The sequence below is a fragment of the [Acidovorax] ebreus TPSY genome (genome assembly GCF_000022305.1).
Taxonomy (GTDB): Bacteria; Pseudomonadota; Gammaproteobacteria; order Burkholderiales; family Burkholderiaceae_C; genus Diaphorobacter; species Diaphorobacter nitroreducens.
The window spans coordinates 444,525-555,381 of sequence record NC_011992.1 but is presented as its reverse complement, the minus strand read 5'-3'; the positions used below and the strand labels follow the sequence as shown (position 1 = coordinate 555,381).

Genomic DNA, 110,857 nt, shown 5'->3' with positions numbered 1-110,857 from the left:
GAACGAGATCGACCACCTCACGCACAACGTGTACCGCGGCCGCATGGGATTTTGGGCCAACTTCTACGAAAAGCTTTTCAACTTCCGCGAGATCCGCTACTTCGACATCCAGGGCGAGTACACGGGCCTGACGTCGAAGGCCATGACGGCGCCGGACGGCAAGATCCGCATCCCGCTGAACGAAGAGGCCAAGCAGGGCGGCGGGCAGATCGAGGAATTCCTGATGCAGTTCAACGGCGAGGGCATCCAGCACATCGCGCTGATCTGCGACTCGCTCGTCGAGGTGGTGGACAAGCTGGGGCTGGCGAGCGTGCCCCTGGCCCCGGCGCCCAACGACATCTATTACGACATGCTGGACACCCGCCTGCCGGGACACGGCCAGAACGTTGCGGAACTGCAGGCGCGCGGCATCCTGCTGGACGGTACCACGGCTGACGGCACACCCCGTCTGCTGCTGCAGATCTTCTCCACGCCCATGCTGGGGCCGGTGTTCTTTGAGTTCATCGAACGCCAGGGCAACTACCGCGAGGGTTTCGGCGAAGGCAACTTCAAGGCGCTGTTCGAATCGCTGGAGCGTGACCAGATCCGGCGCGGCGTCCTGCAGACCCAGGCGTGAGCCCTGGGCGCGGCCCGGCCATGGAATGACGCACTGCAACAACGGCTTTCTATACTGAGCGCCCTTTCAAAGAGACTCGGGAGAAATTCAATGTTGCGTCGCCGTCAATTGGTGGGTTCCCTTGCGCTGTGCATGGCTTGCGCCGTACAGGCACAGAACGCATCCGCCCCATGACCATCGTGGTGCCCTACGCGGCCGGAGGCCCGCTCGACAAGAGCGCGCGCATCCTGGCCGAAGGGGCACAGGCCCAGCTCAGGCCCATCCAGGTGCAGAACAAGCCGGGCGCCGGCGGCAACCTGGGCGCAGACACGGTGGCCAAGGCGCCCAAGAGCGGCAACCTGCTGGTGATGGGCGCGGTCGCCACCCATGCCGTGAATCCCTGGCTGTACAAGAATTTCCCCTACAACCCGGTCAAGGATTTCACGCCCATCGTGCTCGTCGCACGCACACCGAACGTGCTGGTGATGAGCGCCGAACGGGCCAAGGCGTTGGATATCAGCACCACCACCGACCTCGTGAAGTACATGAAGGCTCACCCGGACCAGCTCAAGTACGGCTCGGGCGGCAACGGCAGCATCGGCCACATCGCCGGGGAGATGTTCAAGTCGCTCACCAACACGCGCATGCCCCATGCGCCCTTCCAGGGCGCGGGCCCGGCGCTCAAGGCGCTGCAGGACGGCGGCGTGGACATCGTGTTCGACAACCTGGCGTCGTCACTGCCGCTGATCCAGGGCGGCAAGCTCAAGGCGCTGGGCGTGACATCGCTGGGCAGCGACGACGCCCTGCCCCACGTGCCCAGCATCAACAGCGAGGTGCCCGGCTTCAACGTGTCCACCTGGTTCGGGCTGTTTGCCCCCGCCACGCTGCCCGCCGCCGATGCACAGAAATACGCCACGGCGTTCTCGAAAGCCATGCACTCGCCGGCCGGCAAGGCGCAGTTCCAGAAGATGGGCCTGACGCCCGAAGAACTCACGCTGGGCGGCTTCGGCAGCTTCGTGCGCTCGGAACTGGGCAAGTACGAATTCCTCATCAAGGCCGCCAAGATCCACATCGACTGAACGCCGTCCTGCACTCCCGCCCGCCGGCCTACACCAGGCCGGCGGTGCACGACGACGGCGTGGTTCCAACAAGGAGACAAGCACCATGGGACAAGCCCCCGTCGTCTACGGACAATCCAGCCGCCCGCCGCGCGGCGACTATTCGCGTGCGCAGGAGGATTACACCTGCGCGCAGAACTTCGCGGCCTACACCGCCGCCGACCACGACACCTACCACCGCCTGTACCAGCGCCAGTCGGCCCAGCTGCAGGGTCTGGCGAGCGAGGCCTTCATCCAGGCCCTGCCGCTGCTGGGCGCCAAGGAGCGCATCCCGCGCTTCGATGACGTGAACGAACGCCTGTACCGCGCCACGCGCTGGGAGCTGGTGGCCGTGCCGGGGCTGATCCCCGAGGTGCCGTTCTTCTCGCTGCTGGCGAACCGCAAATTCCCGGTCACCGACTGGATCCGCACGCCCCAGGAGTTCGACTACATCGTCGAGCCCGACGTGTTCCACGACCTGTTCGGCCACGTGCCGCTGCTGTTCAACCCGGTGTTTGCCGACTATGTGCAGCGCTATGGTGAGGGCGGTCTGAAGGCGGCCGGGCTGGGCGCGTGCGAGATGCTCTCGCGCCTGTACTGGTACACGATCGAGTTCGGCCTGATCCGCGAGCAAGGCGGGCTGCGCGCCTATGGCGCGGGCATTCTCAGCTCGCGCGGCGAACTGCCCTACGCCGTGCACAGCCCCGAGCCGCAGCGCCTGCCACTGGAGCTGGAACGCACCATGCGCACGCGCTACAAGATCGACACCTACCAGCAGACCTACTTCGTGATCGACAGCTTCGAGCAGCTGTTCGAACTCACGGCGCAGGATTTCGCGCCGATCTACGAACGGCTGCGCGGCCAGCCCGAGTTCGCGGCCGATGCGCGCGAGCCGCTCCCGGCCTGAAGCGCGTCGCCGACACGCTCAGGGCTGCTCGAGCAGCGCCAGGCAGTCCTGCAGCACGCGCGGGTGGAACGCCATCTCGACGTGCGCCACCCCCTCGATGAAGCGGTTGTCCGCGCCCTGCAGCATTGCGGCCGCGGGCGGATAGACCACGTTGTCGCAGTTGGAGTACCAGCACACGAAGACTGCGGCGCGTGCCGGCGGCTCGTCTTGCCCCAACTGGCGCACCCAGGGGCCGTGCAACCTCATCTGCCGGCCATTGGTGCTGCGTGCGCCGCGCGCGGGCCAGGTGCCGTGGTGCGGCGATCCCAGCGTGACGATGCGGTGCACGCGCTGCTCGCTGCCCGGCACGGCGCGCAGCCAGGCGCGTGCGGCCAGACCGCCCATGCTGTGGCCCACGATCAGCGGCGCCCGCCCAGTGGCCTCGGCCACGCGGCGCACGGCATCGTCGATGGTGCGGCAGTAATCGTCGATGGAGCCGAAGGCGGGCTCCAGGGTCACGGCCACGAAGGCATGGCCGCGCGCACGCAGCAGCGCCAGCCAGGGCGTCCAGAACCCTCGGTTGCACAGGAAGCCATGCACCAGCACCACGCCGCGCGGGCCGGGCACGTCCGACGCGCGCGGTGGCAGCCAGTCCGCCACGGCCTGGTGGCGGAACGGCTGCCACCAACCGAAGACCAGGCTGGCCCAGCGTGACTCGGCCCACCAGGCACGCAGCAGCTGCCCGGCGCGCGGACGCGGCGTCGCATCCCCCCGGCAAACCCAGGCCATCAAGAAAAATTGCGGCGCCATGCCCAGGCGGAACATCAGCGGGACCGCGGCCACGCCCGCCAGCGCCAGCGCCGGCGAACGGCCCCAGAACCAAGCCATCCAGCCCGCGATCAACAGCAGATGCACGGCCACCGCCCAGCGTTGCCAACGCGCGTTCGTCATGAAGCTCCCTTGTGGTGGTTGTGGTGTGTCGCTTGGGTGACCTCTGCGGCATCCGGACTAGGACAAGCCCGGTATGGCGCGTGCAAGGCCACTTCCACAATCGGTGCGATCTTGCCCCATACCGCAACGAGGACCCTTGCATGGAACGAATCTGGCTCAAGAACTACCCCGCTGGCGTGCCGCACGACGTGGATGCCGATGCCTACCCCTCGGTGGCGCAGATGCTGGAGGAGTCCTTCCACCGCCACGCCGACAGCCCGTTCTCGGTGTGCATGGACCGGTGGATGAGCTACCGCGAACTCGACCGCCTGTCAGCCCGGCTCGGCGCGTGGCTACAGGGCCAGGGTCTCGCACCCGGTGCGCGCGTGGCCATCATGCTGCCCAACGTGCCGCAGTTCGCGGTGACCATGGCCGCCGTGCTGCGCGCGGGCTACACGTGCGTGAACGTGAACCCGCTGTACACCGCGCGCGAGCTGGAGCACCAGCTCAAGGACTCGGGCGCCACGGCCATCGTCATCCTGGAGAACTTCGCGCACACGCTGGCCGAGGTGATCGACCACACGGCCGTGCAGCATGTGGCGATCGCCTCCATGGGCGACCTGCTGGGCGCCTGGTACGGACGCTGGATCACCTTTGCCGTGCGCCACCTGGCCAAGATGGTGCCCGCGTACGAGCTGCCCCTGACGGGCGGGCGCCAAGTGATCAGTTTCAAGCGCGCGCTGGCCCTGGGCGAGCGGCGCACGCTGACCCCGGCGCGCGTCGCGCCCGACACGCCGGCCTTCCTGCAGTACACGGGCGGCACCACGGGCCTGTCCAAAGGCGCAGTGCTCACCCAGCGCAACATCGTCGCCGCGACGCTGCAGGCCGAGGCCTGGTTCACCCCCGCGCTGGGCAAGATCGGCGACCTGAGCCGCGCCAACAGCATTGCCGCGCTGCCGCTGTACCACATCTTCGCGCTCACGCTGTGCCTGCTGGCCATCCGCCAGGGCTCGCGCCTGACGCTGATCCCGAACCCGCGGGACATCCCCAAGTTCGTGGAGGTGCTGAAGAAGCGCCCCTTCCACATGCTGCCCGCCGTGAACACGCTGTTCAACGCACTGCTGCAGAACCCGCAGTTCCGCCATCTGGATTTCTCGCAGCTGTGCGTGGCGCAGGCCGGCGGCATGGCCGCGACCGAGGCCACGGCCCAGCAGTGGAAGGCCGTGACGGGCGCCACCATGATCGAAGGCTGGGGCATGAGCGAGACCTGCGCCATCGGCACCAACAACCCGGTGAACAGCACCGCCTTCAGCGGCAGCATCGGCCTGCCGCTGCCGGGCATCGACATCGCCATCAAGGACGACGCAGGCGCGAGCCTGCCCATCGGCTCGGCGGGCGAGATCTGCATCAAGGGCCCCAACGTGATGCCCGGCTACTACAACCAACCCGAGGAAAATGCCAAGGCCTTCACGCCCGACGGCTTCATGCGCACGGGCGACATCGGCGTGATGGACGAGGAGGGCTATACGCGCATCATCGACCGCAAGAAGGACATGATCCTGGTGAGCGGCTTCAACGTCTTCCCCAACGAACTGGAGCAGGTGGTGGCCCTGTGCCCGGGCGTGCTGGAATGCGCCGCCGTGGGCGTGGCCGACGACAAGCAGGGCGAAGCCATCAAGGTGTTCGTGGTGCGCAGCGACCCCTCGCTGACCGAGGACGACGTGGTGCGCTACTGCCATGAACACCTGACCGGCTACAAGCGGCCAAAATACATCGAATTCCGCGACGAACTGCCCAAGACCAACGTGGGCAAGATCCTGCGACGGGAGCTGCGCGACGGCAAGTGATGCCGCGCTCCGGTTACTCCAATTTTCATAGCTGATGCCGCTTGTTCCACCTGCGCTACCGCCGGAAATCATTGTCATCGAGCGCGGCTGGCTGTCGGCCAGCAACGTGCTGCTGTTGGGGCGCGACTGCACGGCGCTGGTGGACAGCGGCTACTGCGCCCACGCGCCGCAAACCGTGGCGCTGGTGGAGTCGGCGCTGGACGGGCGTGTGCTGGACCAGTTGCTCAATACCCACCTGCACAGCGACCATTGCGGCGGCAATGCCGCGCTGCAGGCGCGCTGGCCGCAGCTTGCCACCCGCATCCCCCCGGGGCAGTGGGCACAGGTGCAGGACTGGGACCCGGTGGCGCTGAGCTACGTGCCCACCGGCCAAGAGTGCCCGCGCTTTCGTGCCGACGGAGTGTTGCCCCCCGGCACCGAGGTGCAGCTGGGCGACCGCGCGTGGCAGGTGCACGCAGCCCCGGGGCATGACACCCATGCCGTGGTGCTGTTCGAGCCGCACGCCCGCGTGCTGATCTCGGGCGACGCGCTCTGGGAGAACGGCTTCGGCGTGGTGTTCCCCGAACTGGACGGCGAGCAGGCTTTTGCCGAGGTGGGCGCCACGCTGGGCCTGATCGAGCGGCTGGATCCGCTCACCGTGATCCCCGGCCACGGCAGCGTGTTTGGCGACGTGCCCGCCGCGCTGGCGCGGGCGCGGCGCCGGCTGGCGGGTTTCGAGGCCGACCCGGTCAAACACGCGCGCCACGCGGCCAAGGTGCTGCTCAAGTACAAGCTGCTGGAATGGCAGCAGGCGCCGCTGGCGCAAGTGCATGCCTGGTTGGCTGCCACACCGTACTTCGGCATGCTGCACCAGCGACACTTTGCGCAGCAGACCGCATCCGTCTGGGCCGAGCAGCTGATGCAGGAACTGGTGGACGCCGGCGCGGCCCGGCGCGAGGGCCGCGCGCTGCTCAACGCCTGATCGCCCTGCCGCCGTGTGCCATCCGGCAACGGGGCACGCGCCAGCATTGGCCGAATGCTTGCCGCGCTGGGCGGGACTTCGCGCGCCCAACCGTGTGTTTGTTGCCAAACCACCACAAAACACCACCGCTGCTAACGTTTCCGCCACTGTGGGCGAGGCATTTTTGCACTTATTGACGCAAACGAGATTGATTCGCAACAATAATCCCTAGCGAATAATTCCAACCTCTCGTTTCCAGCAATGCCCTCCTCCCCTCTCAAGAAGCCCAAGAGCCTGCGCATGGCCGCAGCCCTGCTGCCGCTGAGCGCCATCGCCCAGGTGCAGCCCACACCCGCCCCCGTCACCACCCTGCCCACGGTGACGGTGCAGGAGCAGGCCATCGATCCCAACCCCAACGCCGAGGTCGGCGCGCCCTACAAGGCCAAGACCTCCGCCGACACGCGCCACACCCGCCCGCTGGCCGAGACGCCGCAGACCATCCAAGTGGTCACCGGCGAGGCCATCCGCGACTCCGGCGCCACCGACCTCAAGCAGATCCTGGCCGCGCAGCCCGGCATCACCCTGGGCACGGGCGAAAACGGCAACGCCTTTGGCGACCGCTACATCATCCGCGGCCAGGAGGCGCGCTCGGACGTGTTCGTGGACGGCCTGCGCGACCCCGGCATGACCACGCGCGAGAGCTTCGCCATCGAGCAGGTGGAAGTCACCAAGGGCCCCAACTCCAGCTTCGCGGGCCGCGGCTCGGCGGGCGGCGCGGTGAACGCCGTGACCAAGCAGGCCACGCTGGACTATGACTTCACGCGCGTGTCCGCCGGCGTGGGCACCGACAGCCACCACCGCGTGACGCTGGACATGAACAAGGGCTTCACCGACAAGTTCGCCCTGCGCGCCAACGCCCTGACCTCGGGCGAGGACGTGCCGGGCCGCAGCCCCTCGCAGCGCCGCCGCGACGGCCTGGCGCTGTCGGGCCTGTGGGAGCTGAACCAAGACCTGTCCGTCACGCTGGACTACTACGGCCTGCGCGCCAAGGACAAGCATCCCGACCTGGGCGGCTACCTCGTGGGCACGGTGCCCAACCGCCGCCCCGCCACGGGTGTGCCGGTCTATGCGCAGAACAGCGACTTCCTGAATTCCGACGTGGACACGGTCACCGCGCGCATCGCCTACCGCTTTGCGCCCGACCTCAAACTCACCAGCCTGACGCGATACGGCCAGTCGGACAACCGCTACGCCACCACGGGAGCCTCCAACGGCACGGTGCTGGACGCGGCCAACAACCCGATCGGCACGGCCGGCGTGCTGGACGGCGGCCACACCGGCTGGCAGGACGTGAAATATTTCGCGCACCAGAGCAACCTGCGCTGGGACAAGCAGATCGGCAGCCTCAAGCATGAATTCATCTTCGGCTTCGAATACACCGACCACAAGGTGAAGTCCGGCAACTACGGCGTGACCAACACCGGCGCCACCAACTGCCGCGTTTCGGGCCGCAACGGCCCGCAGGCCGGCTGGTGCATCACTGATCTGAACGGCAACCCCGTGAGCAACCTGGGCGACCTGGCCGGCCGCAGCTACGAACGCCGCAGTTGGACACGCGACTGGCGCGTGAAGACCTTCGCGCTGTCGGCCATGGACACGGTGGACCTGACCGACCAGTGGACCGTGTTCGGCGGCCTGCGCGCCGACCACTACGACCTGTCGCTGGACACCCGCAACAACCAGACGGGCGCGATCACGGGCAACTACGGCTTCAACGACACACTGCTCAACGGCCACCTGGGTGTGAGCTACAAGATCAACCCCATGGGTATGGTCTATGCAAGCTACGGCACGGCGCAGGACATCAACGGCGGCGAACCCGACACCGGCACGAGCAGCGGCTACGGCGGCCTGGTGATCCACAACGGCAGCGCCGCCGGCGCCAAGCCCGAGACCTCGCAGAACATCGAGCTGGGCACCAAGTGGAACCTGCTGGACGACAAGCTGCTGGCCACCGCCGCCGTGTTCCAGACCACCAAGGACGACGTGATGGAGGGCGCCAACTACGACACTGAAGGCACCTTCAATACCGGCAAGAACCGCGTGCGCGGCATCGAACTGGGCCTGGCCGGCAATCTCACCAAGAACTTCCAGCTGCAAGCCGGAGCGGCGATCATGAAATCCAAGGTGCTGCGCTCGGCCGTGGCGTCCAACGTGGGCAACCCGCTGTCCAACTTCGCCGACCGCTCCTTCACCGTACAGGGCAAGTACCAGCTCACGCGCGACTTCTCCTTCGGCGCCGTGGCGCGCTACGAGAGCAGCCGCTGCGGCGGCCAGCCCGACACCGGCGCCGGCTACACCAACGGCATGTGCTCGCAGCCGGTGCCCTCGTTCAGCGTGTACGACCTGTTCGCGTCCTACCGCATCAACAAGCACGCCGACCTGCGCCTGAACGTGCTGAACGTGACCGACAAGGACTACTACACCGCCGTGTACCGCTCGGGCGCCTTCCTGTACAAGGGCGACGGCCGCGCAGTGCGCCTGACGCTGAACCTGGACTTGTAATCAAATAAGCTGCTAGCGCTTGATGGGCAAGCGCTGGCAGCTATCAAATTTGATGACACCACATATTCCCGCAGGCGTCTGGAACGCCATCGACTACGAACGGCTCGCGCCCCAGCACATGGACGCGGGCCGTCTTGCCTATGTGGCCGGCGGCTGCGGCTGGGACCGCACGGTGGCCGCCAACTGCGCCGCCTTCGCCGCCTGGGCCATCGTGCCGCGCCTGCTGCGCGACGTGCGCGGCGGCCACACGCGGCTCACGCTGGGTGGGCTGGACCTGCCCCACCCGCTGCTGCTGGCCCCGGTGGCGCACCAGCGCCTGGCCCACTCCGAGGCAGAAGTCGCCACCGCCCGCGCCGCCCAGGCCACGGGCACCTGCCTGGTGGCCAGCACGCTGTCGTCGTGCACGCTGGAGGCGATCGCGGGTGCCGCCGGCCCCGCGCGCTGGTTCCAGCTGTACCTGCAGCCCGAGCGAGAACACACGCTCGCCCTGCTGCGCCGCGCCGAGGCCGCGGGCTACCGCGCCATCGTGCTCACGCTGGACGCCAGCATCCAGCTGGCCAGCCGCAGCGCGCTGCAGGCGGGTTTTGTGATGCCCGCCGACTGCACGCCCGCCAACCTGGCGGCCTACCCACCGCCCGCGCCGCCCGTACTGGGCGCGGACGACAGCCGCATCTTCCAGGGCGCCATGCGCCACGCCCCTACCTGGGACGACCTGCGCTGGCTGCTGGGCGAGACCCGCCTGCCCGTATGGATCAAGGGCGTCATGCACTCCGACGACGCCCGCGCGCTGCAGGCGGCGGGCGCGGCCGGCCTCATCGTCTCCAACCACGGCGGGCGCAGCCTGGACGGCGCGCCCGCGTCCCTGCATCGCCTGCCCGCCGTGCGCGCCGCCGTGGGCGAGGGCTACCCCGTGCTGCTGGACGGCGGCGTGCGCAGCGGCGCCGACGCCTTCAAGGCCCTGGCACTGGGCGCCGACGCCGTGCTCATCGGCCGCCTGCAGATGTACGCCCTGGCCGTGGCGGGTGCGCTGGGCGTGGCCCACATGCTGCAGCTGCTGACCGAGGAGCTGCACGCCTGCATGGCCCAGGCCGGCTGTGCCCAGCTCTGCGACATCACCCCCAATTGCCTCACACCGCAACCACCATGCTGATCTCCATCGACCAGGTCCTCTCCAAGACGGAGGTGCGCGACCTCCGCGCCCAACTGGACGCCGCCGCCTGGGAGGACGGCGCCGCCACCGCCGGCACGCTGGCCAAGAGCGTCAAGCGCAACCAGCAGATCAACGACGGCAGCGAACTCTGCCAGCGCCTGGGCCAGCACATCCTGCGCCGGCTGAGCAGCACGCCGCTGTTCATCAGCGCCGCGCTGCCGCGCACCATCTACCCGCCGAAGTTCAACCGCTACGCCGACGGCGGCACCTACGGCGCGCACGTGGACAGCGCGCTCATGTTCCTGCCCGGCAGCCACCAGCAGATGCGCACCGACCTGTCGGCCACGCTGTTCCTGGCCGAGCCCGAGGAATACGACGGCGGCGAGCTGGAGGTGGAGGGCCCCTTCGGCGTGCAGGCCGTGAAGCTGGCCGCCGGCGACATGGTGCTGTACCCCTCCAGCAGCCTGCACCGCGTCACGCCCGTCACGCGCGGGGCGCGCGTGGCATCGTTCTTCTGGATCGAGAGCCTGGTGCAGGACGAGGGCGAGCGCACGCTGCTGTTCGACCTGGACCAGTCCATCCAGCAACTCACGCCGCTGGTGGCGCCCGACGACCCGCGCCTGGTACAGCTCACGGGCGTGTACCACAACCTGCTGCGCCGCTGGGCCAGGCCCTGAGCACACCGGCGAACGATCACCGCAACCCATTCCTTCCCGCCAAGAAAGAGAGCCCCGCATGACATCCTGGATCCCGCACATCGCCGCCCTGGCGCTCGCCGTCTCGGCCAGCAGCGCCTTCGCCCACGGCAAGGTCACCTGCCCCGAGCATCCCCCCGCCGAATGGCGACCGCACACCGAGCTGGAGCAGAAGCTCGTGAAGGAAGGCTGGACCGTGCGCCGCATGGAAAAGACCGAAACCTGCTACGAGGTCTACGGCAAAGACCCGCAGGGCAAGCGGGTGGAAGCCTTCTTCGACCCCAAGACGCTTGAGCGCGTTCAAGACTGACGGTGCGCGCGCCACCGGCGCAACGCTGCGCGTGTGGGACCGGCCCGTGCGCCTGCTGCACTGGGGCCTGGCCGCGTGCGTGGCCATGGCTTGGTGGAGCAGCGACGACACCGGTCCGCTGCACGAGCGCGTGGGCTACGTGGCCCTGGCCCTGCTGGCCGCGCGCGTGGCGTGGGGATTCGGCGGCAGCCGCTATGCGCGCTTCGCCCAGTTCGTGCGCACGCCGGCGGCCACGCTGGCCTATGCGCGCCTGGCGCTGGCGGGCCATGCGCCGCGCTACCTCGGCCACAACCCGCTGGGCGCCTGGATGGTGCTGGCACTGCTGGCGATCATGGCGTTGCTGGGCTTCACAGGCTGGCTCTACACCACCGACCGGTTCTGGGGCTATGGCTGGCTGGCCCACCTGCACCAGTACCTGGGCTGGGCCCTGCTGGCCTGCGTGGCCCTGCATGTGGGGGGCGTGCTGTGGACCTGCCTGCAGCACCGCGAGAACCTGGTGCGCGCCATGGTCACCGGCCGCAAGGCGCCGCCGCGGGGTGACGATGTGGCATGAAAAATGGCTCCAGCGCTTATCCAGCAAGCGCTAAAAGCTCCTTTTTATATAGCGCAGCAGGCCCTCAAGGCAGATTCAAGGCAGATCCTTGTTCGGCTCCGGCGCGCGCGCGTCGCGCGGGCCCACGGTGCCCAGCCGGCTCTTGAGCGACTGCGGCTGGCCGGTGAGGATGGCGGCGTAGTTCACCGTGTTGGCCAGCACCTTCTTCACATAGTCGCGCGTCTCGCTGAAGGGCACGTTCTCGGCCCAGATGGCCGCGTCCAGCACCGGGCCGTTGCGCCAGTTGCGCGGGCGGCCCGGGCCGGCGTTGTAGGCTGCCGCCGCCAGGGGCATGGAACCGTCGAAGTCGTCCAGCGCCAGCTTCAGATAGGCGGTGCCGATGGTGATGTTGGTGTCGCGGTCGTAGAGCTGCTGGGGGGAGAAGCCCTCCAGGCCGATCTTGCGCGCCGTCCAGCGCGCGGTGGCGGGCATCACCTGCATCAGGCCCGACGCGCCCACGCCCGAGCGGGCATCCATGATGAAGCGGCTTTCCTGGCGGATCAGGCCATAGACATAGGCCGGGTCCAGCCCGATGCCCCGCGCGCGCTCCACCACGGCGGAGCGGAACGGCATCGGAAAGCGCTGCGCCGCGTCGATCACGCCCTTGGTGCGCTCGCTGGTGTTGATGCAGCGGTCCCACACCTCGCGCTGGCAGGCGAAGTCGGCCGCCGCCAGCAGCTCGCGCTCGCCCATGCCGCCAGGGGTGTGCAGGTTGGTGGTGTAGTTCCACTCGCGCACGCCTTCGCTGCGCAGGCCCATCAGGATGGCGTACAGCGCACGGTTCAGGCCGGGGTTGGCGCGCGCGGTGGCTTTTTCTTCCTCGGTCAGCGGTGCGGGCGCCGGGGGCTGCGTGACGCGCTCGCCCAGCTCCTCCAGCGCCAGCTGTTCATAAAAACCCGTGGTGCCGGCGATGCGCGCATACAGCTGGCGCGCGGCCGCGCGATCCTCGTCGCCGGGGCGGTTGGCCATGAGGGCGCGCGCCTTCCAGTACGTCCAGACGCTTTCCTGGCGCGCCGCGGGGCTCATGGCATCGATGCTGCGGCCCACCAGCTTCCATTGCCCGGCCCGCAGCGCGGCGCGCGTGCGCCAGGCCAGCATGTCGTCGGTCAGGTCGGCGTCACGGCCCACGTTGGCGTAGTAGCTGAGCGCATCGGGCGACAGCGCCGTGGCGGCCTGCTTGCCGATCAGGCCCCAGAGCCAGTTGCGCTCCTCGGCCGACAGGTGCGGCCCCCATTTGCTGTCCAGCAGGCTGGCGGCGTTGGCGACATCGCTCATGGCCATGCGGGTGAGCGCCAGCACCACCAGTTCCTGACGCTCCTTGCCACGCGCCGTGGCGCGGCCCGTGAGGTACTTGGTGGGCGAATCCAACGCCTCGCGCAGTTGCGGCAGCGCATCGGGCGCGACGATTTCCACCGCCTTGCGCACCACGCGCAGGCGGTTGGCCTCTGCGCCCAGACGCGCCTTGCGCCACACGTCCAGGGGCTTGATTTTCTTGGCGGCCAGCATCTCGGCGGCGGCACTGGAGCAGCCGTCGTCCAGCTCGCGCAGCGCATACCAGTGGCGCAGCATCTCGGCGCCGGCACTCTCGGCGGCCGTGCCCTTGATCTGCTCGATCGCGAGCGCGTAGCAATGCACCTCGCGGTCATCGCCCATGCGGAACTGCGGGTGAAATTCTGCGAATTGGTCCCAGTCGCGGCGTTGGCCCAGCAGCAGCAGCCAGTCGTTGCGCAGGCGGTCTTCCTGGTAGGTGCCCGCCCAGCGCTGCAGGAAGGCGGTCACTTCGGAGGGTTGGGCCTCCTCCAGCCGCGCACGCAGTTCCCAGTACGCAGCCCAGGGCTCCAAGGCATGGCCGCGCGCGCCCGGCAGCAGCGCGGCAAGCCGCTGCTTGTCGCCCTTGCGGAAGGCTTTCTGCATCTCCAGGACGGTGTCATCGCCGCGGTTTTGCGCCCCGGCCCACGGCGCGGCGGTGGCCAGGGCAGCGCCGGCGATCAGCGGTGTCAGAATCTTCATCCAAAGCATTGGGGGATTATGTGATGGACAAAGCAGCCCTGCGCCGCGCATTGGTAGAACAGCGCCTGAATCTGCCGGACCGCCTGCAGCGCGCCGACCAGTTGCAACGCGTGATGCGCATCTGGCTGGTGGACCGCCCGGACACCATCATCGGCGCCTACTGGCCGATCAAGGGTGAGTTCGATCCGCTGCCCGCGCTGCACCGCTGGAAGGAAGATGGCGAGTTGCTGGACGAGCCCCAGCTGCGCCGCATCGGCCTGCCCGTGGTGGACAAGGTGCACAAGACGCTCACCTTCCACGCCTGGTATCCCGGCTGCCCCATGGAGGAAGACGCCTACGGCATCCCCAAGCCCAAGGACACCGAGCTCATCCACCCCACGCTGCTGTTCGTGCCCTGCGTGGGCTACGGCCCGGGCGGCTACCGCCTGGGCTACGGCGGGGGCTTCTACGACCGCACGCTGGCGACGCTGCAGCCCCGCCCCGCCACCGTAGGCCTGGGGTTCACCCACGGCTACCTGGACGACTTCGAGCCCGAGGCACACGATCTGCCGCTGGACGCCATACTCAACGACAACGGCGTGGTCTGGCCGGTTTGACGCTTCAAAAACAAGAGCGGTTTGCGCTTGGCATACGGTGCTTTCAAGCAAATAACGAGCTCAAACCCTGTGATTACGGGCGCGAGCAGCTCTTTTTAACGTAGCACCACAGCATCAAGGAACCCCTCCATGCTCCAGCTCTACATTGGCAACAAGAACTACTCCTCCTGGTCCATGCGCCCCTGGGTGCTGCTGCGCCAGGCCGGCATCGCGTTCGAGGAAGTGCCCGTGCGCTTTGACAGCTTCGATGCCAATTCGCAGTTCAAGCGCCAGCTCAAGGCCGTCACCCCCGTGGCCAAGGTGCCCGTGCTGGTGGATGGGGACATTACCGTCTGGGACAGCCTGGCCATCGCCGAATACCTGGCCGAGCAGTACCCCGACAAGCATCTGTGGCCCCAGGACAAGGCCGCGCGCGCCCGCGCCCGCAGCGTGGTGGCCGAGATGCACAGTGGCTTCAGCGCGCTGCGCAGCCACTGCGGCATGAACATCGAGGCCCGCCTGCCCGAAGTGGGCGAGATCGTGTGGCGCGACCAGCCCGCCGTGCGCGCCGACGTGCAGCGCCTGGTGGAGATGTGGAGCGAGCTGCTGGACCAGCACGGCGGCCCCATGCTGTTCGGCCAATTCAGCATTGCCGACGCGTTCTATGCGCCGGTGTGCATGCGTCTGGCCACCTTTGCCCTGCCCGTGCCTGAACACATCACCGCCTATGTGCAGCGCGTGCAGCAGTTGCCGGGCGTGAAGGCCTGGATCGACGGCGCACTGGCCGAGCAGGACTTCGTGCCGTTCGACGAGCCCTACCGCGCACGGCGCGGCTAGCCCGCCGGCGCAGTGCCATGAAACTGCACATCCTGTCCGACCTGCACCTGGGCGTGCAGGGCATGGAGCACCCGCGCACCGACGCGGATGTGGTGATCCTCGCGGGCGACATTGCCCGCCCCGCGGCCGCCGTGGCCTGGGCGCAGGGCTTCGCCAAGCCGGTGCTGTACGTGCCGGGCAACCACGAGTTCTACGGCTCCAGCCTGCAGGACACCGCGCAAGAGCTGCGCCGTCTGTGCGAAGGCAGCCCCGTGCACCTGCTGGACAACCGCAGCCTGGTGCTGCAGGGCGTGCGCTTCATCGGCAGCACCCTGTGGAGCGACTTCCGCGTGGCCGGCGATGGCGCCGCCCGCACCGAGGCCATGGCCCAGGCCCAGCAGTTCATGCGCGACTTCAGCCGCATACGCGCCGGTGGCGCAGACGGCGGGGCGCTCTTCACGCCCCAGCACGCGGCCGACCTGTTCGACGCCAACGCCCGCTGGCTGGCGCGCGAACTCGCCCAGCCCTTTGCCGGCCCCACCGTGGTCATCACCCACCACGCGCCTTCACCACACAGCATCCACCCGCGCTTTGCGGGCTCGCCCATCAACGCCGCCTTCGTGTCCGACGCACAGACCCTGGTCGAGGGCAGCGGCGCGCGGCTGTGGGTGCATGGGCACACGCACGACAGCTTCGACTACCGGCTGCACGGCACACGCGTGCTGTGCAACCCGCGCGGCTATGCCAAGGATGGGCAGGTGGAGAACACGCGGTTCAACCCCCACCTGGTTGTAGAGGTGGCGTAACCACCAGTCAGGCCAACGCGCCTAAAGGCCTGCACCACGGCCGACGACACCATCCACCTGCGTGCCCGCGTCCCGCTGGCCGAGGGCACCATGGCTTTTCACCTGGACAAGCCTGGGCGTTGCGCCTACGACCCGTCCTGGCCGCACGCTGCGCGCGGCGGACGGCGCCGGCATCGACGAGGACGATCTGCGCAGCGAAGAATGCTTCGGCTACCACCACCTGCGCCCTGCCTCGTCCAGCGGGGCGGCAGTCCTGGCGATGACGTACGGACAGCGACCGATTCCAGGTTGAATACACTGCCCCCATGCAGATTTACATGGTGGGCGGCGCCGTGCGCGACCGGCTGTTGGGCCGCCCCGTCAATGACCACGACTGGGTCGTCGTCGGCGCCACGCCCGACGACATGGTGGCACGCGGCTACCTGCCCGTGGGGCGCGACTTCCCCGTCTTCCTCCACCCCGAGACGCGCGAGGAATACGCGCTGGCGCGCACCGAGCGCAAGAGCGGGCGCGGCTACCGCGGCTTCGTGGTGCAGACGTCGCCCGACGTGACACTGGAAGAAGACCTGTCACGGCGCGACCTTACTATCAATGCAATAGCTGCCAGCGCTGACTGGACGGGCGCCGAAGACCTGTTTGACCCTTATGGCGGCGCGCGCGACCTGCAAGCGCGGGTACTGCGCCATGTGACCGACTCCTTCCGCGAGGACCCGGTGCGCATCCTGCGCGTGGCGCGCTTTGCGGCGCGTTTCACCGACTTCACCGTAGCGCCCGAGACGATGCAGCTCATGCGCGAGATGGTGCACGACGGCGAGGCCGACCACCTGGTGCCCGAGCGCGTGTGGCAGGAGCTGGCGCGCGGGCTCATGGAGCCGCAGCCCTCGCGCATGTTCGACGTGCTGCGCGACTGTGGCGCGCTGGCCGTGGTGCTGCCCGAGGTCGAGCGCCTGTGGGGCGTGCCCCAGCGCCCCGAATACCACCCCGAAGTGGACACCGGTGTGCACCTGATGATGGTGCTGGACATGGCAGCCCATTTGCAGGCCCCGCTCACCGTGCGCTTCGCCTGCCTCACGCACGACTTGGGAAAAGGCACCACGCCGCACGACGTGCTGCCGCGCCATATCGGCCATGAGCAGCGCAGCGCACGGCTGCTCAAGGCCGTGTGCGAACGCTTGCGCGTGCCGGTGGAATGCCGCGAACTTGCCGACGTGGTGGCGCGCGAGCACGGCAACATCCACCGCAGCGGCGACCTGGGCGCTGCCGCGCTGGTGCGCCTGCTGGAGCGCTGCGACGCCATCCGCAAACCCGCGCGGCTGGACGAGATCCTGCTGGCCTGTGAATGCGATGCGCGCGGACGCCTGGGTTTTGCCGATCGGCCCTACCCGCAGCGCGCTCGCATCAACGCCGCGCTCGCGGCCGTGCAGTCGGTCACCACCAGCAGCGTGGCTGCGCACGCTGCGCAACTGGGCCTGAGCGGCCCCAAGGTGGGCGAGATGATTCACGCCGCCCGCGTACAGGCCGTGGCCGACTGGCTTCATGCCACCGCGCAGCCTGCCCCAGAACCTCGGGGCAACGCTGGCTGAGCACCTGTGGTGCCTCGCTCCAGTGAGGATTGGCTGCGGGTACGCAGCAACAGCCACTGGTATGGCGAATCGTCAGCGCTGCGGCCCCACAACAGGGGCGAGCGCCACACGAGGGTTGGTTCCGCAGCGCCTTACACCGACTGCACCCAGCGCGCGATATCGGCCGCACCCAGCGCACCAGAGATGCGCGCTGCCTCCTGTCCGCCGCGAAACAGGATCATCGTCGGGATGCTGCGGATGCCGTAGCGCGCCGCGATCGCGGGGTGCGCCTCGGTATCCAGCTTGGCCAGCCGCACGCGCGGCTCCAACTCGCGCGCAGCCTGAGCGAAGGCTGGCGCCATCTGGCGGCAGGGGCCACACCACGGCGCCCAGAAGTCCACCACCACGGGCAGATGGCTGCGCGCTACGTGCCGGTCGAAGCTGGCCGCATCCAGCGCCAGCGGTTCGCCCGTGAACAGTGGCCGATGGCAGCTGCCGCAGTCGGGCGCACTGCCCAGTTGCGCGGCCTGCACGCGGTTGGTGGTGTGGCAGTGGGGGCAGACGACGTGCAGTGCTTCGGGGGAGCTCATGGAGGACCTCGCGGGGGTTGGCGAAACCAGGCAATTGCGGGTAAGGGGTCACGTTTTCAATGCCTACGGCCCTGCGGGTAGCCGGCCTACAGTGGCCGCGCGCGTGCAGAGTTAAGGTTGCGGGCGATGCCCACGCCGCCTCTGCCGACTTCCCGCCACGCCCTGTTCCTCGACTTCGACGGCACGCTGGCCGACATTGCCGCACAGCCGCATGCCGTGCAGCTGCCGCCCGGCGTGGTGGACTGCCTGCAAGCACTGCATGTGCGGCTGGAGGGGGCGCTGGCCATCGTCACCGGCCGCACCATGGCCGATATCGACCATTTTTTGGACCCGTTGCGCCTACCCGTGGCCTGCGAGCATGGCGCGCAGTACCGCCTGGGCAACGGGCGCAGCGGCGGCCTGCCGGCGCTGCCACTGCAGCCGCTGCTGGCCGCGCTGCGCCCGCTGATGGCGCAGCACCCCGAGCTGCTGCTGGAGGCCAAGAGCGCCGGCCTGGCGCTGCACTACCGACAGGCGCCGCAACTGCAGGCGTTGTGCCTGCAGGCGATCACACAGGCGCTGCGCGAGGTGCCGGGCGCCGAGTTGCTGCACGGCAAGTTCGTGTACGAGGTCAAGCCCGTGGGGCCGGACAAAGGCCGTGCGATCACGGACTTCATGCGCCTGGCCCCCTTCGCCGGGCGCGCGCCGCTGTTCGTGGGTGACGACGTGACGGACGAAGCCGGCTTTGCCGCCGCACAGTCGCTGGGGGGCCTGGGCATCAAGGTGGGCGAAGGCGCCACGCGCGCCCACGCGCGGCTGGCCACGCCCGCCGCCGTGCGCCAATGGCTGCAGCACGCCGTGGGCGAGGAGATCACATGACGAGCAAAGCATCTCACGTGGGCGCCACCGCCATGGCCGCACCGTCGCTGGCGCTGGGAATGATCGGCAATTGCACCATCAGCGCGCTGGTGGATGCGCGCGCCTGCATCGTCTGGAGCTGCATGCCACGCTTTGACGGCGACCCGGTGTTCAATGCGCTGGTCCAGCCCGGCCCCGATGGCAGCCGCTTCGCCATCGAGCTGGAGGACTTCGCCCGCAGCGAGCAGTGGTACGAGCCCAATACCGCCGTGCTGCGCACGCACCTGACCGACGCGCATGGCAATTGCCTGGAGGTGACCGACTTCTGCCCGCGCTTCTTCGCACGTTCTCGCGCCTTCCGCCCCGTGATGCTGGTGCGCCGCGTGCGACCGGTGCGGGGGGCACCACGCATCCGCGTGCTGGTACAGCCGCGCTACGACTGGGGCATGGCCCAGCCCGCCCTCACGCGCGGCAGCAACCACATCCGCTATGTGGGGGGCGACTTCACGCTGCGGCTGAACACCGACGCGCCCGTGGCGTACGTGCTCTCGGGCGAGCCCTTTGTAGCGGGGCGCGAATACAACTTCCTGCTCGGCGCAGACGAAACGCTCTCCGGCGGCATTGGCGACACCGCACGCCACTATGAGCAAGAGACCGTGTCGTACTGGAAGCACTGGACCCAGCGCCTGCATCTGCCGCTGCAGTGGCAGGAGGCCGTGATCCGCTCGGCCATCACGCTGAAGATGTCGCTGTTCGAGGACACGGGCGCCATCGTCGCGGCGATGACCACGAGCATCCCCGAATCGGCGCACAGCGGCCGCAACTGGGACTACCGCTACTGCTGGCTGCGCGACGCGTTCTTCGTGGTGCGCGCGCTCAACAGCCTGTCGGAAGTGGGCACCATGGAGGACTACCTGCGCTGGCTCGGCAACATCGTGGCCAAAACCGGCAGCGGCCACATTCAGCCGCTGTACGGCATCGGGCTGGAGCACGAGCTGCCCGAATCCGTCCTGCCCCACTTGGCCGGCTACCGCGGCATGGGCCCGGTGCGCGTGGGCAACCAGGCGGCAGAGCACTTCCAGCACGACGTGTACGGCAACATCGTGCTGGGCGCGGCGCAGTCCTTCCACGACCGGCGGCTACTGCACCCCGCCGGAGCCGCGGAGTTCGAGCGCCTGGAGCGCGTGGGCGAGCTGGCCGTGCAGGTGTACGGCAAGCCCGACGCGGGCATGTGGGAGCTGCGCACGCGCGCGCGCATCCACACCTCGTCAGCCCTCATGAGCTGGGCAGCGTGCGACCGGCTGGCCAAGATCGCACGCGCACTGCAACTGCCCGAGCGCGCCCATTACTGGCAGCAGCATGCGCAGCGCATGCATGGCGAGATCCTCGAGCGCTCGTGGCACGCCAAGCGCCAGGTGTTTGCCGAGAGCTTTGGCGGCAGCGAGCTGGACGCCAGCGTGCTGCTCATGGCCGAGGTGGGCCTGATCCACCCCACCGACCCGCGCTTCGTGAGCACGCTGGACGCCATGGAACACACGCTGTGCGACGGCCCCTTCATGCGCCGCTACGAAGCCGCGGACGATTTCGGCAAGCCCGAGACCGCGTTCAACATCTGCACCTTCTGGCGCATCGATGCGCTGGCGCGCACCGGCCGGCGCGAGCAGGCGCAGGAGATCTTCGAGGCCATGCTGGCCGTGCGCAACCCGCTGGGGCTGCTGTCCGAAGACACCCACGCCGCCACGGGCGAGATGTGGGGCAACTTCCCTCAAACCTATTCCATGGTGGGCATCATCAATGCCGCCATGCGGCTGTCCGCCCCCTGGGACAGCGTGATCTGACCTGGAGCCTTCCTGCATGAGCCGACTCGTCGTCATCTCCAACCGCCTGGCCGACCCGCGCAAGAGCGCTGCCGGTGGCCTGGCCGTGGCCCTGGGCGACGCGCTGGCACGCACGGGCGGCCTGTGGTTCGGCTGGAGCGGCACGGTCACCCCGGACGGCACACCCGGCGAAGGTGCGCTGCAAACACACCAGGCCGGCAACGTGACCCTGGCCACCGTGGACCTGTGCCAGGCGGACCACGCGGCCTATTACCAGGGCTACGCCAACAGCGTGCTGTGGCCGGTGCTGCACTACCGGCTGGACCTGGCCGACTTCAGCGCCAATTACAGCGAGGGCTACCGCCGCGTGAACCAGATGTTCGCGCGCAAGCTGCTGCCGCTGCTGCGCGAGGACGACGTGATATGGGTGCACGACTACCACCTGATCCCGCTGGCGGCGGAGCTGCGCGCGCTGGGTTGCCGCCAGCGCATCGGATTTTTCCTGCATGTGCCCGTTCCGCCGCCGCTCATCCTCGCCGCGCTGCCGCAACACGAGTGGTTGATGCGTTCGTTCTTTGCCTACGACCTGGTGGGCCTGCAAAGCGAGGCCGACGTCGTCCACTTCACACGCTACATGGTCAACGAAGCACAAGCCCAGGAGCTGGGCGGGCAACGCCTGCGTGCCTTCAATGCCACCCTGCGCGTGGCGGCCTTCCCCATCGGCATCGATGTGCAGGAGTTCCAGCGCCTGGGGCGCGCGCCCGACGCCGTGCAGACCTGCGAAGCCCTGCGCGCGGAGTATTCACGCCGCCAACTGTTGCTGGGCATCGACCGGCTGGACTACTCCAAGGGCATCCCGCACCGCGTGCGCGCCTTCCGCCAGCTGCTGGAACGCTACCCCGAGAACGAGCACAGCGCCACACTGGTGATGATCGCCTCGCCCTCGCGCGACGACGTGCACGCCTATGCCGACCTGCGCCAGGAGCTGGAGGGCCTGTGCGGCGCCATCAACGGCGACTACGGCGATCTGGACTGGATGCCGCTGCGCTACATCCACCGCACCGTCGCCCGCAAGCGCGTGCCCGGCCTGTGCCGCGCGGCACGCGTGGGGCTGGTCACGCCGCTGCGCGACGGCATGAACCTGGTGGCCAAGGAATACGTGGTGGCGCAAGAGCCCGAGGACCCGGGCGTGCTGGTGCTGTCGCGCTTTGCCGGCGCGGCCGAGCAACTCAAGGAGGCCTTGCTGGTCAACCCCTACGACACCCAGGGCATGGCCGACGCGATCCAGACCGCGCTGCGCATGCCGCTGTCCGAGCGCCAGTGGCGCCATGAACGGCTCATGGAACGCATCCAGCGCCAGGACGTGCACTGGTGGCGCAACAGCTTCCTGCAGGCGCTGCGCGACGAGGCTGCACCGCCGGTCACCGCGCCGGCAGGGGCCGTGGCAGCCACTTGAGGGTTGTCTGGGTGCACGCGTCCTGCGCGCAGCGGCCCCTCCACGCCCCAGCCGGTCAAGGCTGCAGCTGTGGAGTTCAGCCCGGCTGCTGCAGCAGAGCCAACGCCGCGTAGTCGCCCACCTGGCCTCCCAGCCCCGCAGGCACCAGCTCTACCCCGGCGGTGAGCGCGGGGAAGTAGCGCGCCAGCTGCGCACGCAGCAGCGGCAGCAGCAGCGCCTGGTGGTGCAGGAACACGGCACCGCCCAGGCTGATGCGCCGCAGATCCAACGTGGCCACCAGGTTGTACAGCAGCCGTCCCATCAGCACGCACAGCGCCTGCACTTCGGCCAGCGCGGCCGCGTCACCCGCGTCCGCCGCCGCCATCAGCGCAGGCGCCTCCCGGCCCAGTCGGCGCGGCAGCGCACTGCCCGCGACGAGCGACTCCACATCGCCCTGGTTGCCGCAGCCGCACAGCGCCACGTCGCTGCCCGCGTCGGGGTCGCCCACGTAGCTGTGGCCGGCATGGCCCGCGTTGCCGTTCTTGCCGCGCAGCACGCAGCCGTCCACGCACAGGCCGACGCCGATGCCGGTGCTCCAGGTCACGTAGGCGCAATCGTCCTCCCCCCGCAGCGCTCCCCACAGCCGCTCGGCCTGCAGCGCGGCGACGGCATCGTTGGCGACATGCACGCGGTCTGCGCGCAGCGCCTGCGCCAAGGGCGCCTGCAGCGGCACCCGGGTCCAGTCGTTGCCCAGGCCGCGCGGCGCACCGGCGAGCCCTCCGCAGATGTTGGGGTTGACCACTTCGACCATGCCCGCATGTCGCACGAATGGCCCGCAGGACGCCACGCCCACGCCCGCCAGATCCGAACGCGTGATGCCCTGCTGCGTGCAGGCGGCATCCAGCAGCCGCAGCACCTGCTGGGCCAGCGCATCCGGCGCACCGGCCTTGGCGGTAGGCTCCGCCATGCGCGTGAGCAACACCGGCGGCCCGCTGCCGTTGGCAGGGTCCGCCAGGCACACGGCCACCTTGGTGCCGCCAATGTCCACGCCGGCATGCAGGCCCGGCGACTGGGAGGTAGGAAGTTGCTGCGGCATGGGGCCCATCATGGCGCAACCGCGGCCGCCTCGGCTGTAGGGAAAAAGCGTTTATCTCAATTGATAGCTGCTCGCGCTTGTCCAGCAAGGGCTAGCGCCATAAAAGGCTCACAACCATTTGACCGCTAGGCTGAGCAGGAAGCTCAGCAGCACGGTGCTGGCCAGCGGAATGAACCAGTCGCGCCCGAAGAGGCGGAACTGAAAATCCCCCGGCAGCCGGCCCAGCCCCAGGCGGCGCAGCCAGGGGGTGAGCCCGTTGATGAGCACCAGGGCGAGGAAAACGACGAGAAGCCAGCGCAGCATGGGCCGAGTGTAGGCGCCTGCAGCCCGCGTGGCGTGCCGCTAGGGCCTGTGATGGAAGGAGTCGCGAAGCTCCTGACAGCCTGCCCATCAAGGCGCGTGACGCAGCGCGTGCGCCCGCACGCACAAGGAACGCAACACCGAGGGGGCTGTCATGAGCTTCCCTTCGGGTTGCCTCGCAAAGGGGCCGTCTGCGGCGTTGCCCGCGCTTGCAAGGCACGAGCCTTGCGGCGCGCAAGCGCCTTGCATCCACCCCCTTTGCGAGGCAACGCGATCCCCTTCCCTAGTGTTCACCGGCCCTAGCGCTGCACGCCCCAGCGTCGCACCGTCAGGCGCTCCAGCGTGTGAAAGCCCAGGTTCTCCACCGCCAGGCCGATGGCGATCACCATGGCGAGGCCCGCGAAGACCTTGTCTGTGTAGAGCTCATTGCGGTTCTGGAAGATGTACCAGCCCAGGCCGCCCTGCCCCGAAGACGCGCCGAACACCAGTTCCGCCGCGATCAGCGTGCGCCAGGCGAAGGCCCAGCCGATCTTCAACCCCGACAGGATGGACGGCAGCGCCGCGGGCACCAGCAGTTGCAACACGTAGCGCAGGCCCTTCAGGCCGTAGTTGCGCCCCGCCATGCGCAGCGTTTCGGGCACGCCTTGAAAGCCCGCGTAGGTGTTGAGCGCCAGCGGCCACAGCACGGAATGCACCAGCACGAAGACCAGGCTGCCCTGCCCCAGGCCGAACCACAGCAGCGCCAGCGGCAGCAGCGCGATCGCCGGCAGCGGGTTGAACATGGCCGTCAGCGTGGACAGCAGGTCGCGTCCCAACTGCGTGGACACGGCCAGCGTGGTGAGCACGAAGGCACAGGCGATGCCCGCGAGGTAGCCCTTGAGCAGCACGGCCAGCGACAGTGCCGTCTTGTGCAGCAGCTCGCCCGAAGCCACGCCCTGTGCGAAGGCCTGCGCGGTCTGCAGGAAGGTGGGCAGCAGCAGGTCGTTGTCCTGCCAGCGCGCAACGCCTTCCCACAGCAGCGCCAGCACGGCGAGGATAAGCGCCTTGCGCAGCGCGCCCTGCTGCCAGAGGCGGCGGCCCAGCGGCAGCGGCTGCGCGGGCGCCACGCGTCCGAGCGGGGGCAGGGTGTGCAGCACTTCGGGGCGCACGGGCGGGTGCAGCGCGAAGGGCGCCGCGGAGACGGAAGAGGTTGGAAGGCTCATGGGCAGAGGTCAGGCGAAGGTGGGCGGAACAGGCGCGTGCGGGGCATCGGAAGGTGCGGCGCCGTGCACAGGCTCATCGAACAGCAGCGCATGCACCCGCTGCGCGGTGGCCTGGAAATCGGCGCTGCCCGCGCTGTGCAGACCGTACTGGTGGCAGTTGATCTCGGCACGCAGGCGCCCGGGGTGCGGCGAGAGAATGGCGATGCGGCTGCCCACCACCAGCGCTTCCTCGATGGAATGAGTGACGAACACCAGCGTGAAGCGCAACTCGTCCCACAGCGCCAGCAGCTCCTCCTGCATGCGCCGGCGCGTGAGCGCGTCCAGCGCCGCAAAGGGCTCGTCCATCAGCAGCACCTGGGGCTGCATGGCCAGCGCGCGGGCGATGGCCACGCGCTGCTTCATGCCGCCCGACAGCTGGTGCGGGTGCACGTCGGCAAACCGTGCCAGGCCCACCTTGTCCAGGTACAGCGCGGCGCGTTCGGCCGCCTCGGCGCGCGTGGCGCGGCGCGAGGCCAGCAGCGGAAACATCACGTTCTCGCGCACGGTCTTCCAGGGCGGCAGCTGGTCAAACTCCTGGAACACCACCACGCGGTCGGGCCCCGGCGCGGCGACCGCCCGGCCCTGCAGGCGCACCGTACCCTCGGCAGGCGCGATGAACCCGGCAATGGACTTGAGCAGCGTGGACTTGCCGCAGCCCGACGCGCCCAGCAGCACATAGCGCTCGCCCGCATGCACGTCGAAGGAGACTTGGTGCGTGGCACGCACCACGCGCTCGTGTGTGCGGTAGTCGAGGCTCACGCCCTGCACCTGCAACAGCGGTGCAGGTACTGCTGAGGCCGCACTGACTGGGTGGCTGGCCGGATGGACTGCTGGCTGATGGCCTGGGCTGGCGCCGGGCGGGCCGCCCCAGGCGGTCGCGCCGCTCGCTTCGCCCTGGAATGCGGTGCGCATCAGTTGCCTCCTGCAATGCGCGGATCGTCGAAGAAGTAGTCCTGCAGCGCCACGGGCTGGTGCTTGAGCGCGCCCACGCGGTGCAGAAACTGCCCCAGCCCCAGCGTGTTCTGCGGGCGGATCTGGAACTGCACCTCGGGGTTCTTCAGCACCTGCAGCAGCAGCTGCCGGTCGGTGTTGCCGCCGTGGGTGCGCAGGTAGATGTCGGCCGCCTGCTCGGGCTGCGCGGCAATGAAGCGCGCCGCCTCGTCCAGCGCGTCCAGCAGCGCGCGGTAGGTCTTGGGGCTGTCGTTGCGGAATTTCTCCGTGGCGTAGAGCACCGTGGCCGACGCCGGCCCGCCCAGCACGTCATAGGACTTGAGCACGATGTGCGCGGCTGGGTTGGCGGCCAGTTCCTGCTCCTGGAAGGGAGGGTTGCCGAAGTGCGCGGTGATCTCGGTGCCGCCCTTGATGATCGCCGCGGCCGCGTCGGGGTGCGGCAGGGCCACCTGCAGCTTGTCCAGGCGGTTGAATGCCGGGTCGCCCCAGCGCTGGGCGGAGGCCAGCTGCAGGATGCGCGACTGCACCGACACACCCACGGCCGGCAGCGCAATGCGGTCCTTGTCGGTGAAGTCGGCAATGGTCTTGACCGCTGGGTTGTTGCTCACCAGGTAGTACGGGAAGTTGCCCAGCGACGCCACGCCTTTCACATTCTGGCGGCCGCGCGTGCGGTCCCACAGCGTGAACAGCGGGCCTACGCCCGCGCCGGCGATGTCGATGGAGCCGGCCAGCAGCGCATCGTTGATCACGGCGCCGCCCGAGAGCTTGACGAACTCGACCCGGATGTCCACACCCGCAACCTTGCCGTGCTTCTCGATGAGCTTCTGGTCCTGCGCCACGTTCAGCAGCAGGTAGACGATGCCGAACTGCTGGGCGATGCGCAATTGCCCCTCGGCCGCCTGGGCCACACCGTGCGCGCCCAGCAGCAGGCCGGCGACCGAGCAGAGCACCGCACCGCGGCGGGTGGCGCGACGCAGGAAACGAAGAAAAAAATGGCGCAGGGGCCCGTGCACCGGGCTGTGCGATTGCGGTGTGGGCGTCGCGGAAGGGAGGGTCGTCATAGGTTCTGTCCTTTTTCAGGCAAAAAGTGGCCCTGGCGCCTGCCCGGCAAGCGCCAACAGCTATCAATTGGTGAGTGTGCGAAGGGGCGGCGGGATCAGCGGGGCGCGTCGCCCTCTACCGTGGTGCGGTAGAGCTTGCGGCGCTCGGTGTCGGGGGTGCCGGCGGCCAGGTGCAGCACCGCGCGGTTGTCCCAGAACACGAGGTCGTGCGGCTGCCACTGGTGGCGGTAGACGAATTCGGGCCGCACGCTGGCAGCGAACAGCTCCTGCAGCAGCGCGCGGCTCTCCTCCTCCGGCAGGTCCAGGATGCGCGTGGTGAAGTGCTCACTCACGAACAGCGCCTTGCGCCCCGTCGCCGGGTGGGTGCGCACCACGGGGTGCACGGCCGGCGCCACCTCGGCGATCTGCGCGGGTGTGAGCCGCGGGCGCCAGGGGTTGCGCTGGCGCAGTTCCTCATAGCGTGCCAGGTAGCTGTGCTCCGCCCGCAGATGAGCGATGCGCTGCTGGGTGGCCTCGGGCAGCGCGTCGTAGGCGGCGTACTGGTCGGCAAACAGCGTGTCGCCGCCCACATTGGGCAGCTCCTGCGCATGCAGCAGCGAGCCCAGGCTGGGCTTGTCCTTGTACGACAGGTCCGAATGCCATAGCGAACCCGCGTCGCCCAGCCCGGTGGGTTCGCCGTTCTCGTCGCGGATGTTGGAGACCACCAGCACTTCGGGGTGGCCCTGCAGCGCGAATTTGCGCTGCACATGGATCTGCAGCGGCCCGAAGCGGCGGCTGAAGGCTACCTGCTGCGCGGGCGTGATGCGCTGGTTGCGAAAGACCAGCACCACATGCTCCCAGTGCGCGCGCAGGATGCGGTCGAAGTCCGCATCGCTCAGCGGCTGGGCCAGGTCCAGACCGAGTACCTCGGCGCCCAACGGGGCCGGCAGGCGGCGGATTTCAAACTCTTGCGATGCCTGTGAGGCAAGGCCCGGATCGTGGGGTAAAGCGGACATCGTGACAGCTCCTGTGCAGCGGTGGGTGAAGACGTGCAGTCACTGTAGGCGTCGCTTTTTATTTCTAAAAATACTGTTTTCTTTGTTGTTTAACACCAAAACATCTATAGAAACCTCAGAGCCGGTGGCTCCGGTCACCCTGCGCAAAGCCCATGGGCCGCCACGGCTCGCCTGCGCCCACGGCCAGCACCTTGAACAGCTCGCCCATTTCGTGCTCCATCATCAATTTGGCCGCTTGGGCCCGCTGGGCCTGCGTCAACCGCTCCAGTTCGGATAGCAGACCGCAGTTGATGAGAAAGTGCGCCTGCGTCGTGTAGCCCAGCACCTGCAGCCCCGCGTCCTGCGCGGCCAGGGCCATCGCGGTGAAGTTGACGTGCGCGGTGATGTCCTTGAGGCCTACGTCCGCCAGCGGGTCGGAATCCACCTGGTGCCCGCGGTGGCACACCAGCGTGCCCATGTGCCGCTGGGGGTGGTAGTACTCGTCCTCGCCAAAGCCGTAGTCGATCAGGAAGGCCGCGCCGCGCACGAGGTGCTGGGCCAGCGTGCGCATGAAGGCCTCGCCCTGGGGGTGGATCTCGGTGAGGTAGTCGTGCGGGCCGTCGATCTCCACCGGCGGGCGCAGCGGGGTGGGACGGTCTTGCCACACAAAGCCGTTGCCCGACTCGTCCAGGGCCACGCCGCGTTCGTGCCACAGGCCCGCGCGGCGCTGCAGCAGTTGCACGGGCATGGCGTCCAGCACCTCATTGCCCACCACCACGCCCTGTATCTGATCGGGCAGACGGTCGACCCAGTGCACGCGGTCGCCCCAGGCCGCCAGCGTGGCCTGCTGGCGTGCGCGCAGGCTACCCGACAGGTCCACGATGGTGTAGCGCCGCACACGGTCGCCCAACGCGCCCAGCAACTGGGCGGCCAGCGCGCCGCTGCCGGCGCCAAACTCCCAGACCTCGTCGGTGGCGGTGGCATCCAGTGCCTCGCGCACCTGGCGGGCCAGCACGCTGCCGAAGACGGGGGACAGCTCGGGCGCGGTCACGAAGTCGCTGCCGCTGGCGGGCATGGCGCCGAACTTCGGCAGGTCGCCCGCGTAATAGCCCAGGCCCGGCGTGTACAACGCCAGCGCCATGAACCGGTCGAAGCCGATCCAGCCTCCCTGGGCCGTGATGCGCTGGCGGATGTGCTCGAAAAGCGAAGGGGTGAGAGCCGTCATAATTCCAAGTCCAGCCCGCGTTACTCCCCATTTGCATGAGCGACTCTTCCGCCTCGTCTTCCCTGCAGCCCTCGTCCGAATTGGTGCGCTGGCTGCAGTCTTTGGCATTGCCCCTCTGGGCGCGTGGCACGTTGGTGATTGTATTTCTGGCGGTGATGTCCGGCGGGCTGGCCCTGGTGGTGTGGGGCGCCTGGAACCGCGACCGTGAGGCCATGACGGCGGCCATCGGGCTGCTGACCGTGGCCCTGCCCGTCAGCCTGGTGGTGATCGGCCTGGTGTTCGGGCAGCGCAGCGAGCGGCGGCTGGCCCAACTCACCCACGCGGTGCTGGACGTGCAGATCCCCGCCCAGGTGCAGCAGCTCGCCGGCACGCCGCGCGGCCTGCTGCTCACTCCGCTGGCGCGCACGGGATGCCGGGCGACCTACAGGCTGTCGGCTCCCGCGGGCCAGCGCGGCCTGCACCACCCGCTGCAGTTCAGCGTCGAGCTGAACGTGCGCAAGGTGAACGTCATGTTCAGCCTGCCCGAGCCCATCGCACCGCAGGGCCCGCTGGCCGAACACCCGGCGCTCGCCAGCTACCAGCATGTGATCGCCGGCGCGCGGGCCGAAGGCTATCGGCTGAACCATGAACTCGCCGACTACGGCGGCGACGACGGCGGCAGGGCCCTGCTGTTCTATCGCACGCTACCCGAGGATTTCCTGCTGCGCCCCATCGAGCGGCTCTATTTCACCCAGGACCTCGGTTTCTTCGTGCGCGGCATCGTGGAGGCCCAGGAGGCCGCGCAGGCCGGCGCCGCGGTGCGGGAGGCCCGGGCATGAGCCGCGCCGACTGGGTGCTGGTCACCGGCGCGGCGCACCGCCTGGGCCGCAAGATCTGCCAGGCCTTCGCGGCGGCGGGCTGGAACGTGCTGTGCCACTACCGCGCCTCGGAGGCCGGGGGCGCGCGACACCCAGGCCGGCGTCCGCGCGCTGGGGCGCGAGTGCCTGCTGGTGCATGCGGACCTGGCGCGGCCGGAGGCCGCCACGCAACTCTTCGACCAATGCGTAGCGCTCACCGGCACCGCCCCTCGCTGCATCGTCAACAACGCCTCCATCTTCGAGGCCGACGACGCCCGCACGGCCAGCGCCCAGGGGCTGGGCATGCACTTCCTCGCCAATACGGCCACGCCTCTGCTGCTGGGCAACGCGCTCCACACCTGGCTGTGCGCGCAGGGGCAGGCGACGGCGGGGCGGTACAGCGTCGTCCATGTGCTCGACCAGAAGGTGCACAACCTCAACCCCGATTACTTCTCCTACACCGTCAGCAAGCTGGCGCTGGAGCGCAGCGTGGCCCTGCAGGCCCAAGCCCTGGCGCCCCAGGTGCGCGTGTGCGGTCTCTCGCCCGGCCTCATCTACCTGAGCGGCCCGCAGACCCAGGACAACTTCGACCGCGCCAGCCGCGTCAACCTGCTGCGCCAGCCGATAGAGCCCGCCGAGGTCGCCCGCTGCGCCGTGTTCATCGCGGACAACACTAGCCTGAACGGCTGCACGCTGCGCGCCGACAACGGCCAGCACCTCATTCCCCTGCAACGCGATGTCATGTGGGCGATCGAGGAAAATCCACACTCATGAACTCCATCCTGCTTGCTTTCGGAGCCCTTGACGCGCGGCTGGCGACGCACTGCCGGGCGCTCAGCCTGCGCCGGCACGAGGTGGCGGTGCGCATCGGCGTGCACGCGCACGAGCGGCAGGCGGCGCAGCGCATGTGGTTCGACGTGGACCTGTGCGTCAAGCTCGACCATGCGCCGGCGGCCCGGGACGATATCTCCCAGACCGTGGACTACGACTTCATCCGCGACATTGTCGCCCGCGAGGTCGGCAGCCATCACCACGAACTGCAGGAATCCCTGTGCGACGCAATCGCCCAGGCCATCCTGCAAAGGCCCGAGGTGCACGCCGTGCGGGTCGCCACGCGCAAGCCCGACGTCTATCCCGACAGCGCTTCCGTGGGGGTGGAGCGGGTATGCATCAAACCCTGGTGAATCCGTGACCATTTTTTCCCATCCCGCCCGCCCGGGCGAAGGGCTGCAGGCGCTGACGCTCACCGGTTTGCGCTTCGACGCGAACCTGGGCATCCTCGCGCACGAAAAAAACGCGCCCCAGCCCATCCAGGTGGACGCCGAGCTGAACCTGGGCACCCAGCCCCTGGCGCCGCGCGACGACGACATCCAGCACGTGCTGGACTACCGCAAGGTGCGCCAGATCATCATCGACGAGTGCACGGCCGAGCATGTGAACCTGCTGGAGAGCCTGATCGGCAAGCTGGCCAACCGGCTGATGCAGCTGCCCGGCGTGCTGGGCGTGCGCGTGAAGATCGCCAAACTGGAAATTTTTGATGACTGCGAAGTCGCCATTCGCGTCGAGACAGGACAGTGGTAAACCCATGAACACCGCCAACAACACCCTTCCCACCGCCGCCGACTGGGCCGGCGAAGATGGCGCGCCCGATGCGGCCGACACACGCAAGATCGAGCGCGAGTCCCACAAGCTGGAAAAGCGCCTGTGCCGCGAGGTGGGCCGTGCCATCACCGACTTCAACATGATCGAGGAAGGCGACAAGATCATGGTGTGCATGTCCGGCGGTAAGGACAGCTACACGCTGCTGGACATCCTGCGCAAGCTGCAAAAGCGCGCACCGGTGAAGTTCGACATCGTGGCCGTGAACCTGGACCAGAAGCAGCCCGGCTTCCCCGAGCATGTGCTGCCGGACTATTTCAAGAGCATCGGCGTGCAGTACCACATCGAGAACCAGGACACCTACAGCGTCGTCAAGCGTGTGGTGCCCGAGGGCAAGACCACCTGCAGCCTGTGCTCGCGCCTGCGCCGCGCCATCCTCTACAAGGTGGCGGACGACCTGGGCTGCACCAAGCTGGCGCTGGGCCACCACCGCGACGACATCGTCGCCACGCTGATGCTCAATATGTTCTACGGCGGCCGCATGAAGGGCATGCCGCCGAAGCTGGTCAGCGACGACGGCAAGCATGTGGTGATCCGACCGCTGTGCTACGTGCCCGAGAAGGACACGGCGCGCTGGGCGCAGTACCAGCAGTTCCCCATCATTCCCTGCAACCTGTGCGGCAGCCAGGACGGCCTGCAGCGCGTGGCCGTCAACGAAATGCTGCGCGAATGGGACAAGAAGTTCCCCGGCCGCATCGAGAGCATGCTGCGCGCCATGGGCCACGTGGTGACCACGCACCTGATGGACCCCCACCTGCACGACTTCAAGAACGCCAAGGCCACCGGCATTGCCGACCCGAATGGCGACATGGCGTTCGATCACGAGGAATTTCCGGTCGCACCCGCGCTGCCCGGCCTGCAGGTGGTGCAACTGGGCTGAACGCAGCGCCGCGCAACGCCGTACTATCACAGGCGCGGGGCCTGATGCCCCGGGGAGATACCGCCATGGCCTTCCTGCGCCACATTCCTGCCCTCGCGCTGTGCGCCGCGGCCGCGCTGCTGGCCGGCTGCGCCGGTCCGCGCCTGGTGGAGAGCGACGTCAGCAGCTTCTCCACCCTCAGCGCTCTGCCCAGCCCACCCACCTACCGCTTCGAGCGGCTGCCCTCGCAGCAGGCACAGGCCGCAGCGTTTGCACCCATCGAGGCCCAGGCCGAACAGGCGCTTGCGCGCGTGGGCCTGCGCCGCGACGACACCCAGCCACGGCTGGTTGCACAGATCGGCGCCGAGGGCGGCTACGCCACGCCGCGCTACTGGCCCTATGCACCCGATCCGTTCTACGGCCGCTTCGGCTGGGGCCTGGGCTACGGTGGTGGCTGGGGCTTTGGCGGCATGGGCTGGATGATGGACGGCCCGCCCACCCTCTACCACCGCAAGGTCAGTCTGATGCTGCGCGACGCCGCTTCGCAGCAGGTGGTGTACGAAACCTCGGCCGTGTACGAGGACGTGTGGACGGATGATCCCGCCATCTACGGCGTGCTGTTCGACCAGGCGCTCACCGGCTTCCCGCGCCCCCCAGCGGGGCAGCGCAAGGTCCGCACCGAAATCACGCCACAACGCTGACCACCCCACGACCTGAAAGGACCCGCCATGCGAAGCTCCATCCGACACCTTGTTCTGTGCGCCTGCCTGGGCCCCGTGAGCCTGGTCGCCCAGGCATCCGGCCTGGGCGACACCCTGCGCGGCGCGACCAGCGGGGGTGCCAGCCCCTCCACGCTCGGCGGCATGTTGGGTGGGGGCGCTGCGCCGTCGGCCCTGTCCGCCATGGGTTTGAGTGGATCGGCCACTCCCAGCAACGCTGCCGGGGTGATCACCTACTGCATGAAGAACAACTATCTGAATGCCGACAAGGCCGCACTGGTCAAACAGCAGCTGCTGGGCAAGATGGGCCTGGGCGCGGCCCAGCCCGAGCCCCGCGACGAGGGCTACCTGAGCGGCCTGTCGGGCATGGTCAGCGGTTCCAACGGCAAGCAGTTCAACCTGAACCGCCTCAAGGGCGACCTGAAGGAAAAGGCCTGCGACTTCGTGCTCGACAACGCCAGTTCCCTGCTCTGACCCCACGCCTGCGCTCTTTTCCATGCACGCCACCCGCATCATCGCCATCCGCCACGGCGAAACCGCCTGGAATGTGGACACCCGCATCCAGGGCCACCTGGACATACCGCTCAACGACACCGGCCTGTGGCAGGCCCGGCAGGTGGGGCAGGCGCTGGCCGACGAAGCGGTGGCCGCCATCTACAGCAGCGACCTGCAGCGCGCCTACGCCACGGCCGAAGCCGTGGCCCGCACCACGGGCGCGCCCCTCACGCCCGTACCCGGCCTGCGCGAGCGCAGCTTTGGCAGCTTCCAGGGCCGCACCTTCCAGCAGATCGAGACCGAGTCCCCCGAGCAGGCCCTGCGCTGGCGCAAGCGCGATCCCCACTTCGTGCCCGACGGCGGCGGCGAGTCGCTGGACATGCTGCGCGAGCGCATTGCTGTCACGGTGGACGGCATTGCCGCGCGCCATGCCGGCGAGCAGATCGTGCTGGTGGCCCATGGCGGGGTGATGGACGTGCTCTACCGCCTGGCCACGCGGCTGGACCTGCAGGCCCCACGCACCTGGCAGCTGACCAACGCCGCCATCAACCGGCTGCTGTGGACCGAGGGCAACGGCCTCACCTTGGTGGGCTGGGCCGACACGCAACACCTGGAGAACGCGAGCCGCGATGAGATCCACTCCTGAGCATCTGCCCGAACATCTGCGCGCCACCATCGGGCTGCGCGTGGATCTGATCGACACGCCCGCACTCGTCGTCGACCTGGATGCCATGGAGCGCAACATCCAGCGCATGGCCGAATTTGCGCACAAGCACCAGGTGCGCTGGCGACCCCACGCCAAGATGCACAAGAGCGCCGAGATCGCCCTGCAGCTGGAAAAGGCCGGCGCGCGCGGCCATTGCGTGCAGAAGGTGTCCGAGGCCGAGGCGCTCGCCGCCGGCGGCGTGGCCGACCTGTACATCAGCAACGAGGTACTGGGGGGAGCCAAACTATTGCGCGCGGCACGCCTGGCCGCGCAACTGGCCGCACGCGGCGGGCGGCTGGGCATCGCGGTGGACAGCGAAGAGGGCATCACCCGCCTGTCCGAGGCCATGCGCGTGGCGGGCAGCGACGCCGGCATCGACGTGTTCGTGGAGATCGACGTCGGCCAGGGCCGCTGCGGCGTGCCGCCCGGCCCGGCGGCGCTCGCCCTGGCCCAGGCCGTGGCAGCCCAGCCGCGCCTGCATTTCGCGGGCCTGCAGGCTTACCACGGCAGCGCACAGCACCTGCGCAGCGCGGCCGAGCGGCGCGCGGCCATCGCCCACGCAGTGCAGGCCGCCGCCGATACCCGCGCGCTGATCGAGGCCGCGGGCCTGCCCGTGCCGCTGGTCACGGGCTCCGGCACCGGCACGCTGGTGCACGAGGCCGCCAGCGGGGTGTATGGAGAACTGCAGGCCGGCTCGTTCCTCTTCATGGACGCGGACTACGCCGCCAATGAACGCGAAAGCGCCCAGCCCGCCTTCGAGCATGCGCTGTTCGTGAAGACGCAGGTGATCTCTGCGCGACCCACGCATGTGGTGTGCGACGCAGGGCACAAGAGCCACGCCGTCGACTCCGGCATGCCGCTGGTCTGGGGACTGCCGCCCGAGCGCGCCCTGCGCTATGCCAACGGCGGCGACGAACACGGCGTCCTGCACGCAACTGGCCCCAAGGCGCGCCTGCCGGCCCTGGGCCGCATGCTGTGGCTGGTACCCGGCCACTGTGACCCCACGGTGAACCTGCACGACTACCTGATTGGCGTGCGCGGCGGCCTGGCGCACGGCGTGGTGGAGCGCGTCATCCGCGTGGATGCACGGGGCGCCGTGACGTAAGCGCCACCTGCGATACCCACGCCTATTCACTGCCGCGTAGGCGGTGTGAAACAACAAATGATTAGGTCAAGCACACGGGCGCGTGAGTGCCGCATAGCAGCCTGGAAGTGCTAATAAGAATCTCATGCTTTAGGGGATTGCCCACTTCCGAGCTGAGAGGTTACCCCCAACAATTGCCGCATGTCCGGCAGCCAGATCATCGTCCTCGTCACCCCGGTGTTCCTCGCCCTCATGGCGCTGGAATGGGCCATCGGCCGTTGGCGCGGGCGGCCCGCGTTGCGGCTGGCCGATGCGGTGAGCAGCGTCAGCCTGGGCATGCTCAGCCAGACCAGCGCGGTGTTCACCGTGCTGCTGCGCGTGGGGCTGTACACGCTGGCCTATGAGCACCTGGCGCTGTGGCGCAGCGAGGCGTTCTGGACCACCTGGTACGGCTGGCTCATCGCGCTGGTGTTCTACGACTTCTGCTACTACTGGCTGCACCGCATGGGGCACGAAGTGGCCGTGCTGTGGGCCGCGCATGCGGTGCACCACCAGAGCCAGGACTACAACCTGTCCACCGCGCTGCGCCAGACCAGTTCCGGCGCGGTCCTGGGCTGGGTGTTCTACCTGCCGATGGCGCTGGCGGGCGTGCCGCCGCTGGTGTTCGTGGTGGTGGGGCTGGTCGACCTGCTGTACCAATTTTGGGTGCATACCGAGCAGGTGGGGCGGCTGGGCTGGTTCGACCGCTGGTTCTGCAGCCCCAGCAACCACCGCGTGCACCACGCCGTGAACGACAGCTACCTGGACAAAAACTACGGCGGCATCCTGATCGTGTGGGACCGGCTGTTCGGTACCTTCAAGGACGAGGACCCCCGGGAGAAATGCGTGTACGGCACGCGCGGCCTGCTCAACAGCTGGGACCCGCTCTGGGCCAACGCCCAGGTGTATGCGGGCCTGCTGCACGACAGCTGGCACGCCCGCCGCTGGGCGGACAAGCTGCGCGTGTGGCTGAAAGCCCCCGGCTGGCGCCCCGCCGACGTGGCGCAGCACTTTCCCAAGCCGGCCTTCAACTTCCACGACATGCCCCTGTTCGACCCGCCCCTGTCCGCGCCGCTGCGTTGGTTTGCCGGCGTGCAGTTCGTGCTGCTGCTGGCGGGCGTGGCGGCATTCCTGTGGCAGGCCGACAGCGCACCGCTGGCGACCAACGCCGTGTGGTTCGCTACGCTGCTGGCCTGCCAGTGGGCCCTGGGCGCGGCCATGCAGGGGCGCATTGGCATGGGGTTGGCGCTGATGATCGAAGCCGGGGCGCTGGCCACGGCGACCAGCGCGCTGGGGTTCACGGCGTGGCACCTGCTGTTCAAGCCGCTGACCATGGCGATTGCTATTGTTTATGTAGCTAATCACGCTTATCCAATGAGCGTTACAGGCCGTTTTGGCTTGCACCGCTCATTCTGGCTGCTGCTGAGCGCGCTACTGGGTTCGCTGGCGGGCGACGTGTTCCTGATGCTGTCAGAGCACCTGTTCATTCCCGGGCTGGTGAGCTTCCTGCTGGCGCACCTGTGCTACATCGCGCTGTTCAAGCAGGGCGCGGGTTGGTTCGGCCACCGCGGAGCACTCGTGGGTACGCTAGCGCTGGGCATCGGCATGTACGCCTTCCTGTGGCACGGCGGATTGCCGGCCGCGCTGCGGGTGCCGGTGGCCGTGTATGTGGTGGTGATCGCGCTGATGGCGGCGCAGGCCTGGGGGCGCCACGCGGCGCTGCGCGAGCGCTCGTCGCTTGCGGTGGCGCTGGGCGCGTGCTGCTTCATGCTCAGCGATTCACTGCTGGCCACCAACCGCTTCGTGCAGCCGCTGCCCTTGTCGCAGCTGTGGGTGCTGGCCACCTACTATGCGGCCCAGGTGCTCATCGTGAGCGGGATGGTCACAGCGCTGACCCGCGGCGCGGCGCACCAAGCCGACGCGCGGACGCAGCCGCTCACCCCCCACGCGGCTTGAGCGATCAGGCGGACTCGAACAGCCCGCCCGCGGCGCGCGGCGGCGCCACGCCCAGGTGGCGGTAGGCGGCCAGCGTGGCCACGCGCCCGCGCGGGGTGCGCTGCAGATAGCCCTGCTGAATCAGGTAGGGCTCGATGACGTCCTCGATGGTGCCGCTCTCCTCGCCGATGCTGGCGGCAATGTTGTCCAGTCCCACGGGGCCGCCGTCGAAGCGATGCACCACGGCCTCCAGCAGCTTGCGGTCCATCACGTCGAAGCCCTGCGGATCCACGTCCAGCATGGTCAGCGCGCGGTTGGCAATGTCCAGGGTGATGTGGCCCGATCCCTTCACCTCGGCATAGTCGCGCACGCGGCGCAGCAGGCGGTTGGCGATGCGCGGCGTGCCGCGCGAGCGGCGCGCGATTTCCATGCCGCCCTCGGCGTCGATGGGCGCGCCCAGCAGGCCGGCCGATCGCATGACGATGCGCGCCAATTCCTCGGGCGTGTAGAACTCCAGCCGCGCAACGATGCCGAAGCGGTCGCGCAGCGGGTTGGTGAGCATGCCCGCGCGCGTGGTGGCGCCCACCAGCGTGAAGGGCTGCAGGTCCAGCTTGATGCTGCGCGCGGCCGGCCCCTCGCCGATCATGATGTCGATCTGGTAGTCCTCCAGCGCGGGGTAGAGGATTTCCTCGACCACGGGCGAAAGGCGGTGGATCTCGTCGATGAAGAGAACGTCGTTGCGTTCCAGGTTGGTGAGCAGCGCTGCCAGATCCTTGGGCTTTTCCAGCACGGGGCCGCTGGTCTGGCGCAGGTTCACGCCCAGTTCGGTGGCGATGATGTGGCTGAGCGTGGTTTTTCCCAAGCCCGGCGGGCCGAACAGCAGCACATGGTCCAGCGCCTCGCCGCGCTTCTTGGCCGCGCCGATGAAGATCTCGAGCTGTTCGCGCGCCTTGGCCTGGCCCACGTACTCCTGCAGCAGCTTGGGGCGCAGCGCACGCTCCAGCGCTTCCTCCTGTGAGGAGGCCGGCGCGGCCGACACCACGCGCTCGCGCGCCGGAGGGGGAGAGGGGGCAAAGTCGTCGGTATGGATCGTCATGCGAAGCGGACCAGGAAGGGCGTGTGCATTGTCCCCCATTCCCCCGCGCCGCCGTGCCGCCCCGCCACCCCGCGCGGGCCAGGGATAGCCGCCTTTCGGTAACATCGCCGCCTTCGCGCGCCGCGCGCGGGCGAGCCCCGTCCCCCTCCCGGACCACTCGAACGCCGCACCGCCCCTGTGCGCCGCGCCGCCTCGGCCCGGCGCCCCCTTGCAGCGACAGCCCATGAACACTCCAGCACACCCCTCCTTCCTGAGCCGCATGGCCATCGCCATCGGCAGCTTTTTCGCCATCCTGGGCAACGGCCGCCTGGCCGCCGACATCCAGCGCCTGCGCGCGGGTGAAGCGCTGGCCGCCGACGTGGCACCACCGGCTCCCCAGGCAGTGCGGGTGGAAGTGCCCGTGGAGACAATCGTGGAGAAGATCGTCGAGGTCCGCGTGGAGGTGCCCGTCGAGAAAGTGGTGGAAAAGCGCGTCGACGTCGCCACCGACACCGCCGCGCTGCAGCTGCTGGGCCTGCTGCAGCGCGAGGCGCGCCTGGTGGACTTTCTGCAGGAAGACGTGGCGCCCTACTCCGATGCCGAGATCGGCGCCGCCGCGCGCGTGGTCCACGAGGGCTGCCGCAAGGTGCTGCGCGAGCATTTCACCATCGAGGCCGTGCGCCCCGAGGGCGAGGGCAGCCACGTTACCCTGCCGGTCGGCTTTGACGCCACGGCCGTGCGCCTCACGGGCAATGTGCTGGGCCAGGCGCCGTTCACGGGCCAGCTGACCCACCGCGGCTGGAAGGCGACCGCCGTGCGCCTGCCGCAGCTCACCGACCCGCGGGCAGCCGCCGTGCTGGCCCAGGCCGAGGTGGAGCTGTGAACACGGATATGCCCAACACTCCTGAAACCATAGCTGCCAGCGCTTACCCTGCAAGCGCTACAGGCAAAAACAACGCCCAGTACAGCATCGGCATCGATCTGGGCACCACGCACTGCGCGCTGTCGTACGTGGACCGGCACGCCAGCGACGGCGACGCCGTCGTGCAGCAGGTGCTGGATATTCCCCAGCTCACCGGACCGGCCAGCGTGGAGGCGCGGCCGCTGCTGCCCTCCTTCCTGTACCTGCCGCACGAGAGCGAGTTGAGCGCCGCCGACACGGCGCTGCCCGGTGGCGGCGCAGGCCAGGACGGCGTGGTGGGCGAGCTGGCGCGCACGCGCGGCGCGGCCACGCCGATCCGCCTGGTGTCCAGCGCCAAGAGCTGGCTGTGCCACCCGGGCGTGGACCGGCGTGCGCCCATCCTGCCGCCCGATGCGCCGCCGGAGGTGCCGCGCGTGTCGCCCCTGGCCGCATCGGCGCGCTACCTGTCGCACCTGCGCTGGGCCTGGAACCAGGCCCACCCCGAGGCGCCGCTGGAGCACCAGGACATCACCGTCACCATTCCCGCATCGTTCGACCCGGCCGCGCGCGAGCTGACGGCCGAGGCCTGCCGCGCCGCCGGCCTGGAGCGCCTGACGCTGCTGGAAGAGCCCCAGGCCGCGCTGTACAGCTGGATTCAGGCCAGCGGCGGCGGGTGGCGCAAGCAGGTCGCCAGCGGTGACATCATCCTGGTGGTGGACGTGGGCGGCGGCACCACGGACCTGTCGCTGATCGCGGTGCTGGAGAAGGACGGCGCCCTGGAACTGCAGCGCGTGGCGGTGGGCGAGCACATCCTGCTGGGCGGCGACAACATGGACCTGGCCCTGGCCTATGGCGTGGCGCGCAAGCTGGCACAGGAGGGCAAGCCGCTGGATGCCTGGCAGACCCGCGCCCTGGCCCATGGCTGCCGCGCGGCCAAGGAGCAGCTGCTGGCCGACGAGGCGCTGCCATCCGTGCCCGTGGTCGTCCCCGCCCGCGGGAGCAAGCTGATCGGCGGCAGCATCCGCACCGAGGTGACGCGCGCCGAAGTGCAGGCGCTGCTGGTCGATGGGTTCTTCCCGCAGGTGGCCGTGGGCGACAAGCCGCTGACCCGCGCGCGCGGCGCGCTCACGCAACTGGGCCTGCCCTACGCGCAGGACGCGGCCGTCACGCGCCACCTGGCGGCCTTCCTGTCGCGCCAGCTGGATGCCACGGCACAGATCCCTGGCCTGGCCGGCAGGCAAGCGGGGGGCGCCAGCTTCCTGCACCCCACGGCCCTTCTGTTCAACGGCGGCGTGCTGAAGGCCCCCCAGATCGCTGAGCGCATCGTCGGCGTCATCAACGGCTGGCTGGCTGCCGAGGGCGCCGCCCCCGCCCGGCTGCTGGAAGGCGCCCAGCTGGACCTGGCCGTGGCACGCGGCGCGGCGTACTTCGGCCATGTCACTGCGGCGGGGCGCGGCGTGCGCATCCGCGGCGGCGCGGCGCAAAGCTACTACGTGGGTGTGGAGAGCAACATGCCCGCCATTCCCGGCATGGAGCCGCCCCTGAGCGCCCTGTGCCTGGCGCCGTTCGGCATGGAGGAAGGCACCGAGGTCGCGCTCCATGCCCAGGAATTCGGCCTGGTGGTGGGCGAGCCGGTGCGGCTGCGCTTCTTCGGCTCCAGCGTGCGCCGCGGCGACACCGTGGGCACGCTGCTGGACTTCTGGGGACCCGAAGAGCTGGTGGAACTGCAGGAGATCGAGGCCCACCTGCCCCCCGACGGCCGCACGCCCGGCGAGGTCGTACCCGTCACCCTGCACGCCCGCGTGACCGATATCGGCACGCTGGAGCTGAGCGCCGTGCCCGTGGGAGGCCATGAGCGCTGGAAGGTGGAATTCGACGTGCGCGCCCAGACACAGGCCTGACGCCAGCGCCATGCACTGCCTGGTCGTCATCGCGCATCCGCTGGAGGACAGCCTGTGCCAGTCGCTGGCGCAGGAAGCCATCCGCACCCTCACCGCCGCAGGCCACGCGGTGCAGGTGGAGGACCTGTGCCGCACGGGCTTCGCGCCCGCGCTCACGGCGGCGGAGCGCCGCAGCTACTACGGCCCGGCCTTCGACGGCGGCGCCGTGCAAGCGCAGATCGACCGGCTGCTGCTGGCCGAGGCGCTGGTGCTGGTCTTTCCGACCTGGTGGTTCGGCTTTCCGGCGGTGCTCAAGGGCTGGTTCGACCGCATGGGCGCCCGGCGTGGCTTACGACCATGCGATCGACCTGGGGCCCATCCGCCCCCGCCTGCACCGGCTGCGCACGACACTGGCCATCACCACGCTGGGGTCGCCCTGGTGGGTGGACCGGCTGGTGCTGCGCCGGCCTGTGCGGCGCGTGCTCAAGACGGCGCTGCTGGGCACCTGCGCGCCACGCAGTGCCTTCGACATGCTCTCGCTCTACGGCGCCGAGCGCCTGTCCGCCGCCCAGGTGCAGCGGTTCAATGCGCGCATCGCACGCGCGCTGTCTTCAGGGGCTTAGCCGGGTGAAACGCTACACCGTCGGCATCGACCTGGGCACCAGCCACACCGCCTGCGCCTATGCGCCGCTGGAAGCCCGCGCGGCGGACATCGCACTGCTGCCCATCCCGCAGCGCCTCTCGGCAGGCGAGCTGCAGGCGCAGCCGCTGCTGCCCTCGGTGCGCTACCAGGCGGCATCCGGCGAGTTGGGCGAGGCGTGGCGACAGCCCTGGCCGCCCCTGGAGGCCACGGACGACACCCCCGCCACCCTCGGCCGCTGGGCGCGCGACCTGGGTGCAGCCGTGCCAGGGCGGCTGGTGGAAAGTGCCAAAAGCTGGTTGTCCCACCCTGGCGTGGACCGCACGGCGCCCATCCTGCCCTGGGGCGCGCCGCAGGACGTGGCCCGGGTCTCACCGGTGCAGGCCAGCGCGTCGTACCTGGCACATGTGCGTGCGGCATGGGACGCGGCCCACCCCGATGCACCGCTGCATGCGCAAGACCTGGTGCTCACCGTGCCCGCCTCGTTCGACGAGGGCGCGCGCGCTCTCACGCTGGAAGCCGCACGCCTGGCCGGCTTGCCAGCGCTGCAGCTCTTGGAAGAGCCCAAAGCCGCATTCCACGACTGGCTGGCGCTGCAAGGCGAACAGTTGGCCGCGCAATTGGCGGGCTGCCGCCTGGTGCTGGTGGTGGACGTGGGCGGCGGCACCACGGACCTCACGCTGATCCGCGTAGACACCCAGGCCGGCGGCACGCCCCGGCTGACGCGCATTGCCGTGGGCGAGCACCTGATGCTGGGCGGCGACAACATGGACCTGGCGCTGGCGCACCTGCTGGAGCCGCAGTTCGCCGGCGACGGTGGCCACCTGCCCGCCGCGCGATTACCCGCCGCGCGTTTGCCCGCCGCGCGCTTCGCCCAACTGGTGCAGCGCTGCCGGCAGGCCAAGGAGTTGCTGCTGGCCGACGGCGCCCCCGACAGCGCCGCAGTCACGCTGCTGGGCACGGGCAGCCGCATGCTGGCGCAGACACACACGGCCACGCTCACGCGCGCGCAGGTGCTGCAATGCGTGGTGGAAGGCTTTCTGCCGCAGGTGCCGATCGGCGATCGCCCGGCGCGCCGCCAGGGTGCGCTGCGCGGGCTGGGCCTGCCCTACCCCGCCGACGCGGCCATCACGCGCCATCTGGCGCAGTTCCTGGCGCAGCACGCCGGGGGCGACTTGCCCGAAACCCTGCTGCTCAACGGCGGGGTATTCCATGCACCGGCGCTGGTGCAGCGGCTCACGGAGGTGCTTGCGCACTGGCGCGGCGCACCGCCCCGCGTGCTGCACAACCCGCACCCCGACTGGGCCGTAGCACGCGGCGCTGCGGCGTACGGGTTGGCGCAGCATTCATCATCAAATACGCACACAGCCCAGTCAGGACAAGCGCCAGCAGCTCCTAAAACCATAGTCCCACGCATCGGCGGCGGCTCGGCGCGCAGCTACTGGCTGGTACTGCCGGGCAAGGCGGGCACTGCGCCGCAGGGCATCTGCCTGCTGCCCCGCGGCACCGAAGAAGGCGTGCGCCTGGTCCTGACGAGCCGGCGCTTCGCGCTGCGGCTGGGCCAGGCCGTGCGCTTCGCGCTGGTGGCGCGCAGCCAGGGCCAGGCGCAGGCCGGGCAGATTGCGCCGCTGGAGGGCGACGGCTGGGCGGAACTGCCGCCGCTGGCCACGGTGCTGCCCGCACCCGAAGGCCGCGCCACCGCCCAGGTGGAGGTGCAGCTGCAGGCCTGCATGACCGAGGTGGGCACGCTGGAGGTGCGCTGCGTGGCAACGCAGGAGGCGGACCAGTCCTGGCTGCTGCCCTTTGCCGTGCGCGGCGCGGCGGGCACCGATGGCGCTTCCAAATCGATAGCTGCCAGTGCAGAACCAGAAAGCGGCAGCGGCCAAAAAGGCTCGAAGGGTAGAGCCTCACGCCTGCCCGAGGCGCTGGCGCTGATCGACCGCATCTTCGGCACCCAGGCACAGGACGTGGCGCCCAAGGAGGTGCGCCAGCTGCGCCAGTCGCTGGAAAAACTCCTGGGCCCCCGCGCCGGCTGGGACGTGGCCTTGCTGCGCGCGCTGTTCGATGCATTGCTGGCGCGTGCGCGCCGCCGCCGGCGCACGACCGAGCACGAACGCACGTGGCTCAACCTGGCAGGCTGGTGCTTGCGCCCGGGGGTGGGCGCCGAGCTGGACGCGTGGCGCATCGCGCAGGTCTGGCAGCTCTACCCCCAGGGCCTGGGCCACGGCCAGGACGCCGCCAACTGGACCGAATGGTGGGTGTTCTGGCGCCGTGTGGCCGCGGGTCTGGACGAGGCGCAGCAGATGCAGGTGCTGGAAGCGGTGGCCGGCTGCATGCAAAAGACCGTGCAACGCAGCCAGGGCAAGGCCGCGTGGGGCAGCTACGACGACATGCTGCGCCTGTTCGCCGCCATGGAGGCCGTGCCCTGGCAGTACCGCCAGGAAATGGGCCAGTGGATGCTGCAGCGCCTGCTGCGGCCCGATGAGTCCGCACAGACCTGGTGGGCCATCGGCCGCCTGGCCGCGCGCCAGCCGCTGGCAGCCAACGCCCACCGCGTGATGCCGCCCGAGGCCGCGGCCGAGTTTCTGCATGCCACGCTGCGCGAGGACTGGCGCCACAACGAGCATGCCCTGTTCGCCGCCGTGCAGATCGCCCGCATGACCGGCGACCGCGCTCGCGACCTGCCCGACGCCCTACGCACCGAAGTGCTGGAAAAGATGCGCGCCACCCACGCGCCCGCACGCTGGATCGCGCTGGTGGAACAGCCCACGGCCATGGAGGCCGAGGACCAGCAGCGCAGCCTGGGCGACAGCCTGCCGCCCGGGCTGGTGCTGGTGGGTTAGTTGGCCGCCGTCGGATTCAGCCAGCGCCGCAGCGCCGTGCGGTAGCTGGTGTCGAAACGACCGTAATAGTCCACGCCGTCGCGCGCAGCGCAGCTGGCGGTTCCGCCCAGAAGCTGGCCCACCACATAGCGACGTTCGCCAAACGTCACGAACGCGGCCGAGCCGCTGCTGCCGCCTTCGGTCGTCCCCTCCTGCCAGCCCAGCGTTAGGAAGGTGCCGTCGTCCGCATTACTGGAACGGCAACTGTTGTCGACGCACGTGCTGTAGCGCTGCATGGAGCCCAGGCTGACCTTCTGCAGATCGCCCTGGGGATGGTGCACACCCGCCAGCGCCGTGCCAACGCCCACTCCGCCAAAGTACGAGCCTGCATAGACGATGCCGGCAGGCGCCTGGCTGTTGAGCTGCATGAAGGCCGTGTCCGTGGTGGCCGACGCGTACAGCAGCGCCGCACCGCCGGTGACGCGCACGGCGGCGGGGTTCACCGTGGCGGTGCCGCAGGTGCTGGAACGGTAGAACCAGTCCGTGGTGAGCGTGGACGCCACGGCCTGCGTGGAAATGCAATGGTTGGCGCTCAGGAAGTAGGGCGTACCGCTGGACGCCGCATCGTTGAGCAGCGTGCCGGTGCACAGGTAGCTCTTGCCATCGTCGCGCACAAAGATCATGCGCGCCACCGAGCGGCTCTGGTCGTTGAACTCCGGCCGGCAGGTCGCGTCCACGTTGCAGCTGCCCGACTCGCCCACCTTCTGGGCAAGGGCCTGCTCGGCCTGTGCGGGCGCCAGCGTGAAATGCGACAGCCGCGGCACGGACAGTCGGACGGCCGCTGGCGAGGCCGCAGCGGGAATCTCCACTTCCAGTGTGGTTTGCGGGCCGCTGAAGTCCGGGCTCCAATAGGTGCGCGCGGTGGTGTCATCCGCACCGCCACGCGCATTGCGCGCGGCGATGTCCTGCAGCTCGGACGCGCGCACCTCCATGGCCCCCGCGCCCTGCTCGCCGTAGAAGCGCAGCACCGCGCCCTCGGGCAGCGACTGCACGAGCACGCCCAGACGCACGCCATGCGCTCCGTCGGCCGTGAAGCGCAGCGCAGCGGCCTGCGTGCCCCGCGCCGTCGGTTGCCAGCGCAGCAGGGCCGCAGTGGCCGCGACGGTGGCGGTGTCCGCCACGCTGCGCGCCTCGCCGATCTGCAAGGGCGTTCCGGGAGTGGCGGAGACCACGCCCTTCACGGCCGTGAGCGCGCCGAGGGCGATGGTGCGGGTTGCCTGTGCACTGGCGACCGGGCTCACCGCCTGCTGCGAGGTGGCCACCTTGGCCGTGCCGCTGGGGTCGTAGGGCTCGATGCGGTCGCCCGCCACCGGAGGCGTAGGAGAGGGAGTGTCGTTGCCGCCGCCACCTCCACCGCAAGCGGACAAGGCCAGCACCAGGGGTATCGCGGCCCATTGCGCCGCAGTTGTTGTCAGTAATTGCATTGCTCTCTCCTCTACGTAAGAACTATTTGGATAGCGATTTCAGCGCCAGCTTGATCCCCTCGCTCACTCCCACATCCGCCGGCAGCGCCTTGAGCGCAGCGGCGGCCTCCTTGTCGTTATAGCCCAGGGCCAGCAGCGCCTGCAGGATGTCGGCCTGGTTGTCGTTGGCCGCATGCGCGCGCACGCCGACGTCCGCGCCCAGCTTGCCTTTCAGCTCCAGCAGCAGCCGCTCGGCGGTTTTCTTGCCGATACCCGGCACTTTGACCAGGCGCCCTGCTTCCTGCAGCGAAACGGCCTGCGCCAGGTCCGCCACGCCCATGCCCGAGAGGATGGACAGCGCTGTGCGCGGCCCCACGCCGCTGATCTTGATGAGTTCGCGAAACGCCTGGCGCTCCTGCGCCGTACCAAAGCCGTACAGCAGCTGCGCATCCTCGCGCACGATGAACTGCGTGAGCAGGCTCACCCGCTCACCCACGGCGGGCAGGTTGTAGAAGGTGCTCATGCTGACCAGCACCTCGTAGCCCACGCCGTGGCAGTCCACCAGCACCTCGGGGGGGTTCTTTTCCAGCAGCGTGCCGGTCAATTTGCCTATCATGGATGTCCTTTGCCGCGCCGGACACCCGCCGCGGAACTTCGACCGGAATTATCAGCGTGATCCTGCGCCACACCTTCACCCCCCATAACAACACGCGCCTGACCCATCTGTGCGGCCCCGCCGATGTGCACCTGCGCACCATCGAGGCGGCGCTGCAGGTCTCCATCGCCCACCGGCACGAGCAGTTCAAAGTGGACGGCCCCAAGGCCAAGGCCACGCAAGCCATGGAGTTGCTGCAGGCGCTGTACGAGATGGCGGATCGCCCCATCAAGGAAGAACACCTGCAGCTCATGCTGGCCGGCGACGCCAGCATGCAGGGCGATGACGAAGCCAGCGCCATCCAGCTCACCACGCGCCGCGCCGACCTGCGCGCGCGCACGCCCACGCAGGCCACCTACCTGGAAAACATCGCCACGCACGACATCACCTTCGGCATCGGCCCGGCGGGCACCGGCAAGACGTACCTGGCCGTGGCCTGCGCGGTGGATGCGCTGGAGCGCAGCAGCGTGCAGCGCATCGTGCTCACCCGCCCGGCCGTGGAAGCTGGTGAGCGCCTGGGCTTCCTGCCGGGCGACCTGACGCAGAAGGTGGACCCGTACCTGCGCCCACTGTATGACGCGCTGTACGACCTGATGGGCTTTGACCGCGTGCAGAAGGCCTTCGAGCGCAATGCGCTCGAGATCGCGCCGCTGGCCTTCATGCGCGGGCGCACGCTGAACAATGCCTTCGTCATCCTCGACGAGGCGCAGAACACCACGCCCGAGCAAATGAAGATGTTCCTCACGCGCATCGGCTTCGGCGCGCGCGCGGTGGTCACAGGCGACGTGAGCCAGATCGACTTACCCAAGGGCGCGATGAGCGGCCTGATCGACGCCGAGCGGGTTTTGAAGCGCGTCAAGGGCATCGCCGTCACGCGCTTCACCAGCGCCGACGTGGTGCGCCACCCGCTGGTGGCGCGCATCGTGGATGCCTACGACGCGCAGCGCAGCCGCCGCGGCGCAGGCGAGTAGTCGCCGGCCAAAAGCTCATAAATTCGTAGCTACTCGCGCTTGATAGATAAGCGCTGGAGGCCAAAATGGCTTTGAACCAATTGTCCTTGTCCCTCCAATTTGCACGCGACGCGGAGGCCACCGCGCACCGCGCCACCCTGCCCCGCCACGCGGTTGCGCGCTGGATCCGCCACGCCCTGGCCGTAGATGCCGAGATCACGGTGCGCATCGTGGGCGCCGAGGAAGGCCAGCGCTTGAACCGCGAGTTCCGCCACAAGGACTACGCCACCAACGTGCTCACCTTCGACTACCAGCAAGAGCCCGTGGCCGTGGCCGATCTGGTGCTCTGCGCCCCCGTGGTCGAGCGCGAGGCCCGCGAGCAGAACAAGACGCTAGAGGAGCACTACGCTCACCTGCTGGTACACGGCACGCTGCACGCCCAGGGCTGGGACCACGAAACCAGCGAACAGGACGCGCAGGAAATGGAGGTCTACGAGACCGCCATCCTGCAAGAGTTGGGCTTCGCGGACCCCTACGCGGCATAACTGGCAGGCGGCGCGACCGCGCAGGCGCTCGCCACCGCGGGCGCCGGGGTGCGGAAAGCTGTTTTGCGCCCAGGTCACAAACGCGCCCGCCGGCGCGGCCTAAGATGCCGCGCGACCTGCGTCCTGCAGGTCCGCCTCTCACGCGGCGACCATCTCTTAAGGGAAGAACCCACGCATGGACATCCTGGGCTGGACGACCTCCATCGGCCACTTGGCACTTCTGCTCACCGCCGCATTCATCGCCGGTGCGCTCAACGCGGTAGCCGGCGGCGGCAGCTTCCTCACCCTGCCCGCGCTGGTGTTCACCGGCGTGCCGCCCGTGGTCGCCAACGCCACCGGCACTGTGGCCTTGCTGCCCGGCTACATGGCCGGTGCCTGGGGCTTTCGGGAAGACATGCAACCGCCGCCGGGCCTGTCGATGCGCGCCGTGGTCGTGCTGTCGCTCATCGGCGGCTCGGCCGGTGCGGCGCTACTGCTGTTCACGCCCGACGCCACCTTCCGCAAGGTCGTGCCCTGGCTGCTGCTGGCGGCCACGGCACTCTTCGCCTTTGGCCCGCAGCTGCGGCAATGGGCCGGCAAAGCCGGCCATGGCACGCCCTCGGCTCTGAAAGCCGGCGCGGGCATGCTGGCGGTGGCGGCCTACGGGGGCTATTTCAACGGGGGCCTGGGCATCCTGCTGCTGGCGCTGTTCGGGCTGCTGGGGCAGACGCAGCTCAACGCCATGAATGGCATGAAGAACCTCGTGTCGGCCCTGCTCACGGCGATTGCCGTGGCCATCTATGCCGCAGGCGGCATCGTGCTGTGGCCGCAGGCCCTGGTGATGATGGTGGCCGCCACGTTGGGCGGCTACGGCGGCGCGCGCGTGGCACGGCAACTGCCCGCGCCGGTACTGCGCTGGGGCATTGTGGCCACGGGGCTGGTGATGGCGGGGCTGTTCTTCCTAAAGGGCTGAACCCCGCCCCTCAAGGCCCCAGGCGCGCTACAGCAAGCGCGCCTTCACCATCTTGCCTTTGACGCGGCCGGCATTCAGCTTGGCGCAGGCCTGGGCCGCGATGGCGCGGTCCACGGCCACGTAGGTGGAAAAATCGTTGACGCTGATCTTGCCGATCTGCTCGCGCGCATAGCCGAAGTCGGCGCACATGGCGCCCATCACGTCGCCGGCGCGGATCTTGTCCCTGCGCCCGCCGATGATTTGGATGGTGCACATGGGTGGCTGCAGTTCGCCCCCTGCCGTGGGGGTGAGTTCATCCACCGGAAAGAACTCGCAGGCACGGCCTTGCAGCAATTCGATCTTGCCCACGCTGCCCATCTCATCCATGCTGACCAGGTTCAGCGCCAGCCCCTCGGCATCGCCGCGGCCCGTGCGGCCGATGCGGTGGATGTGCACCTCGGGATCGGGCGTCACATCGACGTTGATCACGGCCGAGAGGTCGGCAATATCGATGCCGCGCGCCGCCACGTCGGTGGCCACGAGCACGCTGCAGCTCTTGTTGGCAAACTGCACCAGCACCTCGTCACGCTCGCGCTGCTCCAACTCGCCAAACAGGGCGAGGGCACTGAATCCCTGGCTCTGCAGCGCAGTCACCACGTTACGGCACTGCTGCTTGGTATTGCAGAAGGCAATGCTCGACGCAGGGCGAAAGTGCGCGAGCATGCGCGCCACCACGTCGACCTTCTCGCGTGCATCCACCTCATACCAGCGCTGCGCGATCTTGCCTGCACCGTGCTGGGCGGCCACCTTCACCATCTGGGGCGCGCGCATGAAACGCTGTGCCAGTCCCGCAATGCCGTCGGGATAGGTGGCGGAGAACAGCAGGGTCTGGCGCTCGGCCGGACACTGGCGCACCACGGTCTCAATATCGGCCAGGAAGCCCATGTCCAGCATGCGGTCGGCCTCGTCAAGCACCAAGGTCTTGAGTTTGGCGATGTCGAGCTTGCCGCGCTCCATCAGGTCCATCACGCGGCCCGGCGTGCCCACCACGATGTGGGCACCGTTCTCCAGCGAAGCAATCTGGCCGCGCGAAGGCACGCCCCCATACACAGTGACGACCTTGATGTTGTCTTGCGCACGCGCCAAGCGGCGGATCTCGGTGGCCACCTGATCGGCCAGCTCGCGCGTGGGGCACAGCACCAGGCCCTGGACGGCGAACCAGCGCGGGTTCAGCCGATCGACCATGGCCAAGCCAAAGGCCGCTGTCTTGCCGCTGCCGGTGCTGGCCTGGGCGATCAGATCACGGCCCTGCAGGCTGAAAGGCAGGCTGGCGGCCTGGATGGGCGTCATCTGCGCATAGCCCAGCTGCTGCAGGTTGGCCAGCATTTCAGGGGACAGAGGCAGCGATGAGAAGGCGGTGGCGGACGGGGCAGGCGACGCGCCTGAAGAGATAGTCATGGTCGCCAATTATCCCGGCGCTATCCGCAGCGGAAGGGTCACCGGCCCGTCGTTGACCAGGTGCACCTGCATGTCGGCGGCAAAGCGGCCCGTGGCCACCATGGGGTGCACGGCGCGCGCCTGGGCGACGAAGTAGTCGTACAGCCGCTCCCCCTGCGCCGGCGGTGCCGCCTGCGTGAAGCTGGGCCGGTTGCCGCCGCGCGTGTCGGCGGCCAGGGTGAACTGGCTGACGATGAGCAGGCCGCCGCAGGTGCCCTGCCCGTCCAGGTCCTGCACGCTGCGGTTCATCTTTCCGGCCTCGTCGCTGAAGATGCGCAGCTTGAGCATTTTGGCCAGCAGCTTGTCGGCCTGCGCCTCGCTGTCGCCCTGCTCGGCGCACACCAGCGCCAGCAGCCCCGGGCCGATGCGGCCCACGATCTCGCCGGCCACTTCCACGCGCGCCTCGCGCACGCGCTGCAGCAGGCCGATCATGTGCCGGCTCCTCCCGGCGCGGCCGCCTCGGCGGTCTCGAACACCGTAGCCTGCCCTTCGGGCAGCAGTTCGATGGTGGCGCGCAGGCCGGGCACGGCCTGCATCAGGGCCTGCTCGACGGCGGTGCGCTGCTCGGCGGCGTGCCCCAGCGTCCAGTGCGCGGGCACATGCATGTGCAGATCCACGTAATTGCGCGCGCCGGCGCGGCGCGAGGTGAGGCTGTCGAAATACACCACCCCTGCGCTGGCGTGGTTGTGCTCGCCCAACACCGTGAACACGCGCGCCAGCAGGCCAGGTTCCATGGCTTCGTCCATGAGACCCTGCGAGGCGCGCCAGATCAGCGCGCCCCCTTCGCGCAGGATGTTCAACGCCACCGCGATCGCCACCAGCGGGTCCAGCCACAGCCAACCGGTGGCGCCAGCGGCCAGTAGCCCGCCCACCACGCCGATGGAGGTCCACACATCGGTCATCAGGTGCCGCGCATCGCCTTCCAGCGCCAGCGACCGGTGCACCTGCGCCGCGCGCAGCATGCCCCAGGCCAGCAGGCCGTTGCAGGCCGTGCTCAACAGCGACAGGCCCATGCCCCAGCCCAGTTGCTCCAGCGGCTGCGGGTGCATCAGCCGCAGCACGGCCGCCCAAAGGATGGCGATGCTGGCCCCCACGATGAGAATGCCCTCGAAGCCGGACGAGAAATATTCCGCCTTGTGGTGTCCGTAGGGGTGGTCCTCGTCCGCCGGGCGGCGCGCAATGGTCACCATGGCCAGCGCGAACATCGCGCCCGCCAGATTGACGAACGACTCCAGCGCATCCGACAGCAGGCCCACCGAGCCGCTGACCCACCAGGCCAGCGTTTTGAGCACGATGGTGAGCAGGGCTACGCCCACCGAGGCGCGCAGCAGGTTGTGGGGCGTCATCCACGCGGGAACGCTCAAGGGGCCGGAGGGTGCGGAAGGCATACAGCGATTATCCCACCGCCGTGCCGCCCTGCTGGCACACAAGCGCCCGGCGCGCCGCCGGACGCGCCTGCTCGCCAAAGGCCAGGCGTTGGGATATAAGCTCCGGGACCGACCGCCCACTGGCACTGGATATGCCCTCCCCTCGCCCCCCTGCCTCCCCCCCCCTGCCCGACCTGGGCCCCCGCGCCAGTGATGCGCTGCTGCGGCTCATCGCCGACTCGGTGCCCGTCATGCTGGCCTATTACGAATCGACCAGCCTGCGCTGCGTGTTCGCCAACCAGCGCTATGCCGCCTTCAGCGGGCAAACGGTGCAGAGCATCATCGGCAAGACGGTGCGCGAGGCGATCGGCGAAAAGGCCTGGCAGGAGATCCTGCCCTACGTGCAGCGCGCGCTGGCTGGGGAGAGCGTTCAGTACACCCGCGAATACGCCGGCCCGCAGGGGCGCGCGCATATGCTGGAGATCAGCCTGCAGCCGCACTTCGGGGTGCGCGAAGGACGCAACGCGATGGTGGGTGCATTCGTGCTCATCAACGACATCACCCACCACTGGGAGGCCGAGCGCGCCGTGCGCCAGAGCGAGGAGCGCATGCGCAAGTTCGCCATCGCTACCGAGGAGGGACTTGCCTTTCACCGCGACGGGCGCATTCTGGATGCCAACGAAGCGCTGCAGCGTATGGTCGGCTATTCGCTGGCCGAGCTCGTAGGCCAGTCCATCTTCGATTTCGCGCTGCCCGAGTACCGGGCGCTGGCCGTGGAATACACGCGCCGCGGCAGCGAGAAGCCCTACGAGCTCGCCATGCGCCACAAGGACGGCCGCGTGATCCCGATCGAGGTGGTGGGCAAGACCATGCCCCAGCAGGAGGGTGACTACCGCGTGGTGGTGGTGCGCGACATCACGGCGCGCAAGCAGGCGCAGGAGCAGGCGCGCTTCCTGGTGCTGCATGACACGCTGACCCAACTGCCCAACCGGCGCCACCTCATGATGCAGCTGGCACGCATGGCGAGTGCCGCGCAGGAGCGGCAGACCCGCGCCGCCGTGCTGTTCATCGACCTGGACCACTTCAAGACGGTCAACGAGTCGCTGGGAAACCAGGCCGGCGACCAGCTGCTGATCGAGATTGCGCGGCGCCTGCAGGACGGGGTGAAGGCCACCGACTTCGTCGCGCGCGTGGGCGGCGATCAATTCATCGTGCTGCTGCCCGACCTGGCCAACCGCGCCGCAGCGGCCGAAGTAGCCGATGCGCTGCTGGCGCGCGTGCGCGCCGAGTTCGCCATCGGGGGCACGCCGCTGTCGCTGTCACCCTCCATCGGCATCAGCGTCTTTCCGGACGACGGCTACAGCCCCGACGAGCTGCTGCGGCGCGCCGACGCGGCCATGCACCACACCAAGGAAAGCGGGCGGGGCACGCGCATGTTCTATGAACCGGGCATGGAAGGCCAACCCACGGAGCTGCTGCAGCAAGAGCACCTGCTGCGCGAGGCTGTGTTCCAAGGGGCCTTCGCACTGCACTACCAGCCCCAGGTGCGGGTGGCCGACGGCCGGCTGGTGGGCTTTGAGGCGCTGGTGCGTTGGCGACACCCGGTGCGCGGCCTCGTGGGGCCGGATGAGTTCATTCCGCTCGCCGAGTCGCGCGGTCTCATCACGCCCATTGGCCGCTGGGTGCTGCACGAAGCCTGTCGCCAGCTCAAGGCATGGCACGACGAAGGGCTGCCCCGGGTGCCGGTGGCGGTGAACCTCTCTGCCATCGAGTTCCGCCAGCGCGACGTGGTGGGCGAGATCGCCCAGGTGCTGCAGTCCGCGGGGCTCGCACCGCAGTACCTGGAGGTGGAGATCACCGAATCCGCCCTCATGCAGCAGGCCGACCACACGCGCACCACCCTGCAGGCCCTGCAGGCCCTGGGCGTTGCCGTAACGGTGGACGACTTCGGCACGGGCTACTCGTCGCTGGCCTACCTCAAACGCTACCCGCTGGACAAGATCAAGGTGGACCGCTCCTTCGTCACCGACACGCCTGCCGACAGCGAAGACGTGGCCATCGTCACCGCCATCATCCAGCTCGCGCACAGCCTGCAGCTGCAGCCCGTGGCCGAAGGCGTGGAGACCGCGGAGCAGCTCGCGCTGCTGCGGCGCCTGGGCTGCGAACTGGCGCAGGGCTTTGGCATCGCACCGCCCATGGATGCGCAGCGCGCCCGCGAGTGGCTGCGCGCCCAGGCCGAGTGAGCAGCCGGCCCGGCCCGGCGCCGTGCCCACGCTGACACATGCGGCGCGGACAATAGGCGGCGTGGACAATAGGCACCATGGCTCAGATCCCCGCACTTCCCGATCCCACCTTCCACGCGACCGAGACCGAGGCGCTGGCCCAGGTGCAGCGCATCTACCAGCAGCAGATCGACCATCTGCGCAGCGCCATGCAGCGCTTCGTGGCGGGAGAGACGCCCGCCGCACCCGTGCGCGCGTTCTATCCCTTCGTGCGCGTGCAGACCAGCACCGTGGCGCGCGCGCCCACGCACCTGGCCTATGGCTTCGTGGAGGGGCCGGGGCGCTACGAGACCACGCTCACGCGGCCTGACCTGTTCGCCGACTACTACACGGAGCAGCTGCGCCTGTTGCGCGCCAGCCACAACGTCGAGCTGGAAGTGGGCGTGAGCAATCAGCCCATCCCCATCCACTTCTCGTTCGCCGAGCACGACCACATCGAAGGCACGCTCAGCCCCGAGCGGCGCATGCTGATGCGCGACGTGTTCGACCTGCCCGACCTGGAGGCCATGGACGACGGCATTGCCAACGGCACCTGGTCGCCGCGCGCTGGCGAGGCGCAGCCGCTGTCGCTGTTTACCGCGCCGCGCGTGGACTATTCGCTGCACCGCCTGCGCCACTACACCGGCACGCAGCCCGAGTGGTTCCAGAACTTCGTGCTGTTCACCAATTACCAGTTCTACATCGACGAGTTCGTGCGCCTGGGCCATGCCGAGATGGCCAAGCCCGACAGCGAGTACATCGCCTTCATTGAGCCGGGCAACGTGGTCACGCGCCGCACGGGCCTGCCCGCGCAGGTCGGCGACGACCTGGGCGTGGCCCCGGCCCGCCTGCCGCAGATGCCCGCCTACCACCTCGTGCGCGCGGACCGCAGCGGCATCACCATGGTCAACATCGGCGTGGGCCCGAGCAACGCCAAGACCATCACCGACCACATCGCCGTGCTGCGCCCCCACGCCTGGATGATGCTGGGCCACTGCGCGGGCCTGCGCAACAGCCAGCAGCTGGGCGACTACGTGCTGGCCCACGCCTACGTGCGCGAGGACCATGTGCTGGACGAGGAGCTGCCGCTGTGGGTGCCCATCCCCGCGCTGGCCGAGATCCAGATGGCGCTGCAGCAGGCCGTGGCCGACGTGACGCAGATGCCGCAAGACCAGCTCAAGCGCATCATGCGCACCGGCACCGTGGCCAGCACCGACAACCGCAACTGGGAATTGCTGCCCGACAACATGCCCCAGCGCCGCTTCAGCCAAAGCCGCGCAGTGGCGCTGGACATGGAAAGCGCCACCATCGCCGCCAACGGTTTTCGCTTTCGCGTGCCCTACGGCACCCTGCTGTGCGTGAGCGACAAGCCGCTGCACGGCGAGATCAAGCTGCCCGGCATGGCCAACCATTTCTACCGCGAACGCGTGGACCAACATCTGCGCATCGGCATGCGCGCCATCGACATCCTGCGCGCGGGCGGCGTGCACCGGCTGCACAGCCGCAAGCTGCGCAGCTTTGCCGAGGTGGCGTTCCAGTAGCCGCAGCCATTGCTATTTCATCGATAGCTGCTCGCGCTTATCCCATAAGCGTTTGAGCCGCTTTTTATCAATTTAGAGTAGCAACAGCACCGCGACGAAGGCCAGCGTGTGCAGCACCACGCCGCCGCCGGCCGCCACGGCATAACGCCAGCCCCCGCTGACCAGGGCCGTCACGCATTTGCTGACGGCGTGCACGCTCAGCCCCGCCGCCAGCGCGCTCACCAGGCTGGGCCCCACGGGGTCCAGCGGCCGGCCCTGCGACATGATGGCCGCGGCGGCCGCATGGACGTCGGCCAGCGCCGCCACCAGAGCACCGGCCAGCAAGCCCGCGTCGCCCCACCAGCCGCGCAGTGCCTGCACCAGCACCTGCACAGCCGTGAGCAGCGCGGCGATCAGCAGCGCGTCGCGCAGCTTGAACAGCGCCGTGCCGTCCACGTCCGCCGGGGCCGGCGCCTCACCCGCGGGCATGCTGCGCAGCAGCGCCACCCCCCAGACCAGCGCCACCACCCCGCCCGCCAGGGCCGGCGCCCACAACCGCACCAGCCACTGGGGCTGCACGGTGGCCGCCACCACCAGGATCTGCGCCATGGTCGCCACGCACGACAGCACGGCCGCGCCCCCCTGCGCGCGCACGGGCTCGCGCCCCTCGCGCACGGCCACGCCCAGGCTGGCGATGGTGGCGGTGCTGGAGATGAAACCCGAGGCCAGCGCCGACAGGGCGTTCGCGCGGCGCGCGTCCATGAGCCGGCGCGCCAGATGCGCCAGCGCCTGGATCACCAGCAGCACCACCACCAGGCGCACTAGCACCTGGGGGTTCAGCGCCTCCCCCCACAGGGGCTGGTTGGGCGCCAGCGGCAATACCAGCAGCGCCAGCGCAGCCAGGATCAGCCCGCCCCGCACCTCGCCCTGGCGCAGCCACTCGCGCGAAAACTCGTGCAGCGCCTCACGCGCCGCCAGCAGGCTGGTGACGGCGACGGCCAGCCCCGCCGCCACGGGCAGGCTCTGCGTGCACAGCACGCCGATCAGGTAGGCCAGCAGCAGCGCGATCTCGGTGGTCACGCCGGGGTCTTCGGAGCGGTCGCGCGCATAGGCCACCACGCCCAGCAGCGCAATGAACACCGCGCCCACCGCCACCAGCGCCTCGCTGCCCAGCAGCGCCGCCGTCGCACCCGACACCGCCGCCAGCGTGAACGAGCGCACGCCCGCGAGCGCGCGCAACGGGCCCTGGCCCTTGCGCCGTTCGCGCTCGATACCCATCAGCAGGCCGCTGCCCAGGGCGCCCGCCAGAACGGCCAGCGTGTCCTGGAAGCCGGTTGTGTCCATGGTGTCCATCGTGGTTGGTTGGCTTTGACGATTGGACCATGGAAAGCGGGCATCCAAAGGGCGCCCCGCTCTCAGAAAACTCTGGTTTTGATAGCTATCAGCGCTTGTCAGTAAAGCGCCAGCGCCATTTTTCTCATAAACCTCTGCAATGGCGCGGTCTTCCCTCCACAATCGCGCCATGCAAGTGCTTCTGGAAGCCCGCGACCTGCGCAAGCGCTATGGCACCGCCACCGTGGTGGATGGACTGTCGTTCGCCATCGCTCCGGGGGAGTGCCTGGGCGTGATCGGCCCCAACGGCGCGGGCAAGACCACCACCCTGCGCATGTGCCTGGGCCTCACGGCGCCCGACGAGGGCAGCGTGCACTTTCACCCTGGCGGCGGCGCTGCGCCGCTCGCCATGCCGCAGGACGCGCTGGCCATCAAGGCCCAACTGGGCGTAGTCACGCAGTTCGACAGCCTGGACCCGGACTTCAGCTGCGCCGAAAACCTGCGCGTGTTCGGCCGCTACTTCGGCCTGAAGGGCGCGGCCATGGCACAGCGCATCGCGCCGCTGCTGGAGTTCGCCGCGCTCACGGCCAAGGCCGACGCGCGGCCGGGCGAACTGTCGGGGGGCATGCGCCGGCGCCTGTCGCTGGCGCGCGCCCTGGTCAACGACCCGCGCCTGCTGCTGCTGGACGAGCCCACCACCGGCCTGGACCCGCAGGCGCGCCACCTGATGTGGGAGCGGCTGCAGCAGCTGCTGCAGGGCGGCAAGGCGGCAAGGCCATCCTGCTGACGACGCACTTCATGGATGAGGCCGAGCACCTGGAACCCGACGTGGTCGAGGCCTACGGCCCCGGCGCGCTGGCACTGGCGCAGGATGCGCAGTTGCGTCCGCTGGCGCGGCGTGTGGAAGTCAGCGGCGAGACCGTGTTCTTCTACACGCAGGACGCTCGCCCGCTGCTGCAGGCGCTGTCGGCCCACGGCAGCCTGCGCACCCTGCACCGGCCCGCGAACCTGGAGGACCTGTTCCTCAAGCTCACCGGGCGTCAAATCCGCGAGGAAGGCTGACATGCCCACGCCCACCACGCCCAGCCCCTGGCGCGCGCCCGACCTGTCGACGCGCTGGTGGCCCGTGTTCCTGCGCAACCTGCTGGTGTGGCGCAAGCTGGCGGTGCCCAGCCTGCTGGGCAACATCGCCGAGCCGCTGATGTGGCTGGTGGCCTTCGGCTACGGCATGGGGGCGCTGGTGGGACAGGTGCAGGTGGGCGGGCAGAACGTGCCCTACATCCTGTTCCTGGCCAGCGGGTCGATCTGCATGAGCGCCATGAATGCGGCCAGCTTCGAAGCGCTGTACTCGGCCTTCTCGCGCATGCATGTGCAAAAGACCTGGGACGGCATCATGAACGCCCCCATCAGCCTGGACAGCGTGCTGCTGGCCGAGATGCTGTGGGCCGCATTCAAGGCGCTGTTCACCACCACCGCCATCCTGGGGGTGATGCTCGCGCTGGGCATCAGCTACAGCCCCAAGCTGATCGTGGCCTGGCCGGTGCTGCTGTGCGTGGGCATCATGTTTTCCAGCATCGCGCTCATCTTCAATGCGCTGGCCAAGGGCTATGACTTCTTCACCTATTACTTCACGCTGGTGCTCACGCCCATGATGTTCCTGTCGGGTGTTTTCTTCCCGCGCGAACAGCTGCCCACGGCCATACGCCTCGCCTCGGACTGGCTGCCACTCACCAACGCCGTGGAACTGGTGCGCCCCCTCTTCATGGACCAGTGGCCGCAGCACCCGCTGCGCCACGGCCTGGTGATCGCCGTGACCACCGTGGCCGCGTACTGGGTGGCCCTGGCGCTCACCCGCAAGCGCTTTCGCGCCTGAGCCTTTCACGCATGCCTACGCTTCTGAGCGCCGAATACATCGCCCTGGTGGACCGGGGCGTCTCCAGCATCGTGGCCTCTCGCGACACGCAGTTGCGCCCCAGCGTGATGCGCGCCGTAGGCGCGCGCATCAGCACCAACGGCCAGCGCATCACGGTCTTCCTGCGGCGAAGCCAGTCACGACAGCTTCTGGCCGACATTGCCACCACCGGCCACATTGCCGTGGTCTTCAGTGACCCGCCCTCGCACCGCACGGTGCAGGTCAAGGCCACCGCCGCCGTGCAACGTGCCGTGCTGCCGGCCGACGAGCCCGCGCTGCAAAGCTACCTGTCCGCCATGCAGCATGCCGTGGCCCAGGTGGGCTATGGACCGCAGTACACCGCGGCCATGCTGAATGCACCACGGGACGATCTGGTGGCAGTGGAGTTTTCGCCCGAAGCCGCGTTCGACCAGACCCCCGGCCCGCATGCCGGCGAACCGTTGCGCAAGGAGCGCCAGCCGTGAACGTGCCGCCCACCCTGCGCTCCATCCGCGCCTGCCTGGAGGGCGCGATTCCTGCCATCATGGCCACCTGCGCCCCCGACGGCACGCCCAACGTGGCCTACATCTCACAGGTGGTCTACGTCGATGAGCAGCATGTGGCCCTGTCGTTCCAGTTCTTCAACAAGACGCGCGCCAACATCCTCGCCAACCCCTATGCCAGCGTACTGGTGCTGGACCCCGTGACAGCACGCTGCTTTCGCCTGCACCTGCGCTTCTTGCGCACGGAGGCGGAAGGCGCACTGTTCGAGCGCATGCGCGCGCAGCTGGCGGGCATCGCCTCGCACAACGGCATGGCGGGCGTCTTCGAACTCAAGGGATCGGATGTCTACGCCGTCGAGCGCATCGAACCCGTGCCCGGAGAAGGACTGGCACCCAGCCCCGCGCAACTGCCGCGCGCCGATCTGCTGGGCGCCGTGCGCCTGTGCAGCCAGCGCCTGGCGCGCTGCACCACGCTCGACGAGCTGCTACAGACACTGCTGGCGGGCCTGCACCAGCATCTGCACGTGCAGCATGCGATGGTGCTCATGCTGGATGCGCAAGCGGGCCACCTGTACACCGTGGCAAGCCATGGCTACACACATTCGGGCGTGGGCTCGGAGATCAAGCTGGGCCAGGGCGTGATAGGCGTGGCCGCGCGCGAAGCCACGCCGGTACGCATCAGCCACATGACCCATGCCGCGCTGTACAGCCATGCCATGCGCAGCAGCCTGGGACAGAGCGCGCCCGCGCACGAAATTCCCTACCCGGGCCTGCCCACACCGCACAGCCAGCTGGCCGTGCCTCTGTTGAGCTGCGGCCGCACCCTGGGTGTGCTGTTCGTGGAAAGCCCGCTGGACCTGCAGTTCCGCTACCCCGAGGAAGATGCGCTGGTGGCGCTGGCAGGACAGCTGGCCACCGCGATCGACCTGCTGCAGTCGGCCGACGAAGCCACGGAGGCATCGCAAGAAGCCGCGCCCGCGCCGGCACCGCGGGGGGCGCCCGTGCGGGTGCGGCATTTCGCGGTGAACGACAGCGTGTTCGTCGATGACACCTACCTTATCAAGGGCGTGGCGGGCGCGATCCTGTGGAAGCTGCTGCGCGACCATGAGCGCACCGGACGGCAGGACTTCAGCAACCGCGAACTGCGCCTGGACCCCAGCCTGCGCCTGCCGGGCGTGGCCGACAACCTGGAGGCGCGCCTGCTGTTGCTGCAGCGCCGGCTGCAGGAAAGCGACACCGGCATCCATATCGACAAGACCGGCCGTGGGCGGCTGAGGCTGCGGCTGGACGCTCCTGTGCAGTTGGAAGAGATGGCCGGCAGTTGAAGGTCGCGCCGCCGCGCGCTCACTTGATTGGCCGCCGGCGCAGCAACTCGATGTTGGCGCGCTGCTCTGGGGTGAAGGATGCCAGCGCGCTGGTGCGCGAAGCCTTGTCAGTCAGCGATTCCATGGCGAGGAACATGCCCGCGTGCAGTGCGGCATACACCGCCGTGGCGTACTCGATACTGCTGACCCGGTGGCGGGCCAGCAAGGCACGGATGCGCGGATCCGCATCCAGCTGACGCGCCAGCTCCTGAACGGACTGCGCGTCCGGCTCGTCGTCGTCGCCGGGACGTGCGGCTTCTGGCGACGCAGCCTGCAGTGCCTCCATACGCTCCAGCAACTGGGGCGTGAGCCGAAAACGTTCGGGGGGCGGGGGGCCCGCAGCCAGGGTACTCGCGCTGGCCATGCAAAGCCAGAATGCAGCCAGGGTATGGCGGCGCAGCAACCCATGGCTCATCGCGCAAGCTCCAAAGCACGTGCCAGCTTGCCCCACTCGCCATTCGACAGGTGCGGACGCATGACACTCAATGCCGTGTCAAAGATGCCGGGAGGCGCATTGCGCCGCATGTCACCGAGCACCATGGCCCGCTCGCTCGGGGTCATGCTGGGCAGCATCCAGCGCAGCGTGACGAGCATCTCGTCCGCCGGTATCGACGCGATCAGCGCACCCTCGATGGCAGCCAGTTCCGCGTCGCTGTAATGCGCCCAGAGCACCGCGTTGTGCGCCGTCTCCTCCAACTGCATGTGCTCGAAGTTGTGTGCCACGAACAGCGCCAGCTGCTGGTACAGCGCGTGAGCCACGCGCGCTCGCCGCTCGCGCGGGCATTGCATGAGCTGCTGCGCCGCATCCGCCAGCGCCGCAATTGCCTGGCCATGTCCATCGTGCTCCTGCTCAACTGCGGCGGTGCTGCCAGGTGCATGGCGCTCCATGGCAGGGTGCACGAAAGTGTTTTCGTGGTGCAGGTGCGAGCGGCAGAAGCTCAGCAGCTGCAGCACGCGTGCGCCAGCCTGGGACAGTTCGAGGTCGTCCTCGGCGTCCACACGACCCAGGCCCAAGAGTGTGTCGAACATATAGGCGCGCAAGGCCTTGTGGATGAAGGCATAGATATCCATGCGCGGTGCGGCAGCGTCGGCCTGCGCGAGCGCGGTGATTTCCTGAGGGTTGAATTGCATCGTCGGTTCCGGTTCTTGTGGTGTTGCGGCTTGGGAGCCGCGCCTTCCCATGCGGCACATCGTGTGTCTCATAGGTGCTGTGCAGTCTAGGAACGGTGCAGCGCGCGTGCTGCTAAAAAACGCTTATGCGAACCCTCAAAATTTCTTAAGCGCGCACTGCCGAACCGGAGCGCGTCATGCAGCCTGGCGCAGCAAGTCCACCGCGCGCTCGGCAATCATCACCGTGGGTGCATTCGTGTTGCCGCTCACAATGCGCGGCATGATGGATGCGTCCACCACACGCAGAGCCTGCAGGCCATGCACACGCAGTTGGGCATCCACCACGTCCAGCGGACCGCAGCCCATGCGGCACGTGCCCACGGGGTGGTAGATGGTGTCGGCCCAGTCGCGGATGAACTGCTCGATCTGTGCATCGCTTTGCGCACGGGACGAATGGGGCAGTTCACGCGCGCCCAGGCTGGCCAGGGCGGGCTGCGCCAAGATCTCGCGCATGCGCCGCACGCCGCGCACCATGCGTTGCATGTCGTCGGGATCACTGAAGAATGCCGGGTCCACCAGCGGAGCGGCCGCCGGGTCGGCGCTGGCCAGCGTCACCCGGCCGCGGCTTCGGGGCTGCAGCAGGCATACATGGCAGGAATAGCCATGGCCCCATGTGGCCCGCCGGCCGTGGTCCAGCAGCTTGCCGACCACGAAGTGCAGCTGCAGGTCGGGCAACGGCTCCTCGGGGCGACTCTTGATGAAGCCTCCAGCCTCGGCGAAGTTGGTGGTCAGCATGCCGCTGCGGTGCGCACGCCACTCCCGCACGCCGCGCAGCACGTTCAGCGCCCCGGGCAGCGACAGGCCGAAGAGGTCCGTCAACCGCGGTGCGTCCATCACCTGCACCACGTCGGGATGGTCGTGCAGATGCGCGCCCACGCCCGGCAAATCGTGCACCACGCCAATGCCGTGGCTCTGCAACTGCGCGCCCGGCCCCACACCCGAGAGCATGAGCAATTGCGGCGATAGCAGCGCCCCCGCCGACAGCAGCACCTCACGCGTGGCGCGCACCTGCTGCGTCTGGCCGCCTCGGCGGTATTCCACGCCCGTGGCGCGCCGGCCCGCAAACAGGATGCGCGTGGCCTGCGCGCCGGTCACCACCTGCAGATTGGTCCGGCCCAGGTGGGGCGTGAGGTAGGCCTTGGCCACGCTGAAGCGTTCGCCCGCCCGGTGCGTGACCTGGTAGAGACCCACGCCCTCCAGTTGCGCGCCGTTGAAGTCGTCATTGCGTGGATGGCCAGCCTGCACGCCGGCTTCGACGAAGGCGCGGCTGGCACGCTGCGGCGACTGCAGGTCCGCCACATTCAGCGGCCCGTCCGCGCCGTGCCAGGCGCTTGCACCGCGCTCGTTGTGCTCGGCCCGGAGAAAGTACGGCAGCACGTCGTTCCAGCCCCAGCCTGCATTGCCGGCCGCAGCCCAGTGGTCGTAGTCGCTGGCGTGGCCGCGCGCGTAGATCATGGCGTTGACCGAGCTGGAACCACCCAGCACCTTGCCGCGCGGCTGGTAGCCCCGACGCCCGCCCAGGCCCGCCTGCGGCGTGGTGTGCAGCCCCCAGTTGAAGGCGCCGCTGCGCGCCATGGCGGCCAGCCCCGCCGGGCAATGGATGAGCACACTGGCATCGCTGCCGCCCGCCTCCAACAGGCACACGCGCACCGTGGGGTCCTCGCTCAGCCGCCCCGCCAGCACGCAGCCCGCCGAGCCGCCCCCGATCACGACATAGTCGAACTCACGCATGCAGTGTCCCCTCGTTGTATGGCGATGCTGCAACGCAGCAGCAGACGCGCGATTGCCGATACCATCACGGCATCGTTTTTTTCTCACCGCTACACTTTCAAGGGACATTTATATGACGATTTCGACCGTTGGCATCATCGGGGCGGGCACCATGGGCAACGGCATTGCCCAGGCATGCGCTGTGTCGGGCATCAATGTGGTGATGGTGGACATCTCCGACGCCGCCGTGCAAAAGGGCGTGGCCACCGTAGCGGGTAGCCTGGACCGCCTGATCAAGAAAGAAAAGATCACCGAAGCCGACAAGAGCGCCGCCCTCGCGCGCATCAAAACCTCCACCAGCTACGACGACCTGAAGGCCGCCCAGATCGTGATCGAGGCCGCCACCGAGAACTACGAACTCAAGCTCAAGATCCTCAAGCAGGCGGACGCGCTGGTGGCGCCCGAAGTGATCATTGCGTCCAACACCTCTTCGATCTCCATCACCAAGCTGGCCGCCGCCACGTCGCGCGCCGACCGGTTCATCGGCATGCATTTCTTCAACCCCGTGCCGATGATGGCGCTGGTGGAGATCATTCGCGGCCTGCAGACTTCCGACGCCACGCACGACGCGGTGAAGCAGCTCTCCGAGCGCCTGGGCAAGTCGCCCATCACCGTGAAGAACGCCCCCGGCTTCGTGGTCAACCGCATCCTGGTGCCCATGATCAACGAGGCCTTCTTCGTGCTGGCAGAGGGCCTGGCAACGCCCGAGGACATCGACGCCGGCATGAAGCTCGGCTGCAACCAGCCCATCGGCCCGCTGGCGCTGGCCGACATGATCGGCCTGGACGTGTGCCTGGCCGTGATGGACGTGTACCTGACCGAGTTCGGCGACAGCAAGTACCGCCCCTGCCCGCTGCTCAAGGAGATGGTGGCCGCCGGCCGCCTGGGCCGCAAGACCGGCCGCGGCGTGTACCAATACTGACCTGACCCAGACCACCTGCCATGCCCGTTCGCAACCCCTTCAAGCACGCACTGGCCGGCGGTCAGGCGCAGATCGGTATCTGGTCCACCCTGCCATCACCCCTGGTCACCGAGCTGATCGCGGGATCGGGCTTTGACTGGGTGCTGCTGGACACGGAACACACGCCCAGCGACGTACCGCTCATGGTGCAGCAGCTGCAGGCCGTGGCCGCCGGCTGCCGGGACCATACGCACGGCGTGGTGCGCCCGGCCTGGAACGACCCGGTGCTGATCAAGCGCTACCTGGACATTGGCGCGCAAACGCTGCTGCTGCCCTTTGTGCAGAACGCGGACGAGGCGCGCGCCGCCGTGGCCGCCATGCGCTACGCGCCGCGCGGCATCCGCGGCATGGGCGGCTCCATGCGCGCCTCGGACTTCGGCCGCGACGCGGCCTATGTACGCGATGCGGAGAACGAGCTCTGCCTGCTGGTGCAGGTGGAGACGGCCGAGGCGCTGGAGCAGATTGAGGCCATCGCCGCGGTGGAGGGCGTGGACGGCATCTTCATCGGCCCGGCCGACCTGTCCGCCAGCATGGGCTTCCCGGGTGATGCCAACCACCCCACGGTGCGCGCCGCGATCGACGACGCGATTCGCCGCATCCGCGCGGCCGGCAAGGCGCCCGGCATCCTCGTGGTGGACGAAGCCCGGGCGCGCGAATGCCTGGCCCTGGGCGCGCAGTTCGTGGCCGTGGGCATGGACATGCTCCTGCTGCGCCAGGCCGCGGACGGGCTGGCCGCGCGCTTCCGGCCAGGCGCACGCGGGCCCGTGACCACAGCCTACTGAGTCCTGCCACCCCTCTCCAGACGGAGCGGGCTCCCTCGCGTCCAAGCCTCCGGGCCTGGATGTGTGCAAGACCTCCCCGTCCCACACGGCCCGTGGGAAATCCCCTGAAAGCAGCCCACACAAGATAGAGCGACTGCAAGCCCAGCTCATCTGGAACTGCGCACGATGGTCCTGTGGGTAGAGCACCATTCCATGGGCTGACCTTCACCATCACATCCCTGCTGGTATGACGTGCAATATCCCTTCTCTTTTCCATGGAACCATCAATTAAATTGCGATCAATTTAATTGCTGGCAATAATAGAGCCCATGCCCTCCCCCAACACCGTCACTCCACCCAGCCCGCCCGAACTACTGCTGGACAACCAACTGTGCTTCGCGCTGTATTCCGCGTCGTTGGCCATGACCAAGCTCTACAAGCCGCTGCTCGACACCCTGGGCCTGACCTATCCGCAGTACCTGGTGATGTTGGCGCTGTGGGAGCGTGACGGGCTCACCGTCTCCGAGCTGGGCGAGCGCCTGTTCCTCGACTCCGGCACGCTCACACCGCTGCTCAAGCGCCTGGAATCCGCAGGTTTGCTGGCGAGGCTGCGCGACGTGCAGGACGAGCGCCGCGTGCGCATCACGCTCACCGGCCAGGGGCGTGCGCTGCGTGATGGCGCCCAGCCCATCCCGCACTGCGTCCTGGCCCGCGCGCAGTGCACACCCGCCGACATTGGCGCCCTGACCGCGCAGCTCCATGGGCTGCGCGACCGGCTCGCGCAGCCGCAGGCCTGACACCGTTTTCCCTCATGCCCCCGTTGGCGGGGCCTTTGTTCCACTCTGAAAGGATGCACCCATGACCACGCTCGACAAGGTTCTCTACACCGCCCGCGCCCACACCACCGGCGGGCGCGACGGCGCATCGCGCAGCGATGACGGACGGCTGCAGGTCCAGCTGTCCTCGCCCGGCGGCAGCGGCACGGGCACCAACCCCGAGCAGCTTTTCGCCGCCGGCTACTCGGCCTGCTTCATCGGCGCCATCAAGGCCGTCGCCGCGAAGCAAAAGCTGACCCTGCCCCAGGACTTGGCCATCGACGCCGAGGTGGACCTGGGCACGATCCCCAATGCCTACGGCATCGCCGCACGCCTGAAGGTGCACCTGCCCGGCATGGACCGCGCCCAGGCGCAGCAGTTGGTCAACGACGCGCACCAGGTCTGCCCCTACTCCAACGCCACACGCGGCAACATCGACGTGACGCTGACCCTGGCCTGAGGCACCGTAGCGGGCGGCGCTGTTCTCCGCGTTTTCCCTAGTCAGGCGGGATACCCATTGCAAGCGAGCGCTCAGCTTCCGGGTTCATCATGCGCGGTCTGTCCCCCGCTTCGCCTGCATTGCCCGCGCCATGAAGATCGCCCTGCTGTCCGACATCCACGCCAACCTGCCCGCCTTCGACGCTTGCCTGGAGCATGCGCGAGCGCACGGTGCACAGCAGTTCGCGCTGCTGGGCGACCTGGTGGGCTATGGCGCGGACCCCGGCCCGGTGCTCGACCGGGCCATGCAACTGGCCGCCGCGGGCGCACTGTGCGTGCGCGGCAACCATGACGCGGCCGCCCTCGCCCCGCCCGCCGTTGCCCAGAACCTGGGCGACCAGAGCGCACAGTGGACCCATCCGCACTTGGACGAGCGCCAGCGTGCCTTCCTGGCCGGCCTGCCGCTGACCGAGCGCCTGGGGCCCGACGCGCTGCTGGTGCACGCCAGCGCCGACGGCCCCGAGCGCTGGCACTACATCACCGACAGCAACGCCGCCGAGCGCTGCATGACCGCCGCCACGCGCATCGACCCGGCCATCCGCTACGTCTTCTGCGGCCACGTGCATGAGCAGGCGCTGTACTTCCTCACGCCCACCGCCAAGCTGATGCGCTTTTCGCCCCAGCCGGGCGTGCCCGTGCCCGTGCCGCCGCACCGCCAGTGGCTGGCCATCGCCGGCTCGTGCGGCCAGCCGCGCGATGGCGACACGCGCGCCATGTATGCCCTGTTCGACCCGGACGCCGCCACCATCACCTTCCAGCGCGTGGCCTACAACCATGCTGCCGCCGCGGCCGCCGTGCGCGCCAGCGGTCTGCCCACGTTCTTTGCCGACCGGCTGGAGCGCGGGCGCTGAGCCCGCCTTTTCCACCCTTCAGGACCAGACACACCACCGCCCATGAAGCTGCTCACGCCCGGCACCGAGATCGACGGCTTCGTGGTGCATGAGTGCATCCACGCGGGCGGCATGGCGCACATCTACCGCGTGGGCTATGCCAATGCGTCGCGCGACCCGGGCTTTCCCATGGCCATGAAGATCCCGCGCATGACGGCAGGCGACGGGGCCGAGAACATCGTGGGTTTCGAGGTCGAGCTGACCATCCTGCCCACGCTGTCGGGCCACCACGCGCCGCGCTTCGTGGCGGCGGGTGACCTGATGCGGCTGCCCTACCTGGTCATGGAATACGTGCAAGGCGATACGCTGCAGCATTGGCTGGACGATCGCCCGCCGGGCGACACCGCTGCGCGCAGTGCGGAGACCATCGCCCGCATCGGCGGCGCCATGGCGCTGGCCGCGCACAGCATCCACCAGCAGAACGTCTGCCACCTGGACCTGAAGCCCGCCAACGTGCTGCTGCGCCCCGACGGCAGCGTGGTGCTGCTGGACTTCGGCCTGTCCTGCCACGCGCACTACCCCGACCTGCTGGCCGAGGAAATGCGCCAGGCCGTGGGTTCACCCACCTGGATCGCGCCCGAGCAGGTGGTGGGCGTGCGCGGCGACCTGCGCAGCGACATCTTCGCGATCGGCGTCATGCTCTACGAGATGGCCACGGGCGAACTGCCTTTCGGCTCGCCCACCACACAGGGCGGCATGCGCCAGCGCCTGTGGATGACACCCGCGCCGCCGCGCCAGTACCGCCCCGACCTGCCCGAGTGGCTGCAGGAGGTGATCCTGCGTTGTCTGGAACCCGAAGCCGCGCAGCGCTACCCTTCGGCCGCGCACTTGGCCTTTGACCTGGCCAACCCCGACCAAGTGCCCATCACCGAGCGCGGCCGGCGCCTGCGCGGGCCCGGCGTGGGCGCGCACTTCAAGCGTTGGATCAAGGCTGCGGGCATGCACTACCAGCCCAGCCCGCTGCCCGCGCGCCAGATCGCCGAGGTGCCCATCCTCATGGTGGCCGTGCCGCACGACGACGTGACGGACGCCACGCTGTACTCCTTGCGCGAAGCGGTTGCCCGTTCGCTGGGCATACGCCCCGGCGCGCGGCTGGCCTGCGTGACGGTGATCTCGCCCTCGGCCAGCAGCACGTCCGACAGCACGCGCAGCGAGACCATGCTGCACCGCACGCACCTGGCGCGGCTCAAGCAGTGGGCGGCGGGGCTGGACCTGTCGCGCCACAGCGCCAGCTACCACGTGCTGGAGGCCAGCGACGTGGCCCAGGCCCTGGTCCGCTATGCCGAGGGCAACCGCGTGAGCATGATGATCCTGGGGGCGGCGACGCACGGGCTGCAGTTGCAGCGCTTCATCGACACCGTGCCCATCCGCGTGGCGCGGGATGCCCCCTGCACCGTCATCCTGGTCAAGCAGCAACTGCCTTTCGACGCGCTGGGCCAGTGACCCCGCGGGGCTGCCGCAAGCGTGACAATCACGCCATGACCGCGCCCCACACCGATGACACGCTCCACCCCTACGCCAGCCTCACGCCCGACCTGGTGCTGGACGCGCTGGCCAGCGTCGGCTTGTATGGCGACGGCCGGCTGATGGCCCTGGGCTCCTACGAGAACCGCGTGTACCAGGCTACGCTGGAAGACGGCAGTCGCGTGGTGGCCAAGTTCTACCGCCCGGGGCGCTGGAGCGAGGCGCAAATCCTGGAGGAACACGCCTTCTCCCAGGAGCTGGCCGATGCCGAGGTGCCCGTGGTCGCGCCCCTGCTGCTGCACGGCCGCAGCCTGCACCGGCATGCGGGCTTCGACTTTGCCGTCAGTCCCTGGCGCGGCGGGCGCACGCCCGAGCTCGACGACTTCGAGGTGCTGGAGTGGCTGGGCCGCTACCTCGCACGCATCCACAACGTGGGCGCAGCCCGGCCCTTCGCGCAGCGCCCGGCGCTGGACCTGCAGACGTTGGGCCAAGAGCCGCGCGACTGGCTGCTGGGCGCACAAATCATTCCCCTGGACCAACAAACGGAATGGCGCGATGCCTGCGAACAAGCTCTCGAATTAATAGCTGCTGGCGCTTGTCTATCGGGCGCTACAGGCCAATTTGGCTTAAAAGACGCGAGCAACATCCGCCTGCACGGTGACTGCCACCCCGGCAACGTGCTGTGGACGCCCGTGGATGACGCCGGCCACGGCGGCCCGCATTTCGTGGACCTGGACGACGCGCGCATGGGCCCGGCCGTGCAGGATCTGTGGATGCTGTTGTCGGGCGAGCGCCGCCAGCGCACAGTACAGCTATCGGCACTGCTGGACGGCTACGAGCAGCTGCGCCCCTTCGACCGGCGCGAGCTCGCGCTCATCGAGCCGCTGCGCACACTGCGCCTGATCCACTACAGCGCGTGGCTGGCGCGGCGCTGGAGCGATCCGATCTTTCCGATCAACTTTCCCTGGTTCGGCAGCAGCGACTACTGGCGCGGCCAAGTGGACATGCTGCATGAGCAGATCGAGGCCATGCAGGAGCCACCCCTGGTCGCCTGAGGACGGTCAGCCAGCCGATCGCTGCGGGGCCGGCGAGGCAGCCAGGGACTGCTTCCAGCCCCGCACGATCACATTGGTGAAAAACTGACGGTCCAGCCAGAGCCAGACCAGCACCGGCACCAGCGTGGGCAGTACCAGCACGCCCACCTGGTAGCCGTAGACGATGGCCTCCAGCTGCCACTGGTCCACGCGCAGCACCCGCACATCGAACTGCGCCGCGCCCGCCAGTTGCATGAGCAGGTACATCACCAGGCTGAAGGCCTGCGCCGGCAACAGCAAGACATAGCCCAGCGCCGCGCGGGAGGCCCGCCCCGGCGCACGCGCGGCACCCCAAGCCGCCACCAGCAGGGCGGCAAAGATCGGCAGGCCATAGGCGTAGCGGCCCGGGTCGGCCTCCAGCGTGACTTCGGCCCGGCGCCCGCCGGAGTTGGGTACGGCGATCTCCACCGCGGTGTCCACCTCCATGCGGCCCAGCTGCTGGTGTACGCCGCGCACCCACATGGGTGCCGCCTGTTCCAGCGCCACATGGGAGAGCCATGCCACAGGGTAGGAGAGCCATGGCGAGGCCTTGGTCCACAGCAGCGTGAGCACAATCATGGCGCCAAAGGCATACAGGACAAAGCGCGTGAGCACGGAGGGTCGGCGCGCAGGGGCTTCGGATTGCACGGGTTTTGTCACGGGGCAATCCTCCTGCGCCTGGGGCTCAGCGCGGCGACAGGTCGAGCGAGGTGCTCACCTGCCCCTGGCCCTTGTCCAGGCGTGGCATCACCAGCGGCATCGGCGGGGCGGGCGGCTCATCGGGTGGCGGCGTATCCTGGGGCGGCTGCGCCTTGGCACCGGCACGGACCCAAAGCAGCCAGACGATCAGCACATCCAGCATGATGAGCCCCTGCCACAGGAATTCGTGCGCAAAGTTGAATACCGCCGTGTTCCACTGGCCCAGGTAGAAGAGGCTGATCACCCGCACCACGTTCAGCGCCTGCACCGCAGCAAAGCCTGCGACCAGCCCGAACAGTTTGTGGCGCAAGGAGGAAGGAAAGGCGATCACGGCCGCGAACAGGACGATGCAGGCCTCGATCCCGTTGCACCCCGGTTCGATGGACACGCCAAAGCCCGTGAGGGTGTTCCACAGCACCTTGCCCTGCGCAGCGGCCGTGGTATCAAACCAGGTGACCAGCCCTGCGCAGATGCGGGCCAACAGCGCCGTCCAGGGCAACTGGACACCGCCAGCGCTATCGACCCGACATGCCTGTCATCGGGTGCTGCGGCAGGGGCTCAGCAGGCTCAGCCTCACGCTGCAGAGCCCTCTTTGGACCTGCCTAGCCCACCCTGCAACGAACTGCGCGAGGACCGTGCGCCTCGATCAGTCCTGCTTGGCGCCGGATATTTTCACCAGCTTATCGATGATGGGGTTGGACGCCTCAAAGTCCTTGCGGAACTGTGCGGCCCCGCCTTCCACCCCTTCCAGGCCGAAGACCTGCAGGCGGGCCTTCATCGCGGTGGAGTGGATGATTTGCACCGCCTCCTTCTCCAGGCGGGCCAGGATGGGCTTGGGCGTGCCCGCCGGCGCCAGCATGGTGAACCAGGCGATGGTCTTGAACTCCGGGTCGGGAAAGCCCGCCTCGGCCATCGTGGGCACGTCGGGCAAATCAGCCAATCGCCGGGGGCCCAGGATCGCCAGCGGGCGCAGGCGCTCGGCCTTGATCTGCGGCTGCGCGGCGGCCAGCGTGCCCATGCCCCAGGAGACCACGCCCGCAGACAGGTCCTGGATGTGCGGCGCCTCGCTCTTGTAGGCCACGTGCGTCATCTCCAGCTTGCGCGAGTCGCTGAGGTAGGCGCTCATCAGGTGGCCGGGCGAGCCGGTCCCGTACGAGCCGTAGTTGATCTTGCCCTTGTTCTGTTGCGCCCAGGCCATGAATTCCTTCATGTTCTTGACGGGCACGTTGGCGTTGACCATCAGCACCAGGCTGGTGGCAGCGATCTGGGTGATGAACTCGAAGTCCTTGCGGATGTCGTACGGCACCTTGGAAAACATGTGGTGCGCGTAGAACACGGGCGTGGAGTACGACACCAGCACCGTGTAGCCATCAGGCGCCGCACGCGCGACCGCATTGGCGCCCAGCATGCCCGAAGCCCCGCTCTTGTTGTCCACCACCACCGGCTGGCCCAGGCGCTTACCGAGTTCGTCGGCCAGCACGCGGCCTACCACGTCGGTGCCGCCCCCGGCGGCGGCCGGGATCACCATGGTGATGGGCCGGCGCGGATAGTCCTGCGGCGCGGCCGCATTCTGGGCCAGGGCCAGCCCCGAACAGCCCCACACCAGGGCAGAAAAAACCAGCGATGTCTTGATTCCCATGTCACAACCCTTTCTGATCGGAACGCAGGTTTCGATATTCACCATCTGAGGTCCAGACAACCATTAGGGATAGCCTTGATGTGGACCGGGACACGCGGAACCGCCGTGGCGCAAAAAAACCCGGCCTGCTTGCGCAGGACCGGGTGTAGTCGGTCTGTAGAGACGGCCCGGCACAGGCCGGGCGCGAGGGTGGCAGGCCCGCCTCAGGCCAGCAGCGCGTTCACGCGCTTCACGTACGCGGCCGGGTCCTCGGGCAGGCCTCCTTCGGCCAGCAACGCCTGGTCGAACAGGATGTGCGCCAGGTCGTGAAAGTGCACGCTGCCGTCCAGCTTCTTGACCAGCGCATGCTCGGGGTTCACTTCCAGCACAGGCTTGGCGTCAGGCGCGCTCTGGCCGGCCTGCTTGAGCAGGCGCGCGAGCTGCGTGCTCATGCCGCCGTCCTGCACCACCAGGCAAGCGGGCGAATCAACCAGGCGCGTGGTCACGCGCACGTCCTCGGCCTTGTCCTTGAGCGCTTCCTTGAGCTTGGCGAGCACGGGCTTGAAGGCCTCGGCGGCCTCCTCGGCGGCCTTCTTCTCGGCCTCGTCCTGCAGCTTGCCCAGGTCCACCGCGCCCTTGGCCACGGACTGCAGCGGCGTGCCATCGAAGTCCTGCAGGTAGTTCAGCGCCCACTCGTCCACGCGGTCGGTCATGAGCAGCACCTCGATGCCCTTCTTCTTGAAGACTTCGAGCTGCGGGCTGTTCTTGGCGGCGGCCAGCGTGTCGGCGGTGATGTAGTAGATGGCCTCCTGGCCCTCCTTCATGCGCGCCTTGTAGTCGGCAAAGGAAACGCTCGGCGTATCCGATGTGGTGGAGGCAAAGCGCAGCAGCTTGGCCAGACGTTCGCGGTTGGCGAAGTCCTCGCCCAGGCCTTCCTTGAGCACGGCGCCGAACTCGGCGTAGAACTGGGTGTACTTGCCTTCCTTGGCCTTGTCCTCGGCGCTGACCACGTCCTGCACGCCATCGGCGCCTTCCGCCGCTGCCTCATGCTTGTCGTGCTTGGCCAGGTCCTCGAGCATGGACAGCACGCGCTTGACCGAGCCATCGCGGATCAGGCGCACGTCGCGGCTTTCCTGCAGCAGCTCGCGGCTCACGTTCAGCGGCAGGTCGGCGGAGTCGATCACGCCCTTGACGAAGCGCAGGTAGCTGGGCATGAGCGACTCGGCGTCGTCCATGATGAACACGCGCTTGACGTACAGCTTCACGCCGGCCTTCTTGTCGCGGTTCCACAGGTCGAACGGCGCCTTGGCGGGGATGTACAGCAACTGCGTGTACTCGGTGTTGCCCTCGACGCGGTTGTGGCTCCAGGTGAGCGGGTTCTCGAAGTCGTGGCTGATGGACTTGTAGAAGTCCTGGTACTGCTCGTCGGTGATGTCCTTCTTGGGCCGCGTCCACAGGGCGCTGGCCTTGTTCACGGTTTCCCACTCGCCGGTCTTCACCATCTGGCCCGGCTCGCCTTCCTTCTCGCTCTCTTTCCACTCCTCCTTCTCCATGAGGATGGGCAGGCTGATGTGGTCGGAATACTTGCCGATCACCTGCTTGATCTTCCAGGCGTTGAGGAACTCCTCGGCATCCTCGCGCAGGTGCAGGATCACGCTGGTGCCGCGCGCCGCACGCTCGATGGCCTCCACCTCGAAGTCGCCCGCGCCGCCGCTGGCCCAGCGCACGCCTTCGCTGGCGGGCAGGCCCGCGCGGCGGCTCTCGACCGTGATGCGATCGGCCACGATGAAGCCCGAGTAGAAGCCCACGCCAAACTGGCCGATCAGCTGCGCGTCGGCCTTCTGGTCGCCCGACAGGCGGTTCATGAAGTCGCGCGTACCGCTCTTGGCGATCGTGCCCAGGTGGTCAATGGCCTCCTGCTCGCTCATGCCGATGCCGTTATCGGTGATGGTCAGCGTGCGCGCTTCCTTGTCGAAGGACACGCGCACCTCCAGGTTGGGCGCATCCTCGTACAGCGCGGCATTGTTCAGCGCTTCAAAGCGCAGCTTGTCACAGGCGTCCGAGGCGTTAGAGACCAGCTCGCGCAGGAAGATCTCTTTGTTGGAATACAGCGAATGCGTGACCAGGTGCAGCAGTTGCGCCACTTCGGCCTGGAAGGAATGGGTGTGCTTGCTCATAGGTGTTTTTCAAACAAAGGCAACGGGAAAGAAATCACAGGGGATTCAACCATGTTCTCCGGCGCGGCCGGAACGCATGCGCAGGTGGGGGCGCCGCGACCGGCTTCAAGGGGCGCTGCACGGCGATTTGCCACCAACCGATGCCACGCTGGCCGCATGCCCCAGCGTCGGCGCGATCCTGGGCGCGGTGATCTACAACGCACCGCTGTCGAGCGGCAGCAGCGACTGAACGCCCATTGCAGCCATCAAAAAAGAGAGCGGCTTGCGCTCTCCTTTTCTGCATTTCAAAGGGTTTTGAACTGCAAACGCCCTTTTGGCGAGCGCTAGCAGCTCCTGATTTAATAGCTTAAAAGCGCTCACCCGGCGCCAGATAGCGCCACTGGCCCGGCGGCAGCTTGCCCAGCAGCACCTGGCCGATGCGGATGCGCTTGAGGCCCACCACCTTGAGGCCCACCAGCTCGCACATGCGGCGGATCTGGCGCTTTTTGCCCTCGCGCAGCACGAAGCGCAACTGCTCGGGGTTCTGCCACTCCACCAGCGCCGGCTTGAGCTGCTGGCCGTCCAGCGCCAGGCCATGGTTCAGCAGCGCCAGCTTGTCGGCGGGGAAGACGGCGCGCACATCCTGCGCGCGATCGCCGTACTGCACGCGCACCAGGTATTCCTTGTCCACCGTCGAGTCCTCGCCGATGAGCTGGCGCGCCACGCGGCCGTCCTGCGTCAGCACCAGCAGGCCCACGGAGTCGATGTCCAGCCGCCCGCAGGGTGCCAAGCCCTTGAGTTGCGCCGGCGCGAAGCGCGTGCGGCTCTCATCGTCCTTCCAGTGCGTACGTGGGTTGATCAGCGCCACGGCCGGCGTGTGGCCGTCCTCGGCCTGACCGCTCACATAGCCCATGGGCTTGTGCAGCAGGATGGTCACCTGCTGGCGCTGGTGGCCCTGGGCCGCGCGGTCCACGTCGATGCGGTCGTGCGGCCCCACCTGCAGCCCCATGGCCGCCACCTGCCCGTTGACGCGCACCCAGCCCTGGGCGATCCAGTCGTCGGCCTCGCGGCGCGAGCACAGCCTCAGATCGGCCATGCGCTTGTTCAGGCGCATGCGGCCGTCTGCAGGCGCCTGCGCAGCGCCAGCGGGCGCACGGGTGGCAGGAGGGCGCGGCGCGGCCGGCGCGTGCCGGCTCGCCGTACGGGGGGCGCCTGCCGCGCCGCTGGGTGCGGCCGTGCCTGCCGTCCGGCCCGGCGCCTTGCCGGTAGCCACAGGTGCTGCGGGCGTGGTCGGCTTGCGCAGCACCAGCCGCGGGCGCAGCGGAGTGGGGGAAGCAGAAGCGGACGGTGCGGGGACGGACCGTGCGGGGGGACGGGCGGGCGTTTCGGGCATGGCGCTATTGTCTCGCGCCGTGGAGCGCGCCGCACCCCGCCCCCTCTACCGCGCCTTCAGATCATGGCGGCGGGCTCGTTCTCGTCGGCCGGCGCCCTGCGCGGTGAAGCGCGGCGCCGGGGCCCGGGGCGGTCCGCGTCCGCCGGCTCCATCCGCCTGAACAGGCTGGTGCGCAGCGCCTGCAGGTCCAGCACGCGCAGGCCGCCGTACTCCACGCGGATCGCCCCCTGCGCTTCCAGGGTCGCCAGGGCCTCGTTCACACGTTGGCGCGACAGGCCGACCAGGTAGGCCAGCTCCTGCTGGGTGATGCGCAGCACTTCCCCGACGCCAGGGTAGAGCACGGGGTTGAACAGCGCCGCCAGGCTGCGCGCCACGCGCAGGTCGGGGTTGGTGAGGCGGTCGATTTCCCGCGCGGCGATGAACTGTGCCAGGCGCTCGTTGAGCTGGTTCATCACGAAGCGGTTGAAGCCGATGGAATGGTCCAGCAGCCAATGGAAGGTGTCGATGGGCAGGCCCGCCACCACGCTCTTGCGCAGGGCCTGGATGTTGTAGCGGTAGGGCTCGCGCTTGACCGCCGTGCCTTCGCCGAACCAGCCGCCGGGGGGCACGCCGGTGAAGGTCATCGTCAGCCCGTCGGCGTTGTCCGCGCTCATCTTGAGCAGGCCCTCGACCACCCCAAACCAGTACGTCACCGGCCGGCCCACACGGCACACGTAGTCGCCCGGCTGGGCATCGCCGACGGCCAGCGCTGCCACCGCCCGTTCGCGCTCGGCGGGCTGCAGCAACGCCATCCAGGGAATGCCGCTGAGTTCTTGGGCCGTGGGCGGGCGGCGCCGCTGGTGCAGGGAGGCGTCTTGGCTCATGCGCGCAAGCATGCGGTCAAAGCGCGCCGCGGGGCAGCGGGAATACCACGAACCTACGCCTGGCCGGTCCGAGGTATCGACACACTCGGATGCTATTGATTTAATAGCTGTTAGCGCTTACTGATTCTGGGATCAAGCCCTGTTTGACTACAAACCCATCACTGCGTCGGCAAGGCATAGCGGTAGCCGCGGAACGCCCACACGGTACGCGTCGGCTCGATGCGCTCCAGCACCAGGCCGGGGGCGGCGGTATCCCCCTCGTGCAGCACCTGGCCGTTGACGATCACCATGCGGTACACGGGATTGGACGAGTAGGTCACGCCCGCGAGCTGCAGGGTGGGCAGTTGCTCACGCACGCTCGCCGGCAGGTCGGCCAGGGCAAAGACGGTTCCCGTCGATTCCTGCGGCGCGGGAGCCGGCGGCGCAGCGCGCGGGGCCGGTGCGCGGGCAGGCGCCGCGGGGGCCGGCGCGCTGCGCTCGGGCCGGGGGGCAGGCGCTTCGGCGCGGGCAGAGCGCTCGGGCGTGGGTTTGGATGCTGGCGCTGGCGCTGGCGCTGGTGTTGGTGTTGGTGTTGGTGTTGGTGTTGGTGTTGGCGCTGGCGCTGGCGCTGGTGTTGGTGTTGGTGTTGGCGTGGTTGCGGGGCGCAGTTTCGGGCGCCGGCGCTGCCTCATGGGCCGGCACGGCCATCGGCGCGGCGGAGGCTGGAGCGGCAGGTGCCGGTATTGCGGGTGCAGGCGCCGGCACCACCGCGGCCACCGTCGCACTGGGCGCACGCACCAGCCACCAGGCGCCGGCTGCCGCCCCTACGCCCGCCAGCGCTGCAAGCACCATCCAGGGTAGCCCCCGCGCCGGTGCGGCGCGCTGCACGGTAGGCACCGCCACGGGCGACGCGGGGGTATGCAGGCCGGGCACGCTGCCACGGCCGCGCTCGGCCTGGGCGCGCCGCAGCGCATCAAGAATGTAGGACATGGGTTCAGGCTCCGCTGAGCAAACGCGGCTCCGGCACGCCTGCGGCGCGGTTGAGCAACATCAGGGTCAAGGGACCAGCGCGGCCATCGGGCGTGAGGCCCTGGCCCAGCTGAAATTGGTGGATGCGCGCGCGGCGCGCGGCGGGCGTTGCGGTACGGGCTGCGGCGGCGCCCGCGCCGGCGGCCGCCAGTTGCTGGTCCAGCCAAGCGGCGCCCGCGGCAGTGGCGGTGACGTCGCCCGAATCGGCCAGCTCGGCAGGGGCCTTCCACAGCGTGGCAACCTCGCCGCGCCACAGCGGCGCAAGCTCCGTCACGCGCACCTGCAGCGTCTGGCCCTGCACGCCTTCCAGCGTGGCGGTGCCGTCATCCAGCCGGCGCAGCAAGACCGCCACCTCAGGCGCCAGGGCCTCGCCCTGCGCATCGCCCTCGGCGGGCCGCAGCATCAGCAGCACGGGCCGGTCGAGCTGGCGCAGCAGGTTCAGGCTGGCGCGGCGGCTGCGGTAGCAGCGCAGGCCCTCGGACGCCAGCGCGGCGCAGGGGTCCGCGGCGCCGTCGGACACGCTCGCCTGCCACTGCCGGGCCAGCGCCTGCCAGGCCGCCGGCGCCTGCGCCACGGGCTGGATGGCCAGGAACTGCGCCAACGTCGGCGGGGGCGCTGGCGGGGCCGGCGCGTCGGGTGCAGAAGCAGCCGAGGCGGGGGATGACGCGGGCACGGCCGCAGCCGACGCGGCGATGGCCGGCCTCTGTGTCTGTGTCTGTGCCTGTGTGGAGCCGGCGCCACCGTCTGCGAGCGGCCACCAGCCCAGGGCCCAGGCCAGCCCGCCCAGCGCCGCCGCGCCCACCAGCCCGCCGGTTCCAGCGGCGAGCCAGCGCCCTGCCGAGCCCGGGCGCGGGCGCGCCGTGGCGGGCGCATCGAACACCTCGCGCGCGGCGCGGCGCACCATGGCATCGGTCACCTCGCGCACACCCGCGCCGTAGGCACCCAGCAGGGCACGGTCGCACAGCAGGTTGATGCGCCGCGGCACGCCACCCGTGAGCGCGTGCACGCGCGCCAGCGCCCGCTGCTGAAAAGGCAGCGGCCCTTGCAGCCCGGCCACGGCCATGCGGTGGGCGATGTACTGGCGTGTTTCGTCGGCGCTCAAGGCGTCCAGGTGGTAGCGCGCGATCACGCGCTGCGCGAGCTGCTCCAGCTCCGGCGCCGCCACCATTGCACGCAGCTCGGGCTGGCCGATGAGGATGATCTGCAGCAGCTTGCGCTCGCTGGTCTCGAGGTTGGTGAGCAGGCGCAGCTGTTCCAGCACATCGGGCGCGAGGTTCTGCGCCTCATCGATGATGAGCACGTTGTTGCGCCCCGCCGCGTGCTGCTGCAGCAAGAAGTCGTTGAGCGGGTCCAGGCAGTCCTTCACGGTCTCCGCCCCCGGTATGGCGGGGCGGTGCGCCACGCCGAATTCGTCGCAGATGGAGCGCAGCAGCTCAGGCACCGTGAGCTTCGGGTTGAAGATGTAAGCGACGTTGCACTGCGGCGGAATCTGTTCCAGGAAGCAGCGGCACACCGTGGTCTTGCCGGTCCCGATCTCGCCGGTGAGCAGCACGAAGCCGCCGCCCGCATCCAGGCCGTACAGCAGGTGGGCCAGGGCTTCGCGATGGCGCTCGCTCATGAAGAGGTAGCGCGGGTCGGGCGCGATGGAAAAAGGCGGGTGTTCGAGTCCGAAGAACGGGGCGTACATGGCGGCGAGCATAGCGCCCTCGCCTGTCGCGCCCATGAACCCCTCAGCCTCCCGCGATCACCACCTGTCGAGGGCGGTCAGGGTTAGACCCCTGAGGACTAACCCTTGAATTGTCATCGTAAAGACAAGATAACGTCAAAGTCGTTCCTACCATTGGTTGCAAACCGGCAGCGGACTTCTAGTTTCCCGTGCGCTGCCCTCCACAGACCCTGATAGGAACCGGAATGAAGACCACATTCCCCCATCTACTGCTGCAGCACGCCGCCCAGCGCCCCGACGCTGCAGCACTGCGCGAGAAAGAATATGGCATCTGGCAGACCTGGAGCTGGAAGGACGCCGCGGCCGAGGTGCGCCACATGGCCTGCGGCCTGCTGTCGCTGGGCTTTGCCAAGGGCCAGAACCTGGCGCTGATCAGCGACAACCGGCCACACCTGTACATGGGCTTCGTGGCCGTGCAAAGCGTGGGGGGCGTGCCGATTCCGCTGTACCAGGACGCAGTGGCCGCCGAGATGACCTTCGTTATCCAGGACGCGGAGATTGCCTTCGCGTTTGCCGAAAACCAGGAACAGGTGGACAAGCTGCTGGAGGTGCGCGAATCGGTATCCGGCATCCAGCACATCATCTATGACGACCCGCGCGGCCTGCGCCACTACGACCAGCCGGGCCTCATCAGCACCGCGCAGTTGGTGGCGCGCGGCGCCGAGTGGGACAAGGCCCACCCCGGCGCATGGGATGCACTGGTGGAGCAGATCGACCCGCAGGACGTGTCGGTGATCCTCTACACCTCGGGCACCACGGGCAAGCCCAAGGGCGTGTGCCAGACGCATGCCAGCTTCATCGCCTCTGCGCAAGGCGCGGTGGAGGTGGACCGCCTGGGCCCGCAGGACAACGTGATTTCCTACCTGCCCCCGGCGTGGGTGGGCGACCATCTCTTTTCGCTCGCGCAGTGGATGGTGGCCGGCTTCACCATCAACTGCCCCGAGTCGGCCAGCACCGTCTCCATCGACCTGCGCGAGATCGGCCCCACCTACTACTTCGCCCCGCCGCGCGTGTTCGAAGGCATGCTGACGTCGGTCTCCATCCGCATGGAAGACGCCGCTGCGCCCAAGCGCTGGCTGTTCGAGAAATGCATGCAGCTGGCGCGCCGCGTGGGCTCCGATCTCCTGGACGGCAAGCCCGTGGGCGCAATCGACCGCCTCAAGTACCGCCTGGCCGATCTCGCCATCTACGGACCGCTGCGCAACGTGATGGGCCTGTCGCGCATCCGCGTGGCCTACACGGCAGGCGCGGCCATCGGGCCCGACCTGTTCCGCTTCTTCCGCTCCATCGGAATCAACCTCAAGCAGCTCTACGGTCAGACGGAAACCTGCGCCTACGTCTGCCTGCAGCGTGATGGCCAGGTGGATCTGAACACCGTGGGCCAGGCGGCCCCCGGCATCGAGCTGAAGATCGCCGACAACGGCGAGGTGCTGGTCAAGGGCGTGTCGGTGCTCAAGGAGTACTACAAGCGGCCCGACGCCACCGCCGAGGTGATCGACGCCGAAGGCTACTTCCACACCGGCGATGCCGGCGTGATCGACGCCAACGGCCAGCTGCGCATCATCGACCGCGCCAAGGACGTGGGCAAGACGGCCAGCGGCGCCATGTTCGCGCCCAACTACATCGAGAACAAGCTCAAGTTCTTCCCGCACATCAAGGAAGCCGTCTGCTTCGGCAACCAGCGCGATCAGGTCTGCGCCTTCATCAACATCGACTACGAGGCCGTGGGCAACTGGGCCGAGCGACAGGGCATCCCTTACGGCGGCTATGTGGACCTGGCCTCCAAGCCCAGGGTGATCGAGCTGATCGCCGACTGCATCTCGCAGGTGAACGCCGACCTGGCCGCCGAAGCTGGCATGGCCGACACGCAGGTCGCGCGCTTCCTCGTGCTGCACAAGGAGCTGGACCCCGACGACGACGAACTGACCCGCACGCGCAAGGTGCGCCGCAATTTCATCGCCGAGAAGTACGGCGTGCTGGTGGACGCGCTGTACACGGGCAAGGCCGAGCAGTTCATCGAAACGCAGGTGAAGTTCGAGGACGGGCGCAAGGGCAGCGTGAGCGCCACGCTGAAGATCACCGACGCCAAGACCTTCCCCGCCACCCGGGCGGCCGCCTGACACGCAACGAGGCAGCAGACACATGACCAGCAAGAAGATTGGCGACGTCATCCTCGACGTCAAGAACATCAGCCTGCGGTTCGGCGGCGTCAAGGCGCTCACCGACATTTCGTTCAACGTGCGCGAGCACGAGATCCGCTCGATCATCGGCCCCAACGGCGCGGGCAAGAGCTCCATGCTCAACTGCATCAACGGCGTGTACACGCCGTCCGAGGGCTCCATCACCTTCCGCGGCCAGACGTTCGGCCACATGAACAGCCGCCAGGTCGCCGAGATGGGCATCGCGCGCACTTTCCAGAACCTGGCGTTGTTCAAGGGCATGAGCGTGATCGACAACATCATGACCGGGCGCAACCTCAAGATCAAAAGCAACCTGCTCCTGCAGGCACTGCGCATCGGACCGGCCGAGCGCGAGGAGATCGCCCACCGCGAGACGGTCGAACACATCATCGACTTCCTGGAGATCCAGGCGCACCGCAAGACCCCCGTCGGCCAGTTGCCCTACGGCCTGCAAAAGCGCGTGGACTTGGGCCGGGCCCTCGCCATGGAACCTCAGGTGCTGCTGCTCGATGAACCCATGGCCGGCATGAACGTGGAGGAGAAGCAGGACATGTGCCGCTTCATCCTGGATGTGAACGACGAGTTCGGCACCACCATCGTCCTCATCGAACACGACATGGGCGTGGTGATGGACATCAGCGACCGCGTCGTGGTGCTGGACTACGGCAAAAAGATCGGCGACGGCGCGCCGGACGAAGTGCGCAACAACGAAGACGTGATTCGCGCCTACCTGGGCACCAGCCACTGAGGGCAAGCAAATGGCATTCTTTCTCGAAACCCTGATCGGCGGCCTGATGGCCGGCATGCTCTACGCGCTGGTGGCACTCGGCTTCGTGCTGATCTTCAAGGCCTCGGGCGTCTTCAACTTCGCGCAGGGTGCCATGGTGCTGTTCGCGGCCCTGGCCATGGCGCGCTTTGCCGAGTGGATCCCGGAGTGGACCGGCATCAGCAACCCCATCGTGGCCAATCTGGCAGCCTTCCTGATCGCGGGCCTGTGCATGTTCGCAGTGGCCTGGTTCATCGAGCGCCTGGTGCTGCGCCACCTCGTGAACCAGGAAGGCGCCACGCTGCTCATGGCCACGCTGGGCATCACCTACTTCCTGGAAGGCCTGGGCCAGACCTTCTTCGGCAGCGACATCTACAAGATCGACATCGGCATGCCCAAGGACCCGGTGTTCCTGCTGGACACCGTGTTCGAGGGCGGCGTGCTCGTGAACAAGGAAGACGTGATTGCCGCAGGCATTGCCGCCGCCCTGGTGGTGGTGCTGAGCATCTTCTTTCAAAAGACCAAGACCGGCCGCGCATTGCGCGCCGTGGCCGACGACCACCAGGCGGCGCAGTCCATCGGCATCCCGCTCAACCACATCTGGGTCATCGTGTGGTGTGTCGCCGGTGTCGTGGCACTGGTGGCCGGGATGATCTGGGGCTCCAAGCTGGGCGTGCAGTTCTCGCTGACCACGGTGGCGCTGCGCGCGCTGCCGGTGGTGATCCTGGGAGGCCTGACCTCGGTGCCGGGCGCCATCATCGGCGGGCTGATCATCGGCGTGGGCGAGAAGCTCTCCGAGGTGTACCTGGGCCCCTTCGTGGGCGGCGGCATCGAGATCTGGTTTGCCTACGTGCTGGCCCTCGTGTTCCTGCTGTTCCGGCCCCAAGGTTTGTTCGGCGAGAAGATCATCGATCGCGTATGACATACGCGATCAACCCGCAGGGTTCTTCGCCGCAGGCGAAGGATGGTCTTCCTGCGAGGGCACGCAGTGCCCGCAGCCAAAAGATCATCGCCCTTGGTTGAAAGATTTGGAGTAAATAATGTTCTACCGCGAAAACGGCCAGTTCAAGACCACCTACAAGGCCGACCAGCAGATCTTTCCCATCACCCAGGACCGCATCGCCATCCTGCTGCTGTTGGCCGTGGCCTTCGTGGCGGTGCCCGCGATGGCGTCGGACTACTTCTACCGCGCCATCCTGATCCCGCTGGTCATCATGTCCATGGCCGCGCTGGGCGTGAACATCCTCGTGGGCTACTGCGGGCAGATCTCGCTGGGCTCGGGCGCCTTCATGGCGGTGGGCGCCTACGGGGCCTTCAACTTCTTCGTGCGCTTCCCTGGGATGCCGCTGGTTCCGGCCCTCATCCTGGGCGGGCTGTGCGCCACGTTCTTCGGCATCCTGTTCGGGCTGCCCAGCCTGCGGGTGAAAGGGCTGTACCTGGCCGTGGCCACGCTGGCGGCGCAGTTCTTCAGCGACTGGATGTTCCTGCGCATCAAGTGGTTCACCAACAATTCCGACTCGGGTTCGGTCTCGGTCAGCAACCTGCAGGTCTTCGGCATGCCGCTGGACAGCGCCATGGCCAAGTACCTGTTCTGCCTGACGCTCCTGGTGGTCGTGGCCCTGCTGGCCAAGAACCTGGTGCGCGGCGCCATCGGCCGCGAATGGATGGCCATCCGCGACATGGACGTGGCCGCCGCCGTGATCGGCATCCGCCCGATGTACGCCAAGCTCAGCGCCTTCGCCGTCAGCTCCTTCATCGTCGGCATGGCGGGCGCGCTGTGGGCCTTCGTGCACCTGGGTTCGTGGGAGCCGGCGGCATTCTCGGTCGAGGTGTCGTTCCGCCTGCTGTTCATGGTCATCATCGGCGGCATGGGTTCCATCATGGGCGCGTTCTTCGGCGCGGCCTTCATCGTGGTGCTGCCCATCTTTCTGAACCAGTTCCTGCCCGCGGTGGCCGGCCTGTTCGGCGTGGACATCTCCACCGCCGCCGTGTCGCATGCGGAACTGATGATCTTCGGCGCGCTGATCGTGTGGTTCCTCATCGTGGAGCCACACGGCCTGGCCAAGCTGTGGTCCATCGGCAAGCAGAAGATGCGCGTGTGGCCCTTCCCCCATTGATGCCATTGCAAGGTGTGTTCCGCGCCGACCGGCGCAATTCAGGCGACGTTCCATCCAACCACAAGGAGACAAGACCATGAAATTCACCCGACTCGCTGCGGCCGCCACGGTGGCCTGCACCCTGGCCGGCTTTGCAGGCGGCGCCGCCGCCCAGGCCAAGGAACAGTTCTTCCCCCTGCTGTCGTACCGCACGGGCCCCTACGCCCCGAACGGCGTGCCCTGGGCCAACGGCAAGCAGGACTACATCAAGATGATCAACGCGCGCGACGGCGGCGTGAACGGCGTGAAGCTGACCTGGGAAGAGTGCGAGACCGGCTACGCCACCGACCGCGGCGTGGAGTGCTACGAGCGTCTGAAGAGCCGCCCCGGCGTGACGCTGTTCGACCCGCAGGCCACCGGCATCACCTTCGCGCTGACCGAGAAGGCGCCCGTGGACAAGATCCCGCTGATGACGCTGGGCTACGGCCTGTCCGTCGCGCAGGATGGCATGGCCTTCAAGTGGAATTTCCCCTACATGGGCAGCTACTGGACCGGCGCCGACATCCTGATCCAGCACATCGGCAAGAACGCCGGCGGCCTGGACAAGCTCAAGGGCAAGAAGATCGCACTGGTCTACCACGACAGCCCCTTCGGCAAGGAGCCGATCCCGCTGCTGCAGGAGCGCTCCAAGATGCACGGCTTCGAGCTGCAGATGCTGCCCGTGACCGCGCCCGGCGTGGAGCAGAAGGCCACCTGGCTGCAGGTGCGCCAGAGCCGCCCCGACTACGTGCTGCTGTGGGGCTGGGGCGTGATGAACTCCACCGCCCTGAAGGAAGCCCAGGCCACGGGCTACCCGCGCGACAAGATGTACGGTGTGTGGTGGGCCGGTGCCGAGCCGGACGTGCGCGACGTGGGCGATGGCGCCAAGGGCTACCACGCGCTGGCGCTCAACGGCCATGGCACGCAGTCCAAGGTCATGCAGGACATCCTCAAGCACGTGCATGGCGCCAACCAGGGCACGGGCCCCAAGGACGAAGTGGGCTCGGTGCTGTACACGCGCGGCGTGATCATCCAGATGCTGGGCGTGGAGGCCGTGCGCCGCGCGCAGGAGCGCTTCGGCAAGGGCAAGGTCATGACCGGCGAGCAGGTGCGTTGGGGCATGGAAAACCTGGCGCTGGACCAGAAAAAACTGGACGCGCTGGGCTTCACCGACCTGATGCGCCCGCTGTCCACCAGCTGCGCGGACCACATGGGTTCTACCTGGGCCCGCGTGCACACCTGGGACGGCAAGCAGTGGAAGTTCTCGTCCGATTGGTACCAGGCCGATGAGCAGGTCATCAAGCCTATGGTCAAGGCCGGCGCGGACAAGTACCTCGCCGACAAGAAGATGTCCCGCCGCGAAGCGGGCGACTGCCAGTCCTAAGGACGTCCCCTGAGGCGCTGCGCGCCATCGCCCTTCTGCTCGGGAAGGGGGATGGCGCCGGTGGTCGGGCAAGACCCGTTCCACGGCGCCTGCTGGCGCGGGTTGCGCCAGGTTCAAGCGGCTGCGCAGGGCAGCCGCCAATCGAGAGGGCTGTGGCGACAGCCCTGCCGATTGGCACCACTACAAGGGCAAGGCTATGGAGTCCAGAAACATCGTTCTCAGCGTCAATGGCATCGAGGTCATCTACAACCATGTGATCCTGGTGCTCAAGGGCGTGTCGCTGCAACTGCCCGAGAAGGGCATTGTCGCCCTGCTGGGCGGCAACGGCGCGGGCAAGACGACCACGCTGCGCGCGATCTCCAACCTGCTCAAGGGCGAGCGCGGCGAGGTCACCAAGGGCAGCATCGAGCTGCGCGGCGAGCAGATCCAGAACCTCTCGCCCGCCGACCTGGTCAAGCGCGGCGTGGTGCAGGTCATGGAGGGGCGCCACTGCTTCGCCCACCTGACCATAGAGGAGAACCTGCTCACCGGCAGCTACACGCGCACCGACAAGGGCGAGATCGCCGCCAACCTGGAGAAGGTCTACAACTACTTCCCGCGCCTGAAGACGCGCCGCACCAGCCAGGCGGCCTACACCTCGGGCGGGGAGCAGCAGATGTGCGCGATCGGCCGAGCCATCATGAGCAACCCCAACATCGTGCTGCTGGACGAGCCCTCCATGGGCCTGGCGCCGCAGATCGTGGAAGAGGTGTTCAACATCGTGAAGGATCTCAACGCCAAGGAAGGCACGACCTTCCTGCTGGCCGAGCAGAACACCAACATGGCGCTGAAGTACGCGGACTACGGCTACATCATGGAAAGCGGCCGCATCGTCATGGACGGCGCCGCGCAGGACCTGGCCAGCAACGAAGACGTGAAGGAGTTCTACCTGGGCGTCGGCGGTGGCGAGCGCAAGAGCTTCAAGGACGTCAAGAGCTACAAGCGCCGCAAGCGCTGGCTGGCCTAATTACTCTCAAATTAATAGCTTCTAGCGCTTGGCAGGCAAGCTCTGGAGGCCGATTTTTCCCTAAACCCCTCCCAACGACAGGAGACCCAGGCATGAGCATGTTCTACGACGCCCTGGAAACCCGCGCCCCCGCCGAGCGTGAAGCCGCCCTCATGGCGGCCCTGCCCCGGCAGATCGCCCACGCCCAGCAGGCCAGCCCCGCCTTCGCCGGCATCCTGGCGGGCGTGGACGCCACCACCATCACCGACCGCGCCGCGCTGGCCCGCCTGCCCGTCACGCGCAAGTACGAACTGCTGGAGCGCCAGCAGGCGCAGCGCGGCCAGAATGCGTTCGGCGGCTTCAGCGCCCTGGGATTCGGGCGCCACATGCCCCGCGTGTTCGCCAGCCCCGGCACCATCTATGAGCCCGAGGGCGCGCGGCCGGACTACTGGCGCATGGCACGCGCCATGTATGCCGCGGGGTTTCGCCCCGGCGAGCTGATCCACAACAGCTTCAGCTACCACTTCGTGCCTGCCGGATCGATGATGGAGACTGGCGCCCACGCGCTGGGCTGCACGGTCTTTCCGGGCGGCACGGGGCAGACCGAGCAGCAGGTGCAGGCCATGGCCGAACTGCGCCCGGCCGGCTACATCGGCACGCCCAGCTTCCTGAAGATCATCCTCGACAAGGCCCACGAACACGGCGTGGCGCTGCCCAGCGTGACCAAGGCGCTGGTCTCGGGCGAGGCCTTCCCGCCCTCGCTGCGCGACTGGCTGGCCGCGCGCGGCGTGACGGGCTACCAGTGCTACGCCACGGCAGACCTGGGCCTGATCGCCTATGAGACCAGCGCGCGCGAAGGCCTGGTGCTGGACGAGGGCGTGATCGTCGAGATCGTGCGCCCGGGCACCGGCGACCCGGTGCCCGAGGGCGAAGTGGGCGAGCTGGTCATCACCACGCTGAACCCCGACTACCCGCTGATCCGCTTCGGCACCGGCGACCTGTCGGCCGTACTGCCGGGCCAGTGCCCCACGGGCCGCACCAACACCCGCATCAAGGGCTGGATGGGCCGCGCGGACCAGACCACCAAAGTGCGCGGCATGTTCGTGCATCCCGGCCAGATTGCCAGCGTGGTCAAGCGCTTCCCCCAGGTGCAGCGCGCGCGGCTGGTGGTCAGCGGCGAGATGGCCAACGACCAGATGGTGCTGCAGGTGGAGACCACGGAAACCGCCGCAGGCATGGCCCAGCAACTGGCCGAAGCGCTGCGCGAAGTGACCAAGCTGCGCGGCGACGTGCAGATGGTGCCCCCCGGCAGCCTGCCCAACGACGGCAAGGTCATCGAGGACGCGCGCAGCTACCGCTGATGCCCCGCGGGGCGGCCGGCCGGCGCCGTCCGTCGCCACAGCGTCGTGCGCGGCACACAAGCCGCCCGCAGCCGCGTCAACCCCCTGGGGTCAAACGTCGCCCATTTGTCAGGCGGTGCGGCCTCGGGGGTTTCCTTGATGTCCGGCACGCCGTTTCTCTCTATGATTGCGCCTCTTTTCCAAGGAGCATCATGAGAACGACATTCAAGATCGCCGTGGGAGCGGCCGCCATCCTGGCTGCATTCGGCGCATCCGCCCAGGCCTATCCGGTCAAGGACAAGAACATCACCATCGTCGTGCCCTTCTCGGCCGGCGGCCCCACCGACCGCGTGGCCCGTGACCTGGCAGAGGCCCTGCGCAAGCCCCTGGGCGGTGCTACGGTCGTCGTCGAAAACGCCGCCGGTGCAGGCAGCACCATTGGCGCAGCCAAGGTGGCCCGCGCACAGCCGGACGGCTACACCCTGCTGCTGAACCACATCGGCATGGCTACCATCCCCACGCTGTACCGCAAGCTGTCGTTCAACGTGTTGAACGACTTCGAGTTCCTGGGCATCGTCAACGACGTGCCCATGACCATCATCTCGCGCCCGACGCTGGATGCCAAGAACTACAAGGAATTGGCCACCTGGATTGCGCAGAACAAGGAAAAGGTGAACCTGGGCCACTCCGGCCTGGGCTCGGCCGGCCATCTGTGCGGCCTGATGTTCCAGCACGCGCTGCAGTCGCACATGACGCCTGTGGCCTACAAGGGCGCGGCGCCCGCCATCACCGACCTGATTGGCGGCCAGATCGACCTGATGTGCGACCAGACCACCAACACCACGACGCAGATCGAGGGCAAGAAGGTCAAGGCCTTTGCCGTGACCACCAACCAGCGCCTGACGATGCCGTCGCTCAAGGACTTGCCGACGCTGCAGGAAAGCGGCCTGAAAGACTTCAACGTCTCCGTCTGGCATGGCCTGTATGCCCCCAAGGGCACGCCCGCCGCCGTGCTGACGCGCATCAACGAAGCGCTGCAAGTGGCCGTGAAGGATCCTGACTTCATCAAGAAGCAGGAAGGCCTGGGCGCCGTGGTGGTGGCCGACAAGCGCGTGCTGCCGGCCGAACACAAGAAGTTCGTGCAGTCCGAAATCGAAAAGTGGGGCATGGTGATCAAGGCAGCCGGCACTTACGCCGACTGATCTGCGCCAGCGCGGCGGGCGCGTCCGTCTGCCCGCCTTTCCTGCCAACGCCCGGTGCCCGCGCACCGGGCGTTTTTTCATGGGAACTGCGGGTAATCCTGCTGCCCCTGCGCGGCTGCGGCGCCTACAACCGAAGCCTTCTTTCACGCTTTTTGGAAAGACCGCATGCCGCACACATCCACCCCACGCCGCACCCCACCGCGCCGCCAGGCCCTGCACGCCATCGGGGCGCTTCTTGCATTGGGCCTGGGCGCCACGGGCGCCGCGTATGCCCAAGCCAGCCCATGGCCGGCCAAGCCGGTCCGCATCGTGGTGCCGTTCGCCGCCGGGGGTACCACCGACATCCTGGCGCGCGCCATTGCGCCCGAGCTGGGCAAGGCCTTTGGCCAGCAGTTCATCGTGGACAACCGCGGCGGCGCGGGAGGCAACATCGGTGCCGAACTGGTGGCCAGGTCCGCCCCTGACGGATACACGCTGCTGATGGGCACCGTGGGCACGCATGGCATCAACCGCGCGCTGTACAAGCAGTTGCCCTACGACCCGATCAAGGACTTCGCGCCCGTCACGCTTGTCGCGTCGGTGCCCAACGTGATGGTCATGAACACCGAGAAGGCGCGCAGCCTGGGCATCAACACTGTGCAGGACTTCATCCGCTATGCCCAAGCCAACCCGGGCAAGCTCAACATGGCGTCCAGCGGCAACGGCACCTCGATCCACCTGGCCGGCGAGCTGTTCAAGAGCATGACCGGCACCTACATGCTGCACATGCCCTACCGCGGATCTGCGCCCGCGCTGCTGGACATGGTGGGCGGCAACATGGACGTGATGTTCGACAACCTGCCCTCCTCCATGGCCCATATCAAAGGCGGCAAGCTCAAGGCGCTGGCGGTCACCAGCGCGAAACGCTCCACCGCCCTGCCCGACGTCCCCACGGTGGAAGAGGCCGGCGGCCCCGCGCTCAAGGGCTTCGAAGCCAGTTCATGGTTCGGACTGCTGGCGCCCGCGGGCACGCCGGCCGACATCGTCCAGCGCGTCCAACAGGAGGTGGCCAAGGCGCTGGCCACCCCTGCCGTCAAGGAGCGGCTACTGTCCCAGGGAGCGATTCCCGGCGGCAATACGAGCGCCGAATTTGCCAGCCTGATCGACCGCGAGCACCGCAAGTGGGCGCAGGTGGTGAAGGCGTCGGGCGCGAAGGTGGATTGAAGATCGGATGCGCGCGCCCGCCGGGGCGCGCTGCGCGTCACCAGACCACGTCGCAATCCTCGGCGGCGCTGCGGCGCAGCATGTCGATGAAGGGCGCCGCGCGCTGGCGCAGGCGCACGCCGTCGCCGCGAGGGGCCTCTTCCTCGGTCTGATCGTCCTCGTCCGGGGCGGTGGCCGCTGCAGCGGCCTCTTCAACCGCTACCGCCTCTTCCAGCGCGCGGATGGCGGCAGGAATCTGCGCGGCGGTGATGATGCCGTGCGGCTCATTCGGCGACTTGCCGATGATCTCCAGCAGCTGTTTGCCATTGGGCTCCAGCATGATGACGTCGGCGGTGGCGCGGGATTTGAATTTGAAAAGCATCGAAGTTCCAGGACAAAGGATCAGTGGATGGCCGCAGGGCCTTCATACATGTAGGCGCGGCTGAAAGGATAGTCGGACTGCGCACCCTTGAGCACGCCATCTTCCGCGTGGCCCGTGGGCCGCACGGCCAGCATCTGGTGCAGCGCGGTCCAGCCGCGCTCGAAGGCCAGGGCGCAGCCCGCCAGGTACAGCCGGTAGGCGCGCAGGGCCTTCTCGCCGCGTTCCTTGCCGTGCTGCGCGACCAGCACGCTGCGCGCCTCGTCCTGACGGGCCTCCAGCGCATCCGACCAGGCCCACAGCGTGCGGGCGTAGTGGGGGCGCAGGTTCTCCGTGTCCACCATCTCCAGCCCGGCCCGGGCCATGTCGTGCAGCACCGTGCTCACATGCAGAAGTTCGCCGCCGGGGAAGATGTAGCGCTCGATGAAATCGCCCAAGCCGGCGCCCAGCCGTGGGTTGTCCAGCCCGCCCGACGTGATGCCGTGGTTGAGCAGCAGGCCGCCCGGGCGCAGCAGACGGTGCACGGTGGCGAAGTACCGCTCCATCTGCGAACGGCCCACATGTTCGAACATGCCGACCGAGGCAATCTTGTCGAACGGCTGCTCCACCTGCAGTTCGCGGTAGTCCAGCAACTGCATGCGCACACGACCCTGCAGGCCGCGCTCCTCGATGAGCCGCTGCACATGCGCATGCTGGTTGCGCGACAGCGTGATGCCCGTAGCGTCCACGCCATACTCCTGCGCGGCCCACAGCAGCAGCCCGCCCCAGCCGGCGCCAATGTCCAGGAAGCGGTCGCCGGGACGCAGCAGGAGCTTGCGGCAGATGTGGTCCAGCTTGGCCTCCTGTGCCTGGGCCAAGCTCATGTCAGGCGTGCGGTAATAGGCGCAGGAATAGACGCGCCGCGGGTCCAGCCACAGGGCGTAGAAGTCGTCGGACAGGTCGTAGTGGAACTGGATATTGCGTGCGTCATGGGACAGGGTGTGCGCCGCCATCGAACGCGCACGCAGCAACACGCGCTGCCACCCAGTCGCCGCTCCCTCGTGCGTGGGGTTCAGCTTGAGCAGCGCCGCGGCCGCCGTCATCAACTGGCGCATGCTGCCTTCCAACGCCACGCGGCCTTCGACGATGGCCGCGCCCACGTTGCCGATCTCGCCCATGGCCAGGGCCACCACGGCCATGCGGTCGCGAAAACGCAACCGCAGGTCGGCATTGGCGTCACCCAGGCGCGCGCCGTCGGGCAGTTCGACAGCCACCCCTACAGGGGAAAGCGCCAGGCTGGCCTCCAGGGAGTGGAGCAGAAGCTTCATGGCATGTCCCTCGGTCTCCATGACGACTGCCATTCTTGAAGGGCGCGGGCAGGCCCGTCAATGGGCGCTGGCCGACATGCCAGCAAGGTGCTGTCTGACAGGTGCCGCGCGCACCGCCACCGGCAATGCCGCGGAAAAATTGCGGTGGATGTCCCGCCAGACATGCGCCAACAGCTCATTTATTAATAGCATATTTGGTGTCGCGCCTGGCACACCCCTCGGCCTTGGAAGGGCGCTCGCGGCTATGGCCTAATAGGGAGTTTTCACCGTTTTCATTTCAGGAGCCATCATGGGCAACAAAATCGTCACCGAAGCCGACCGCAAGCGCACTCCCCGTCCCACCCCCATGCCCGGCATGGCAGTGACCACGCACGGCCGCGGCCAGCGCGTGAGCCTGGAGCGCGGCGTGGCCACGCGCAGCAAGAAAAACCCTGGCAAGCGCAGCAACAAGGGCGGCTGATCGCCCCTTTTGCCCGGCTTAGCCTGCAAGCCCTCTTCGGAGGGCTTTTTCATGGGCGGCGCTGCACGCAGCCCGTGCCGCACAATCGCCGCATTCCCGCTACCGGAAGGCCCCATGCCCCAGACGCCCGCGCCACTGTCTCCCGAAGATGCCGCCGCGCTGTACCAGGCCCTGCGCGCCGAGGGCATGGCCGACGCCCTCACCACGCTGCACATCGGTGGCGCGCACACGCGGCTGCTGAGCGGCGCCGCAGACGCGCCCGCGCTGCTGCGCACGCTGGACATCGGTGCGCGCGTGACGGCCGCCACCTGCTTTGCCCACCAGCCGCCCACGGAGGCCGATCTGGAGCACGCGATCATGCTGGTGGAAGATGCGGTGATGCCGGTGCGCGCCCTGCTGGCGCCCGGCTCCACGCTCTACACAGCCGACGGCGGCATACGCCAGATCGCGCTGGCTGCGGGCCTGCCGGCGCAGCCGGAGTTGCACCTGTCGCTGGAAGCGGTGGAGGACACCTTCAACCGCCTGGCCGCCCTCAGCCTAGGGCGCCCCGCCACGCAAGACACCCTTGCGCAGGACAACGCCTTCGCGGCCACGCTGCTCATCCTGCGCGAGTGCCTGCACCATCTGGGGTTTGACCACATCGTGGTCCGGTCCGACGCGGTGGTTTAGGGCCTGTTCACACTATTTTTGCCAGTGCGAATAGCGTGAGCAGGCCTTAAGCCGGCTTTGGGGCGCGCATCAGCCCGCAGCGGGGGGTGTGAACGCGGCGCGCGCGGCCTCTGCCGCAGCGCGTGCGCCGCAGCCCTCCAGGTGGTCGTTGACCAGCCCCATGGCCTGCATGAAGGCATACATGGTGGTTGGACCCACGAAGCTGAACCCACGCTTCTTCAAATCCTTGGACAGCGCCACCGACGCCGCCGAGGTGGTCATCGCACGCACCGCAGGCAGCGTCATGCGCTCGGGCCGCTGCTGCGCGGCCAGGGGCGCATAGCGCCACACATAGTGCGCCAGCGACCCGAACTCGCGGCGCAGCTCCAGCACGCGGCGCGCATTGTTGATGGCCGACTCGATCTTGCCGCGGTGGCGCACGATACCGGCGTTGCCCATCAGTTGGTCCACCTCGGCGGCGCCGAAGTCCGCCAGCGGCTCGGCCTCGAACTGCGCCAGCGCCGCGCGGAAGGCCTCGCGCTTGTTCAGGATGGTGATCCACGACAAGCCGGCCTGGAACCCCTCCAGGCAGAGCTTCTCGAACAGGCGGCGCTCGTCCGTCACCGGGAAGCCCCATTCGTGGTCGTGGTAGTGCTGGTACAGCGGGCTGGCGCCGCACCAGAAGCAGCGCGCATGGCCGCCCTCGTCGGTGAACAGGCCACTGGCTTCGTCTGGGGAGGAGGGTTCGGTGGTTTCGAGCATGGGGGCATTGTGGGGGTTGGGTCGCATGGCGCAAGAACGTCTTGCTATGCTTGGCCGCACCCGCCTCCGCCACCATGAGCACATCCACCCCATCGCCCCGGCGCCCGTGGCCACTGCTGGCAGCCGCGCTGCTGCTGGGCGGCTGCGCCCAGTCGGGCGGCACGTTGGGCTACTACTGGCAGTCCCTGCGCGGGCACCTGGAGATCATGAACGCCGCGCGCCCGGTGCAGGAGTGGATCACCCACCCCGACACCTCCGCGCCGCTGCGCGAGCGGCTGCAGCTGGCCCAGCGCGCCCGGGCGTTCGCGGTGGACGAGCTGGCCCTGCCCGACAACGCCAGCTACCGCCGCTATGCGCGCCTGGACCGCACGGCTGCCGTGTGGAACGTGGTGGCGGCGGGCCCCTATTCGCTCACGCTGCACCGCTGGTGCTTTCCGATCACCGGCTGCATCGGCTACCGCGGCTACTTCGACGAGCCCGGCGCACGGGCCGAGGCCGCGCGCCTGGCGGCCACGGGACTGGAGGTCAGCGTGTACGGCGTACCCGCGTATTCCACGCTGGGCTACAGCAACTGGATGGGGGGCGACCCGCTGCTGTCCACCTTCATCGGCTGGCCCGAGGGCGACTTCGTGCGGCTGCTGCTGCACGAATTGGCGCACCAGGTGGCGTATGCCGAGGGCGATACCGCGTTCAACGAATCCTACGCCACGGCGGTGGAGCGGCTGGGCGTGCAGCGCTGGCTGCAGCAGCACGCCACCCCGGCCACCCGCGCCCAGTTCGCGGCCAGCGAGGAGCGCCGCGCGCAATGGCGCGCGCTGACCCAGGCAACGCGCCGACGGCTGGCCGAGATTTATGCATCAAATGGGGCTGTAACGCCCGACCATCAAGCGCTATCAGCTATGAAAAAAGAAGCAATGCAGGACTTCCGCGCGGCCTATGCCACGCTGCGCGCGCGCTGGCTGGCCGCACACGTCCCGGAGGCACAACTGGCGGCGCTGGACCGTTGGGTGCGCGATGCCAATAACGCCAGCTTCGCCGCGCAGGCGGCTTATGACGAAGGGGTGCCCGCATTCATGGCGCTGTTCGAGCGCGAGGGGCGCGACTGGCCGCGCTTTCATGCAGCCGTGCGGGCGCTGGCCCAGGCGCCGCAGGCCGAGCGCACCGCCGCGCTGCAGGCGCTGGCGCCACAGCCGCCCCGGGTGGCCCACGGCGGAGGCTGACGCCGCGTTGCCCCCGCCCGCATGCCTGCCTGCGGCTTCGCGGCCTGGGGGGCCCACACGCTGGCGGGCCCACAGCGCTCAGCCGCGCAGGGATTCGATCAAGTCGATGTACTGCTGCTTGGCCGCGTCGCCGGACGTGCCCTTGAGCTTTTCCCACGCGTCCCACTTGGCGCGCCCCACGATGTCAGAGAAGCTCGGCTTCTTCTCGGCGTTGTCGCCGGCGGTGGCCTGCTTGTACAACGCATAGATCTTCAGCAGCGTCGGGTTGTCGGGGCGCTCGCTGAGGTTCTTGGAATTGGCCACGGCGGCCTCGAAGGTGGCGTTCAGATCGGACATGGAGTGTCTCCGGTTCAGGGTTGGTATCGCCGCACAGTGTAGTCAAAACACGAACGACCGTTCTTTTTTAAAGTCTCCCCAGGGTCACGCCATGCACAGCCCATCCACGGCCTGGAACAGCACCTGCCGCGCCTGGCTGATCACCTGGCCCTTCCAGGCGTCGGTGTCGGTGTAGAAGGCCTCGCGCATCTGGGCATGGACCCGCGCGGCCAGGGCGGGCGATGCCTCGGGATGCCGGTGCAGCCAATGGTCCGCCCGCAGCGCCTGCAGCACGGCGGACGCGGGCTGCGTGCCGAACTCCAGCGTGAGGGCCGTGACCTCCGCCTGCGGGCACTCGTCATAGGCGCTGTTGCACATCAGCCCCGTGAGCGGCGCGGAGGTGGAGGAGCCGTCTTCGGTGGACGTGACCGGCGTGGCGCCACCCCCGTCCCACCAGCGGCGCGCACGCGCCAGGGCCTGCGCCTCGTCGCGCCCCGCATGGATGCGCTCGCCATGGCCGCTCGGCCCCAGGCCCGTGTGCAGGTCCACCCAGGCGATGCGTTCGGCGCGCGCGCCCTCGCGGCGCAGCACGGAGCGCAACGTGCGGTTGCTCCAGGTGGGCGCCGTGCCGCCGAAGTACAGGCCGTCCGGGTGCTGGTACTGCCCGCGGGTGATCGCCGCCTGCAGCGCCTGCAAGCCGTGCGTATTCAGCAGACCGAGCAAGGCCTGCGTATTGGCCTCGCTGGGCGGCCATTCGGGCGGCAACAACACGGGGTGCAGCGCACTGTAGGCGGGGTTGGCCGGCAACGGCTGGCTGAAGTCCACGAAATTGCGATTCAGGTCCACGTTTTCGTGTGTCACGCGGCGCAGGTGGGCGAAGCCGTACGGGTTGAGCGCATGCAGGTAGAGCACGGCCACACGCTGCGCCCGTGCCTTGGCCCGCCACTCGCCATCCTGCAGCGCGAACACCTGCACGCCGCTACCGCACAGGCCCTCCACGCCGTGGCAGCCGCTGCTCACGATGAGCAGACGGGGCGCGTCAAGCGGCCCCTCCCGCACCACGTCCAGCGCCAGCGTTTCGCCATTGGGGCCGCACAGCGGATGCACCTGCGGCTGCAGCGCCAGGCCGGCCACCGCCGCGGCGCCAACAAATTGGGCCCGCGCCTGTGCGTACCTTGCGGCGAACGCCTGCGGGATACCGATCATCGAAACCCCCTTTGGACATGTAAAAAAGGCCCCACCGCGCAACGGTGGAGCCTGGGCATGTCAGCCATGTGAATGCCGCCTCACGGGGACCCGGAACCTCTCAGGCCGTGGGCTGTGCCAGCCATTGGCGCGCCAGTTCCACCCAATAGGTGCCGCCCAGCGGAATCAGCGCATCGTTGAAGTCGTAGCTGGGGTTGTGCAGTGTGCAGGGACCGCCGCCGTGGCCCATGGCGCGGTGGTCGCCGTCGCCGTTGGCGATGAACACATAGGCGCCCGGCTTGGCCTGCAGCATGAAGGAAAAATCCTCCGCGCCCCCGGTGGGCTCCTGCGCCAGCACCTTGTCTTCACCCACGATGCCCACCATCACCTGGCGCGCGAACTCGGCCTCGGCCGGCGAGTTGATGGTGGGGGGGTAATTGCGCACGAACTCGAATTCGCAGCGCGCCTCGAACGCGGCGCAGGTGTGCTCGGCCACCTGCCGCATGCGGCGCTCGATCATGTCCAGCAGCTCGGTGGAGAAGGTGCGCACCGTGCCCTGCAGCTCGCAGCTGTCGGGCACTACGTTGGTGGCCTCGCCGGCGTGGATCATCGTCACCGAGATCACGCCCGCCTCGATGGGCTTCTTGTTGCGGCTGATGATGTTCTGGAACGCCTGCACCATCTGGCAGGCCACGGGCACGGGGTCGATGCCCATGTGCGGCATGGCGCCGTGGCTGCCCTTGCCGCGGATGGTGATCTTGAACTCATTGCTTGACGCCATCACCGGGCCGGGGCTCACGGCAAAGCTGCCGGCCGGCATACCCGGCCAGTTGTGCATGCCGAACACCGCCTGCATGGGGAACCGCTCAAACAGACCGTCCTTGATCATCTCGCGCGCGCCGCCGCCGCCCTCTTCCGCCGGCTGGAAGATCAAATACACGGTGCCGTCGAAGTCGCGGTGCTTGGAGAAATACTGCGCCGCCGCCAACAGCATGGCCGTGTGGCCGTCGTGGCCGCAGGCGTGCATCCGGCCCTGGTGCTTGCTCGCATGGGCGAAGGTGTTGAACTCCTGCATGGGCAGGGCGTCGATGTCTGCGCGCAGGCCCACGGCGCGGCCGCAGGCACCGCCGTCACGGCCGTGCACGATGCCCACCACACCGGTGGTGCCCAGCCCGCGGTGGATGGGGATGCCCCATTCGGTGAGCTTGGCCGCGATCACGTCGGCCGTGCGCACCTCCTGAAAGCACAGTTCGGGATGGGCATGGATGTCGCGCCGCACCTCGGCGATGGCGGCCGCTTCGCGGGCGATGGAGTCGATGATGTTCATGGGGATCGGGCCTGTCGTCCTGGGAATGCCACAGTCTAGCCGTGCTCCCCGATCCGCGCCGAAGCGGGCCCGAAGCCCCTGCGGCCCGCCGATGGCGCCGGCGGGCGCGGGGCGCTCAGGTGCGCACGCGGCCGTCGCCGGTGAGCATGGACATCTCCACGAAGCGCGAGCCCTCATGGTCGGACGGGCTGAAGTTGACCGTAAAACCGCCCACCGAACCGCGCAGGGATTCCAGCCCCGCCACCAGGCTCTCGCGCGTGAGCTTGCCGCTGGCGTGCGCCTGCGCGTTGCGCAACCCCTCGATGAAGACGCGCGCGGCCAGGTAGCCCTCCATGCTGGAGTAGTTGGCCTGCACGTTGCCGCCCTTCTTGATGGCCTCTTGGAATTCACGCGTGATCTGGCGCGACTGTTGGTAGGGCGAAGGCACCACCTGCGACACCACCACGCCCGCGCCGTTGGCGCCCAGCGCATCCGCCAGCGCCTGCGTGCCCACGAAGGAAACGTTGTAGAACTTGCCGCCGTACCCCGCCTTGCGCGCGGCCAGCACGAACGCCGCACTGGCGGCATAGGCACCGATCTGCACGATGGCCACGGGCTGCGCCGCCACCAGCGGCGCCACGGCAGCCGTCACGTTGGTGGAGTTGCGCGCCACCGTGCCGGTCGCCACGGGCGCCAGCTTGCGCGTGGCCAGTGCGCGGGTCACGGCGTCCAGGCCAGCCTTGCCGTAGGCGTCGTCCTGGTAGAAGACGCCGATACGGTCCAGCCCCAGGTTGGTGAGCTGGCGCACGATGAGCTCGGCCTCGTCGGCGTAGGAGGCGCGCACGTGAAAGGCCAGGCGGTTGAACGGCTGGCGCAGGGATTCCGCGCCCGTGACGGGCGCGAAGAATGGCACCTTAGTCTGCGTGAACAGTGGTTGCGCGGCCAGGCTGGTGGGCGTGCCCACGTAGCCAAAGAGGGCCAGCACGTCCTCATTGATCAGGCGGCGCGTGTTCTCGGCGCAGCGGTCGGGCTCGTAGCCGTCGTCCAGCGAGCGCAGCTCGATGGTGCGCCGCCCGATGCCGCCCTGGGCGTTGACCTGGTCGAACGCCAGCTTGGCACCCGCCTGGAACTGCAGGCCCAATTGGCTGGCAGGCCCGGTCAGGGCCGCGGATTGGCCCAGCACAATGCGCGTGTCGCTCTGCGCGCGCGTCAGGGATGCGCCGGTCAGCAGGGCCGCGCCCATCCCTGCCGAGAATTGCCGGCGGCTCAACCGCGTTGAATGCATAGAAAACCCTCAGAGTAAACCATTATTGAAATAAATAAGGCACTGCGTTAAACGGAGTGCCCGGCGCGAAGTTTACCGAAGCCCGTTTCCCCCGGTTCATCCCTCACCAAAGTCCCCACACATGCTCCCGACTCCCGTCCCCGACGCTTCGGCCACCCACCAGGTGCGCGGCGCCTGCCCCCACGACTGCCCCGATACCTGCGCCCTGCTCACCACCGTGGAGAACGGCCGCGCCGTGCGCGTACAGGGCAACCCGGCGCATGCACAGACCGGCGGCGTGCTGTGCGCCAAGGTGTCGAAGTACGCCGAGCGCACCCACCATGCCGAGCGCATCCTCACGCCACTCAAACGTACGGGCCCCAAGGGCAGTGGGCAGTTCACACCGGTGAGCTGGGACGAAGCGCTGGGGGACATCGCGGCGCGCCTGGCGCACATCGCCGCGCGCGACCCCCAGGCCATCCAGCCTTACAGCTACGCGGGCACCATGGGGCTGGTGCAGGGCGAGAGCATGGACCGGCGCTTCTTCCACCGCCTGGGCGCGTCGCTGCTGGCGCGCACCATCTGCGCCACGGCCGGCGGCGAAGGCCTCGTGCACACGCTGGGTGCCAAGGTGGGAATGAAGGTGGAGTTCTTCGCCGAGGCCCAGCTCATCCTGATCTGGGGCAGCAACTCCATCGGCAGCAACCTGCATTTCTGGCGCATCGCGCAGCAGGCCAAGCGCGACGGCGCCCGCCTGGTCTGCATCGACCCGCGCAAGAGCGAGACGGCCGAGAAATGCCATGAGCACCTGCAGCTGCGCCCGGGGACCGACGCCGCGCTGGCCCTGGCGCTGATGCACGAACTGATCGTGCACGACTGGCTGGACCACGACTACCTCGCCCGGCACACGCTGGGCTGGGAGCCACTGCGCGAGCGCGCCCTGCAGTGGCCGCCCGAGCGCGCGGCCGAGGTCTGCGGCCTGCCCGTGGAGCAGATCCGCCGGCTGGCGCACGACTACGGCACCACGCGGCCCGCCGCCATCCGCCTGAACTACGGCGTGCAGCGCACGCACGGCGGCGCCAACGCGGTGCGCGCCATCGCCAGCCTACCGGCACTCACGGGCGCCTGGCGCCACCGCGCGGGCGGCGTGCTGCTGTCCAGCTCCGGCAGCTTCCCCGTGGACCGGGCCGCGCTGCAGCGCCCCGACCTGCTGGCGGGCCGCAGCCCGCGCACCATCAACATGGTGACCATCGGCGACGACCTGCTGCGCGACGCCTCGCCCAGCTTCGGGCCGAAGATCGAGGCGCTGGTGGTCTACAACAGCAACCCCGTGGCCGTGGCGCCGGACTCCCGCCAAGTGGTGCGCGGCTTTGCGCGCGAGGACCTGTTCACCGTGGTGCTGGAGCACTTCCAGACCGACACGGCCGACTACGCCGACTACATCCTGCCCGCGACCACGCAGTTGGAGCACTGGGACGTGCACCTGGCCTACGGCCACACCGACGTGCTGCTCAACCGGCCCGCGATTGCACCCCAGGGCCAGGCGCGCAGCAATGCGCAGATCTTCCGCGACCTGGCCGCGCGCATGGGCTTCACCGAACCCTGCTTTGCCGACAGCGACGAGGCACTGTGCCGCCAGGCCTATGGCGACAGGGTGGACTTCGATCTGCTGCTGGAACAGGGCTTCGCGCCCCTGTCCGTGCCCGATGCGCCGTTCGCCGACGGCGGCTTTCCCACGCCCTCGGGCCAATGCGAGTTCTACAGCCAGCGGCTGGCCGACCAGGGGCTGGATCCGCTGCCGGGCTACGTGCCCAACCACGAGGGCGCGGGCACCTCGGCCGACTACCCGCTGGCCATGATCTCGCCGCCGGCGCGCAACTTCCTCAACTCCACCTTCGTGAACCTGCAGAGCCTGCGCGACATCGAAGGCCGCCCGCTGCTGGAGATCCACCCCGAAGATGCCGCGGCGCGCGGCATTGCCGACGGCGCCCTGGTGCGCGTGTTCAACGACCGCGGCAGCTACGCCTGCCACGCCGCGCTCAACGGGCGCGCCCGTCCCGGTGTGGTGAACGGCCTGGGCGTGTGGTGGCGCAAGCTGGGCCACAACGGCACCAACGTGAACGAACTGACCAGCCAGGCCCTGACCGACCTGGGCGCGGGGCCCACGTTCTACGACTGCCGGGTGCAGGTGGAGCCGCTGGCCTCTTAACTATCAAAAAGTGAGCTGATAGCGCTTGACTGTCAAGCGCTACAGCCACTTTTGGCACCAAACCTCAATCCAGCTTCACGCCCGTGGCGGCAATGACCGGCCCCCAGCGCCGCGCCTCGGCGCGGGCCAGCGCGTGGAACTGCTCGGGCGTGCCGGCCAGCGGTTCCATGCCAAAGGCCCGCATGCGCTCCACCACCTCGGGCGCGGCCAACGCCTGGTTCAGCGCGGCATTCAGCCGCGCGGTGATGGCCGGCGGCAGCCCGGCCGGGCCCAGCAGGCCCTGAAACGCATAGACCTCGGCATCGGCCACGCCCACCTCTGCCAGCGTGGGCACGTGCGGCAGCGCGGCCGCACGCCGGGCGGCGCCGATGGCCAGCGCCCGCACCTTGCCCGACTGGATCACCGGCAGGCCGGCCGCAAGGTCCAGGAACATGCAGGGCACCTGACCACCCATCACGTCCTGCACCGCCGGGGCCGCGCCGCGGTAGGGAATGTGCGTAAGGAACGTCTGCGTGCGGTGCTTGAACAACTCCATCGCCAGGTGGTGCGGCGAGCCGTTGCCGGGCGAGGCGTAGTTCACCTGGCCGGGGTGGGCCTTCACATAGGCCAGGAAGTCCTGGAAGGTCTGCGCCGCGAACGCCGGATTCACCACCAGCACCAGAGGAAAGCGCGACAGCCCGCCGATGTACGTGAAGTCCTTGTCCGGGTGGAAGGGCAGCCGGCGGTACAGGTGCTCGTTGTAGGCCAGCAGCGCGTTGTCCGCCGACATGACAGTGTAGCCGTCCGGCTTGGCGGTGGCGACGATCTGGCTGCCGATGTTGGTGGACGCGCCAGGCCGGTTGTCCACCACGATCTGCTGGCCCAGCCCGCCGCGCATGGCCTCGGCCACGGTGCGCGCCAGCACGTCGGTACCGCCGCCCGCTGGGTAGGGCACCACCCAGCGGATGGGTTGGCTGGGATAGCCCGTGTCGGCACGCGCCCACGGCGCCGCCGCCGTGGCGGCACAGGCCGCCAGGAAGGTTCTGCGTTCCATCGGTTGTCTCCTTGCTCTTTTATGAATAGCTGCTCGCGCTTGATGGACGAGCGCTACGGCCCAAAACGACCTCAAACTACTGCGGCGCGGCAATGGTCTGGTCAATGGCGCCGAACAGGCTCTGGCCGGCCTTGTTCTTCATCTCGATGCGGATGGTGTCGCCATAGCGCATGAACTCGGTGCTGGGCTGGCCGTCCTGGATGGTCTCGATGCAGCGCTTTTCGGCAATGCAGTTGTAGCCCTTGGCCCAGTCCTTGTTGCTCACCGTGCCGCTGCCCACGATGGAGCCGGCGCGCACATTGCGTGTCTTGGCGATGTGCGCGATGAGCTGGCCGAAGTGGAAGGTCATCTCCGGCCCCGCGTCGCACATGCCCACCTTGCGGCCGTTCCAGGTGGACTGCAGCGTGAGGTGCACGCGCCCGCCCTGCCAGGCGTCGCCCAGCTCGTCCAGCGTCACCGCCACGGGGCTGAAGGCGGTCGCCGGCTTGGACTGGAAGAAACCGAAGCCCTTGGCCAGCTCCGCCGGGATCAGGTTGCGCAGGCTGACGTCGTTGGCCAGCATCACCAGGCGGATGCCGTCCAGGGCCTGCTCCGGGCTGGCGCCCATCTTCACGTCGCCGGTGACGACGGCAATCTCGGCCTCGAAGTCGATGCCCATGGCCTCGCTGGGCACCACCACGTCGTCGCAGGGGCCGATGAAGTCGTCGCTGCCGCCCTGGTACATGAGCGGATCGGTGTAGAAGCTGGCGGGCACCTCGGCATTGCGCGCCTTGCGCACCAGCTCCACGTGGTTGATGTAGGCCGAGCCGTCCGCCCACTGGTAGGCGCGCGGCAGCGGCGCCATGCACTGCTGCGGATCGAAGGGGAACGGATGGCGCGCGCGGCCGGCATTGAGCTGGTCGTACAGGTCCTGCAACTGGGGCGCCATGAAGTTCCAGTCGTCCAGCACCTGCTGCAGGCGGCTGGCAATGCCGGTCGCATAATGGGCCGTGCCCAGATCGCGCGACACCACGACAAGCTGGCCGTCGCGCGATCCGTCTTTGTAGGTAGCAAGTTTCATGGGCCTGGGTCTCCGGGTGAATGCATCGCCTGCGCCGCGCGAGCCCTCTCGCCTGGCACAAATTACGATCCAGTGAATTGATTTAACTAAACAAAACTCCAAAATTCTAGTGCAGATGGACAAGGAACGCGTCGGCATTCAGTCGGTGGAGGTCGGGTTCGCGCTGCTGGACGCGCTGTCGCGCGCCCGCGGGCCGCTGATGCTCAAGGACCTGGCGCAGGAGGCCGGCATGAGCGCGGCCAAGGCCCACCGCTACCTGGTGAGCTTTCAGCGCCTGGGCCTGGTGGTGCAGGACGCCCGCAACGCCCGTTACGACCTGGGTCCTGCGGCACTCAAGTTAGGGCTTGCTTCGCTGGCACGCCTCGATGCCATGCGGCTGGCGCGCGAGCGCATGGCGCCACTCATGGATGCGCTGGGCCACACGCTGGCGCTGGCCGTCTGGGGCAACCATGGACCGACCATCGTGCACTGGGAGGAGGCGCCACGCGCGCTCACGGCCAACCTGCGCCTGGGCGACGTGATGCCGCTGCTCAGCTCCGCCACGGGCCGCTGCTTTGCCGCTTACCTGCCACGCGAGAAGACCGCCGCGCTGCTGGCCGAGGAACTCGCGCTCGCCACCCGCCAGGGCCGCGCCGACCTGCCGCACGACGAGGCCGGCGTGCAGGCACTGCTGCGCGAGGTGCGCGAGCGCCGCTGCGCGCGGGTGCTGGACACGCTGCTGCCGGGCATCCACGCTTTCTGCGCGCCCGTGTTCGACGCCGGCGGCCACCTGGCCCTGGCCATCACCACGCTGGGCCCCGCCGCCACGTTCGATGCCGCCTGGGGCGGCGCGATAGAGGCCCCGCTGCGCGCCGCGGCGGAGCAGCTCTCGCGCGACCTGGGTCACGCCGCCACACCCGGCTGAACGCATGCCGCGCCGCGCCCTGCTGCTGCTGACCGCCGTGGTACTGGCCCTGCACTGGCTGGTGCTGGTCGGGTTGCCGCGGGGCGGCACGGACCAAGGCGCGCCGCAGCGGCTGGCCTTCCATACGCGGATGGTGGAGCCCCCGCCTCCACCGCCGCCTCCCCCGGAATCCCAGGCCGCGCCAGTGCCGCCGCCGGCCCCCAAGCCGCGCCCCCGTCCCGTGCGCAAGCCACCACCGCCGCCCGTGGAGGCACCGCTTCCCACGCAGCACCCTGAGCCCGCACCAGCCATGGAGGCGCCCGCGCAAACCGCACCGTCGCCCGCGGAGCCCCCTGCCGAGGTGCCGGCCGATTCCTCCGCCCCAACCCCCGAAGTGCCGGCGGACGCCGCGGCGCCCTCCGCCCCCCTCTCCCCGGCCAGCGATCCGGCCATGCCCGCAATGGCCGAAGCCTCCAGCGCGTCCGCGCCAGCCGCCGCATCGCAGCCGGCGCAAGAAGCGCCCGCGTTGACCGCGGGCGTGGAAATCCTGCCCCCCGGCGCCGCGGGTGCCGTGGCCGGCACCGAACCGCCCCCGGTACGCCTGCCGCCCTCTGCGCGGCTGGCGTTCGACGTGACGGGCGAGGTGAAAAAGTTCCACTACAACGCCAGTGCCGAACTGCTGTGGCGCCAGGACGGTACGCAGTACGAGGCGCGCCAGCAGATCAAGGCCTTCCTGCTGGGAGCGCGCTCGCAAAGCAGCGTGGGCCAAATCACGCCGCAAGGACTGCGCCCCACGCGCTTCGGCGACAAGTCGCGCAGCGAGCGCGCAGCGCATTTCGACTTCGAGCGCGGCGAGGTGATCTTCAGCGCCAACGCCCCGCGCGCGGCCATTGGCAGCGGCGCCCAGGACCGGCTGAGCGTGTTCATCCAGCTGGGCGCCCTGCTGGCCGCCGCTCCCGAACGCTATCCCCCCGGCACCCGGATCACGCTGACCACCGTGGGTGCGCGCAGCGCCGAGCGCTGGACCTTCACCGTGGAAGGGCCGCAAACGCTGGAGCTGCCCGCCGGCAGCACGCCCGCGCTCAAGCTGCAGCGCCTGCCCCGCCCCGACCAGCGCTACGACCAGAAGGCCGAACTCTGGCTGGGCACGGACATGGGCTATCTGCCGGTGCGCATCCGCCTCACGCAGGCCAACGGCGACTTCGCCGACCTGTCCCTGAGCCATCACGACACGCCCTGATGCCGGCATTTGCCGCGGGCGGCGGGCGCGTTCCGGCGTGGGACAAGGCCGCGACCGCGCACGAAGGCCGCCGCGGCCCCTTTTCCGTGGAATACTGGTCACAGCGGCGGGCGCGGGGGCTTGAACTCTGCCGATCCGCTGCAATCTGACAGGCATACCGATAGGGGGACACGCCATGAATATGCTCTACGACTCCGACTCCTTTGTGGTGGTCCACATGCTGGCAGACGCAACCCCCGACAGCGCCAGCGAAGCCGCCACGCCCGCCGTTCCACAACTGGTGCGCCACGGCTTCGAGATCGTGGACAAGCGCTCCGGCAAGGAGGTGTACCTGGATGGCTCCTGGGCCGAGATGTTTCAGCAGCAGATCCTGGCCTGGCAGCGCAACACGCCCACCCAGGAAGAGGTGGAGGACACGCTGGATGGCTACGTCGGGCTCGCGCAGAACCCGGTGATCGTGCACTGACGCGGCACGAGAGTTTCGGGGGCCAGGCCCCCGTTGCGGTCCGCCCCCGGCGGGTCGCCGCCCCGTGAGGGGCACAGCGCGCCGTGGCCTAGGCCACGGCGCCTTCTTTTTGGGGGCCTCCCGCTGACGAACAGCGGCGCGCAGCCGCCCGTCCGATCCAGATGAAAAATGGCTCTAGCGCTTATCCATCAAGCGGTAGTAGCTCATATTTCAATAGCAATCAACGCACGCCGCGGCGACGCGCCATCTCCTGCCCCATGGACTGCTGTGCGGGGTCGTCCAGCAGCGCGCGCGCGGCGGGATAGATGCGGTCGTCTTCATGGCGCAGGTGATCGTCGTAGCACTGCGCAAACCGGTCCAAGGCCGTCTCGTGCTGCGGCGTGAACGCCTGCACGGCCCCGTCGGCCAGCGCCTGCAACCCCACGCGCGCGGCAGCCCAGCGTTCGGCCATCAGCACATGGTCCCGCTGCAGCTGGCGCACCAGGTCCGTCAGCGCGGCGTCGCCACCGGCCAGCAGGGGCGGGAAGACGTGGAGTTCCTCGTCCTCGTGGTGCAGCGGGGCGGCGATGTCGAAATAGCGCAGCACGTCGCGCGCCGCCTGGCGGGCGGAGTCATCGCAGGCGTGCGCTTTGAGGTAGTCGCGCAGGCGCTGCAGCAGGTCCAGCGAGCGGCGAACGCGGTCATGGCAGGCGCCCAGCATCTCGAACGGCTCGTCAAAGCCCGCGCCTGGCGTGTGCAGACCGGGCAGGGACACACGGCTGGCCATGGCGTCAGCCCAGCCGCACGGGCTGGCCGTCGCGGTTGAAGGGCAGATAGGCGCTGAAAGCGCCCGTTTTCACGGCCTCCACCATGCGGCGCAGCACCTTGTCGGCGTCGTCGTCGGACGGCGCCTGCGCCGCCGTGCCCGACAGCGCCGCGGTGAACACCAGGCGCCAGGGCTGGCCCGGCTGCTCGAACTGCTGCGACTCGCGCACCAGCGCGTCGAACGACTCCAGCTCCTCGGGCAGCTTGTCCACGCACATCAGCGGCACCAGCACCCCGCCCTCGCCCTGTGCGAAGCGCTCGCGCTGCTCCGGCGTGGCCTCGTCGGGCAGCTCTGTGCCAGCAAACACGAACAGCAGGCGCTGGCGCTCGCGGTGGCTGCGCGCGGCGCGCAGCAGGTCGTCAAAACTGTTGATCTCGGTTTTCACTTGCATTCATTCCCCTTGTTGCGGCCAAGGCTGCACGCCCCGGCCGGGCACCAGCGTGCCCACATACTGCGCCGGCACGGGCCGCGCGCGCACGGGCTTGCGCGACACGACCGTTCCCACGCTCACGAAACACAGCGCGCGCTCGCCTTCGCCCAGCGCGAACAGCCCGCGCAGCGCCTGCGACTGCAGCGCCTTGCCGCTGGTGAGCGCGGAGCCAAAACCCAGCGCGGTCGCCATGAGCAGCAGGTTCTGCACCGCGCAACCCGCGGACACCAGCCGCTCACTGGGTGCGATCTCGGGATCGCCCCCGCATTCGTCCACCACCACCAGCAGCAGCACGGGCGCGCGCAGGGCCTTCTCGCGCGCCTGCTCCTGCTGCTCGGGCGTGGCCTGCGCGTCGCGCTCGCGCAGCGCATCGGCAAACGCCTGGCCGAGCGCCGCGCGGGCCGCGTCGGGCACCAAGACAAAACGCCAGGGCAGCAGACAGCCATGGTCCGGCGCATGCGCGGCCGCGGCCAATATGGCCTGCAGCTGCGCGGCGTCCGGCCCCGGCGCGCCCAGCCGCTTGGGCAGGATGGTCTGGCGCGCCTGCAGCAGCGCGGCGGCCAGTTCCGCCGTGGCGGCTGCATTGTTCAAGGCCTGTGGAGGCACCGGTCTCTCCTGTTCCATGGCATTCACCCCGGCCGGCCATCGGCGCGCAGCCGGCCATACCAGCCGATGAGGCGCAGGCCCCACACCGCCATGATGCCAGCCCACAGCAGGGCCGCGACGGCCAACAGCACGGGCGACCAGGGCAATGGCGCGCTGGCCGCCAGCCGCACCACGGTCGCCAGTTGCAGCACCCAGAACAGCGTCCAGACCAGGCGGTCCGCCACCAGCGCGCGGCCGCCATGGCCGCAGGACACGCGCGTGACCATGGCGAGCATGAGCGAGCCCAGGCACCCCATGGTGAGCGCATGCAGCGCGCCCAGTTCCCCGGCAGCGCTGCCGTAGAGACCCTGCACCCCGTGCGCCAGGCCATGGCCCACGAAAGCCAGCCCCAGCCAGATGAAGCCGATGTGCAGCATGGCCAGCAGGCGCTGCGCCAAGCTCTGCAGCAGGCCCCAGCGGTAGGCCAGCCACAGCAGCACGGCCCCCACCGACAACTCCAGCGCGCCACGCACCAGCAGCCCGCCCGTGTCGAGCGCGGGCGCCCAGCCAAGCCACGGCAGCCAGACGGCGAGCGCCTCGGCCACCACCGCGGCAAGCATCAGCCACAGAACCCAGAAAGGGCGCCAGGCCTGCACCATGGGCAGCACAGCCGAGGTGAAGAAAGGAATCATGCGGTGGGCCACCACCACGAAGACCGCGGCCACGAACCCCCACAGCCCGGTCAGCACCCAGGCACGCGCCAGGTCGCCACGGCCGCCGGCCAGGCTCAGCCCCAGCGCCGCGATGCACACGCAGCCCACCAGGCAGGCCGCGGCAATGGCGCGCGCATGCAAACGGTCCTGCAGCGTGCTGCACTGGACCAGGCGGATGAAAAGCACCGTCATCCACGCCAACCCGAGGAACGCGGCAGCGCAGCCGGCGAGCGCAACCAATAGCCCCCAGGAACCGCCGGCGAGCCACACCAGCCAGCCGCCGGCCTGCAGCAACAGGGGCGGCATGACGCGGGAGACCGGCCAGGGCTCGACATGCAGCCACTTGGGTCCCGCGGTGAAAAGAAAGCCGGCGAAAAACAGCGGCATGAAGCCAAACGTCATCACCGCCGCGTGCACCAGCGACGGCGCCACACCGTATGGCAATGCCAGTGCCCCGCTCACGCGGTCGATCTGCACCAGAGCCCACCACAGGCCCGAGGCCATGAGCAGCAGCATCGCCAGGAAGAACCCCAGCCGGTGCGGCGCCAGCATGAGGTAGCGCGGCCGCCAGCGCCGGTCCAGCCGCGCCAGCGCCTCGGCCGAGGGCCGGCCCGGCGCGGCGGGCTCGCTGCGCAGGGGCACGGTGCGGCGCCGCACTTCAGTCATGGGCGTGGGCCTCGCCCAGTGTGGCCAGCGTGCACCTCAGTCCACCAGCACTTGCCCATCATGTTCCACATACGGCGCATACGGGCCCGTGCCGCTGCTCTTGGCCTTGGACGCCGCCACGAAGCCGCCGGTGGCCACGTCGAACACGTGGACCTCGCCCTCCTCGATCACGTAGTGCCAGCCATGCAGCGCAATGCTGCCGTCCTCGACGCGGCGGCGCACCATGGGGTACTCCATGAGGCGTTCCAGTTGCAGCACCACGGCGCGCTGCTCGGTGCGGCGCAGGGCTTCGGGGCCGGGCTGCACGGGCAGCGCGGCCTCACGGCCCAGGTCCAGCCAGCGCTGCAGGTTGCGCGCCTCGGGCGAGACCTCGCCATACAGCGCCTTGATGGCGCCGCAGTGGCTGTGGCCGCACACGACGATGCGGCTCACATGCAGTTCGAGCACCGCGAACTCGATGGCGGCGGCCGTGCCATGGTGGCCGTAGGAGCCGTCGTAGGGCGGCACGAAGGCCCCCACGTTGCGCACCAGGAACAGCTCGCCCGGTCCTGCCCCCGTCAGCAGGTAGGGCAGCAGACGGGAATCCGAGCACCCGATGAACAGGGTCGTCGGGTGTTGCCCCTCGTCCACGAGCGTCTGGAATTGCTCGCGGTATTGGGGGAAGGCATCCAGATGGAAGCGGCGCAGCCGTTGCAGCAGCTCGTCGTCAGGCATGGGTGTCTCCCCTGCCTGGCGCTACTGCACCAGCGGCGTATCGGCCGCATCGAGGTGCACGCCCTCGACCTCGGCCTCGCCCGCCAGCAGCTGCAGGTACTGGCGCAATGCGTTGACCCAGGCCTGCTGGCGCAGCATGAGCGCCACGCTGGCGCGCACCTGCTCGAAGGGCAGCTCCTGGCCCGGCTGGCGCTCGCACACCTCGACCACGTGCAGGCCGAAGCGGCTGTGCACCAGGCGCGAGAGCACGCCCACTTCCTGTGTGCCGAACACCTCGCGCGCGAACTCGGGCGCGCAGTCCTCGGCCGACAGCCAGCCCAGATCGCCGCCCTCCTG

The 110,857-nt window shown here is 68.7% G+C and carries 104 protein-coding genes and 3 pseudogenes (2 of these 107 only partly in view); 63 read left to right on the top strand and 44 right to left on the bottom strand.

Going from position 1 to position 110,857, the window contains the following annotated elements; all coding sequences use genetic code 11:
• The 3 genes from hppD to phhA form a co-directional block, all read left to right on the top strand.
• On the top strand, positions 1 to 616 hold the 3' portion of the coding sequence (gene hppD, locus DTPSY_RS02650) for a 4-hydroxyphenylpyruvate dioxygenase (RefSeq protein ID WP_012655562.1). 503 nt of this gene lie to the left of the window's left edge; the window shows 616 of its 1,119 coding nt (coding positions 504-1,119); its start codon lies beyond the left edge, outside the window; its stop codon occupies positions 614 to 616.
• A gap of 170 nt (positions 617 to 786) precedes the next feature.
• Complete coding sequence (locus tag DTPSY_RS02645; RefSeq protein WP_238526563.1) at positions 787 to 1,674, top strand: Bug family tripartite tricarboxylate transporter substrate binding protein; 888 nt, start codon at positions 787 to 789, stop codon at positions 1,672 to 1,674.
• 85 nt (positions 1,675 to 1,759) lie between these two features.
• Complete coding sequence (gene phhA, locus DTPSY_RS02640; protein ID WP_011803977.1) at positions 1,760 to 2,599, top strand: phenylalanine 4-monooxygenase; 840 nt, start codon at positions 1,760 to 1,762, stop codon at positions 2,597 to 2,599.
• 18 nt (positions 2,600 to 2,617) lie between these two features.
• Here phhA and DTPSY_RS02635 read toward each other — a convergent pair whose 3' ends face one another.
• Positions 2,618 to 3,529, bottom strand: a complete 912-nt coding sequence (locus DTPSY_RS02635) for an esterase/lipase family protein (RefSeq protein ID WP_012655560.1) — start codon at positions 3,527 to 3,529, stop codon at positions 2,618 to 2,620.
• Between the two features lie 140 nt (positions 3,530 to 3,669).
• Here DTPSY_RS02635 and DTPSY_RS02630 point away from each other — a divergent pair, with 140 nt between their 5' ends.
• The 7 genes from DTPSY_RS02630 (at position 3,670) to DTPSY_RS02600 (ending at position 11,568) form a co-directional block, all read left to right on the top strand.
• On the top strand, positions 3,670 to 5,355 hold the full coding sequence (locus tag DTPSY_RS02630; protein WP_012655559.1) for an AMP-binding protein: 1,686 nt from the start codon (positions 3,670 to 3,672) through the stop codon (positions 5,353 to 5,355).
• Between the two features lie 34 nt (positions 5,356 to 5,389).
• Positions 5,390 to 6,316 carry an MBL fold metallo-hydrolase gene (locus DTPSY_RS02625; protein WP_012655558.1) on the top strand — a complete coding sequence of 309 codons (927 nt, stop codon included), beginning with the start codon at positions 5,390 to 5,392 and terminating at the stop codon, positions 6,314 to 6,316.
• 240 nt (positions 6,317 to 6,556) lie between these two features.
• The gene (locus DTPSY_RS02620; RefSeq protein ID WP_012655557.1) at positions 6,557 to 8,860 is read left to right on the top strand and encodes a TonB-dependent receptor; all 2,304 of its coding nucleotides are present in this window, start codon (positions 6,557 to 6,559) and stop codon (positions 8,858 to 8,860) included.
• A 52-nt stretch (positions 8,861 to 8,912) separates the two neighbouring features.
• Positions 8,913 to 10,010, top strand: coding sequence for an alpha-hydroxy acid oxidase (locus DTPSY_RS02615; RefSeq protein ID WP_041838782.1), 1,098 nt, complete (start codon positions 8,913 to 8,915; stop codon positions 10,008 to 10,010).
• Entirely contained in the window at positions 10,004 to 10,687 is a 684-nt protein-coding gene (locus DTPSY_RS02610; RefSeq protein WP_012655555.1) for a Fe2+-dependent dioxygenase, read from the top strand. Before DTPSY_RS02615 ends, DTPSY_RS02610 begins: the two co-directional genes overlap by 7 nt.
• A gap of 58 nt (positions 10,688 to 10,745) precedes the next feature.
• Positions 10,746 to 11,015: a PepSY domain-containing protein gene (locus DTPSY_RS02605; protein ID WP_011803970.1), complete on the top strand. Its 270-nt coding sequence runs from the start codon at positions 10,746 to 10,748 to the stop codon at positions 11,013 to 11,015.
• Positions 10,996 to 11,568 (top strand): cytochrome b/b6 domain-containing protein, encoded by a 573-nt coding sequence (locus tag DTPSY_RS02600; RefSeq protein WP_012655554.1) that lies wholly within the window; start codon positions 10,996 to 10,998, stop codon positions 11,566 to 11,568. Before DTPSY_RS02605 ends, DTPSY_RS02600 begins: the two co-directional genes overlap by 20 nt.
• A gap of 75 nt (positions 11,569 to 11,643) precedes the next feature.
• Here the strand turns inward: DTPSY_RS02600 and DTPSY_RS02595 are convergent, their stop codons facing one another.
• A complete protein-coding gene (locus tag DTPSY_RS02595) occupies positions 11,644 to 13,626 on the bottom strand; it encodes a lytic transglycosylase domain-containing protein (RefSeq protein WP_041838781.1) in 1,983 nt (660 codons plus the stop codon).
• Positions 13,627 to 13,640: 14 nt separating this feature from the next.
• On the opposite strand from DTPSY_RS02595, the gene DTPSY_RS02590 reads away from it, so the two are divergent.
• The 4 genes from DTPSY_RS02590 (at position 13,641) to DTPSY_RS02575 (ending at position 17,397) form a co-directional block, all read left to right on the top strand.
• On the top strand, positions 13,641 to 14,213 hold the full coding sequence (locus DTPSY_RS02590; RefSeq protein WP_011803967.1) for a 5-formyltetrahydrofolate cyclo-ligase: 573 nt from the start codon (positions 13,641 to 13,643) through the stop codon (positions 14,211 to 14,213).
• A 129-nt stretch (positions 14,214 to 14,342) separates the two neighbouring features.
• A complete protein-coding gene (locus DTPSY_RS02585; protein WP_012655552.1) occupies positions 14,343 to 15,029 on the top strand; it encodes a glutathione S-transferase family protein in 687 nt (228 codons plus the stop codon).
• A gap of 17 nt (positions 15,030 to 15,046) precedes the next feature.
• Positions 15,047 to 15,814, top strand: a complete 768-nt coding sequence (locus DTPSY_RS02580) for a metallophosphoesterase (RefSeq protein WP_012655551.1) — start codon at positions 15,047 to 15,049, stop codon at positions 15,812 to 15,814.
• 305 nt (positions 15,815 to 16,119) lie between these two features.
• The gene (locus tag DTPSY_RS02575; RefSeq protein WP_012655550.1) at positions 16,120 to 17,397 is read left to right on the top strand and encodes a multifunctional CCA addition/repair protein; all 1,278 of its coding nucleotides are present in this window, start codon (positions 16,120 to 16,122) and stop codon (positions 17,395 to 17,397) included.
• A gap of 131 nt (positions 17,398 to 17,528) precedes the next feature.
• Here DTPSY_RS02575 and trxC read toward each other — a convergent pair whose 3' ends face one another.
• On the bottom strand, positions 17,529 to 17,966 hold the full coding sequence (gene trxC, locus DTPSY_RS02570; RefSeq protein ID WP_012655549.1) for a thioredoxin TrxC: 438 nt from the start codon (positions 17,964 to 17,966) through the stop codon (positions 17,529 to 17,531).
• A gap of 126 nt (positions 17,967 to 18,092) precedes the next feature.
• Here trxC and otsB point away from each other — a divergent pair, with 126 nt between their 5' ends.
• From otsB to otsA, 3 genes are read left to right on the top strand one after another with little or no spacing between them, the layout of a single operon-like run.
• On the top strand, positions 18,093 to 18,824 hold the full coding sequence (gene otsB / locus DTPSY_RS02565; protein WP_011803962.1) for a trehalose-phosphatase: 732 nt from the start codon (positions 18,093 to 18,095) through the stop codon (positions 18,822 to 18,824).
• Positions 18,821 to 20,641 (top strand): glycoside hydrolase family 15 protein, encoded by a 1,821-nt coding sequence (locus DTPSY_RS02560; RefSeq protein WP_012655548.1) that lies wholly within the window; start codon positions 18,821 to 18,823, stop codon positions 20,639 to 20,641. Before otsB ends, DTPSY_RS02560 begins: the two co-directional genes overlap by 4 nt.
• Before the next feature lie 16 nt (positions 20,642 to 20,657).
• Positions 20,658 to 22,076 (top strand): alpha,alpha-trehalose-phosphate synthase (UDP-forming), encoded by a 1,419-nt coding sequence (otsA, locus tag DTPSY_RS02555; RefSeq protein WP_012655547.1) that lies wholly within the window; start codon positions 20,658 to 20,660, stop codon positions 22,074 to 22,076.
• A 76-nt stretch (positions 22,077 to 22,152) separates the two neighbouring features.
• On the opposite strand, the gene DTPSY_RS02550 is transcribed toward otsA, so the two are convergent.
• From DTPSY_RS02550 to DTPSY_RS02520, 7 genes are all read right to left on the bottom strand, one after another.
• Positions 22,153 to 23,163 (bottom strand): ROK family protein, encoded by a 1,011-nt coding sequence (locus tag DTPSY_RS02550; RefSeq protein ID WP_012655546.1) that lies wholly within the window; start codon positions 23,161 to 23,163, stop codon positions 22,153 to 22,155.
• Positions 23,164 to 23,259: 96 nt separating this feature from the next.
• Entirely contained in the window at positions 23,260 to 23,454 is a 195-nt protein-coding gene (locus DTPSY_RS02545) for a DUF2905 domain-containing protein (RefSeq protein ID WP_011803958.1), read from the bottom strand.
• A 296-nt stretch (positions 23,455 to 23,750) separates the two neighbouring features.
• A complete protein-coding gene (locus DTPSY_RS02540; protein ID WP_012655545.1) occupies positions 23,751 to 24,653 on the bottom strand; it encodes an ABC transporter permease in 903 nt (300 codons plus the stop codon).
• A 9-nt stretch (positions 24,654 to 24,662) separates the two neighbouring features.
• Entirely contained in the window at positions 24,663 to 25,604 is a 942-nt protein-coding gene (locus DTPSY_RS02535) for an ABC transporter ATP-binding protein (protein WP_012655544.1), read from the bottom strand.
• Entirely contained in the window at positions 25,604 to 26,704 is a 1,101-nt protein-coding gene (locus DTPSY_RS02530) for an ABC transporter substrate-binding protein (RefSeq protein ID WP_012655543.1), read from the bottom strand. Before DTPSY_RS02530 ends, DTPSY_RS02535 begins: the two co-directional genes overlap by 1 nt.
• Before the next feature lie 95 nt (positions 26,705 to 26,799).
• Positions 26,800 to 27,699 (bottom strand): TauD/TfdA dioxygenase family protein, encoded by a 900-nt coding sequence (locus DTPSY_RS02525; RefSeq protein WP_012655542.1) that lies wholly within the window; start codon positions 27,697 to 27,699, stop codon positions 26,800 to 26,802.
• A gap of 115 nt (positions 27,700 to 27,814) precedes the next feature.
• Complete coding sequence (locus DTPSY_RS02520) at positions 27,815 to 28,903, bottom strand: class I SAM-dependent methyltransferase (protein WP_012655541.1); 1,089 nt, start codon at positions 28,901 to 28,903, stop codon at positions 27,815 to 27,817.
• A 35-nt stretch (positions 28,904 to 28,938) separates the two neighbouring features.
• On the opposite strand from DTPSY_RS02520, the gene DTPSY_RS02515 reads away from it, so the two are divergent.
• The 10 genes and pseudogenes from DTPSY_RS02515 (at position 28,939) to DTPSY_RS02470 (ending at position 37,256) form a co-directional block, all read left to right on the top strand.
• Positions 28,939 to 29,721, top strand: coding sequence for a hypothetical protein (locus tag DTPSY_RS02515; protein ID WP_012655540.1), 783 nt, complete (start codon positions 28,939 to 28,941; stop codon positions 29,719 to 29,721).
• A 147-nt stretch (positions 29,722 to 29,868) separates the two neighbouring features.
• Positions 29,869 to 30,513, top strand: a pseudogene (locus DTPSY_RS02510) (SDR family oxidoreductase); the annotation flags it as partial.
• Positions 30,510 to 30,923 carry a dihydroneopterin aldolase gene (locus DTPSY_RS02505; protein WP_012655539.1) on the top strand — a complete coding sequence of 138 codons (414 nt, stop codon included), beginning with the start codon at positions 30,510 to 30,512 and terminating at the stop codon, positions 30,921 to 30,923. The pseudogene DTPSY_RS02510 and the gene DTPSY_RS02505, both read left to right, overlap by 4 nt.
• 4 nt (positions 30,924 to 30,927) lie before the next feature.
• Positions 30,928 to 31,320, top strand: coding sequence for a dihydroneopterin aldolase (locus DTPSY_RS02500; RefSeq protein WP_012655538.1), 393 nt, complete (start codon positions 30,928 to 30,930; stop codon positions 31,318 to 31,320).
• A gap of 4 nt (positions 31,321 to 31,324) precedes the next feature.
• The gene (gene ttcA, locus DTPSY_RS02495; protein ID WP_012655537.1) at positions 31,325 to 32,278 is read left to right on the top strand and encodes a tRNA 2-thiocytidine(32) synthetase TtcA; all 954 of its coding nucleotides are present in this window, start codon (positions 31,325 to 31,327) and stop codon (positions 32,276 to 32,278) included.
• Positions 32,279 to 32,343: 65 nt separating this feature from the next.
• A complete protein-coding gene (locus DTPSY_RS02490; protein WP_012655536.1) occupies positions 32,344 to 32,958 on the top strand; it encodes a DUF4136 domain-containing protein in 615 nt (204 codons plus the stop codon).
• 27 nt (positions 32,959 to 32,985) lie between these two features.
• Positions 32,986 to 33,450, top strand: coding sequence for a YjjA family protein (locus tag DTPSY_RS02485; protein WP_012655535.1), 465 nt, complete (start codon positions 32,986 to 32,988; stop codon positions 33,448 to 33,450).
• Positions 33,451 to 33,472: 22 nt separating this feature from the next.
• A complete protein-coding gene (locus DTPSY_RS02480; protein ID WP_011803951.1) occupies positions 33,473 to 34,117 on the top strand; it encodes a histidine phosphatase family protein in 645 nt (214 codons plus the stop codon).
• The gene (locus DTPSY_RS02475) at positions 34,101 to 35,282 is read left to right on the top strand and encodes a DSD1 family PLP-dependent enzyme (RefSeq protein ID WP_012655534.1); all 1,182 of its coding nucleotides are present in this window, start codon (positions 34,101 to 34,103) and stop codon (positions 35,280 to 35,282) included. Before DTPSY_RS02480 ends, DTPSY_RS02475 begins: the two co-directional genes overlap by 17 nt.
• Before the next feature lie 180 nt (positions 35,283 to 35,462).
• The gene (locus DTPSY_RS02470) at positions 35,463 to 37,256 is read left to right on the top strand and encodes a lysoplasmalogenase family protein (RefSeq protein ID WP_012655533.1); all 1,794 of its coding nucleotides are present in this window, start codon (positions 35,463 to 35,465) and stop codon (positions 37,254 to 37,256) included.
• A 4-nt stretch (positions 37,257 to 37,260) separates the two neighbouring features.
• Here DTPSY_RS02470 and ruvB read toward each other — a convergent pair whose 3' ends face one another.
• Positions 37,261 to 38,331 carry a Holliday junction branch migration DNA helicase RuvB gene (gene ruvB, locus DTPSY_RS02465; RefSeq protein ID WP_012655532.1) on the bottom strand — a complete coding sequence of 357 codons (1,071 nt, stop codon included), beginning with the start codon at positions 38,329 to 38,331 and terminating at the stop codon, positions 37,261 to 37,263.
• Positions 38,332 to 38,554: 223 nt separating this feature from the next.
• On the opposite strand from ruvB, the gene DTPSY_RS02460 reads away from it, so the two are divergent.
• Genes DTPSY_RS02460 through DTPSY_RS02445 form a run of 4 tightly spaced genes read left to right on the top strand, consistent with a single transcriptional unit; the run spans position 38,555 to position 44,574 of the window.
• A complete protein-coding gene (locus DTPSY_RS02460; RefSeq protein WP_012655531.1) occupies positions 38,555 to 39,193 on the top strand; it encodes a DUF2760 domain-containing protein in 639 nt (212 codons plus the stop codon).
• A gap of 8 nt (positions 39,194 to 39,201) precedes the next feature.
• Positions 39,202 to 41,112, top strand: a complete 1,911-nt coding sequence (locus DTPSY_RS02455) for an Hsp70 family protein (RefSeq protein WP_012655530.1) — start codon at positions 39,202 to 39,204, stop codon at positions 41,110 to 41,112.
• Positions 41,063 to 41,722 (top strand): NAD(P)H-dependent oxidoreductase, encoded by a 660-nt coding sequence (locus tag DTPSY_RS18755; RefSeq protein WP_350303892.1) that lies wholly within the window; start codon positions 41,063 to 41,065, stop codon positions 41,720 to 41,722. The genes DTPSY_RS02455 and DTPSY_RS18755 overlap by 50 nt, the downstream gene beginning before the upstream one ends.
• Positions 41,719 to 44,574, top strand: a complete 2,856-nt coding sequence (locus DTPSY_RS02445; protein ID WP_012655529.1) for an Hsp70 family protein — start codon at positions 41,719 to 41,721, stop codon at positions 44,572 to 44,574. Before DTPSY_RS18755 ends, DTPSY_RS02445 begins: the two co-directional genes overlap by 4 nt.
• On the opposite strand, the gene DTPSY_RS02440 is transcribed toward DTPSY_RS02445, so the two are convergent.
• Positions 44,571 to 46,037 carry a trypsin-like serine peptidase gene (locus tag DTPSY_RS02440; protein WP_012655528.1) on the bottom strand — a complete coding sequence of 489 codons (1,467 nt, stop codon included), beginning with the start codon at positions 46,035 to 46,037 and terminating at the stop codon, positions 44,571 to 44,573. The genes DTPSY_RS02445 and DTPSY_RS02440 overlap by 4 nt on opposite strands.
• A 22-nt stretch (positions 46,038 to 46,059) precedes the next feature.
• On the bottom strand, positions 46,060 to 46,632 hold the full coding sequence (ruvA, locus tag DTPSY_RS02435; RefSeq protein WP_012655527.1) for a Holliday junction branch migration protein RuvA: 573 nt from the start codon (positions 46,630 to 46,632) through the stop codon (positions 46,060 to 46,062).
• A gap of 56 nt (positions 46,633 to 46,688) precedes the next feature.
• Here ruvA and DTPSY_RS02430 point away from each other — a divergent pair, with 56 nt between their 5' ends.
• The 3 genes from DTPSY_RS02430 (at position 46,689) to DTPSY_RS02420 (ending at position 49,118) form a co-directional block, all read left to right on the top strand.
• Entirely contained in the window at positions 46,689 to 47,642 is a 954-nt protein-coding gene (locus tag DTPSY_RS02430; RefSeq protein ID WP_041838940.1) for a PhoH family protein, read from the top strand.
• Between the two features lie 65 nt (positions 47,643 to 47,707).
• Positions 47,708 to 48,166: an rRNA maturation RNase YbeY gene (ybeY, locus tag DTPSY_RS02425; protein ID WP_012655525.1), complete on the top strand. Its 459-nt coding sequence runs from the start codon at positions 47,708 to 47,710 to the stop codon at positions 48,164 to 48,166.
• A gap of 175 nt (positions 48,167 to 48,341) precedes the next feature.
• A complete protein-coding gene (locus DTPSY_RS02420) occupies positions 48,342 to 49,118 on the top strand; it encodes a sulfite exporter TauE/SafE family protein (RefSeq protein ID WP_011806797.1) in 777 nt (258 codons plus the stop codon).
• Positions 49,119 to 49,145: 27 nt separating this feature from the next.
• On the opposite strand, the gene dbpA is transcribed toward DTPSY_RS02420, so the two are convergent.
• From dbpA to DTPSY_RS02405, 3 genes are read right to left on the bottom strand one after another with little or no spacing between them, the layout of a single operon-like run.
• Positions 49,146 to 50,555, bottom strand: coding sequence for an ATP-dependent RNA helicase DbpA (dbpA, locus tag DTPSY_RS02415; RefSeq protein WP_012655524.1), 1,410 nt, complete (start codon positions 50,553 to 50,555; stop codon positions 49,146 to 49,148).
• 9 nt (positions 50,556 to 50,564) lie between these two features.
• Complete coding sequence (dtd, locus tag DTPSY_RS02410) at positions 50,565 to 51,026, bottom strand: D-aminoacyl-tRNA deacylase (protein ID WP_012655523.1); 462 nt, start codon at positions 51,024 to 51,026, stop codon at positions 50,565 to 50,567.
• Positions 51,023 to 51,982 (bottom strand): cation diffusion facilitator family transporter, encoded by a 960-nt coding sequence (locus DTPSY_RS02405; RefSeq protein WP_012655522.1) that lies wholly within the window; start codon positions 51,980 to 51,982, stop codon positions 51,023 to 51,025. The genes dtd and DTPSY_RS02405 overlap by 4 nt, the downstream gene beginning before the upstream one ends.
• A 131-nt stretch (positions 51,983 to 52,113) precedes the next feature.
• Here DTPSY_RS02405 and DTPSY_RS02400 point away from each other — a divergent pair, with 131 nt between their 5' ends.
• Complete coding sequence (locus DTPSY_RS02400; protein WP_012655521.1) at positions 52,114 to 54,204, top strand: putative bifunctional diguanylate cyclase/phosphodiesterase; 2,091 nt, start codon at positions 52,114 to 52,116, stop codon at positions 54,202 to 54,204.
• Positions 54,205 to 54,281: 77 nt separating this feature from the next.
• Positions 54,282 to 55,763, top strand: a complete 1,482-nt coding sequence (locus DTPSY_RS02395; protein WP_012655520.1) for an AMP nucleosidase — start codon at positions 54,282 to 54,284, stop codon at positions 55,761 to 55,763.
• Positions 55,764 to 55,835: 72 nt separating this feature from the next.
• On the opposite strand, the gene DTPSY_RS02390 is transcribed toward DTPSY_RS02395, so the two are convergent.
• Positions 55,836 to 57,086, bottom strand: a complete 1,251-nt coding sequence (locus DTPSY_RS02390) for an MgtC/SapB family protein (protein WP_238526561.1) — start codon at positions 57,084 to 57,086, stop codon at positions 55,836 to 55,838.
• Positions 57,087 to 57,264: 178 nt separating this feature from the next.
• Between DTPSY_RS02390 and DTPSY_RS02385 the strand changes: the two are divergent.
• From DTPSY_RS02385 to DTPSY_RS02370, 4 genes and pseudogenes are all read left to right on the top strand, one after another.
• A pseudogene (locus tag DTPSY_RS02385) lies at positions 57,265 to 58,136 on the top strand (ATP-binding cassette domain-containing protein).
• Between the two features lies 1 nt (position 58,137).
• Positions 58,138 to 58,947 carry an ABC transporter permease gene (locus DTPSY_RS02380; protein WP_012655518.1) on the top strand — a complete coding sequence of 270 codons (810 nt, stop codon included), beginning with the start codon at positions 58,138 to 58,140 and terminating at the stop codon, positions 58,945 to 58,947.
• A gap of 11 nt (positions 58,948 to 58,958) precedes the next feature.
• Positions 58,959 to 59,450, top strand: a complete 492-nt coding sequence (locus DTPSY_RS02375) for a hypothetical protein (protein ID WP_012655517.1) — start codon at positions 58,959 to 58,961, stop codon at positions 59,448 to 59,450.
• On the top strand, positions 59,447 to 60,793 hold the full coding sequence (locus DTPSY_RS02370; protein ID WP_012655516.1) for a GAF domain-containing protein: 1,347 nt from the start codon (positions 59,447 to 59,449) through the stop codon (positions 60,791 to 60,793). The genes DTPSY_RS02375 and DTPSY_RS02370 overlap by 4 nt, the downstream gene beginning before the upstream one ends.
• 19 nt (positions 60,794 to 60,812) lie before the next feature.
• Here DTPSY_RS02370 and DTPSY_RS02365 read toward each other — a convergent pair whose 3' ends face one another.
• From DTPSY_RS02365 to DTPSY_RS02355, 3 genes are all read right to left on the bottom strand, one after another.
• Positions 60,813 to 61,247: a hypothetical protein gene (locus DTPSY_RS02365; RefSeq protein WP_012655515.1), complete on the bottom strand. Its 435-nt coding sequence runs from the start codon at positions 61,245 to 61,247 to the stop codon at positions 60,813 to 60,815.
• The gene (locus DTPSY_RS02360) at positions 61,244 to 61,963 is read right to left on the bottom strand and encodes a hemerythrin domain-containing protein (protein WP_012655514.1); all 720 of its coding nucleotides are present in this window, start codon (positions 61,961 to 61,963) and stop codon (positions 61,244 to 61,246) included. The genes DTPSY_RS02365 and DTPSY_RS02360 overlap by 4 nt, the downstream gene beginning before the upstream one ends.
• A 174-nt stretch (positions 61,964 to 62,137) precedes the next feature.
• Positions 62,138 to 63,733: a GMC family oxidoreductase gene (locus DTPSY_RS02355; RefSeq protein WP_012655513.1), complete on the bottom strand. Its 1,596-nt coding sequence runs from the start codon at positions 63,731 to 63,733 to the stop codon at positions 62,138 to 62,140.
• 112 nt (positions 63,734 to 63,845) lie between these two features.
• Here DTPSY_RS02355 and DTPSY_RS02350 point away from each other — a divergent pair, with 112 nt between their 5' ends.
• The 7 genes from DTPSY_RS02350 (at position 63,846) to DTPSY_RS02320 (ending at position 70,216) form a co-directional block, all read left to right on the top strand.
• Entirely contained in the window at positions 63,846 to 64,694 is an 849-nt protein-coding gene (locus DTPSY_RS02350; protein ID WP_012655512.1) for a 3-hydroxybutyryl-CoA dehydrogenase, read from the top strand.
• A 20-nt stretch (positions 64,695 to 64,714) separates the two neighbouring features.
• The gene (locus DTPSY_RS02345) at positions 64,715 to 65,515 is read left to right on the top strand and encodes an HpcH/HpaI aldolase family protein (RefSeq protein ID WP_012655511.1); all 801 of its coding nucleotides are present in this window, start codon (positions 64,715 to 64,717) and stop codon (positions 65,513 to 65,515) included.
• A gap of 308 nt (positions 65,516 to 65,823) precedes the next feature.
• Positions 65,824 to 66,291 (top strand): MarR family winged helix-turn-helix transcriptional regulator, encoded by a 468-nt coding sequence (locus DTPSY_RS02340; protein WP_012655510.1) that lies wholly within the window; start codon positions 65,824 to 65,826, stop codon positions 66,289 to 66,291.
• 61 nt (positions 66,292 to 66,352) lie between these two features.
• Positions 66,353 to 66,769, top strand: coding sequence for an organic hydroperoxide resistance protein (locus DTPSY_RS02335; protein ID WP_011803942.1), 417 nt, complete (start codon positions 66,353 to 66,355; stop codon positions 66,767 to 66,769).
• Positions 66,770 to 66,899: 130 nt separating this feature from the next.
• The gene (locus DTPSY_RS02330) at positions 66,900 to 67,658 is read left to right on the top strand and encodes a metallophosphoesterase family protein (RefSeq protein ID WP_011803941.1); all 759 of its coding nucleotides are present in this window, start codon (positions 66,900 to 66,902) and stop codon (positions 67,656 to 67,658) included.
• A gap of 42 nt (positions 67,659 to 67,700) precedes the next feature.
• Positions 67,701 to 69,140 (top strand): bifunctional serine/threonine-protein kinase/universal stress protein, encoded by a 1,440-nt coding sequence (locus DTPSY_RS02325; protein WP_012655509.1) that lies wholly within the window; start codon positions 67,701 to 67,703, stop codon positions 69,138 to 69,140.
• 35 nt (positions 69,141 to 69,175) lie between these two features.
• Complete coding sequence (locus tag DTPSY_RS02320; RefSeq protein WP_012655508.1) at positions 69,176 to 70,216, top strand: serine/threonine protein kinase; 1,041 nt, start codon at positions 69,176 to 69,178, stop codon at positions 70,214 to 70,216.
• A gap of 6 nt (positions 70,217 to 70,222) precedes the next feature.
• Here the strand turns inward: DTPSY_RS02320 and DTPSY_RS02315 are convergent, their stop codons facing one another.
• The 9 genes and pseudogenes from DTPSY_RS02315 to DTPSY_RS02280 form a co-directional block, all read right to left on the bottom strand.
• Positions 70,223 to 70,894, bottom strand: coding sequence for an exosortase H-associated membrane protein (locus tag DTPSY_RS02315; protein WP_012655507.1), 672 nt, complete (start codon positions 70,892 to 70,894; stop codon positions 70,223 to 70,225).
• 25 nt (positions 70,895 to 70,919) lie between these two features.
• Positions 70,920 to 71,432: pseudogene (gene xrtH, locus DTPSY_RS02310) on the bottom strand (exosortase H); the annotation flags it as partial.
• 147 nt (positions 71,433 to 71,579) lie between these two features.
• A complete protein-coding gene (locus tag DTPSY_RS02305; protein WP_011803936.1) occupies positions 71,580 to 72,572 on the bottom strand; it encodes a Bug family tripartite tricarboxylate transporter substrate binding protein in 993 nt (330 codons plus the stop codon).
• Between the two features lie 203 nt (positions 72,573 to 72,775).
• Positions 72,776 to 74,728: a molecular chaperone HtpG gene (gene htpG / locus DTPSY_RS02300; RefSeq protein WP_012655504.1), complete on the bottom strand. Its 1,953-nt coding sequence runs from the start codon at positions 74,726 to 74,728 to the stop codon at positions 72,776 to 72,778.
• 346 nt (positions 74,729 to 75,074) lie between these two features.
• Positions 75,075 to 76,100 carry a pseudouridine synthase gene (locus DTPSY_RS02295; protein ID WP_238526560.1) on the bottom strand — a complete coding sequence of 342 codons (1,026 nt, stop codon included), beginning with the start codon at positions 76,098 to 76,100 and terminating at the stop codon, positions 75,075 to 75,077.
• Positions 76,101 to 76,156: 56 nt separating this feature from the next.
• Positions 76,157 to 76,963, bottom strand: coding sequence for a Crp/Fnr family transcriptional regulator (locus DTPSY_RS02290; protein ID WP_187148596.1), 807 nt, complete (start codon positions 76,961 to 76,963; stop codon positions 76,157 to 76,159).
• 158 nt (positions 76,964 to 77,121) lie between these two features.
• A complete protein-coding gene (locus DTPSY_RS18615) occupies positions 77,122 to 77,319 on the bottom strand; it encodes a general secretion pathway protein GspB (protein ID WP_238526559.1) in 198 nt (65 codons plus the stop codon).
• On the bottom strand, positions 77,312 to 77,932 hold the full coding sequence (locus DTPSY_RS02285) for a hypothetical protein (RefSeq protein WP_238526558.1): 621 nt from the start codon (positions 77,930 to 77,932) through the stop codon (positions 77,312 to 77,314). Before DTPSY_RS02285 ends, DTPSY_RS18615 begins: the two co-directional genes overlap by 8 nt.
• A 4-nt stretch (positions 77,933 to 77,936) precedes the next feature.
• Positions 77,937 to 79,658: an ExeA family protein gene (locus DTPSY_RS02280; protein ID WP_041838938.1), complete on the bottom strand. Its 1,722-nt coding sequence runs from the start codon at positions 79,656 to 79,658 to the stop codon at positions 77,937 to 77,939.
• Positions 79,659 to 79,882: 224 nt separating this feature from the next.
• Here DTPSY_RS02280 and DTPSY_RS02275 point away from each other — a divergent pair, with 224 nt between their 5' ends.
• The 9 genes from DTPSY_RS02275 (at position 79,883) to DTPSY_RS02235 (ending at position 90,892) form a co-directional block, all read left to right on the top strand.
• Entirely contained in the window at positions 79,883 to 81,817 is a 1,935-nt protein-coding gene (locus DTPSY_RS02275) for an AMP-dependent synthetase/ligase (protein WP_012655500.1), read from the top strand.
• A 22-nt stretch (positions 81,818 to 81,839) separates the two neighbouring features.
• Entirely contained in the window at positions 81,840 to 82,625 is a 786-nt protein-coding gene (locus DTPSY_RS02270) for an ABC transporter ATP-binding protein (protein ID WP_012655499.1), read from the top strand.
• 10 nt (positions 82,626 to 82,635) lie between these two features.
• A complete protein-coding gene (locus DTPSY_RS02265; protein ID WP_012655498.1) occupies positions 82,636 to 83,565 on the top strand; it encodes a branched-chain amino acid ABC transporter permease in 930 nt (309 codons plus the stop codon).
• A 118-nt stretch (positions 83,566 to 83,683) separates the two neighbouring features.
• Positions 83,684 to 84,760: a branched-chain amino acid ABC transporter permease gene (locus tag DTPSY_RS02260; protein WP_012655497.1), complete on the top strand. Its 1,077-nt coding sequence runs from the start codon at positions 83,684 to 83,686 to the stop codon at positions 84,758 to 84,760.
• A 76-nt stretch (positions 84,761 to 84,836) separates the two neighbouring features.
• A complete protein-coding gene (locus DTPSY_RS02255; RefSeq protein WP_012655496.1) occupies positions 84,837 to 86,162 on the top strand; it encodes an ABC transporter substrate-binding protein in 1,326 nt (441 codons plus the stop codon).
• 196 nt (positions 86,163 to 86,358) lie between these two features.
• On the top strand, positions 86,359 to 87,168 hold the full coding sequence (locus DTPSY_RS02250; RefSeq protein ID WP_012655495.1) for an ABC transporter ATP-binding protein: 810 nt from the start codon (positions 86,359 to 86,361) through the stop codon (positions 87,166 to 87,168).
• 92 nt (positions 87,169 to 87,260) lie between these two features.
• Entirely contained in the window at positions 87,261 to 88,508 is a 1,248-nt protein-coding gene (locus DTPSY_RS02245; protein WP_012655494.1) for a phenylacetate--CoA ligase family protein, read from the top strand.
• Between the two features lie 191 nt (positions 88,509 to 88,699).
• Entirely contained in the window at positions 88,700 to 89,689 is a 990-nt protein-coding gene (locus DTPSY_RS02240; RefSeq protein ID WP_012655493.1) for a tripartite tricarboxylate transporter substrate-binding protein, read from the top strand.
• A gap of 165 nt (positions 89,690 to 89,854) precedes the next feature.
• On the top strand, positions 89,855 to 90,892 hold the full coding sequence (locus DTPSY_RS02235) for a Bug family tripartite tricarboxylate transporter substrate binding protein (protein WP_012655492.1): 1,038 nt from the start codon (positions 89,855 to 89,857) through the stop codon (positions 90,890 to 90,892).
• 37 nt (positions 90,893 to 90,929) lie between these two features.
• On the opposite strand, the gene DTPSY_RS02230 is transcribed toward DTPSY_RS02235, so the two are convergent.
• Positions 90,930 to 91,253, bottom strand: a complete 324-nt coding sequence (locus tag DTPSY_RS02230; RefSeq protein ID WP_011803921.1) for a DUF1840 domain-containing protein — start codon at positions 91,251 to 91,253, stop codon at positions 90,930 to 90,932.
• Positions 91,254 to 91,273: 20 nt separating this feature from the next.
• Positions 91,274 to 92,557, bottom strand: a complete 1,284-nt coding sequence (locus DTPSY_RS02225; RefSeq protein WP_012655491.1) for a class I SAM-dependent methyltransferase — start codon at positions 92,555 to 92,557, stop codon at positions 91,274 to 91,276.
• Between the two features lie 289 nt (positions 92,558 to 92,846).
• On the opposite strand from DTPSY_RS02225, the gene DTPSY_RS18510 reads away from it, so the two are divergent.
• A complete protein-coding gene (locus DTPSY_RS18510) occupies positions 92,847 to 93,017 on the top strand; it encodes a hypothetical protein (RefSeq protein WP_012655490.1) in 171 nt (56 codons plus the stop codon).
• A 114-nt stretch (positions 93,018 to 93,131) separates the two neighbouring features.
• The gene (locus DTPSY_RS02220; RefSeq protein WP_238526557.1) at positions 93,132 to 93,686 is read left to right on the top strand and encodes a hypothetical protein; all 555 of its coding nucleotides are present in this window, start codon (positions 93,132 to 93,134) and stop codon (positions 93,684 to 93,686) included.
• Positions 93,687 to 93,755: 69 nt separating this feature from the next.
• On the opposite strand, the gene DTPSY_RS02215 is transcribed toward DTPSY_RS02220, so the two are convergent.
• Positions 93,756 to 94,427 carry a DNA-3-methyladenine glycosylase I gene (locus DTPSY_RS02215; RefSeq protein WP_041838779.1) on the bottom strand — a complete coding sequence of 224 codons (672 nt, stop codon included), beginning with the start codon at positions 94,425 to 94,427 and terminating at the stop codon, positions 93,756 to 93,758.
• Positions 94,428 to 94,501: 74 nt separating this feature from the next.
• Between DTPSY_RS02215 and DTPSY_RS02210 the strand changes: the two genes are divergently transcribed.
• Positions 94,502 to 95,647 (top strand): aminopeptidase, encoded by a 1,146-nt coding sequence (locus DTPSY_RS02210; protein WP_012655487.1) that lies wholly within the window; start codon positions 94,502 to 94,504, stop codon positions 95,645 to 95,647.
• Between the two features lie 78 nt (positions 95,648 to 95,725).
• Here DTPSY_RS02210 and DTPSY_RS02205 read toward each other — a convergent pair whose 3' ends face one another.
• The 4 genes from DTPSY_RS02205 to DTPSY_RS02190 form a co-directional block, all read right to left on the bottom strand.
• A complete protein-coding gene (locus DTPSY_RS02205) occupies positions 95,726 to 95,983 on the bottom strand; it encodes an acyl-CoA-binding protein (RefSeq protein ID WP_011803915.1) in 258 nt (85 codons plus the stop codon).
• Between the two features lie 84 nt (positions 95,984 to 96,067).
• Positions 96,068 to 97,168 carry a M14 family metallopeptidase gene (locus DTPSY_RS02200; protein WP_012655486.1) on the bottom strand — a complete coding sequence of 367 codons (1,101 nt, stop codon included), beginning with the start codon at positions 97,166 to 97,168 and terminating at the stop codon, positions 96,068 to 96,070.
• Between the two features lie 100 nt (positions 97,169 to 97,268).
• Entirely contained in the window at positions 97,269 to 98,474 is a 1,206-nt protein-coding gene (locus DTPSY_RS02195; protein WP_012655485.1) for a M20 aminoacylase family protein, read from the bottom strand.
• A 115-nt stretch (positions 98,475 to 98,589) separates the two neighbouring features.
• Complete coding sequence (locus tag DTPSY_RS02190) at positions 98,590 to 99,738, bottom strand: ABC transporter substrate-binding protein (RefSeq protein WP_012655484.1); 1,149 nt, start codon at positions 99,736 to 99,738, stop codon at positions 98,590 to 98,592.
• Between the two features lie 121 nt (positions 99,739 to 99,859).
• Here DTPSY_RS02190 and DTPSY_RS02185 point away from each other — a divergent pair, with 121 nt between their 5' ends.
• The gene (locus DTPSY_RS02185) at positions 99,860 to 101,926 is read left to right on the top strand and encodes a molybdopterin-containing oxidoreductase family protein (protein ID WP_012655483.1); all 2,067 of its coding nucleotides are present in this window, start codon (positions 99,860 to 99,862) and stop codon (positions 101,924 to 101,926) included.
• 64 nt (positions 101,927 to 101,990) lie between these two features.
• Here the strand turns inward: DTPSY_RS02185 and DTPSY_RS02180 are convergent, their stop codons facing one another.
• Both DTPSY_RS02180 and DTPSY_RS02175 read right to left on the bottom strand, forming a co-directional pair.
• A complete protein-coding gene (locus tag DTPSY_RS02180) occupies positions 101,991 to 102,959 on the bottom strand; it encodes a Bug family tripartite tricarboxylate transporter substrate binding protein (RefSeq protein ID WP_012655482.1) in 969 nt (322 codons plus the stop codon).
• A gap of 76 nt (positions 102,960 to 103,035) precedes the next feature.
• Positions 103,036 to 104,019, bottom strand: a complete 984-nt coding sequence (locus tag DTPSY_RS02175) for a fumarylacetoacetate hydrolase family protein (protein ID WP_012655481.1) — start codon at positions 104,017 to 104,019, stop codon at positions 103,036 to 103,038.
• 115 nt (positions 104,020 to 104,134) lie between these two features.
• On the opposite strand from DTPSY_RS02175, the gene DTPSY_RS02170 reads away from it, so the two are divergent.
• The 3 genes from DTPSY_RS02170 to DTPSY_RS02160 all read left to right on the top strand — a co-directional run bounded on the left by DTPSY_RS02170 (position 104,135) and on the right by DTPSY_RS02160 (position 106,608).
• Complete coding sequence (locus DTPSY_RS02170; protein WP_012655480.1) at positions 104,135 to 104,923, top strand: IclR family transcriptional regulator; 789 nt, start codon at positions 104,135 to 104,137, stop codon at positions 104,921 to 104,923.
• Between the two features lie 4 nt (positions 104,924 to 104,927).
• Positions 104,928 to 106,142, top strand: coding sequence for a DUF3108 domain-containing protein (locus DTPSY_RS02165; protein WP_012655479.1), 1,215 nt, complete (start codon positions 104,928 to 104,930; stop codon positions 106,140 to 106,142).
• A 175-nt stretch (positions 106,143 to 106,317) separates the two neighbouring features.
• A complete protein-coding gene (locus DTPSY_RS02160) occupies positions 106,318 to 106,608 on the top strand; it encodes a BTH_I0359 family protein (protein ID WP_012655478.1) in 291 nt (96 codons plus the stop codon).
• Positions 106,609 to 106,828: 220 nt separating this feature from the next.
• Here DTPSY_RS02160 and DTPSY_RS02155 read toward each other — a convergent pair whose 3' ends face one another.
• The 6 genes in view from DTPSY_RS02155 to DTPSY_RS02130 are tightly spaced (at most 36 nt apart) and all read right to left on the bottom strand, a layout consistent with a single transcriptional unit that may run on beyond the window.
• The gene (locus DTPSY_RS02155) at positions 106,829 to 107,374 is read right to left on the bottom strand and encodes a hemerythrin domain-containing protein (RefSeq protein WP_012655477.1); all 546 of its coding nucleotides are present in this window, start codon (positions 107,372 to 107,374) and stop codon (positions 106,829 to 106,831) included.
• Between the two features lie 4 nt (positions 107,375 to 107,378).
• Positions 107,379 to 107,804, bottom strand: a complete 426-nt coding sequence (locus DTPSY_RS02150) for a hypothetical protein (RefSeq protein ID WP_011803904.1) — start codon at positions 107,802 to 107,804, stop codon at positions 107,379 to 107,381.
• Positions 107,805 to 108,467, bottom strand: coding sequence for a nitroreductase family protein (locus DTPSY_RS02145; protein WP_011803903.1), 663 nt, complete (start codon positions 108,465 to 108,467; stop codon positions 107,805 to 107,807). It abuts the gene before it with no gap.
• A 5-nt stretch (positions 108,468 to 108,472) separates the two neighbouring features.
• A complete protein-coding gene (locus DTPSY_RS02140) occupies positions 108,473 to 109,807 on the bottom strand; it encodes an NnrS family protein (protein WP_012655475.1) in 1,335 nt (444 codons plus the stop codon).
• A 36-nt stretch (positions 109,808 to 109,843) separates the two neighbouring features.
• Positions 109,844 to 110,521 carry a carbonic anhydrase gene (locus DTPSY_RS02135; RefSeq protein ID WP_011803901.1) on the bottom strand — a complete coding sequence of 226 codons (678 nt, stop codon included), beginning with the start codon at positions 110,519 to 110,521 and terminating at the stop codon, positions 109,844 to 109,846.
• Between the two features lie 21 nt (positions 110,522 to 110,542).
• Positions 110,543 to 110,857, bottom strand: the end of a protein-coding gene (locus DTPSY_RS02130; protein ID WP_012655474.1) for a peptidylprolyl isomerase. The gene runs 522 nt beyond the window's last position; the window shows 315 of its 837 coding nt (coding positions 523-837); its start codon lies beyond the right edge, outside the window; its stop codon occupies positions 110,543 to 110,545.

What these genes read in the sequence shown, in the direction of transcription:
- DTPSY_RS02645 (WP_238526563.1), top strand. Translation starts at nt 787, where the DNA reads ATGACCATCGTGGTGCCCTACGCGGCCGGAGGCCCGCTCGACAAGAGC.
- phhA (WP_011803977.1), top strand. Translation starts at nt 1,760, where the DNA reads ATGGGACAAGCCCCCGTCGTCTACGGACAATCCAGCCGCCCGCCGCGC.
- DTPSY_RS02635 (WP_012655560.1), bottom strand. Translation starts at nt 3,529, where the DNA reads ATGACGAACGCGCGTTGGCAACGCTGGGCGGTGGCCGTGCATCTGCTG.
- DTPSY_RS02630 (WP_012655559.1), top strand. Translation starts at nt 3,670, where the DNA reads ATGGAACGAATCTGGCTCAAGAACTACCCCGCTGGCGTGCCGCACGAC.
- DTPSY_RS02625 (WP_012655558.1), top strand. Translation starts at nt 5,390, where the DNA reads ATGCCGCTTGTTCCACCTGCGCTACCGCCGGAAATCATTGTCATCGAG.
- DTPSY_RS02620 (WP_012655557.1), top strand. Translation starts at nt 6,557, where the DNA reads ATGCCCTCCTCCCCTCTCAAGAAGCCCAAGAGCCTGCGCATGGCCGCA.
- DTPSY_RS02615 (WP_041838782.1), top strand. Translation starts at nt 8,913, where the DNA reads ATGACACCACATATTCCCGCAGGCGTCTGGAACGCCATCGACTACGAA.
- DTPSY_RS02610 (WP_012655555.1), top strand. Translation starts at nt 10,004, where the DNA reads ATGCTGATCTCCATCGACCAGGTCCTCTCCAAGACGGAGGTGCGCGAC.
- DTPSY_RS02605 (WP_011803970.1), top strand. Translation starts at nt 10,746, where the DNA reads ATGACATCCTGGATCCCGCACATCGCCGCCCTGGCGCTCGCCGTCTCG.
- DTPSY_RS02595 (WP_041838781.1), bottom strand. Translation starts at nt 13,626, where the DNA reads ATGCTTTGGATGAAGATTCTGACACCGCTGATCGCCGGCGCTGCCCTG.
- DTPSY_RS02590 (WP_011803967.1), top strand. Translation starts at nt 13,641, where the DNA reads ATGGACAAAGCAGCCCTGCGCCGCGCATTGGTAGAACAGCGCCTGAAT.
- DTPSY_RS02585 (WP_012655552.1), top strand. Translation starts at nt 14,343, where the DNA reads ATGCTCCAGCTCTACATTGGCAACAAGAACTACTCCTCCTGGTCCATG.
- DTPSY_RS02580 (WP_012655551.1), top strand. Translation starts at nt 15,047, where the DNA reads ATGAAACTGCACATCCTGTCCGACCTGCACCTGGGCGTGCAGGGCATG.
- DTPSY_RS02575 (WP_012655550.1), top strand. Translation starts at nt 16,120, where the DNA reads ATGCAGATTTACATGGTGGGCGGCGCCGTGCGCGACCGGCTGTTGGGC.
- trxC (WP_012655549.1), bottom strand. Translation starts at nt 17,966, where the DNA reads ATGAGCTCCCCCGAAGCACTGCACGTCGTCTGCCCCCACTGCCACACC.
- otsB (WP_011803962.1), top strand. Translation starts at nt 18,093, where the DNA reads ATGCCCACGCCGCCTCTGCCGACTTCCCGCCACGCCCTGTTCCTCGAC.
- DTPSY_RS02560 (WP_012655548.1), top strand. Translation starts at nt 18,821, where the DNA reads ATGACGAGCAAAGCATCTCACGTGGGCGCCACCGCCATGGCCGCACCG.
- otsA (WP_012655547.1), top strand. Translation starts at nt 20,658, where the DNA reads ATGAGCCGACTCGTCGTCATCTCCAACCGCCTGGCCGACCCGCGCAAG.
- DTPSY_RS02550 (WP_012655546.1), bottom strand. Translation starts at nt 23,163, where the DNA reads ATGATGGGCCCCATGCCGCAGCAACTTCCTACCTCCCAGTCGCCGGGC.
- DTPSY_RS02545 (WP_011803958.1), bottom strand. Translation starts at nt 23,454, where the DNA reads ATGCTGCGCTGGCTTCTCGTCGTTTTCCTCGCCCTGGTGCTCATCAAC.
- DTPSY_RS02540 (WP_012655545.1), bottom strand. Translation starts at nt 24,653, where the DNA reads ATGAGCCTTCCAACCTCTTCCGTCTCCGCGGCGCCCTTCGCGCTGCAC.
- DTPSY_RS02535 (WP_012655544.1), bottom strand. Translation starts at nt 25,604, where the DNA reads ATGCGCACCGCATTCCAGGGCGAAGCGAGCGGCGCGACCGCCTGGGGC.
- DTPSY_RS02530 (WP_012655543.1), bottom strand. Translation starts at nt 26,704, where the DNA reads ATGACGACCCTCCCTTCCGCGACGCCCACACCGCAATCGCACAGCCCG.
- DTPSY_RS02525 (WP_012655542.1), bottom strand. Translation starts at nt 27,699, where the DNA reads ATGTCCGCTTTACCCCACGATCCGGGCCTTGCCTCACAGGCATCGCAA.
- DTPSY_RS02520 (WP_012655541.1), bottom strand. Translation starts at nt 28,903, where the DNA reads ATGACGGCTCTCACCCCTTCGCTTTTCGAGCACATCCGCCAGCGCATC.
- DTPSY_RS02515 (WP_012655540.1), top strand. Translation starts at nt 28,939, where the DNA reads ATGAGCGACTCTTCCGCCTCGTCTTCCCTGCAGCCCTCGTCCGAATTG.
- DTPSY_RS02505 (WP_012655539.1), top strand. Translation starts at nt 30,510, where the DNA reads ATGAACTCCATCCTGCTTGCTTTCGGAGCCCTTGACGCGCGGCTGGCG.
- ttcA (WP_012655537.1), top strand. Translation starts at nt 31,325, where the DNA reads ATGAACACCGCCAACAACACCCTTCCCACCGCCGCCGACTGGGCCGGC.
- DTPSY_RS02490 (WP_012655536.1), top strand. Translation starts at nt 32,344, where the DNA reads ATGGCCTTCCTGCGCCACATTCCTGCCCTCGCGCTGTGCGCCGCGGCC.
- DTPSY_RS02485 (WP_012655535.1), top strand. Translation starts at nt 32,986, where the DNA reads ATGCGAAGCTCCATCCGACACCTTGTTCTGTGCGCCTGCCTGGGCCCC.
- DTPSY_RS02480 (WP_011803951.1), top strand. Translation starts at nt 33,473, where the DNA reads ATGCACGCCACCCGCATCATCGCCATCCGCCACGGCGAAACCGCCTGG.
- DTPSY_RS02475 (WP_012655534.1), top strand. Translation starts at nt 34,101, where the DNA reads ATGAGATCCACTCCTGAGCATCTGCCCGAACATCTGCGCGCCACCATC.
- DTPSY_RS02470 (WP_012655533.1), top strand. Translation starts at nt 35,463, where the DNA reads ATGTCCGGCAGCCAGATCATCGTCCTCGTCACCCCGGTGTTCCTCGCC.
- ruvB (WP_012655532.1), bottom strand. Translation starts at nt 38,331, where the DNA reads ATGACGATCCATACCGACGACTTTGCCCCCTCTCCCCCTCCGGCGCGC.
- DTPSY_RS02460 (WP_012655531.1), top strand. Translation starts at nt 38,555, where the DNA reads ATGAACACTCCAGCACACCCCTCCTTCCTGAGCCGCATGGCCATCGCC.
- DTPSY_RS02455 (WP_012655530.1), top strand. Translation starts at nt 39,202, where the DNA reads ATGCCCAACACTCCTGAAACCATAGCTGCCAGCGCTTACCCTGCAAGC.
- DTPSY_RS18755 (WP_350303892.1), top strand. Translation starts at nt 41,063, where the DNA reads ATGAGCGCTGGAAGGTGGAATTCGACGTGCGCGCCCAGACACAGGCCT.
- DTPSY_RS02440 (WP_012655528.1), bottom strand. Translation starts at nt 46,037, where the DNA reads ATGCAATTACTGACAACAACTGCGGCGCAATGGGCCGCGATACCCCTG.
- ruvA (WP_012655527.1), bottom strand. Translation starts at nt 46,632, where the DNA reads ATGATAGGCAAATTGACCGGCACGCTGCTGGAAAAGAACCCCCCCGAG.
- ybeY (WP_012655525.1), top strand. Translation starts at nt 47,708, where the DNA reads ATGGCTTTGAACCAATTGTCCTTGTCCCTCCAATTTGCACGCGACGCG.
- DTPSY_RS02420 (WP_011806797.1), top strand. Translation starts at nt 48,342, where the DNA reads ATGGACATCCTGGGCTGGACGACCTCCATCGGCCACTTGGCACTTCTG.
- dbpA (WP_012655524.1), bottom strand. Translation starts at nt 50,555, where the DNA reads ATGACTATCTCTTCAGGCGCGTCGCCTGCCCCGTCCGCCACCGCCTTC.
- dtd (WP_012655523.1), bottom strand. Translation starts at nt 51,026, where the DNA reads ATGATCGGCCTGCTGCAGCGCGTGCGCGAGGCGCGCGTGGAAGTGGCC.
- DTPSY_RS02405 (WP_012655522.1), bottom strand. Translation starts at nt 51,982, where the DNA reads ATGCCTTCCGCACCCTCCGGCCCCTTGAGCGTTCCCGCGTGGATGACG.
- DTPSY_RS02400 (WP_012655521.1), top strand. Translation starts at nt 52,114, where the DNA reads ATGCCCTCCCCTCGCCCCCCTGCCTCCCCCCCCCTGCCCGACCTGGGC.
- DTPSY_RS02395 (WP_012655520.1), top strand. Translation starts at nt 54,282, where the DNA reads ATGGCTCAGATCCCCGCACTTCCCGATCCCACCTTCCACGCGACCGAG.
- DTPSY_RS02390 (WP_238526561.1), bottom strand. Translation starts at nt 57,086, where the DNA reads ATGGACACAACCGGCTTCCAGGACACGCTGGCCGTTCTGGCGGGCGCC.
- DTPSY_RS02380 (WP_012655518.1), top strand. Translation starts at nt 58,138, where the DNA reads ATGCCCACGCCCACCACGCCCAGCCCCTGGCGCGCGCCCGACCTGTCG.
- DTPSY_RS02375 (WP_012655517.1), top strand. Translation starts at nt 58,959, where the DNA reads ATGCCTACGCTTCTGAGCGCCGAATACATCGCCCTGGTGGACCGGGGC.
- DTPSY_RS02365 (WP_012655515.1), bottom strand. Translation starts at nt 61,247, where the DNA reads ATGAGCCATGGGTTGCTGCGCCGCCATACCCTGGCTGCATTCTGGCTT.
- DTPSY_RS02360 (WP_012655514.1), bottom strand. Translation starts at nt 61,963, where the DNA reads ATGCAATTCAACCCTCAGGAAATCACCGCGCTCGCGCAGGCCGACGCT.
- DTPSY_RS02355 (WP_012655513.1), bottom strand. Translation starts at nt 63,733, where the DNA reads ATGCGTGAGTTCGACTATGTCGTGATCGGGGGCGGCTCGGCGGGCTGC.
- DTPSY_RS02350 (WP_012655512.1), top strand. Translation starts at nt 63,846, where the DNA reads ATGACGATTTCGACCGTTGGCATCATCGGGGCGGGCACCATGGGCAAC.
- DTPSY_RS02345 (WP_012655511.1), top strand. Translation starts at nt 64,715, where the DNA reads ATGCCCGTTCGCAACCCCTTCAAGCACGCACTGGCCGGCGGTCAGGCG.
- DTPSY_RS02340 (WP_012655510.1), top strand. Translation starts at nt 65,824, where the DNA reads ATGCCCTCCCCCAACACCGTCACTCCACCCAGCCCGCCCGAACTACTG.
- DTPSY_RS02335 (WP_011803942.1), top strand. Translation starts at nt 66,353, where the DNA reads ATGACCACGCTCGACAAGGTTCTCTACACCGCCCGCGCCCACACCACC.
- DTPSY_RS02330 (WP_011803941.1), top strand. Translation starts at nt 66,900, where the DNA reads ATGAAGATCGCCCTGCTGTCCGACATCCACGCCAACCTGCCCGCCTTC.
- DTPSY_RS02325 (WP_012655509.1), top strand. Translation starts at nt 67,701, where the DNA reads ATGAAGCTGCTCACGCCCGGCACCGAGATCGACGGCTTCGTGGTGCAT.
- DTPSY_RS02320 (WP_012655508.1), top strand. Translation starts at nt 69,176, where the DNA reads ATGACCGCGCCCCACACCGATGACACGCTCCACCCCTACGCCAGCCTC.
- DTPSY_RS02305 (WP_011803936.1), bottom strand. Translation starts at nt 72,572, where the DNA reads ATGGGAATCAAGACATCGCTGGTTTTTTCTGCCCTGGTGTGGGGCTGT.
- htpG (WP_012655504.1), bottom strand. Translation starts at nt 74,728, where the DNA reads ATGAGCAAGCACACCCATTCCTTCCAGGCCGAAGTGGCGCAACTGCTG.
- DTPSY_RS02295 (WP_238526560.1), bottom strand. Translation starts at nt 76,100, where the DNA reads ATGCCCGAAACGCCCGCCCGTCCCCCCGCACGGTCCGTCCCCGCACCG.
- DTPSY_RS02290 (WP_187148596.1), bottom strand. Translation starts at nt 76,963, where the DNA reads ATGAGCCAAGACGCCTCCCTGCACCAGCGGCGCCGCCCGCCCACGGCC.
- DTPSY_RS02285 (WP_238526558.1), bottom strand. Translation starts at nt 77,932, where the DNA reads ATGTCCTACATTCTTGATGCGCTGCGGCGCGCCCAGGCCGAGCGCGGC.
- DTPSY_RS02280 (WP_041838938.1), bottom strand. Translation starts at nt 79,658, where the DNA reads ATGTACGCCCCGTTCTTCGGACTCGAACACCCGCCTTTTTCCATCGCG.
- DTPSY_RS02275 (WP_012655500.1), top strand. Translation starts at nt 79,883, where the DNA reads ATGAAGACCACATTCCCCCATCTACTGCTGCAGCACGCCGCCCAGCGC.
- DTPSY_RS02270 (WP_012655499.1), top strand. Translation starts at nt 81,840, where the DNA reads ATGACCAGCAAGAAGATTGGCGACGTCATCCTCGACGTCAAGAACATC.
- DTPSY_RS02265 (WP_012655498.1), top strand. Translation starts at nt 82,636, where the DNA reads ATGGCATTCTTTCTCGAAACCCTGATCGGCGGCCTGATGGCCGGCATG.
- DTPSY_RS02260 (WP_012655497.1), top strand. Translation starts at nt 83,684, where the DNA reads ATGTTCTACCGCGAAAACGGCCAGTTCAAGACCACCTACAAGGCCGAC.
- DTPSY_RS02255 (WP_012655496.1), top strand. Translation starts at nt 84,837, where the DNA reads ATGAAATTCACCCGACTCGCTGCGGCCGCCACGGTGGCCTGCACCCTG.
- DTPSY_RS02250 (WP_012655495.1), top strand. Translation starts at nt 86,359, where the DNA reads ATGGAGTCCAGAAACATCGTTCTCAGCGTCAATGGCATCGAGGTCATC.
- DTPSY_RS02245 (WP_012655494.1), top strand. Translation starts at nt 87,261, where the DNA reads ATGAGCATGTTCTACGACGCCCTGGAAACCCGCGCCCCCGCCGAGCGT.
- DTPSY_RS02240 (WP_012655493.1), top strand. Translation starts at nt 88,700, where the DNA reads ATGAGAACGACATTCAAGATCGCCGTGGGAGCGGCCGCCATCCTGGCT.
- DTPSY_RS02235 (WP_012655492.1), top strand. Translation starts at nt 89,855, where the DNA reads ATGCCGCACACATCCACCCCACGCCGCACCCCACCGCGCCGCCAGGCC.
- DTPSY_RS02230 (WP_011803921.1), bottom strand. Translation starts at nt 91,253, where the DNA reads ATGCTTTTCAAATTCAAATCCCGCGCCACCGCCGACGTCATCATGCTG.
- DTPSY_RS02225 (WP_012655491.1), bottom strand. Translation starts at nt 92,557, where the DNA reads ATGAAGCTTCTGCTCCACTCCCTGGAGGCCAGCCTGGCGCTTTCCCCT.
- DTPSY_RS18510 (WP_012655490.1), top strand. Translation starts at nt 92,847, where the DNA reads ATGGGCAACAAAATCGTCACCGAAGCCGACCGCAAGCGCACTCCCCGT.
- DTPSY_RS02220 (WP_238526557.1), top strand. Translation starts at nt 93,132, where the DNA reads ATGCCCCAGACGCCCGCGCCACTGTCTCCCGAAGATGCCGCCGCGCTG.
- DTPSY_RS02215 (WP_041838779.1), bottom strand. Translation starts at nt 94,427, where the DNA reads ATGCTCGAAACCACCGAACCCTCCTCCCCAGACGAAGCCAGTGGCCTG.
- DTPSY_RS02210 (WP_012655487.1), top strand. Translation starts at nt 94,502, where the DNA reads ATGAGCACATCCACCCCATCGCCCCGGCGCCCGTGGCCACTGCTGGCA.
- DTPSY_RS02205 (WP_011803915.1), bottom strand. Translation starts at nt 95,983, where the DNA reads ATGTCCGATCTGAACGCCACCTTCGAGGCCGCCGTGGCCAATTCCAAG.
- DTPSY_RS02200 (WP_012655486.1), bottom strand. Translation starts at nt 97,168, where the DNA reads ATGATCGGTATCCCGCAGGCGTTCGCCGCAAGGTACGCACAGGCGCGG.
- DTPSY_RS02195 (WP_012655485.1), bottom strand. Translation starts at nt 98,474, where the DNA reads ATGAACATCATCGACTCCATCGCCCGCGAAGCGGCCGCCATCGCCGAG.
- DTPSY_RS02190 (WP_012655484.1), bottom strand. Translation starts at nt 99,738, where the DNA reads ATGCATTCAACGCGGTTGAGCCGCCGGCAATTCTCGGCAGGGATGGGC.
- DTPSY_RS02185 (WP_012655483.1), top strand. Translation starts at nt 99,860, where the DNA reads ATGCTCCCGACTCCCGTCCCCGACGCTTCGGCCACCCACCAGGTGCGC.
- DTPSY_RS02180 (WP_012655482.1), bottom strand. Translation starts at nt 102,959, where the DNA reads ATGGAACGCAGAACCTTCCTGGCGGCCTGTGCCGCCACGGCGGCGGCG.
- DTPSY_RS02175 (WP_012655481.1), bottom strand. Translation starts at nt 104,019, where the DNA reads ATGAAACTTGCTACCTACAAAGACGGATCGCGCGACGGCCAGCTTGTC.
- DTPSY_RS02170 (WP_012655480.1), top strand. Translation starts at nt 104,135, where the DNA reads ATGGACAAGGAACGCGTCGGCATTCAGTCGGTGGAGGTCGGGTTCGCG.
- DTPSY_RS02165 (WP_012655479.1), top strand. Translation starts at nt 104,928, where the DNA reads ATGCCGCGCCGCGCCCTGCTGCTGCTGACCGCCGTGGTACTGGCCCTG.
- DTPSY_RS02160 (WP_012655478.1), top strand. Translation starts at nt 106,318, where the DNA reads ATGAATATGCTCTACGACTCCGACTCCTTTGTGGTGGTCCACATGCTG.
- DTPSY_RS02155 (WP_012655477.1), bottom strand. Translation starts at nt 107,374, where the DNA reads ATGGCCAGCCGTGTGTCCCTGCCCGGTCTGCACACGCCAGGCGCGGGC.
- DTPSY_RS02150 (WP_011803904.1), bottom strand. Translation starts at nt 107,804, where the DNA reads ATGCAAGTGAAAACCGAGATCAACAGTTTTGACGACCTGCTGCGCGCC.
- DTPSY_RS02145 (WP_011803903.1), bottom strand. Translation starts at nt 108,467, where the DNA reads ATGGAACAGGAGAGACCGGTGCCTCCACAGGCCTTGAACAATGCAGCC.
- DTPSY_RS02140 (WP_012655475.1), bottom strand. Translation starts at nt 109,807, where the DNA reads ATGACTGAAGTGCGGCGCCGCACCGTGCCCCTGCGCAGCGAGCCCGCC.
- DTPSY_RS02135 (WP_011803901.1), bottom strand. Translation starts at nt 110,521, where the DNA reads ATGCCTGACGACGAGCTGCTGCAACGGCTGCGCCGCTTCCATCTGGAT.